This window comes from Clostridium sp. FP2 (assembly GCF_011065955.2).
GTDB lineage: Bacteria > Bacillota > Clostridia > Clostridiales > Clostridiaceae > Clostridium_AD > Clostridium_AD tagluense.
Genome location: NZ_JAAMNI020000001.1, coordinates 57,672 through 173,014 on the forward strand (window position 1 = coordinate 57,672; position 115,343 = coordinate 173,014).

The following is a 115,343-nucleotide window of genomic DNA, read 5'->3' on the forward strand; positions in this document are numbered from 1 at the left end:
CATTAGTTGCTACCATTTAGTTGAGCACTCTAGTGAGACTGCCCGGGTTAACCGGGAGGAAGGTGGGGATGACGTCAAATCATCATGCCCCTTATGTCTAGGGCTACACACGTGCTACAATGGTGAGTACAAAGAGATGCAAGACCGCAAGGTGGAGCCAAACTCAAAAACTCATCCCAGTTCGGATTGTAGGCTGCAACTCGCCTACATGAAGCCGGAGTTGCTAGTAATCGCGAATCAGCATGTCGCGGTGAATACGTTCCCGGGCCTTGTACACACCGCCCGTCACACCATGAGAGTTGGTAACACCCGAAGTCCGTGAGGTAACCGTAAGGAGCCAGCGGCCGAAGGTGGGATTGATGATTGGGGTGAAGTCGTAACAAGGTAGCCGTAGGAGAACCTGCGGCTGGATCACCTCCTTTCTAGGGAGTAGATGCAAAGACTTCGGTCAATGCAACAAGAAGAATTTAATTATTCTTCGAAATGTCTACTGTAATTACTCGTAATCTATTCTCTGTTTAATTTTGAGAGACTAATTTTAGTTAACTCTTTGGAGTTAACTAAAAATTTAATCTTTCTAAAAATGTTCTTTGAAAATTGCACAGTGAAATTAAAGTTGTTTTAATAAGTTAAAGCCACGTAAGTGGTGTATAGATGAATTTAATACAATTTCGCAAAATGAATTAAAACGTTTATGTAAATAAACGAAATTATCTACGTAAGTAGATAAAGATAAAGGTTAAGCTACAAAGGGCGCATGGCGAATGCCTTGGCACTAGGAGCCGAAGAAGGACGCGTTAAGCTGCGATAAGCTTTGGGTAGGCGCAAATAGCCAGTGATCCAAAGATTTCCGAATGGGGGAACCCACATAGTAACAACTATGTACTGCATACTGAATAAATAGGTATGCAGAGGTAGACCCGGGGAACTGAAACATCTAAGTACCCGGAGGAAGAGAAAGAAACATCGATTTCCTAAGTAGCGGCGAGCGAAAGGGAAAGAGCCCAAACCTAGGTCTTTGACCTAGGGGTTGAGGATAGATCATAAATACTGCAATTCCTTAATTGAAGATAGCTGGAAAGCTGCTCCGCAGAAGGTAATAGGCCTGTAAATGAAAAGGAAAAACAGTCAGATCTAATCCAGAGTACCACGAGACACGTGAAACCTTGTGGGAAGCAGGGAGGACCACCTCCCAAGGCTAAATACTACCTAGTGACCGATAGTGAAGAAGTACCGTGAGGGAAAGGTGAAAAGAACCCCGGAAGGGGAGTGAAATAGAACCTGAAACCGTGTGCCTACAACCGGTCGGAGCACTTTTTATGTGTGACGGCGTGCTTTTTGTAGAACGAGCCAACGAGTTACGATATGTAGCAAGGTTAAGTACTTAAGGTACGGAGCCGAAGGGAAACCAAGTCTGAATAGGGCGCTATAGTTGCATGTCGTAGACCCGAAACCGGGTGACCTATCCATGGCCAGGATGAAGCGGAAGTAAAATTCCGTGGAGGTCCGAACCACGTTGGTGTTGAAAAACCATGGGATGAGCTGTGGATAGCGGAGAAATTCCAATCGAACTCGGAGATAGCTGGTTCTCCTCGAAATAGCTTTAGGGCTAGCGTCGATTAATTGAGTAATGGAGGTAGAGCACTGAATGGGCTAGGGGCTGACAACAGTTACTGAACCCTATCAAACTCCGAATGCCATATACTTTTATTTCGGCAGTCAGACTGCGAATGATAAGATCCGTAGTCAAAAGGGAAACAGCCCAGACCATCAGCTAAGGTCCCAAAGTGTAAGTTAAGTGGAAAAGGATGTGGGATTTCTAAGACAACTAGGATGTTGGCTCAGAAGCAGCCACTCATTCAAAGAGTGCGTAATAGCTCACTAGTCAAGAGATCCTGCGCCGAAGATGTCCGGGGCTAAAACTTACCACCGAAGCTATGGGTGTACACTATGTGTACGCGGTAGAGGAGCTTTCTGTACTGGCTGAAGTCATACCGTAAGGAGTGGTGGACGGTACAGAAGTGAGAATGTTGGCATAAGTAGCGAGAGTTAAGTGAGAATCTTAACGGTCGAAAACCTAAGGTTTCCTGAGGAAGGCTCGTCCTCTCAGGGTTAGTCGGGACCTAAGCCGAGGCCGAAAGGCGTAGGTGATGGACAATCGGTTGATATTCCGATACCACCAATGGACGTTATTAGAAATGGGATGACGCAGGAGGATAAGATGTGCACACTATTGGATGTGTGTCTAAGCATTTAGGCGGAGCAAGCAGGCAAATCCGTTTGCTCTTAACGCTGAGATGTTATGGGGAAGGGAATTTATTCCTGAAGTATCTGATTCCACGCTGCCAAGAAAAGTCTCTATCGAGGATATTGGTGCCCGTACCGCAAACCGACACAGGTAGGTGAGGAGAGAATCCTAAGACCATCGGAAGAATTGCTGTTAAGGAACTCGGCAAATTGACCCCGTAACTTCGGGAGAAGGGGTGCCTACGAAAGTAGGTCGCAGAGAATAGGCCCAAGCAACTGTTTAGCAAAAACACAGGTCTCTGCTAAAGCGAAAGCTGATGTATAGGGGCTGACGCCTGCCCGGTGCTGGAAGGTTAAGGGGATTACTTAGCGCAAGCGAAGGTATGAACTTAAGCCCCAGTAAACGGCGGCCGTAACTATAACGGTCCTAAGGTAGCGAAATTCCTTGTCGGGTAAGTTCCGACCCGCACGAATGGCGTAATGATTTGGGCACTGTCTCAACAGCACATCCGGCGAAATTGTAGTGCCAGTGAAGATGCTGGCTACCCGCGATTGGACGGAAAGACCCCGTAGAGCTTTACTGTAGCTTAGCATTGAATTTCGGTATTGTCTGTACAGGATAGGTGGGAGACTGAGAAACATGGGCGTCAGCCTGTGTGGAGTCATCCTTGGGATACCACCCTGACAGTACTGAGGTTCTAACTGGAGGCCATGAATCTGGTCACAGGACATTGTTAGGTGGGCAGTTTGACTGGGGCGGTCGCCTCCAAAAAAGTAACGGAGGCGCTCAAAGGTTCCCTCAGCGCGGTTGGAAATCGCGCGAAGAGTGCAAAGGCAGAAGGGAGCCTGACTGCGACACCTACAAGTGGAGCAGGGACGAAAGTCGGACTTAGTGATCCGGTGGTACCTCGTGGGAGGGCCATCGCTCAACGGATAAAAGCTACCTCGGGGATAACAGGCTGATCTCCCCCAAGAGTCCACATCGACGGGGAGGTTTGGCACCTCGATGTCGGCTCGTCGCATCCTGGGGCTGAAGTAGGTCCCAAGGGTTGGGCTGTTCGCCCATTAAAGCGGCACGCGAGCTGGGTTCAGAACGTCGTGAGACAGTTCGGTCCCTATCCGTCGCGGGCGTAGGAAATTTGAAGGGAGCTGTCCTTAGTACGAGAGGACCGGGATGGACAAACCTCTGGTGCACCAGTTGTCACGCCAGTGGCATCGCTGGGTAGCTATGTTTGGAAGGGATAAACGCTGAAAGCATCTAAGCGTGAAGCCCACCCTGAGATGAGATTTCCCATAACTCGTGCGTAAGCACGGTGTTAGTAAGACTCCTGGAAGAACACCAGGTTGATAGGTTAGAGGTGTAAGCATGGTAACATGTTCAGCTGACTAATACTAATAAGTCGAGGGCTTGACCTTAATATATATAAAGCGTAAGCTTCAAGCGAAAGCGAGAAGATAATTTCACTGTGCAATTTTGAGAGAATATTTTTCTGTAAAGAAAAAGATTATCTCTATATAGGGATAATAATGAGAAGATATTTTATATCTAGTATCCGTAGTCAACGACGGTAGATTCTCAATTATTGTTTCTAAAAAACAAATCTGGTGATTATGGCATGAATGTAACACCCCTTCCCATACCGAACAGGTAGGTTAAGCTTCAATGCGCCAATGGTACTGCAGGGGTAACTTTGTGGGAGAGTAGGTTGTCGCCAGGTCATAAGGCTCCTTGGTCAAGCGGTTAAGACACCACCCTTTCACGGTGGTAACAGGGGTTCAATTCCCCTAGGAGTCACCATATATATATTGCAGGTGTGGCGGAATGGCAGACGCACTAGACTTAGGATCTAGCGCTTTACGGTGTAAGGGTTCAAGTCCCTTCACCTGCACCATATTTATTAGGCGGGTATAACTCAATGGTAGAGTGTTAGCCTTCCAAGCTAATTACGAGGGTTCGATTCCCTCTACCCGCTCCATTTTATTTTTTAATATGTGTCTTTAGCTCAGTTGGATAGAGCAACGCCCTTCTAAGGCGTGGGCCGGGGGTTCAAATCCCTTAAGACACACCATTATATTGTTGGGATGTCGCCAAGCGGTAAGGCACCACACTTTGACTGTGGCATTCGTAGGTTCAAATCCTGCCCTCCCAGCCAATATGGTTTACTAGCTCAGTTGGTAGAGCACATGACTTTTAATCATGGTGTCCGGGGTTCGATTCCCCGGTAAGCCACCAAAATTTATAAGGCTCCTTGGTCAAGAGGTTAAGACACCACCCTTTCACGGTAGTAACAGGGGTTCAATTCCCCTAGGAGTCACCATAAAAAAAGTCCTTGCAAATGCAAGGGCTTTTTTGATTGCATTTTTTTTGTTTTATAAGATAATGACCAATGTATCCACATAAAATACTATTATAACTGTGGATAATGTTGATAACTTTTATAAATTAGTGTATATTTATAAAAATGGAGATGAAATTATGTTTATAAATAAAAGAGTTTTTGTTGCAGAATTTATAATAAGACCAAATAGATTTGAGGCTTACGTAAATTTAAATGGCGAAGAATTAATAGTTCATGTTCCTAATACAGGAAGATGCAAGGAGATATTAATTCCTGGATCCAAGGTTTTATTAAGAGAAGAGCTTAATCCTACTAGAAAAACACTATATGATCTAATTGCAGGATATAAAAATGATAAAATCATTAATATAGATTCACAAATTCCTAATAAAGTTGTTGATGAAGCCTTAAAAAATAATAAAATAGAAAATCTTATTAAATACAATATAATACAAAAGGAAAAAACTTTTGGAAATAGTAGATTTGATTTTAAGCTATCTAATGATATGGGGGAAGATTATTATCTTGAAGTAAAGGGAGTTACATATGAGGTAGATGGTAAAAGTATGTTTCCGGATGCACCTACAGAAAGAGGAAGAAAACATTTATTAGAGCTTATAGAGGCTAAAAAAATGGGTTTTGGAGCTGGAGTACTTTTTCTTATTCAAATGAATAATATAGATGATTTTTCTCCCTATGATGATATGGATGGAGCTTTTGGACAGGCATTAAGGCTAGCGTACAATGAGGGTGTTGACATTTATGCTTATGAATGTGAAGTTGGTGAAAAATTTATAACTTTAAGTAAGTCAGTTAAGGTTGTTTTATAATTATTTTTATACATCTTATTGATAATTGTTTTAAAATAAGCAATAATTGAACTAGATTTAAAATAAGTGGTTGAAGAATAAAATAGAGGTTAGGGAGGGAAAATTTTGAAATTTATATATTGCCCAATTTGTGGAAAACAATTAATTGAAAAATACAGCTGGGATGAAGGTGGAGTTCCATATTGCCCTGTGGATGACATTATGTATTTTGACACACCAAAACCATGTGTAGTAGTTGCAGTTACGAAGGGTAAAGAAATTTTACTTCTTAAACAAAGTTATACTTTCAAGAACTCCAAGGTATTGGTATCAGGATATGTAACCAACGGAGAATCTGTTGAAGATACTGTATACAGGGAAGTTAAAGAGGAAACCGGAATAACTGTTGGCGATATAAAATATTTAGGAAGTGAATATTTAGCTTCTAAAGAAATTATAATGCTAACTTTTAGGGCTGTGTATATTGAGGGGGAAATAAATAAGTCCTCTGAAGTTGATTGGGTTGATTGGGCAAATATAGATGATGCTCTCTGCGAAATGAGTGAAGACGAAATAGGAAAAAGGGTTGTTAGAAAATTGCTAAAGGAAATTAAATATAAGGGAAAAAAAGCTTATAGATGTGATATAGAAACTGATTGTTCAGATATTATAGAAGAAGAGTAAATTCTTATAAAATAATAATACGTGGAGTTAGGTTAATTAATTATTTCAGAAGGAGGACCAAGCAACAATTACTGATTATTGCTTGATCCTTTTTCCTAAATTGTAAAACAATAAAAAATAGCTAATTAGAGTTTTTTATGGAATTCTAGTTAAGAGTATTTCAAGATACTCACCATCAACATAAGTTATGTGAGCTTCATCAATCATCATACCTACAAGAGTGAGCTCTGAATAAGAATCATTATCACCTGTAAGGTTCCAATAGTACTCTTCCATTTCATGACACCTTTGCGCATTTAGGGATATTTCTAAAAGTTCAAGGTCTTCCTTGGATATAGTTAGGGTTTGTGCTTTTATAAATATGATTACTTTTTCATTTTCTTTATTTATATCAATATGAATGTTTTCTGAACCATGGTTATAACAATAGCCCATTAATTCATTTACTATTTTTATATTTCTTTGATGTGTATGCTTCAATATTATTTAAGCTCCTTTCTAAATGCAGTAATAATTGGTATAAGGATTATACATACCATTCCTCCTGCAAAACCGTTGTTATATAAATTTAAACCCCCATGAAGATAGGCAAGATTCATCATTAAGCATATGTGCAAAAAACCTGCAAGGCAGCCATAAGCCAATCCAAATTGACCTGAAATAGGAGCAAGTGTTGAACTAAATAAAATACCTAATACCATGCTAGGTGAATTGATTGGCCAAATATTCAATAGAGATGAAAGTGTGGCACCTATCATAACAGGAAATACATTTTTCAGGTGTTTTCCGAATGCACCAAAACCAACAATGGTTAGTATTCCACCTATAGTAGGTCCATTTAAATCACCACCAATTACAAGTAGAAAAGAAGTGGAATATATACCTAAAATACCCATATTTATCATGGTGATGCCTCTTCCAAATAACAGGTAATAATCACTTACGAGTCTGCCTGGTTGTTTATAAAGTTTGAATAAGGTTTTAAAATTTTTACCATTATCTATATATCCAACTATGATCATTACTATAAATAAACAAATTAGTATTATAGAAAAAAAAAGATTATTTCCTGTAGACCAAAGTAATCGGCTTTCAAAATTTATGCCAAAAGCTCTTAATAAGGACATGAGTAGGGTTGCAAGAAGTCCGGCTGCGAATCCGATATTATAAAGATTATAGCCTTGATGAAGTTTTAGACAATAAGCTGCCATTGGAGGGAAAATAAAGCCAATAAAAGTGCTTAATAATATTCCTATAATAATATCTCCCTCAAAAGGCAAATGACCTGAAAATGATAATTCATTAACAGTAGGAGATAGGGTTGTGGCAAATAGTGCTATTAGAACATAATTTATAAACTTTTCCTTTTGATATTTAGAGTATAACCAAATTCCCAAGATAATTGGCCAGATATTCACAATGTTTTTTCCAAAAAGAGAGAAACCAGCCATTGTAAATAGTGCAGCTATAGTAGAACCATTTGGTTTTATTCCGACATATATAAGAAGTGATATGGAGGCTAAAACTACTAGTGACATATTAATAAAAGTAGCACCAATACCTGCAAGTTCTATGTAATCTGTTATTAGTATATTAGATTCAAAAAGTATTTTTTTAAAGCCTAGGAGAATTTCCGTTGGTGTGTCCATAACAAATGCCAAAATTATAAAAAATAAACATAAGCAAATAAACATATAATAGGTTGAATGGATTTTTCTGTGCATTAAAGACCTCCTTAATATGTAAACTTAAACTCTATGTAATTATTTTATAGTAATTATAAAATAATTGCTAGTATAAATAAAATAATATAAGTATTATGGGTAGAATTAATTATCCAATGTAAGTATAATTATATTTAAGATATTGATAAAAAATTTAGTCTAATAAAAATGAGAATGAATATTTTATAAATAAAAAAAGGAAGAAGGACAAAAATGGAAAAAAATATTGAAAATAAAAATTCAAATAAAAAAGTACCTCAAATAAAGGGAAGTTTGAGAAGTCATATGATAGAGCTACCAAGTGCAATAAGAGATGCCAGTGGTATTGTAATATTTGGGAAAAGATTAAAGTCTTTTGTTTTTACGACAGACGTAGCAGTTATAAGAAATACAAACGCTGATGCAGTTATTGCAGTATATCCATTTACACCTCAGCCCATAATAACAGAGGCCTTATTACTGGCAGCAGATGTACCAGTATTTTGTGGTGTTGGAGGAGGAATTACTACAGGGAAAAGGGTAACGAATTTAGCATTGGATGCTGAATTTAAAGGGGCTATGGGAATAGTAGTTAATAGTCCAATATCTAATGAAGTTGTAACACAAATAAGGGAGACTATAGATATACCAATAATAGTTACCATTGTATCAGAATTTGAAGATATAGAAGCGAGAATAGATGCGGGAGCAACTATACTTAATGTCTCAGGGGCGAAAAGAACAGCTTATATAATTAGAAAAATAAGGGAAAAACATCCTGACTTCCCAATAATCGCAACAGGTGGCCCGAATAATGCAAGTATAATAGAAACAATACAAGCAGGAGCTAACGCGATTACTTATACACCGCCAATAGTAGCAGATATATTAAATGAAATAATGATTAAGTACAGAACAAAGTATGAGACAGAGAATAAAGAAGAATAGTATATTATAAATTAAACTGGTAGGTGATAAAATGGCTGTAGGTGGAGATAATTGTGATAAATGTCCTGAAGCAGAAACAAAAGAATGTGATGGAAAAGCTTCTGACTGCATTTGTAAAAGATGTCCAAGAAATTTAGGACAGTGCTTAACTACAAAATACTGTAGAGAAACGGAATCTATAATTAATATATAATTTTAAATAACATGTAGAAGCTACTAAAACATTTTGTGTTTAGTAGCTTCTTTATATTTTAAATAGTGAGAATTAAAAATCTAAATAAAAGGAAGACTAATATTAATACATAAAACTATAAATGTTGGAGGATATTATGGTTTCAAGTGAAATAAAAATGAGAGTAGCTCAAAATTGTAATGGATATAGACCGGTATATTACATGAGACTCATGAATAGCATCACTTATGGGTCTGAAAGTTGTAGTAGTTGTGTTAATTATGTAAGAGAAAAGTGCACAGAGGGATTATTTGATGAAATTAGGGAAATAATAAGTATAAATTGACTATTTTTAAATTATAAGGAGGAGTAGTATTATGCCAAATATAGAACAGATGTCCCATATAGCAAATAGTTGTGATGGTTATGACTCAGTAGGTACAGGATTTCAATCTTCAATAGGTACACCATTTAGTAAAAGTTGTGAAAATTGCAATCATTTAAAGAACGATAAGTGTGAAGTTAATTTATACGATAAAGTTTTAGCAGGACTCGATCAAGGTTAATGCAGGTAAGAAATCACGAGTATTCTAATTGTAATTTTTAAAAGGCAGTTTTTACCACTTAATATAACAAATATGTTTCCTTATATTAAGTGGTATATATTACATTTTAAAATGCTATTATAGCAGTGAATTGAATTAATATTTTATTCTATATATACTATATATAGAATATTGCTAAAATTATCATAATATTTATTTCTATTATATTGAGAAAATTATGTTTAAGTGTTAAAATGAAAGTGGTTATTAGACTTCAAGACAAATTACAAAGTGAATAAAAAATAGCAAAATATAAAATTTGGAGGGTAAATTATGCATAAAAGATTATTTATACCAGGACCAGTAGAGGTAGCAGACGATGTACTTCAAAAAATGGCTACTCCTCAAATATCACACAGAGGTAAGGAAGCATCTGCATTACAAAGAAACATAAGTGATAAAATGAGAAAAGTATTTAACACTAAAGAAGAAATACTACTTTCAACTAGTTCAGGAAGTGGACTAATGGAAGGTGCTGTTCGTTCATGTACAGCAAAAAGAGCAGCAGTATTTTCAGTAGGAGCATTTGGAAACAGATGGTTTGAAATGTGTACATCTAATGGAGTACCAGCAGATAAAATTGAATCTGAATGGGGACAACCAACAACTCCAGAAATGCTTGAAGCAGCATTATCAACTGGAAAATATGATTTAATAACTATTACTATGAATGAAACTTCAACAGGACTTATGAATGACATGAAAGCTCTTTCAGATGTATACAAAAAATACCCTGAAGTTGTAGTATGTGTTGATACAGTAAGTAACGCTGCTGGAACAGAAGTAAAAGTAGACGAATGGGCTATAGATATTTGTATTACTTCAACTCAAAAATGTTTAGGATTACCTGCAGGAATGGCTATTTGTTCATTCTCAAAAAAAGCAGTAGAAAGAGCTAAACAAGTTACAAACAGAGGAATATATTTCGATTTATTAGGAATGTATGATTACATACAAAAGAAAGATTATCAATATCCATCTACACCATCACTTGCGCATATGTTTGCACTAGATTATCAACTAGATAAGATACTTGCAGAAGGTTTAGAGAATAGATTCGCTAGACATATTGCTGGTGCAGAGCTTGTTCGTGCATGGGCTAGAAAATACTTTGAAGTATTCCCAGATGAAAACTTTTTGTCAAATACATTAACTAACATCAAAAACACAAGAGAAATTAATGTATCTGACTTAAATAAGAAATTAGGAGAAAAAGGCTTTATGATTTCTAATGGTTATGGAAAATTGAAAGATAAGACTTTTAGAATAGCTCATATGGCTGAAACTACTCCAAAAGAAATAGAAGAGTTATTAGTACTAATTAGCGATATTTTAGGACTTAAATAATGAAAAATTAAGGATGAAAAATTATAATGTGATTTTTCATTCTTAATTTAACTTTAAGTAATCATTGGAAATAGTATACTTTAGCGAAGTGAACCATTAAAGTATAACGTTTTCTTTATATAAAAGAGGAGGATTATCATGATTAGAGTATTAGTTACTGATGGTATGGAGAAAAGTGCTATTGAAGAGTTAAGAGCTAAAGGATTCGAAGTTGTTGAACATTTTTATGAACCTGAAGCTTTAGGTGAAGCGTTAAAAGATTTTGACGTAATTGTGGTTAGATCTGCAACAAAGGTTAGACAACCAATAATAGATATTGCTGCAAAAGCAGGAAGATTAAAGCTTGTAATTCGTGGCGGAGTTGGCGTTGATAATATAGATGTAGCATATGCCATAGAAAAAGGTATAAAAGTTTCTAACACTCCAAATGCAAGTAGTGCATCTGTAGCTGAACTTGCCCTTGCTCATATGTTTGCTATATCAAGATTTATTAATATTTCTAATGTATCTATGAGACAAGGTAAATGGGATAAGAAAAAATATGAAGGTGTAGAAATTAGCGGAAAAACTTTAGGTCTTGTTGGATTCGGAAGAATATCAAGAGAACTTGCTAAAAAAGCATCTGCACTTGGTATGACAGTTATATATACAGATATAATAGGGAAAGCTAAAGATTGTGATGAATATGAATTCTGTGAATTAAATGATGTTTTAAAAAGAGCAGATTATCTATCATTACATATACCATTCTTTAAAGAGCAAGGAGCTCTTATAGGAAAGGATCAATTAGCTATGATGAAGGATGGTTCATTCTTAATCAACTGTGCTAGAGGTGGAGTAGTTGACGAAGCTGCATTAGTAGAAGCATTAGATAATGGTAAACTAGCAGGAGTTGGAATAGATGTTTTTGTTGAAGAACCAACTAAAAATGAAGCACTAGTTAACCATCCTAAGGTTTCTGTAACACCACATATTGGTGCTGCGACTAAAGAAGCTCAAACAAGAATAGGTAGTGAAATAAACAGCATTATTTGCGATCTTTTCAAATAAATTAATTAATCACAGGAGGAATAATCATGGCAGTAGTAAGACCTTTTAAAGCGTACAGACCACAATTAGATTTAGTAGAGAAAGTAGCAGCTCTTCCTTATGATGTTATGAACAGTGAAGAAGCTAGAGAAATGGTAATAGGAAAACCTTATTCATTTCTACATGTTGATAAACCAGAGGTAGATTTGGAACCAGGCATAGACGTTCACAGTGAGCAAGTTTATCTTAAAGCTAGTGAAAATCTTAAAAAAATGATTAATTATAAAGTATATATGCAAGAAGAAAAACCTTGTTTGTATATTTATAGACAAATAATGAATGGAAGACCTCAAACTGGTATAGTTGCGTGTGCTTCAATTGATGATTATATAAATGATATAATTAAAAAACATGAGTTAACAAGAGCAGATAAAGAGCTTGATAGATTTAATCATGTAGATTATACAAATGCTAATACTGGACCAATATTCTTAACATATAGACATAAAGATGAAATAGATGCTTTAGTGAAAAACTGGACAGAAACAAAAACACCAGTATATGATTTTAAATCTGAAGATGGTGTATCTCAAATTATTTGGGTTATAGATGAGGAAGAGGTTATTAATAAACTATCAGCTCTATTTGCTGGAACAGATTATTTATATATAGCTGATGGTCATCATAGATCAGCTTCAGCTGTTAAAGTTGGACTAAAGAGAAGACAGGAGAACCCATCATACACAGGTGATGAGGAATTCAATTTCTTCTTATCAGTTATATTCCCAGACAATGATTTATATGTAATGGATTATAATAGAGTTGTAGCAGATTTAAACGGAAACTCATCAGAAGAATTTATGAATAAGGCTTCTGAAAAATTTGATATTACTCTATATGAAGGTGAAGGTCAATTTAAGCCAGAGGTTCAAAGAACATACGGAATGTTCTTAGAGGGGAAATGGTATAAACTAGCTGCTAAAGAAGGAACCTTTAATATGAAGGATCCAGTAGATAGATTAGACGTATCAATACTTCAAAATAATTTACTAGAACCAATTCTAGGAATTGATGATCCAAGAACAAACTCAAGAATTGATTTCGTAGGTGGAATAAGAGGACTTTCTGAACTTGAAAGAAGAGTTAATGAAGGAATGAAAGTTGCATTCTCTATGTGTGCTACAACTATGGATGATTTAATGGATATAGCAAATGCAGGAAAGACAATGCCTCCTAAATCAACTTGGTTCGAACCAAAATTACAAAGTGGAATATTTGTCCACGAATTATAATTTAACGAAAGACCACGCATATGCGTGGTCTTTTTGTGTATTTAGGGTATAATACAATTATGAAATTGATTTTTTTATAACTATATTATATATTACAAAGGAGAGAAACATATGCCACAGCATTCATTGTCAAGAACAGAGTTATTAATAGGTATGGATAGTTTAAACAAATTACAAGAGAGTAAGGTAGTGGTGTTTGGAATAGGTGGAGTTGGTAGTTATACAGTTGAGGCACTAGTAAGAGCTGGTGTTGGAAAATTGGTATTAATAGATGACGATACAATATGTTTAACAAATTTAAATAGGCAAATACATGCTAATTTTAAAACTATAGGTAAAAGTAAGGTTTTAGTAATGAAGGATAGAATTCTCGAAATAAATCCTAAATGCGAAGTTATCACTCATGAAACTTTTGTAACAGCGGACAATATAGGGGATATTATTACGCCCGATACAGATTATGTTGTAGATGCTATTGATACAGTAACTTCAAAAATAGCTTTAGTGGAATATTGCAAAGAGCAGAGTATCGATATTATATGCTGTTTGGGTACAGGGAATAAATTAGATCCAACTTTATTTAAGGTTGCAGATATTTATGATACGAAAGTATGTCCACTTGCAAAGGTTATGAGACACGAACTTAGAAAGAGAAATGTTGACACTCTTAAGGTGGTTTATTCTGAGGAAACTCCTATAAAGCCAAAGTTGGACGAGGTTATAACATGTAAAGAAGGATGCGTATGCACCGGAGGATCAAAAAAATGTGCTATAAAAAGACAGATTCCCGGTAGTATATCCTTTGTTCCTCCAGTAGCAGGCATGATAATTGGTGGAGAAGTTATTAAGGATTTAATTAAAGTGAAAGATAATATTTAAAACTATGGATAAGGATATTAAAATAAAGATAAGAGTGGAAATTAATGCACTCTTATCTTTATTTTATTTGAAATTAACTTTATGGTTATACTTCCCAGTCGTTTAAAAATGAGTATAATGAAGGATAAACATTTAAACTACTCATTAAAGATATATATTCATCCATAGCCTTATCATTTTCAGTGGAAGTTCTTATAGCTCTTATCATTGTGTTTTTAGGTGTTTCCAGTGGAGATATATATTCCACTACAGAAACCTCGTATCCTTTAGCTTCTAACATTAAGCAGCGCATTCCATCTGTTAAAATATCTGCCATTCTTGTTTTAAATACACCCTGCTTTAGTATATTTTTAAATGGTTCATAAGAATATTGACTTAAAAATTCTTTATGGCAACAGGGAACAGCAACTATTACATCGGAGTTTACTCTTATTCCTAGGGCTAATGCCATATCTGTAGCAGTATCACAAGCATGCAAGGACAATACTACATGTATATTTTTAGAAGGTTCATAATCTTTAATATCTATAGCCTGGAATTCCATATTTCTATAATTTAAATTTTTGGCCATAATCCTGCAGGATTCTATTACAGATTCAGAGTAATCTAACCCAATGAAATGGCATTTTTTTCTTTTAACTTCTGTTAAATAATAGTTAAGTACAAAGGATAAATAAGATTTTCCACAACCACAATCTAAGATATTTACTATTTCATTTTTAGGAAGTTTATCTAAAATTCCTTCTAATAGTTCTACATAGCGATCAATTTGATTATATTTTCTTATTTTATCATTTTTAACTTTACCATCTTTACTCATTATTCCTATTTCTTTTAGTAAATTATCTGCGCTGCCAATCTTTATATAGTAATCTCTATTTAAAAGGGTGGAAGTAGTTCCACGAGTACTGGCAGACGCTGATTTAGAAGAAACATTATTTGAGTCCTCCGCATTTATAGGATCCACATCTAAGTTCTTCATAGTTACATTTTTATTATCAGCAGATATTAGAATCACAGAGCCCCTTTCACTATAAATTAGAGATAAACTATCATAGCTTTCAGCTTCTTTAATTATGTTAGAAAATAACTGAGATATATTTAAAGTTTCTGTTTTGCCATTAAAATTATACTTAATATCTCCATTGTTATAGAGTCCTGTTCCTTTAAATTCCTTTAGTCCAGATATGTAGGTGGTATTAACTTGCTTGAATATTGAGGAGTTTTCAGAGAATCTATTTTCAAGACCCATTAAAAAAAGTTTTAATTTATTAATATTTTGCTTATTTATTGTGCTCAACCCTTTCGTTTATAATTATGTGAAGTCTATATTACAAGTATAGCAAAAATTTAAAGGCTATTAAATAAAAATATGATATTATAGTTTTAACCATAAAATAGAGTTGAAAACACAAAATTAACAAAATGGGATATTGATTGTTTACTATATTTAACCATAATAATTTATGCTATAATAAATTTGATTAATGAAAATAAAAATGAAGTTGCAATAGAGAATTAAGAGAGATGATTCCTCAGACTACTAAAACTAGGAGGACACCCTAGAGGACTATAAGGAGGAAATTAATTGAAAAACAAAAATAATGCTATAGTTATAATTTTTCTATTTATCGCCATGGCGCTAAATGCAATGGCTGAAAATACTAAAGGAATATTTATACCATCTTTTAAATTGGACTTTAATATAGATAATACTGGTATAGGAATAATGATTTTTATTGGTTCCTTAGCATACATATCGTTTTCTTATATTGGCGGTATACTTTGTGAAAAGATAGGACAAAAGAGGGTTATTATATTAGGGCTCAGCTGTATGGTCTTATCACTGGCATTAATGTCGGTAGTCGACAGTTATACATTTTTTTTAATAAATATGTTCATTATGAATATAGGACTTGCACTTACAAGTATATCTATAAATACATTAGTGCCAGTATTACTTCTAAGTTATCAAGCAATTCTTATGAATATAATTCATTTTTGTTATGGCGTAGGTGGAGCTACAGGGCAAGCTCTAGGTGGAATATTAATGACCAAGGGATTTACTTGGAGGAATATATATCTAGGAATATCATTGCTATTTGTAATACTACTCATAGCATTCACTTTTATAAAAATGCCTCATACTCATAAATATAGTGAAAGCAATAAAATAAACAAATTAGATCTGTTAAAAAATAAAATAATTTATTTCTACGTATTTGCATTAGGATTTTATGTATTTTCGGAGGTAGCTACAGTAAGCTGGCTTGTGAATTACATAAAAGATAATTATAAATATAATAGCAGTAAGAGTGCTTTTTATAGTGTTATGTTTTTAGTTATATTTAGTATAGGGCGATTAGTTGGGGGATTTGTAGTTGAAAAGCTAGGATATTTAAAAACAACAATGGGTTCTCTAATAATTGCAGTATGCTTATTCACCTTAGGACTAGTTGTTGGAGAAAAAGGGCTTATAATAATATCTGTTTCAGGTTTGTTTTTTGCAATAACCTTTCCAACACTTGTGCTTACCATAAGCAAGGTATTTAAACAAAACACTGCTTATATAACAGGAGTGATAGTTACATTAACTTCTTCAATTAATATGTTGCTTAACTTAGTAATAGGTAAACTAAATGATAGGGTTGGTACTTATTTTGCCTTTTATATGATACCGATAAGTTTAATAATATCAATTATTTTTATATACCTTATTTATATAAATACAAAAAGTAAATTTACTCTAGATAGTGGGGTTAAAAATGAACAAGGGTAAGTATGTAAGTTTAGAAGCTCTAAAGGGAAATGGGAGAGAGTACGTAATAAAAGACAATGCTTATATTATATTAGGAAGAATATTTATAATAGAATTAGATAAACAAAACAAATTTTGTCAATTTAGATTGAAGTTTCATAGAAACAATAATGAAAGTTATGAGTATTTAAAAGATACATTAAATCTTATGTTGAAGATCTTGTTCAAAAACATGGGAATAAACAAAGTAAATGTCATAGCTCATGAAACCATAAATATAAGTGCTTTTACTGATTTAGGCTTTGAGCTAGAGGGTATTATTACAGACAGTGTAGTAAATAAATCTGAATACCAATCAGAGCTTATGTTTGGTATAAGTAGTTTTGCTTTTAATAGAAGTTTAATAGAAAAAGGTTTAGAGATTAAACGTATAAATATTAAAATCCGGGCATTAACTCCTGGAGATGCGGAAGATGTGTTAGATTATTACTTAAGAAACAGAGAATTTCTAAGGCGATTTGAACCTTCTAGGGATGAGGGTTTTTATACAATAGATAGTCAGAAGCGTACTTTAACAGAGAGTTACAAACAATTTTTAAGAGGTACTGGTGTTAATTTAGGTATATATAGTAGTAATAAACTTATTGGAAAAATAAGAATATCTAATATAGTTATGGGTGTTTTTAAAAATGCTTTTATAGGTTATTCTTTGGATGAAAACGAGCAAGGCAAAGGATATATGAAGGAGGCAGTTAAACTTGTAGTAGAATATGCTTTTGAGGAATTAGAGCTACATAGAATAGAAGCAACTACTTTAATAGATAATGAAAAATCACAAAGAGTTTTAATAAACTCTGGTTTTAAAGAACTTGGTATAAGTGAGAAGTACTTATACATAAATGGTGAATGGAGAGATCACATGGTTTTTTATAAGGTTAAAGATAGTTAATTAGTTTATAAAATAGAAATTTTATTTAGGATTAAAACAGATGCAATAGTAGGTATTTTTATAAATTCAGGTGTTTGGGATGAGTTTATAAGAATATCTGTGTATACTAGTCCTAGTGTATCTATATAAGAAAAACGTCGAATAAGTAAGTACGTAAGATTATTGTGGACTTATATTGAGATAAAAACTACATAACTTAAAATAGATATAATTAATTATGATAGAATAATAAATGTTGTTGCAGTTTAGCAGTGACAAAGCAATCATTATAGCGTAACAGAAAATTTAATTTAAATATTAAAAAACTGTTGACAGATGATTAAACAACTGATAGAATAGTAGAAGTCGTCACATGATGACGAAGCAAGTTGGTCTTTGAAAATTAAACAGAGAAATAGGTAAAATAGCGAAATAATATTTCGTTAGACCAGTTAATTACTTTAGATAAAAAAGTAATTTTAGTCGTAAGACTAAAAAGTATGTAATGAGCTTGCTAACCAGCTTAACAGTTGGCGCAGATTATTCATTTCAAATAAAAAGTGTAAACTTTTAAATTGAGAGTTTGATCCTGGCTCAGGACGAACGCTGGCGGCGTGCCTAACACATGCAAGTCGAGCGATGAAACCCTTCGGGGTGGATTAGCGGCGGACGGGTGAGTAACACGTGGGTAACCTGCCTCAAAGAGGGGAATAGCCTCCCGAAAGGGAGATTAATACCGCATAATATGTTTTGGTCGCATGACCTTTACATCAAAGGATTTTTCTTTTAGAGAATTCCACTTTGAGATGGACCCGCGGCGCATTAGCTAGTTGGTGAGGTAACGGCCCACCAAGGCAACGATGCGTAGCCGACCTGAGAGGGTGATCGGCCACATTGGAACTGAGACACGGTCCAGACTCCTACGGGAGGCAGCAGTGGGGAATATTGCGCAATGGGGGAAACCCTGACGCAGCAACGCCGCGTGAATGATGAAGGCCTTCGGGTTGTAAAGTTCTGTCTTCTGGGACGATAATGACGGTACCAGAGGAGGAAGCCACGGCTAACTACGTGCCAGCAGCCGCGGTAATACGTAGGTGGCAAGCGTTGTCCGGATTTACTGGGCGTAAAGGATGCGTAGGCGGACATTTAAGTCAGATGTGAAATACCCGAGCTTAACTTGGGTGCTGCATTTGAAACTGGGTGTCTAGAGTGCAGGAGAGGTAAGTGGAATTCCTAGTGTAGCGGTGAAATGCGTAGAGATTAGGAAGAACACCAGTGGCGAAGGCGACTTACTGGACTGTAACTGACGCTGAGGCATGAAAGCGTGGGGAGCAAACAGGATTAGATACCCTGGTAGTCCACGCCGTAAACGATGAATACTAGGTGTCGGGGGTCGAACCTCGGTGCCGCAGTTAACACAATAAGTATTCCGCCTGGGGAGTACGATCGCAAGATTAAAACTCAAAGGAATTGACGGGGGCCCGCACAAGCAGCGGAGCATGTGGTTTAATTCGAAGCAACGCGAAGAACCTTACCTAGACTTGACATCCCCTGCATAACCCAGAGATGGGCGAAGTCCTTCGGGACAGGGTGACAGGTGGTGCATGGTTGTCGTCAGCTCGTGTCGTGAGATGTTGGGTTAAGTCCCGCAACGAGCGCAACCCTTATCATTAGTTGCTACCATTTAGTTGAGCACTCTAGTGAGACTGCCCGGGTTAACCGGGAGGAAGGTGGGGATGACGTCAAATCATCATGCCCCTTATGTCTAGGGCTACACACGTGCTACAATGGTGAGTACAAAGAGATGCAAGACCGCAAGGTGGAGCCAAACTCAAAAACTCATCCCAGTTCGGATTGTAGGCTGCAACTCGCCTACATGAAGCCGGAGTTGCTAGTAATCGCGAATCAGCATGTCGCGGTGAATACGTTCCCGGGCCTTGTACACACCGCCCGTCACACCATGAGAGTTGGTAACACCCGAAGTCCGTGAGGTAACCGTAAGGAGCCAGCGGCCGAAGGTGGGATTGATGATTGGGGTGAAGTCGTAACAAGGTAGCCGTAGGAGAACCTGCGGCTGGATCACCTCCTTTCTAGGGAGTAGATGCAAAGACTTCGGTCAATGCAACAAGAAGAATTTAATTATTCTTCAAAATGTCTACTGTAATTACTCGTAACCTATTCTCTGTTTAATTTTGAGAGACTAATTTTAGTTAACTCTTTGGAGTTGACTAATAGATAGTTTTTCTAAAAATGTTCTTTGAAAATTGCACAGTGAAATTAAAGTTGTTTTAATAAGTTAAACCCATGTAAATGGTGTATAGATGAATTTAATACAATTTCGCAAAATGAATTAAAACGTTTATGTAAATAGACGAAATTATCTACGTAAGTAGATAAAGATAAAGGTTAAGCTACAAAGGGCGCATGGCGAATGCCTTGGCACTAGGAGCCGAAGAAGGACGCGTTAAGCTGCGATAAGCTTTGGGTAGGCGCAAATAGCCAGTGATCCAAAGATTTCCGAATGGGGGAACCCACATAGTAACAACTATGTACTGCATACTGAATAAATAGGTATGCAGAGGTAGACCCGGGGAACTGAAACATCTAAGTACCCGGAGGAAGAGAAAGAAACATCGATTTCCTAAGTAGCGGCGAGCGAAAGGGAAAGAGCCCAAACCTAGGTCTTTGACCTAGGGGTTGAGGATAGATCATAAATACTGCAATTCCTTAATTGAAGATAGCTGGAAAGCTGCTCCGCAGAAGGTAATAGGCCTGTAAATGAAAAGGAAAAACAGTCAGATCTAATCCAGAGTACCACGAGACACGTGAAACCTTGTGGGAAGCAGGGAGGACCACCTCCCAAGGCTAAATACTACCTAGTGACCGATAGTGAAGAAGTACCGTGAGGGAAAGGTGAAAAGAACCCCGGAAGGGGAGTGAAATAGAACCTGAAACCGTGTGCCTACAACCGGTCGGAGCACTTTTTATGTGTGACGGCGTGCTTTTTGTAGAACGAGCCAACGAGTTACGATATGTAGCAAGGTTAAGTACTTAAGGTACGGAGCCGAAGGGAAACCAAGTCTGAATAGGGCGCTATAGTTGCATGTCGTAGACCCGAAACCGGGTGACCTATCCATGGCCAGGATGAAGCGGAAGTAAAATTCCGTGGAGGTCCGAACCACGTTGGTGTTGAAAAACCATGGGATGAGCTGTGGATAGCGGAGAAATTCCAATCGAACTCGGAGATAGCTGGTTCTCCTCGAAATAGCTTTAGGGCTAGCGTCGATTAATTGAGTAATGGAGGTAGAGCACTGAATGGGCTAGGGGCTGACAACAGTTACTGAACCCTATCAAACTCCGAATGCCATATACTTTTATTTCGGCAGTCAGACTGCGAATGATAAGATCCGTAGTCAAAAGGGAAACAGCCCAGACCATCAGCTAAGGTCCCAAAGTGTAAGTTAAGTGGAAAAGGATGTGGGATTTCTAAGACAACTAGGATGTTGGCTCAGAAGCAGCCACTCATTCAAAGAGTGCGTAATAGCTCACTAGTCAAGAGATCCTGCGCCGAAGATGTCCGGGGCTAAAACTTACCACCGAAGCTATGGGTGTACACTATGTGTACGCGGTAGAGGAGCTTTCTGTACTGGCTGAAGTCATACCGTAAGGAGTGGTGGACGGTACAGAAGTGAGAATGTTGGCATAAGTAGCGAGAGTTAAGTGAGAATCTTAACGGTCGAAAACCTAAGGTTTCCTGAGGAAGGCTCGTCCTCTCAGGGTTAGTCGGGACCTAAGCCGAGGCCGAAAGGCGTAGGTGATGGACAATCGGTTGATATTCCGATACCACCAATGGACGTTATTAGAAATGGGATGACGCAGGAGGATAAGATGTGCACACTATTGGATGTGTGTCTAAGCATTTAGGCGGAGCAAGCAGGCAAATCCGTTTGCTCTTAACGCTGAGATGTTATGGGGAAGGGAATTTATTCCTGAAGTATCTGATTCCACGCTGCCAAGAAAAGTCTCTATCGAGGATATTGGTGCCCGTACCGCAAACCGACACAGGTAGGTGAGGAGAGAATCCTAAGACCATCGGAAGAATTGCTGTTAAGGAACTCGGCAAATTGACCCCGTAACTTCGGGAGAAGGGGTGCCTACGAAAGTAGGTCGCAGAGAATAGGCCCAAGCAACTGTTTAGCAAAAACACAGGTCTCTGCTAAAGCGAAAGCTGATGTATAGGGGCTGACGCCTGCCCGGTGCTGGAAGGTTAAGGGGATTACTTAGCGCAAGCGAAGGTATGAACTTAAGCCCCAGTAAACGGCGGCCGTAACTATAACGGTCCTAAGGTAGCGAAATTCCTTGTCGGGTAAGTTCCGACCCGCACGAATGGCGTAATGATTTGGGCACTGTCTCAACAGCACATCCGGCGAAATTGTAGTGCCAGTGAAGATGCTGGCTACCCGCGATTGGACGGAAAGACCCCGTAGAGCTTTACTGTAGCTTAGCATTGAATTTCGGTATTGTCTGTACAGGATAGGTGGGAGACTGAGAAACATGGGCGTCAGCCTGTGTGGAGTCATCCTTGGGATACCACCCTGACAGTACTGAGGTTCTAACTGGAGGCCATGAATCTGGTCACAGGACATTGTTAGGTGGGCAGTTTGACTGGGGCGGTCGCCTCCAAAAAAGTAACGGAGGCGCTCAAAGGTTCCCTCAGCGCGGTTGGAAATCGCGCGAAGAGTGCAAAGGCAGAAGGGAGCCTGACTGCGACACCTACAAGTGGAGCAGGGACGAAAGTCGGACTTAGTGATCCGGTGGTACCTCGTGGGAGGGCCATCGCTCAACGGATAAAAGCTACCTCGGGGATAACAGGCTGATCTCCCCCAAGAGTCCACATCGACGGGGAGGTTTGGCACCTCGATGTCGGCTCGTCGCATCCTGGGGCTGAAGTAGGTCCCAAGGGTTGGGCTGTTCGCCCATTAAAGCGGCACGCGAGCTGGGTTCAGAACGTCGTGAGACAGTTCGGTCCCTATCCGTCGCGGGCGTAGGAAATTTGAAGGGAGCTGTCCTTAGTACGAGAGGACCGGGATGGACAAACCTCTGGTGCACCAGTTGTCACGCCAGTGGCATCGCTGGGTAGCTATGTTTGGAAGGGATAAACGCTGAAAGCATCTAAGCGTGAAGCCCACCCTGAGATGAGATTTCCCATAACTCGCACGTAAGTGCGGTGTTAGTAAGACTCCTGGAAGAACACCAGGTTGATAGGTTAGAGGTGTAAGCATGGTAACATGTTCAGCTGACTAATACTAATAAGTCGAGGGCTTGACCTTAATATATATAAAGCGAGAATTTCACTGTGCAATTTTGAGAGAATATAATTTTCTCAATCTGGTGATTATGGCATGAAGGTAACACCCCTTCCCATACCGAACAGGTCGGTTAAGCTTCAATGCGCCAATGGTACTGCAGGGGTAACTTTGTGGGAGAGTAGGTCGTCGCCAGGTAATGTGGCTGGATAGCTCAGTCGGTAGAGCAGAGGACTGAAAATCCTCGTGTCCCTGGTTCGATTCCTGGTCTAGCCACCAAAAAACGTCTTAGATAATTCTAAGACGTTTTTTTATGTTCAAAATAATATATTATAAATTTTTAATTTGCCAATCAATGGGGGATATGCCTTTTGAAATTAAAAAATTATTAGTAATAGAAAATGGTTTACTATTGAAAAAACCTCTATAAGCTGATAATGGGCTTGGATGAACAGATTTTATTATGTAGTGTATTGGATTTGTTATTAGAGATTGTTTAGCCTGGGCATTATTTCCCCATAAAATAAAAACTATAGGATCCGTTTTATCATTTAATAGTGCAATAATCTTATTAGTAAAATGTTCCCATCCTTTATTTTTATGAGAATTAGCCTGGTCAGCTCTAACGGTAAGAACAGTATTTAAAAGTAAAACCCCTTCATCGCACCATTTTTTTAAATACCCATTATTAGGTATGTAACAGCCTATATCACTATACAATTCCTTGTATATATTCAATAAAGATGGGGGTGTTGATACACCTGCGTTTACAGAAAAACTTAAACCATGAGCTTGACTAGCACCATGATAAGGATCTTGACCAAGTATGATAACTTTTACATCCTTATATGCGGTATAGTTAAGAGCATTAAAGATATTTTGTACTTCAGGATATATTAACTTAGTTTCATATTCTTGCTTTAAAAAGTTTCTTAATTTTAAAAAATAATCCTTATTAAATTCTTCCAATAAGAGTTCATTCCAATCATTTGTTAAGTTATTCATAAAATCACCTCACTTAATTATACCATAAATGCTTTTGCTCTCATAAAACAAGTATTTACTTTTATAATATAAAGTATTAAAATACATGATGTTTTAAGTGTTAAATGGTATATAATCATAATATACACAAAAACAAATATAGGATATAAAATAATCAATAATTATTTTGTAATATAAAAAAAATGGAGGCAGTTCATGAAAAAGGTATTCACCACTGATTTTAAAGATTTATTTCAGAAAATAGTTCTTATTATGTTAGGTAGTTTTATTTTAGCTTTTTCAATCAATTTATTTATAGTTCCAAATAAGCTTCTTAGTGGAGGTCTTTCAGGAATAGGATTAATGTTACAGTATATTTTTAATATGCCAATGGGCGTTACAATATTAGTACTTAATATTCCACTTCTTATATTAAGTATATTAAAAATAAACAAAAGATTCACTGCATTTACCATAATAGGAACCATTTCCTTATCGTTTTTTTTAATTATTACCTCACCTTTAAAAAATATTCTTGCTCCTGTGGAAGAATCCTATAGACTTCTTTATTGTATATATGGAGGAGTACTTTCAGGTATAGGTAGTGGAATTGTTTTTTCTAATGAAGGATCTACTGGCGGTATGGATATTATAGCTATATATGTTAAAAAAAAATATGGTATAGAAGTAGGTATAGTAAGCTTTATAATAAATTTCTTAATTGTAGCTGTTGGATCTGTATTATTTGATTTTAAAGTAGGATTATATACGCTGATTGCGATGTATATTACTTCTGCCGTTATGGAAAAAGTAATTAATGGATTGAATAGACGTAAAATGCTTTTAATTGTATCTGAAAAAGAAAAAGAAGTAAGTGATGCAATATTAAATAACTTTAATAGAGGAGTAACTATTTTATATGGAGAAGGGGCTTATACTAACCATAGAAAAAATGTAATGTACTGCGTTGTTTCGTTAGGACAACTACCACAAATTAAGAGAGTAATAAAAGCTATAGATAAAGAAGTTTTTATCTCTATAATTGATATAGCGGAGGTTCAAGGTAACGGATTTAAAAGTCCTTTAGGTTAAGGGTAATGGTAACAAAACTAGAAAGAAACACTAATGACTTCATGTTTTAAGTCATTAGTGTTTTTTTATTGAATTTATATGACAGGCAATAGTTGCATCCTTTAAGTGATTATTTAATCATTCTTATATATTTATATAATTTGTAGCAACTTAGTAATAAAATAATGATAAAAAGGGAAATACTAAATATAGAGTGGGAAGATTAATGTAGGGAGTGTTACTATTAAAGAAATTTGAGTTATATTAATTAACGAGGAGCGATAATTATATGAAGATAGTTAAGGTAAGAAAAAATGCAGAGGGAGATATTACAAATGTATTAACTAATACAGGGGAGGAATTAGATGTTAGTAAGGCTGTAGCTTTGGCAAAAAGAGGAACTGTCGAATCAGTGGTTGTTGGTAAAAATAGAAATGGAAATGATATTATAAAGTCTTCACCTAATAGTACCGCAGAAGATAATTTAGATAATCTTCCTATTTTTTAACGACATTCCATAAGGAAGGCCAACACCTCTACAAGTGGAAGGCATATATTATAACAAAGAGAAAACTTCAGTGGGGGGATAACATTGAGAATTGTTATCTGATCTGGAGGTCTACAAGGGGGAAATCTCCTTGTGAAGTCGTTAATATATTGTAGCTTCTAAGAAGATGATTTAACATAAAAGCCTTAAGTCTTTTTCATTGAGTGCTTTATAAATGTAGATGACTTAAGGCTTATGTATAAATAATTACATATATTATCAGAAGATAGGTATATTATTGATTTTAATGAGGTATACTATTCCTAGTGTGTCAACATAAAGAATACTCACTATATAGTAGTATTATAGAGAATATTGTATATAATTGTAGTATATAAGAAAAGGAATAAAAATGGTGATAGGCAAAGATGATAATATATTACTTGTCGCTGCTAATGAGTAACGGCAAAGGTAAAGATTGATAAGTTAATAATTAATATTTTCAAATAAATTTAAAAAATATTAATAAAAAATGTTGACAAAACAAGAAATACCTAGTATAATAGTAGAAGTCGTCACATGATGACAAAACAAGTTGGTCTTTGAAAATTAAACAGAGAAATAGGTAAAATAGCGAAATAATATTTCGTTAGACCAGTTAATTACTTTAGATAAAAAAGTAATTTTAGTCGTAAGACTAAAAAGTATGTAATGAGCTTGCTAACCAGCTTAACAGTTGGCGCAGATTATTCATTTCAAATAAAAAGTGTAAACTTTTAAATTGAGAGTTTGATCCTGGCTCAGGACGAACGCTGGCGGCGTGCCTAACACATGCAAGTCGAGCGATGAAACCCTTCGGGGTGGATTAGCGGCGGACGGGTGAGTAACACGTGGGTAACCTGCCTCAAAGAGGGGAATAGCCTCCCGAAAGGGAGATTAATACCGCATAATATGTTTTGATCGCATGATTGAGACATCAAAGGATTTTTCTTCGGAAAATTCCACTTTGAGATGGACCCGCGGCGCATTAGCTAGTTGGTGAGGTAACGGCCCACCAAGGCAACGATGCGTAGCCGACCTGAGAGGGTGATCGGCCACATTGGAACTGAGACACGGTCCAGACTCCTACGGGAGGCAGCAGTGGGGAATATTGCGCAATGGGGGAAACCCTGACGCAGCAACGCCGCGTGAATGATGAAGGCCTTCGGGTTGTAAAGTTCTGTCTTCTGGGACGATAATGACGGTACCAGAGGAGGAAGCCACGGCTAACTACGTGCCAGCAGCCGCGGTAATACGTAGGTGGCAAGCGTTGTCCGGATTTACTGGGCGTAAAGGATGCGTAGGCGGACATTTAAGTCAGATGTGAAATACCCGAGCTTAACTTGGGTGCTGCATTTGAAACTGGGTGTCTAGAGTGCAGGAGAGGTAAGTGGAATTCCTAGTGTAGCGGTGAAATGCGTAGAGATTAGGAAGAACACCAGTGGCGAAGGCGACTTACTGGACTGTAACTGACGCTGAGGCATGAAAGCGTGGGGAGCAAACAGGATTAGATACCCTGGTAGTCCACGCCGTAAACGATGAATACTAGGTGTCGGGGGTCGAACCTCGGTGCCGCAGTTAACACAATAAGTATTCCGCCTGGGGAGTACGATCGCAAGATTAAAACTCAAAGGAATTGACGGGGGCCCGCACAAGCAGCGGAGCATGTGGTTTAATTCGAAGCAACGCGAAGAACCTTACCTAGACTTGACATCCCCTGCATAACCCAGAGATGGGCGAAGTCCTTCGGGACAGGGTGACAGGTGGTGCATGGTTGTCGTCAGCTCGTGTCGTGAGATGTTGGGTTAAGTCCCGCAACGAGCGCAACCCTTATCATTAGTTGCTACCATTTAGTTGAGCACTCTAGTGAGACTGCCCGGGTTAACCGGGAGGAAGGTGGGGATGACGTCAAATCATCATGCCCCTTATGTCTAGGGCTACACACGTGCTACAATGGTGAGTACAAAGAGATGCAAGACCGCAAGGTGGAGCCAAACTCAAAAACTCATCCCAGTTCGGATTGTAGGCTGCAACTCGCCTACATGAAGCCGGAGTTGCTAGTAATCGCGAATCAGCATGTCGCGGTGAATACGTTCCCGGGCCTTGTACACACCGCCCGTCACACCATGAGAGTTGGTAACACCCGAAGTCCGTGAGGTAACCGTAAGGAGCCAGCGGCCGAAGGTGGGATTGATGATTGGGGTGAAGTCGTAACAAGGTAGCCGTAGGAGAACCTGCGGCTGGATCACCTCCTTTCTAGGGAGTAGATGCAAAGACTTCGGTCAATGCAACAAGAAGAATTTAATTATTCTTCGAAATGTCTACTGTAATTACTCGTAATCTATTCTCTGTTTAATTTTGAGAGACTAATTTTAGTTGACTCTTTGGAGTTAACTAAAAATTTGATCTTTCTAAAAATGTTCTTTGAAAATTGCACAGTGAAATTAAAGTTGTTTTAATAAGTTAAAGCCATGTAAGTGGTGTATAGATGAATTTAATACGATTTCGCAAAATGAATTAAAACGTTTATGTAAATAGACGAAATTATCTACGTAAGTAGATAAAGATAAAGGTTAAGCTACAAAGGGCGCATGGCGAATGCCTTGGCACTAGGAGCCGAAGAAGGACGCGTTAAGCTGCGATAAGCTTTGGGTAGGCGCAAATAGCCAGTGATCCAAAGATTTCCGAATGGGGGAACCCACATAGTAACAACTATGTACTGCATACTGAATAAATAGGTATGCAGAGGTAGACCCGGGGAACTGAAACATCTAAGTACCCGGAGGAAGAGAAAGAAACATCGATTTCCTAAGTAGCGGCGAGCGAAAGGGAAAGAGCCCAAACCTAGGTCTTTGACCTAGGGGTTGAGGATAGATCATAAATACTGCAATTCCTTAATTGAAGATAGCTGGAAAGCTGCTCCGCAGAAGGTAATAGGCCTGTAAATGAAAAGGAAAAACAGTCAGATCTAATCCAGAGTACCACGAGACACGTGAAACCTTGTGGGAAGCAGGGAGGACCACCTCCCAAGGCTAAATACTACCTAGTGACCGATAGTGAAGAAGTACCGTGAGGGAAAGGTGAAAAGAACCCCGGAAGGGGAGTGAAATAGAACCTGAAACCGTGTGCCTACAACCGGTCGGAGCACTTTTTATGTGTGACGGCGTGCTTTTTGTAGAACGAGCCAACGAGTTACGATATGTAGCAAGGTTAAGTACTTAAGGTACGGAGCCGAAGGGAAACCAAGTCTGAATAGGGCGCTATAGTTGCATGTCGTAGACCCGAAACCGGGTGACCTATCCATGGCCAGGATGAAGCGGAAGTAAAATTCCGTGGAGGTCCGAACCACGTTGGTGTTGAAAAACCATGGGATGAGCTGTGGATAGCGGAGAAATTCCAATCGAACTCGGAGATAGCTGGTTCTCCTCGAAATAGCTTTAGGGCTAGCGTCGATTAATTGAGTAATGGAGGTAGAGCACTGAATGGGCTAGGGGCTGACAACAGTTACTGAACCCTATCAAACTCCGAATGCCATATACTTTTATTTCGGCAGTCAGACTGCGAATGATAAGATCCGTAGTCAAAAGGGAAACAGCCCAGACCATCAGCTAAGGTCCCAAAGTGTAAGTTAAGTGGAAAAGGATGTGGGATTTCTAAGACAACTAGGATGTTGGCTCAGAAGCAGCCACTCATTCAAAGAGTGCGTAATAGCTCACTAGTCAAGAGATCCTGCGCCGAAGATGTCCGGGGCTAAAACTTACCACCGAAGCTATGGGTGTACACTATGTGTACGCGGTAGAGGAGCTTTCTGTACTGGCTGAAGTCATACCGTAAGGAGTGGTGGACGGTACAGAAGTGAGAATGTTGGCATAAGTAGCGAGAGTTAAGTGAGAATCTTAACGGTCGAAAACCTAAGGTTTCCTGAGGAAGGCTCGTCCTCTCAGGGTTAGTCGGGACCTAAGCCGAGGCCGAAAGGCGTAGGTGATGGACAATCGGTTGATATTCCGATACCACCAATGGACGTTATTAGAAATGGGATGACGCAGGAGGATAAGATGTGCACACTATTGGATGTGTGTCTAAGCATTTAGGCGGAGCAAGCAGGCAAATCCGTTTGCTCTTAACGCTGAGATGTTATGGGGAAGGGAATTTATTCCTGAAGTATCTGATTCCACGCTGCCAAGAAAAGTCTCTATCGAGGATATTGGTGCCCGTACCGCAAACCGACACAGGTAGGTGAGGAGAGAATCCTAAGACCATCGGAAGAATTGCTGTTAAGGAACTCGGCAAATTGACCCCGTAACTTCGGGAGAAGGGGTGCCTACGAAAGTAGGTCGCAGAGAATAGGCCCAAGCAACTGTTTAGCAAAAACACAGGTCTCTGCTAAAGCGAAAGCTGATGTATAGGGGCTGACGCCTGCCCGGTGCTGGAAGGTTAAGGGGATTACTTAGCGCAAGCGAAGGTATGAACTTAAGCCCCAGTAAACGGCGGCCGTAACTATAACGGTCCTAAGGTAGCGAAATTCCTTGTCGGGTAAGTTCCGACCCGCACGAATGGCGTAATGATTTGGGCACTGTCTCAACAGCACATCCGGCGAAATTGTAGTGCCAGTGAAGATGCTGGCTACCCGCGATTGGACGGAAAGACCCCGTAGAGCTTTACTGTAGCTTAGCATTGAATTTCGGTATTGTCTGTACAGGATAGGTGGGAGACTGAGAAACATGGGCGTCAGCCTGTGTGGAGTCATCCTTGGGATACCACCCTGACAGTACTGAGGTTCTAACTGGAGGCCATGAATCTGGTCACAGGACATTGTTAGGTGGGCAGTTTGACTGGGGCGGTCGCCTCCAAAAAAGTAACGGAGGCGCTCAAAGGTTCCCTCAGCGCGGTTGGAAATCGCGCGAAGAGTGCAAAGGCAGAAGGGAGCCTGACTGCGACACCTACAAGTGGAGCAGGGACGAAAGTCGGACTTAGTGATCCGGTGGTACCTCGTGGGAGGGCCATCGCTCAACGGATAAAAGCTACCTCGGGGATAACAGGCTGATCTCCCCCAAGAGTCCACATCGACGGGGAGGTTTGGCACCTCGATGTCGGCTCGTCGCATCCTGGGGCTGAAGTAGGTCCCAAGGGTTGGGCTGTTCGCCCATTAAAGCGGCACGCGAGCTGGGTTCAGAACGTCGTGAGACAGTTCGGTCCCTATCCGTCGCGGGCGTAGGAAATTTGAAGGGAGCTGTCCTTAGTACGAGAGGACCGGGATGGACAAACCTCTGGTGCACCAGTTGTCACGCCAGTGGCATCGCTGGGTAGCTATGTTTGGAAGGGATAAACGCTGAAAGCATCTAAGCGTGAAGCCCACCCTGAGATGAGATTTCCCATAACTCGCACGTAAGTGCGGTGTTAGTAAGACTCCTGGAAGAACACCAGGTTGATAGGTTAGAGGTGTAAGCATGGTAACATGTTCAGCTGACTAATACTAATAAGTCGAGGGCTTGACCTTAATATATATAAAGCGAAAATTTCACTGTGCAATTTTGAGAGAATATATATTTTCTCAATCTGGTGATTATGGCATGAAGGTAACACCCCTTCCCATACCGAACAGGTCGGTTAAGCTTCAATGCGCCAATGGTACTGCAGGGGTAACTTTGTGGGAGAGTAGGTCGTCGCCAGGTAACATGGTTTACTAGCTCAGTTGGTAGAGCACATGACTTTTAATCATGGTGTCCGGGGTTCGATTCCCCGGTAAGCCACCAAAAAAAGCACTTCTTTATGAAGTGCTTTTTTTTATTCCCATTGGGCAGCCATATTATGAAATATTTCAGCCTTTCTTAAGTCACCTTGTTTTCTGTATACCATAGATATTAATTCATAAACTTCAGGAGTATTTGGATCAGTAGATAAAACTACTTTTAGTGCATCCAATGCTTTTTTTAGGTTGTTTTCAGATATTAATTGTTTTATAATCATTATTTGATATTCAATATTTTTTGCATTTGGAGCCTCTTCATTTGTTATCATTTCATCAATAATAGTCTTAATCTTATCTGTAGTAAAAGGTTTCTGTAAATAAGTAATGGCGCCAAGTTTTGTACAATCCACCGCATTTTTAACCGTAGCAAAAGCTGTCATAATTACTACAGGGGCAGTTAGTCCTTTAGCTCTAATTCTTTTTAGGACCTCTGTGCCACTTATTTCAGGCATTTTAATATCTAAAAATATTAGATCTACAGGTTCTGTATCAATTAAGGATAACGCTTCATGACCGTTAGTAGCCATCAAAACTTCAAATCCCTTTAGCTTAAGATAAATTCCGAGCAGTGTACGAATATTTTTTGTATCATCTACAACTAAAACTTTCTTCATAATTGCCCTTCTTTCCCCAATAATTATATAGAACTATATTTTCAGAATAAATATCACTTGTATTTTCAAGTTTACATATAAGTATAAGACTTTTATTGATTATATGCAACTAGAAATTAACAGCTAAAGTACATGGTAGATGTAAGTTATAGGTGTATAAGGAGTATAAATACAATATATTTCTTTAATAAAACTCATATATTTAATTATTGATTTAATACTATGAGAAAAATGGAGAATAACGAATATAAACAAAGGAAAGCAATGCTAAATCTCTTAAACCACATACAACAATTAGGATAATGATTTTAAAATGAGTTAAGCAAAGTTGCGATATGCCCTAAAATCACTTAAAATATGCATATAGTACTTAAATTTAGTATTACGTTATTTTTTAATAAAGAAATTCAAGTAAGGAGAACAAACTATGTATATTATAATAATAGGTTGTGGTAGATTAGGCAGTGGACTTGCCATGGAACTTTCTAATGATGGTCATGATGTGGTAATAGTGGACAAATATGCAGCCAATTTGCAACGCCTTAGAAGTGGTTTTAATGGAATTAAAATTAAAGGTGTGGAGATAGATAATGATACATTGATGGAAGCTGGAATAGATAAAGCAGATATATTTTTGGCCATGACTCCTGCAGATAATATAAATATTATGGCTAGTCAAATTGCAAAAAATATATTTAAGGTACCTAAAGTAATAGCTAGAATCTTTGACCCATCCAGAGAATTTATTTATAGAAAACTAGGATTACAAACTATAAGTCCAACTGAATTAGGTATAAATATAATTAAAAATAAAATAATAGATAAAAAATCAGATACACTAATTACGTTAAACAATGATATATCTATAGAAGAAATTACAATAAACAAACTTAAGTTTAAAAATGTTTTAGAAATAGAAGATAAGTTTAATTGTAGCATATGTGCTGTTTGGAAAAATGGTGAATTTATGCTACCAAATAAAAATGAACTATTTGAAAAGGGTAATAAAATAGTTTGTAGCATAAATAAGGATAATAAAGAAAAGTTAGTAAAGGCAATAATGAGGGAGAAACTTATATGAGAGCAGTAATAGTTGGTGGTGGAAAGGTAGGGTACTATCTTGTTAAAGCATTAAAAGAAAAAAAACATCAAGTAGTATTAATAGAAAAAGACATAGATATTTGCCAAAAGATTGCTGAAGAAATTCAAGTAGACGTAATATGTGGGGATGGATCGGATGTTGAAGTACTAAAAGATGCGGGTATTGAAGAAGCGGAGGTAGTAGCTGCAGTAACGGGTAAAGATGAGGAAAACTTGGTAATATGTCAGATGGCTAAAGTGAACTTTAATATTAATGAGACAATAGCCAGAATCAATAATCCTAAAAATACAGCAATATTCAAGGCGCTAGGAGTAGACAAGACTGTATGTAGCACACAAGTAATTTGTAATTTAATAGAAGGAGAATTTAATAGCGAACCTCTAAAGGTAATAGAAAGCATAAATAGAGGAGAAATGATATTAGTAGAAGCGAAAATAGATAAAGACAGTGCATGGAAAGATAAACCTATAGAAAAGTTAAGGTTACCTAAGGAGTGTCTAATAATATCAATAATAAGAAGTGAGAAAGTAATTTTTCCAAGAGGTGGCGAAGACATAAAAGAAGGCGATAAAGTACTTATCATAACAAATACAGATAGAAAGAAAGATGTAGAGAAATCTATAATTGGAGGGTAAATATTATGACAAACAAAAAGATTATAGGTGGAGTAATTACAGAGATAGGATATACACTAATGTTTTTATTTGTGTTATATGGAATTAATATGATTTTGGCAAGGTGATTATATGAAAAAAATAATAAAAAACTTTGATGATTTTAAAATAATAAATTTTTATGTAGGATATGTAATCATAGGAACCGCAAGTTTAATGTTGATACCAATGCTTACTTCATTAATATTTAAGGAATGGAGTGCACTTTTAGATTTTACTATTAGTATAAGTATAGCTATTAGTTTAGGTATATTGCTTATGGCTACAGGTAAAAGTAAGATTGATAAAGTAAAGGTGCAATGGAAACATGGATTAATTATTGCATCTAGCTCCTGGCTTATACTAACTTTGTTATGTGCGGTGCCATATCAGCTTAGTGGAAATACTGAGTCTTTCTTAGATGCATGTTTTGATGTTATGAGTGGGTTTACAACCACAGGAGTTCTGCTTACTCAAAATCTTGATCATCTTTCACTGGGACTCAATATGTGGAGACACCTTATTACTTTTGTTGGTGGACAAGGTATGGTAGTGTTAGCTTTAAGTTTTATGGTAGACCATACATTAGGTGCTTACAAAATGTATGTTGGGGAAGGTAAGGATGCAGAACTCGTACCTAATGTAAAAAATACAGCAAGAATAATATGGACAATAAGCATCATATATTTAGTAGTAGGTACTATTATGCTTTGGATAAATGGAATGCTTATAGGATTACAGCCTGTAAGTGCTTTTTTTCATGGATTATTTATTTTTATGTCTGCATGGAGCACGGGTGGATTTGCACCTATGTCTCAAAATATATTATACTATCATAGTCTTTCTTATGAGCTATTAACAATGATTTTCTTTGTCATTGGTTCTTTAAATTTTGCATTACATTATGCAGTATGGCAAGGTAAGAAAAAAGAAATATTGAAGAATATTGAAACGCAGAGTTTTTTCATAACAGCCCTGGTTATTTCGTTTTTTGTAGCGTTAAAACTAACAAATTCAGGAGTATATAGCAATGGTATATCAGTTTTTAGAAAAGGTGTATACAATGTATTATCAGCACATACTACTACAGGATTTGGTAATCTTTATGCAAGGCAGTTTGCAACTGAGTGGGGAGATTTTCCTGTGGTTATGATGATAATAGCCATGCTTATAGGCGGGTCAGCTTGTTCTACGGCGGGTGGGTTTAAGGGTCTCAGGGTAGGGTTGGTGTTTAAAAGTATAGGTGCAGAAGTAAAAAAGTTGATAAATTCTGATAGGAAGGTAAGGATATATAAGTTTCATCATATAAAAGAAATTGTTTTAGAGGATGCGATGGTGAAATCTGCTTATCTTATAATTATATGTTATATAATATTATTTTTTGTAGGGACAGCACTCGGAACCTATTATGGATACCCAGTGATTAGTTCAGCTTTTGAAGCTGCATCAATTACAGGAAATGTAGGATTATCTATTGGAATTACGGCTCCATCAATGCCAACTTTACTTAAGGTATATTATATAATTGCAATGTATTTAGGAAGACTAGAATTTATATCTGTGTTTGCTCTAATAGGAGTTACATTTGGAGGCATTAAGAAATTATGGTTAAGACTTTTAAAACAATAATATTAATATGTATTTTAGTTTTTTCTTTTCCCATAGCATGCATGGCAAAGGAATATAGTAACTTTACTGAATTAATCGAAAATGGAAAAAAGATTGATAATTCTAAAATTACACTAAAAGGTGAAGCTATTGGGGAAAGTATGAATAGAGGTAAATATTCATGGGTAAATATAAGTGATGGAAGCAATGCTATGGGGATATGGATTAAGAATGAACAAGTTCAAAGTATAAAAAACTTTGGTAAGTATGGCTATAAGGGAGATTTATTGAAAATAAATGGTACTTTTAATAGAGCCTGCATGGAACATGGTGGTGATATGGATATCCATGCAAGCTCGGTTGAAATTATAGAGGTTGGGGGAAAAGTGATAATCCCTATAAGTAACAATAAAAAAATTATAGCAATAATACTAACACTTATTACACTTACTTTAATTTTTTCATATAAAAAATTTACTAAAAGCATTTCAAAATGAAATGCTTTTTTAGAAATTAAGTGACATTTAGATATATTAGGAGGTGGTGGCGAGTTTGAAAAAAAGCAAATTAAATGAGTGGTTTCTAAAAATTTTTAATGAGTATGAATATAATGACTATAGCGAAATAAAACCTAAACAAATGATAATTGCCAATGTGTTTAAAACTATAGTAATCATGAGCTTATCAACTATATTATCTCTAATATTTAGAAAAATTGGGTTTCATGAGTCAAATGAAATAATAGTATATATTTTGGGAGTGTTATTTGTATCCACAAGCACTGATGGATATATTTATGGTACAATGGCTGCGATAATTGGAGTACTATCATTTAATTTTTTCTTTACGGTACCATATTATAGCTTTTTAGCTTATAGAGCCGATTATCCAGTAACTTTTATTATAATGCTTATAGCCGCAATTATTACAAGTACTTTAACTTCAAGAGTTAAAACGCAAGTTAAGATATCTTTTATACGTGAAAATAGAATGAAAATTTTATATAAAATTAACAAATCATTGCTTACAGCAAGAAATAAAAAACAAGTAGTTGAGTTTTGTGGTGACAATTTAGTTGATATGTTTAGCAGAGCTATTATGATAGCTATACTAGATGATAAAAATAATTTGCAAAACCCAAGTGATTATATGGTTAATGGAGAATCTGGTAGGAATATTTTCAAGTCAGATGTAGAGGTGTTGGCAATTCAGAAATGCTTTAAAACAGGCCAATCAGTAGGTGTTGAAGCTGATATCTCCATAAATAGTGTTGGATATTATCATCCTATTAAAGGACAAAATAAAATTCTTGGAATTATTGGCATAGCATGTTTAGAAGAAGATACTTTATCAAAAAATGAAAAAATTCTTTTGGAGTCCGTTTCTACACAAATTGCTTTAGCTATTGAAAGGGAAGACTTATATCAAAAGAAAAAAAATATAAATTTAGAGGCCGAAAGAGAGAGAGTTAGGGGTAATCTTTTAAGATCAATTTCACATGATTTAAGAACTCCGCTAACAGGAATATTAGGATCTGTTTCTACAATTACTGATAATTATGATATACTTGATAATGATACAAAAAAAGAGCTTCTTGATATAATTTATGAAGATACAAGTTGGCTTATACATTCAGTTGAAAATATATTGAGTATGACAAGAATAGATGAGGGGAAGCTTGAAATTAAGAAGGATACAGAGGTCGTTGAAGAAATTGTTGCTGAATCCATAGCGAGAGTTAAAAGGTTTTCTGGAAGTCATAATATTGTGACTGATTTACCCGAAAATATGGTTATATTATTTGTAGATGGGTTATTAATAGAACAAGTGCTTATTAATTTGATTGATAATGCTATAAAGTATACGCAGGATGATTCCATCATAGCGGTTAAAGTTACAGTAAAGGAAGATAATGTGGTTTTTGATATATCAGACAATGGAAAAGGGATACCAGAAGAAGATATAACGTCTATATTTGATAGATTCTATACGAAGACTAAGGGCGATTGCTTAGAAAAACGAGGCATAGGACTAGGACTTGCTATTTGCAAGTCTATTATAGAAGCACATGGTGGATGTATGGAAGCTTTAAATAACTCTTCTGGTGGGGCTACATTTAGATTTAGTTTGCCTGGAATAAGGAGCGATGAAAATGGATATAAAGCCTTTGATTTTAATAGTTGAAGATGATAAACCTATTAAAAAATTTATGAAAGTTTCGCTTGAGGCGCAGGGGTATAAGTGTATTGAAACTGAATTTGGGAATACAGCTATAGCACTTATTTTTTCTAATAATCCGGATATAATAATTTTAGACTTAGGCCTTCCAGATATTGATGGTCTTAATGTTATTGAAAAAGTAAGAGAGTCCACAAAAGCTAGGATTATAGTTGTTTCAGCTCGTGGACATGAAAGTGAAAAGGTTGAAGCCTTAGATAGCGGTGCGGATGATTATTTGACTAAGCCTTTTAGCGTAGCTGAGCTTTTAGCAAGAATTAGGGTGGCACTCAGACATTTTAATGGGGATGGAGATTCACAGAATAGTGTGAAATCAGTATTCCAGGTTAAGGATTTAAAAATAGATTTTGAAAAACGCAGAGTTACTATTTTACATGAAGAAATACATTTAACACCAATGGAGTACAAATTAATTGAGTTAATGTCAAGATATGCAGGACGTGTGTTAACTCATAAGTATATAATTGATGAGATTTGGGGAAGTTATTTTGAAAATGAGACGCAATCTCTTAGGGTATTTATGGCTAATATAAGAAGGAAAATAGAAAAAGATCCTGCGCAGCCACAGTATATCATAACGGAAGTTGGAGTAGGATATCGTTTAGTAGATGAATAATTTTTAAAAGATGGAGCTTTTGGCTTCATCTTTTTTTGTGTAAAAAGATCATAGTATATTTTTTTCTTAACATAAGATTTATACACAAGATAGTATCTTTACACTATCTTTATTTTGCATTTGTTAGAATGAATACATAAGGTGATCAGAAGGAGGCGACGTAAATTCATGATGGATGTAATATTCATAATAGGCACAGCATTTTGTTTTTTGCTAGTATTGCCGTTTATTAATTGGTGTGAAGCACAAATTAATAAATAAAAATCAATATATCACTTAAAGTGATAATTAAATGGAGGATTTTATGAAAGGTTTAATTGTAATTGCAATTTTATTGTTTTTGTATTTAGGGTATGCGTTGTTTAATCCCGAAAAATTTTAAAAGAAATAGATGGAGGGTAGTTATTTATGGACATTTTTCAAATTGTATTAACACTTATAATTTTTGTATTGCTTATAATTCCAACTGGAAAATATATATATAAAGTTATAAACAATAAGACATCTTTTGTAGATCCAGTTATGGACAAGGTAGATAACTTAATATATAAAATTACAGGGATAACAAAAGAAGAGATGACTTGGAAGCAATATGCCGTTGCTTTTATAGTATCGAATATGGTTATGACTTTAATGGCTTACCTAGTGCTTAGGATTCAAGGCGTTCATTTCTTAAACCCTAATGGTAACAAAGCTATGGATGCTTCACTTATTTTTAACACTATTTTTAGTTTTATGACTAATACAAACCTTCAACACTATGGTGGAGAATGGGGATTATCGTATTTAAGTCAAATGATAGTTATAACTTTCTTTATGTTTACGTCTGGAGCATCAGGAGTTGCTGTTGCAGCTGCTTTTATAAGAGGTATTACTGGAAAGACTAAAATGATAGGCAATTTCTTTGTTGATTTAGTAAGAGTTACTACAAGGGTGCTAATTCCTTTTTCAATAATAGTAACAATCCTTTTAATGGGACAAGGAGTTCCACAAACTTTCGCGCCAAATAAAGTTATTACGACGTTAGAAGGAACAAAACAGGTTATTGGCCTTGGACCTGTAGCTTCCTTTGAAGCAATTAAACATATAGGTACTAATGGTGGTGGTTTCTTTGGTTCAAACTCATCACACCCATTTGAAAATCCTACTCCGTTTTCAAATTTAATAGAAATGTTATCTATGATGTTAATACCCGGAGCTATAGTTTATTGTTTTGGCCTAATGGTAAAAAAGAAAAAGCAAGGATGGGCTATATTTGCGGCAATGTCTATATTGTTTGTATTGTCTTTAGTAATTTGCTTACATTCTGAAAAAGCTGGGAATCCTGCAATTGCTAATCTTAATTTAAGCCAAGCTATGGGTAATATGGAAGGGAAAGAAATAAGGTTTGGACTTTCAGGTTCAGCGCTATTTACAACAGTTACAACAGCATTTACTACAGGTTCTGTTAATAATATGCATGATTCATTAACACCTCTTGGTGGAATGGTCCCACTATGGCAGATGATGCTTAACGTAGTATTTGGTGGTGAAGGCGTAGGTTTTATGAATATGATAATGTACGCAATACTAACAGTATTCCTATGTGGACTAATGGTGGGGAGGACACCGGAATTTTTGGGTAAAAAAATTGAGGCAAAGGAAATTAAGTTAATATCTTTAGCTATATTAATACACCCTTTTATAATTCTTGTACCTTCAAGTATAGCTGTACTTACGAAGCAGGGGCTCGCGGGTATAACTAATTCAGGGTTCCATGGGTTAACCCAAGTACTTTATGAATTTACTTCCTCTGCTGCTAATAATGGTTCAGGTTTTGAGGGATTGGCAGATAATACTATGTTTTGGAATGTAAGTACAGGGCTTGTTATGTATGCAGGAAGATTTTTCGCCATGATTATTCTTTTAGCTGTAGCTGGTTCGCTAGCAGCTAAGAAGTCTGTAGCAGAATCAAATTCTACATTTAGGACAGACAACACTACATTTACTATAATATTAGTATTTATAGTTTTAATAATAGGAGCGTTAACATTTATGCCAGCTATAGTATTAGGACCGATAGCTGAACACCTAATGCAATAAAATATTTAATAATGTAAGGAGTAATATATATGAGTAATAAAGATAGTAAAAAGAAGTTTATAAGTAAAAAGATTTTTAATGATGCACTTAAAGATTCTTTTAAAAAGTTAAACCCTAAATTAATGATAAAAAACCCTGTTATGTTCATTGTTGAAGTTGGATTTTTTATAACTTTATTTCTTACTTTTGTTCCTACGGCCTTTGGTGATACAGGTACGAATTTAAGAGTATATAATGGATTAGTTGCTTTGATTCTTTTCATTACAGTTCTATTTGCTAACTTTGCAGAAGCAGTGGCGGAGGGACGCGGTAAAGCTCAAGCTGAAAGTTTGAAGAAAACAAAAAAAGATACAATGGCTAAATTTTTAGACAAAAATGGTAAAATAACAGTTACCAATGCGTCACAGATTAAAAAGGGAGATATTGTTCTTGTTGAAAATGGGGATATAATACCAAATGATGGTGAAATTGTTTCGGGCCTTGCAGCTGTAGATGAATCCGCTATAACAGGAGAATCAGCGCCTGTTATGAAAGAGTCTGGTGGAGATTTTAGCTCAGTTACTGGGGGAACTAAAGTCGTGAGTGATTGGCTTAAAATCAAAATTACAGCTAGTCCAGGAGAGTCTTTCCTTGATAAAATGATAAGTTTAGTTGAAGGAGCTTCAAGACAAAAAACTCCTAATGAGATGGCATTAAATATTTTATTAACAGTTTTAACAATGATTTTCTTAATGGTTGTTGTTACGCTGCATCCATTAGGTGCTTATTCGGGTGTTAAGATTCCTGCATCTACACTTATAGCATTGCTTGTATGCTTAATACCAACTACAATAGGTGGTTTATTATCAGCTATAGGAATCGCAGGTATGGATAGAGTTACAAGATTTAATGTAATTGCTATGTCAGGTAAAGCAGTTGAAGCTTGCGGAGACGTAGATGTTATGATTTTGGATAAGACTGGTACAATAACTTACGGTAATAGACTTGCAGCAGAATTTACGGCTGTATCTGGATGTGATCAAAATAAATTAATAAAATATGCATTAATATCTTCCCTAAAGGATGAAACTCCTGAAGGCAGGTCTGTAGTTGAACTTGCGAGTAAACTTGGAGTATCTTTAGATGTAGAGGATTATAAAGAAGCAGAATTTATAGAGTTTACTGCTCAAACTAAAATGAGTGGATTAAATTTAGAGGATGGAACTATTATAAGAAAAGGTGCTATTAGTAGTATTATAAAAATGGTGCAGGGACTTGGTGGTAAGGTTTCAAAAGATTTAGAAGTAGTTACAACAAAAATCTCAATGCTTGGAGGAACACCCTTAGTAGTTTGTTTAAATAGTGAAATACTTGGAGTTATTTATTTAAAGGATACTGTGAAACCAGGACTTACGCAAAGATTTGAAAGACTAAGACAGATGGGTATAAAAACCATTATGTGTACAGGAGATAATCCACTTACAGCGGCTACAATAGCAAAAGAAGCAGGGGTGGATGAATTTATTGCAGAGTGTACCCCAGAGGGTAAAATTGATATTATAAAAAGAGAACAAGCAGAAGGAAAACTTGTTGCTATGACGGGTGATGGTACTAATGATGCTCCGGCACTTGCACAAGCGGATGTTGGGCTTGCAATGAACAGTGGTACAGTTGCTGCAAAAGAAGCTGCTAATATGGTGGATTTAGATTCTGACCCTACTAAGATAATTGAAGTAGTAGAAATAGGTAAGCAGTTACTTATAACAAGGGGAGCACTAACTACATTTAGTATAGCGAATGATGTTGCGAAATACTTTGCTATAATACCAGCAATATTTACTGTAGCTATTCCCACAATGAATGTATTAAATGTAATGAAGCTTGCTACGCCTTCAAGTGCGATATTATCAGCATTAGTGTTTAATGCAATAATAATACCTTTATTAATTCCAATAGCTATGAGAGGGGTAAAATATAAACCATCAAAGGCTGAAACCCTTCTTTTGAGAAATATATTAATTTATGGTTTAGGTGGAATTCTGGTTCCGTTCGGTGGAATTAAAATAATAGATATGATAATATTTCCGCTACTCAAAGTACTTAACGTGGCATAAGTACTTAAGTAATAATTGAGGAGGATAACAATGAAAGTATTAAAAAAATCAATATTAGTTAGTGTGACGTTGATGTTTATATGTGGGTTTGTATTTCCTACTGTAATGACTGGGGTAGGTAAGTTATTTTTCAATAATAAGGCTAATGGAAGTATGATAACTGTGAATGGACGTGAAGTAGGTTCAGAGCTCATAGGTCAAAACTTTACGGATGCTCGTTACTTTCATGGAAGAATTTCAGCTGTAAATTATAATACTTACAAGGAGGGAGATAAGATTTCATTATCTTCTGGGTCTGCAAATCTTGCGCCTTCTAATAAGGCGTTAACAGAGAGAATACAAAAGGATATGAATGAATTTTTAAAGGCCAATCCTGAAGTGAAAAAAGAAGCTATCCCAGCAGATTTTTTAACAAGTTCAGGCTCAGGTCTTGATCCTCATATAAGTCCAGAAGCAGCAAAGATACAAATACCAGCTATTTCAAAAGCTACAGGTATTGCTAAAAGTGATTTAGAACAAATGGTTAAGAATAATACAGAGGAAAGGCAACTTGGTGTGTTTGGGAATAAAAGAGTTAATGTATTGAAACTTAATATTGAAGTTGGAAGTAAGCTTCATTAGTTGAGAGTTAAAAAAATGGGAATGTAGCTAGAGTTGTGTAAACAAATCTAGCTACATTCCTTTTTTGTATAATTAAATAGTAGTTGTGGTAATAGCATCTAACTCTCAACTTAATTAAAAACTGCGATTATCAGGAATTACATGTATTTCTATATCTTTAGCATGTCGTAAAACTTTTGTGACTGGGGAACCTCTAAATACCATTTGCCAAAAGGAACGGTTAGCGTGGCCAATTATAATTTGTGTAATATGCTTTTGTGAAGCAAATCTTACCAGTTCTCTAGAAACACTTTTGCCAGTTAAGGTTATAGTCTCAGCACCAAGCTGCTCAGCTAATTTAAAATGGCTTGCTAACATATCTAAACTTTTTTTAGAAGGAGTAGTAGCTAAAGCATGAGTACAATTCACTGTAGCTACAATCCATTCGCATTTATAACGTTTTGCTATGCGGGCGCCTCTCCTTATTAATTTTTTTCCAAAAGGATTAGCACTTACACAAACCATAACTCGTTCAGCAGTATGCCAGTTTTCTCTAATATTGTGTTTTTTCATATACTGTTCTAAATCGTCATCAACTTCTTCAGCAGTTTGTCTTAAAGTTATTTCTCTTAAGGCATTTAAATTTCCACCTCTAAAAAAGTTTTTTAATGCTCTTGCAATATTTTCGTTTTTATAGATATCACCTCTTTTTAATCTGGACTGAAGTGCTGAAGGAGTAATATCGATAACAACCACCTCTTCAGCATTTTCAACTATAATATCAGGAATTGTTTCTCTTACTGTTATACCTGTTATTTGTTTTATAACGTCATTAAGACTTTCTAAATGTTGAATGTTTAAAGTAGTAACTACATCTATTCCATGTTCTAGTATTTCTAAAACATCTTCATATCTCTTCTTATTTTTAGAACCTGGTGCATTAGTATGGGCGAGTTCGTCTATAAGTACTATTTTAGGGTTACGTTTTAATACCTCACCTAAATGGATTTCTTCTAAAATCATGTTATTGTAGTTTATTTTTTTCCTTGGTAATACCTCAAGAGAATCTACTTGAGAATTAGTTTCGTGTCTCCCATGGCTTTCAAGATAACCTATAACAATATCTTGTCCTCTTTTTAACATTCTATTAGCTTCATTAAGCATGGAGTATGTCTTTCCAACACCAGGGGCGTAGCCTAAAAATATTTTAAGATGTCCTTTCGAAATTTCTTTTTCTACTACTTTTAATGCTTCTTCAGGTGTAGTTCGGTAAAAAGAATTATTACTCATTTTAAATCAATCCTTTATTTATAAAATTTTGGTTGTTTGAGTGAAAAGTTATGAATTAAAACATATATTCATTATACAATTAATTTATATTTTTTTAAAACTACACAATAAAACTATGGAGGGCATGAAAAGCGTTGATATAGAACAGTTAATGAAAAAAAACAACGTTAAATTATAAAATCTTAACACAATCTTTATACGCTAGGGTTTATATTTATACCTTCTTAATAGTGAATTTGATAAAATATAATTATAAAATAAAGAGTGAAAGGATAACTTGAGGTGATGGTATGTTAAGAAGTATAAATGAAGAAAGTTCTTTTGAAAATAATATAAAAGAAGCTATTAATGCAATAAAGTCAAATGAATATGATCTAGCACGTAAGTACTTGTATGCAGGGATGATTGAAAATGATCATTCGGCAGAAGTATACAACTTACTAGGGATTATTTCAGAATATAAAATGGATGAGTCTATGGCGTGCACATATTATAGAGCGGCATATGTATTTGATCCAACTTATAAACCAGCAGATAAAAATTTAGAAAGAGTAACTTCATTTTTTTATATATTTAATAAAACAAGCATAGACTACGGCGATACTATAGAGAAAGAATGTGAGAAATCATGTTTTGCTGAGTATAGTGGAATGCAGATTCAAAATTTAAAAAATATTCAGGTAGATAGAAAGTCAGCCTGTTAATTTATTTTTTATAATTAAAATGATATTCAAAGTTAGGCAGCAAGGACTTCAGAAGGATATTTTAACTCCTACTGAAGTTTTTTTATTTTCCTTATAAAATTATAAAAAAGTTTTATGGAATAAATTGTATTAGAACATAGGTCGTTCATAGTTTATGAATATATTAATAAGAATCCGTTGTTTCTTGCATAATCCATTGAGAAAATAACATTATTAGCTTAAAATGATTATATATATAAACATAAGATAAAAGGAGAGTGATTTTTTGTTCCAGTCTATAGTTGATTTTTTTGTAGAAAACAGAATACAATATGTTTTTACTGATATGCAATCCTACAAATTCGAATATGTAGGTATAGCTATTGTAGTGTTTGCATTATTTGTATTATTAAAAAAAGTGTTTGCAAAATATGTATTTAAAATAATATTGAGACTTGTTAATAAAACAAAGTTTAATACAGATACAAAAATAGTAGCTGCCTTTCAAAAACCTGTAACTAATTTTTTTGAGGTATTAGGATTTTATTTTGCTTTTAAAATTCTAACTTTGGCGGGAATTTCAATTAGCTTAATAACTATAGATAAGTTTTTTAGTTCTGCTGTAATTATCCTAATTACTTGGGGAATATATAATTTCACTGGCGAATCTTCTGTGCTATTTGAGAGAATGCATAGAGCTTATGATATAAAGGTGGATAAAATATTATTTCCGTTTATGTCAAAGGCATTAAGATTAATATGGGTAGCTTTAGCTATTACTATAATTGCTGAAAAATGGGGATATAATATTCAAGGTTTTGTTGCAGGGCTAGGATTAGGAGGACTTGCTTTTGCACTAGCAGCTAAAGATGCAGCAGCTAATATTATTGCAGGTATTTTTATAATATTAGACAAACCATTTACTATTGGAGACTGGATTAGTAGTGACTCATTAGAAGGTAGTATAGAGGATATTTCTTTTAGAACTACTAAAATAAGGGCTGTTGATCAATCATTAATAATAGTGCCCAATTCAAAATTAACTAATGATGCTGTAATCAATTTTAGTAGAAGAGGAAAACGAAGAGTTAGTTTTAATTTAGGACTAAATTATAGAACCTCTAGGGACAAATTAGAAACTTGTGTTGAAAGCATAAGGCATATGTTAGAGAATCATTCACAGATTAATAAGGAGGACATCCTTGTTAGATTCGATAAATTTAATTCAAGTAGTATAGACGTTTTAATATGTTTCTTTACTGATACAGCAGATTTTAATGAATACTTTAAAATAAAAGAGGATGTTAATTTTGAAATAATGGATATTCTGAAAAAGCAAGGAGTTTCAATGGCATTTCCAAGCACAAGCTTATATGTGGAAAGTCTACCTAATACAATAGAAGAGAATTTTAAATTAGTGGATAAAGCCCAGAAAAAGGAAACATCAGAATAAAATTTTTCAAGAAGCAATGGAAAAACTGAAAACAATAAAAGCTTTAGGGTGTGCCCTAGAGCTTTTTATAGTTACATAGAATGACAAGTGTTTCAAAAATTACAATGGCATATTGGAGGAAAAAACCATTATATATAGAATACAAGTAAGTATGAGTTTGTTCTAAAGTAAATTAAAGAAATACGGTAAATATTAATTAGACTAGAATCTCAAGTAGGGGGAAATTATGGACGAGAAGCAACTGTTAAAAAACTTATGTACGTCGCATGCTCCAAGTGGACGCGAACATTGGATACATCCACAGATTAAAGAGGCTTTTGAGCCATTTTGCGAAGTTACAGAAGGGAAATTAAATAATCTGTATGCTATAAAAAAAGGCAATAAAAATGGAGAAAGAAAAAGTATAATGCTTATGGCACATGCTGATGAGGTCTTCCTTATGATAACGGAGATAATGCCAAAGGGATTTTTAAAGTTTATTGGTAGTGGTATTGATCCTAAGACCTTGGTTTCACAGGAAGTTCTTATTCATGGCAAAAAACAGATAGATGGCATTATAGGAATTAAACCACCGCATCTTATGACTGAGGGAGAAAGTGAAAAATCAGTTACCATATCAGGGTTAACAATTGATACAGGGTATAGCACAGAGAAATTACAAGAGATTGTGAGTATTGGTGATTTTGTAACCTTAAAAAGAGATTTCTATGAGCTTTTAAATAATAATGTAACATGTAAAGCTACAGATGATAGAGCAGGTATAGTGGCTATGTATACTTGTTGCAAAGAACTAGAAAAAATAAACCATGATTTAGATGTTTATTTTGTAGCTTCTTGCCAAGAGGAAGTAGGGCATAGAGGCGCTAAAATGGCAAGTTATGATTTACTTCCAACTCTAGCTATTGCTATAGATGTAACTTTTGATAATGGTCCTATGGGTGATATGGATCGCGAAAACAAACTAGGTGGAGGTCCTGTTATATGTTTTGGGCCTAATATTCATAGTAAGTTTAGAGAAAGACTTATGGAAATAGCTGATGAGTACGCCATTCCTTATAACGTAGAAGTGGAATCTGGCAATACTGGAACAGATGCTTGGGATATACAAGTAACTAGGGGCGGTATTCCTACACTATTAATATCTATACCAATCAAGTATATGCATACATCAGTTGAGATTGTTAATATGGATGATATTATAAATACAGGAAGATTAATTGCTAAGTTTATTGAAAAGGTAAGTAGGAAGGACGTGGGGGAATTACTATGCTTTTAGAAAAATTATCTAATGCCGCAGGTCCTTCAGGGTTTGAAGGAGAAGTAAGAGAAATTATAAAAGAAGAAATTGTGAATTATGTAGATGATATGAAAGTAGATGTTATGGGCAATATTATTGTCCATAAGAAAGGTAATGGCGCCAAAATACTTATAGATGCCCATATGGATGAAGTAGGTTTTATTATTACTGGATATAATCAAGATGGTACTTTAAGGTTTGAATCCTTAGGGGGGATTAACGGCAAGGTGCTCCTATCTAAAGTTGTATTAATAGGTAAAAATAAGATAACAGGAGTAATAGGATTTAAACCAATTCATCTGCAAAATGGAGATGAAAGGAAAAAGAATGTAAAGGCTAGTATGTGTTGCATTGATATAGGTTCAAGTTCTAAGGAAGAAACTAAAAAAAATATAAAAATTGGAGAATTTGTGGTGTTCCAAATGAAGTATGGTAAGTTTGGAGATGGACTAGTTAAAGGAAAAGCCTTTGATGATAGAATGGGCTGCGCTGTTGCTATAGAAATATTAAAGGGAAGTTATAATTGTGATCTTTATGTTAGCTTTAATGTTCAAGAGGAGGTAGGAGAAAGAGGAGCCTATGTTTCTGCTTTTAATATACAACCAGATATAGGAGTTGCGCTAGAGGGAACTATATGTGCAGATATGCCTGGTATTCCTAAACATTTGAATGCCACAGAAATAGGTAAGGGTCCTGCACTATCTATTATGGATAAGACTAGTATTTTTGATGATGAGATTTTAAAGACATTAATAAAGGTAGCAGAAGATAAGGATATACCTTATCAGCTAAGGAGAGCAACGGCAGGTGGAAATGATGCAGGAGCTATACTTATGTCAGGAGATGGAGCAAAGGTAGCTACAGTGTCAGTGCCTTGTAGATATATACATTCCTCTGTTTCAGTAGCAAGTATACAGGATTATAAGGATACTGTGACACTTATGGTGGAGTGGCTAAAAACATTTTAAAAATAAGCGGTTTATGAAAGTGAGGATTAATCATGGATATAATGTTACAAAAACTAGTTAAAGCCTTTGGTGTTAGTGGCCATGAAGATGAGGTTAGAGCAGTTATAAGGGAAGAATTAAAGGATATTAATTGTGATATAAAAGAAGATAAGATGGGGAATTTAATAGTTAAATTAGGTAGTGGCGCACAAAAAATAATGTTCTGTGCTCATATGGATGAAATAGGGCTTATAGCTACATATATAGAGGACAAGGGGTTTGTACGAGTAAGCAATATAGGGGGGATTCGTGCCTCTGAAATAGTACATAATCTTGTTGTGTTTCAAAATGGTATTATGGGCAAAGTTAGTGCTACAAAATCAGAGCCTAAAATAGAAGATTTATTTATAGACCTTGGTGTGTCTTCAAGAGAAGAAGCATTAAAGAAGATTAAAGAAGGCGATACAGCATGTCTTTTATCAGATTTCATGGAAGTAGAAGATAAAATAATAAGTCCATGTTTAGATGACAGGATAGGATGTTATATTCTTCTTAGGATGATAAAAGAAATTAAACAAACAAAAAATGAGCTATATTTTGTATTTTCTACCCAAGAGGAACTAGGGGGAAGGGGAGCAAGAGCAGCAGCTTACACTGTAAATCCAGATTACTGCATAGTATTAGATACACAGGAGGCAGGAGATTATATTGGTGCAGAGAGAAAATTAGAACTTGGAAAAGGTCCCATAATTAAGATAAAAGATAGAACTTTAATTATGCATCATGAAATCAAAGAAATGCTTGAAAATGCAGCGCAAAGATCGGTGGTAAAAGTTCAATATGGAGTTTCCAATGGAAGTACAGATGGTGGAAATATTCATAAAGAAAATGGTGGAATAAGAACAGGGGTAATTTCAATTCCTTGTAGATATACTCACTCTATATCGGAAATGATTTCTATGGAGGATGTAGAGGATACAATAAAGTTACTTAAAGGGTTTTCTATTTAAACCTTTCTTATATTATTAAAGTTTAGGAGATTTGTGTTTTACGATGCAAGTATTATATTTACATATATCATAAATGATGGTAATATAATAAGTGAGTAGTTTAAAAAAAATAGAAGAGTATGGGGGGATTTATATGAAGAATTTATTAAAAAAATTAATAAGCATTCTAATGTGCTTCATAATGGTTTTATCAATAGCAAGTTTGAAGACAGATGTTGTACAAGCTAAAGAGAAAGATGTTATTCCTAAGATGGATATTGTATCACTTGAACATTTCCCATTCATTGAAGGACAAGAAAATTCTATATATGCGTCTTGTAATAATTATACAGGTAAAGTTCAGTATCAGGCATTTTATATAGGAGAAAACACCATGAATTCATGGGAATTAGTTAATAATAAAGATATGGTAGATGGATGGACAAAATCTATAGAGGCTAATAAGTTTGCAGTACTTAATATATCTAATTTAAACTTAAAACCAGACTATTATAAATTCGCAATTAGAGTAAAAAGAGATGGAGTGCAGGGGAAATATAAAAATAAGTATGGTAGCTATGATGATGTATATGCTTTTTCCACAGTAGTAAAAAAAATTGAAAAAGAAATAAAAAATGAAGTGATTGAAGTTAGTAACGCAAAAGAATTATTAGAAAATATAGGATCCAACAAGACTATAAAATTAAAAGCGGGTGAATATGACTTATTAGCTGTAAAAGATTTAAATAATAAGCATATAAAATTTGAAAAAGTGTTTGATGGACAACAGCTAGTAGTATCAGATATAAGCAATTTAACTATTGAAGGATTAAAAGATGCGCAGGTAAAATTATTAGTTAATCCAAGATATGCGAATGTACTTACTTTCAAAAATTCAAACAACATAAATATTTCAAATATAATTGCAGGGCATTATCCAGACAAGGGATCTTGTACCGGTGGAGTATTCTTTTTTGATAATTGTAAAAATGTTGATATAAAAAATTCAGTTTTATTTGGATGCGGAACAGAAGGTATAAATCTTAATAAGGTTGAAAATTTTAATTTTGAAAATTCTACAATTAAGGAGTGTTCTTATGATTTAATGACTTTACTTGATTCAAAGAACATTGTATTTAAAGACTCGAATTTTTATGATACGGTGGAATTTAATCTTATAAATGTAAGTAATACTAAGGGTGTTATTTTTGATAAATGTAACATTTACAATAACAAGGCAACAGGTGAATTTTTCCCATATTTATTTAATGTAGATGAAAATTCAAATGTTCTTGTTAAAAATTGCATAATAAAAGATAATAAAGTTAAGAGTTTAGTCAGTAATAAGGAAGCTGTTATTTTTGAAAATGTAGAATTTCATAATAATACTTTTGACAAAAAATAAAATAAATACTAAAGGATAAGGATACTGTTTGGGATAAAACAGTATCCTTTCTAAAATATCCTTAAAATAATGCCTTTTTTTCAATTACAAGTGGAAATTCTTCATCACCATTAAGTTGCTTATTTTTATCTATAATTACATTTTTGTCCATTATAACATTGAAGAGTTTAGAATTTTCTCCAATTTCGCAATTTTGAAGAATAATACTATTTTTAATTTCAGCACCTTTATGAACTACAACTGCCCTTGATATAACACTATTTTCAATAAGCCCCTCTATAATACAGCCGTCAGCAATTATGGAATTTTTTACGTTGCTTTCATCGTAATATTTAGTAGGTGGTTCATCTTTAATTTTTGTATAGATGGGTCCATTACTAAAAAATAATTCCTTAGTTGTTTTTAAGTTTAACAGGTCCATATTAGCTTTGTAGTAGGTACTTATTGAATTAATACATTGAAGGTAGCCTTTAAATTCATAAGCCGTAACTTTTAAATCTTTAATGCTTTTATATATAAGATCCTTAATAGTAAAGTAAGAACCAGTTTGTATACACTTATCAATGAGTGATATTAAAAGGTCCTTTTTCATAATGAACATTTCCATGGAAATATTTAAACTGTCATAAGTGCCCATATTCTTACCTACACTTAGTACATTATTTTTTTCATCTATATTTAATACGTCGCAATTTAAGAAATTTTTAGTCCCAGTTTTAATATTTTTATATATGACGGTTATATCTTGCTGTCTCTCTTCATGATATTTCACGGCATCTATATAATCTACATTCCCTATCATATAAGAGGGAGAAATAATAACATTTTTTTCTTTACTTCTATATATATATTCCATGTTATTCCACAACATTTCTGCATCATTTATAGACATGTTACCAATGCCAAAATTAAAAACAAATAGCCCATTGAGCCTTCTATCTAAATCCCATGGTTTTCCAGAACCTAAGTGATCTACTAAGGAACGAGATTTACTTTGAGTGAAAATTCCAATGTTTTTAAGACCTGAATTAACCATGTTAGATAACGCGAAATCTATAATTCTATACCTAGCAGCTATAGGAATAGAAGCTAGTGGTCTGTTTTTAGTAAGACTTATTATATTTGTTTCATTTTCGTTTAGATTTAATATACCCATATAATTAGTAAGCATTTAACCACCTCATCTTATAACTGAATTAGATTTAATTTCAGTGCCTTCTGCAACTAGAGTTATGTCATCTGCAATTCCTATAAGGGAATGACCTCTTATGATAACATTATTACCAATTATAGCTTTATCGATAACAACATTGTCCCCTATTTTGGTGTTAGGCATAATAACAGAATTTGATATTTTAGAGTTTTTTCCAACTGTAACTCCTTGAAATAGTACTGAATTATAAACTTCCCCAAGAACAATGCATCCTTCCACTACCAGTGAGCTTGTAACTTTTGCATTAGGGCCTATATATTGAGCTGGGTTGGTAGGATTTATGGAATATATCTTCCAAGATTCATCATGAATATTTAATTCATTATTATCATCTATTAAATCCATATTTGCTTCCCAAAGACTTTTAATAGTACCTACATCTTTCCAATAGCCGTTAAAGGGATAGGCATAAAGTTTCTTTTGGTTTTTAAGCATAGAAGGTATTATATTTTTCCCAAAATCGTTGTTGGAGTGTTTATTGTTTTCATCATCCTTTAAAAAGCTTTTAAGAAACTTCCAATTGAAAATATATACACCCATAGAAGCCATATTGTTTTTGGGGTTTTGAGGCTTTTCTTCAAATTCATATATTTTGTTATCTGAAGTAGTATTCATTATTCCAAATCTAGAGGCTTCATCTATTGGAACTTCAATAACGGCTATAGTAGCATCGGCGGATTTTTCTTTGTGAAAATTGAGCATTTTTGAATAATCCATTTTGTAAACGTGGTCTCCAGAGAGAATAAGTACATACTCTGGGTCATAAGAGTCTATAAAATTAGTATTTTGATGGATTGCATTAGCGGTACCTTTATACCAATCTCCTCCAGATTCATCCATATAAGGAGGGAGAAGTGTAACTCCACCGTTATTTCTATCTAAATCCCAAGGGACGCCTATACCTATATGAGAATTTAGTGCAAGGGGTTGGTATTGTGTTAGGACCCCAACCGTATCTATTCCTGAATTTGAACAATTACTTAGAGTAAAATCAATAATCCTATACTTACCCCCAAAAGGTATTGCAGGTTTTGCTGTGTTTTTAGTAAGCATCTTAAGCCTACTACCTTGTCCACCTGCTAGAATCATAGCTATCATCTCTTTTTTTGGCATTTTAAATACCCCCATTATCTAAGGCTTCTTCAATAAAAAACTAACTAATAAGCTTGTCTATTTTTGAAGATGCTTAAAGCTTCATTATATTACTTTACCTATGTATATTATGATGAAGGTGATTTAATGCCTTTTAAAGAAAATATATTTATAATTGTGGCAAATAGTAAAAAAGGAATTGGGCACATATTGCACCCAATTCCTTTTTTTGTATTATATGAATTTATAATATATAGCTTAATAATAGCATTATGTTAAGTGCAGTTACTATAAGTCCAATAATCCAAAGAGTTACTTTATCGAATCTAGTGTTTGCATACTTGCCCATAACTTTTTTAGATGAAGTTAAATATATCTGGAGGAATATAGTTATAGGAAGTTGGATACTTAAGAGCATTTGAGAATAGATGAGTCCCTTAAATGGTTCCGATATAAAAAATATAACTACTGCAGCACCAACTAAAGTAATTGCTACACCTATTTTAGTATGAATATCATGAATATCATAAGGTTCTCCAAATATTCCTGCAAAAATACTACCACCAGCCATGCCAGCGGTAACTGACGAGGCGATTCCTGCAAACAGTAGGGCTAGTGCAAATACTACGGATGCTATACTTCCAAGCATGGGTGTAAGCATTTGTTGAGCTTGACTAAGCTCCGTAACATGAATATTTTGTGTAAAGAAAGTAGCAGCTGCAATAAGTATCATAGCACTATTTATAGCCCAACCTATTATCATTGAGAAAAATGTGTCCATAAATTCATACTTCAATTGTTTTTTTATTACAGTTTCATCTTTTAGATTCCATTGACGACTTTGAATTATTTCCGAATGGAGAAATAAATTATGAGGCATTACAACGGCACCCAGAACGCTCATTATTATTGGAATAGATCCCTTAGGGAAAGAGGGTTTAACCCAACTTATCATTGCTTTTCCCCATTCGATATGAACAAGGCTAAGTTCAAATATAAAAGATATTCCTATTATAGAAACAAAGCCGATAATCCATTTTTCTAGCTTTTTATAAGAATTTGTGAATAGCATCCATAAAATCAATGCTAAAACTAATACCGTACCTAGTTTTATAGGTATACCAAATAACATATTTAAAGCAATAGCGCCACCAAGAAGTTCTGCAAGAGCAGTAGATACTGCAGCCACGACTGCAGAGCCAAGCACTACTTTGTTCAATTTTGGTTTTAAGGTGGCAGTAGATGCTTCTGCTATACAATTACCTGTAACAATTCCAAGATGGGCCGCATTATGTTGAAGAACAATTAACATAATAGTTGAAAGGGTTACCATCCAAAGTAGAGTATATCCATAACTGGCACCAGCGGCAACATTTGCTGCCCAGTTACCAGGATCTATAAATCCAACAGTTACTAGCAGTCCAGGTCCAATATATTTTATAAAATCTAATGCCATAAGTTTTGGTTTATGGTCATCTTTTAAAAGGTTTTTAATAGTTGAAAATTTCACTTTAACACTTCCGTCCTATATTTTATTGTTGTACTATATAATATATATTATATAGTAATTATTATTTAAAGCAACATTAAAAATAGAATAAATGAAAATATACTATAATAAGGATATTTTTTTATTATATAGGAAACAGCTTGTGCAAATGATTGTGGATAACACTTACACTTGATCATAGAGATATTTTGTTCTCATACAGAGTGCATATTTACGGTTTATTATTATTATTTTGTAGAATTAATAAATAAAATGTTAAATTGTTCACTAAAAATATACAAAAAAGTAAAGTACATTTATCTATATAATCTACTGTTTAGTATGGAATGGTGCTATAATAGTAATAGTGAGTGTTGCTTTATTGGGTTTAAATTATATTTTGTAATTTAAACTAAAATAAGGCTTTTTTAATAAATACTCAGAAAAAATGATTATTGTCTGAATTTTTGGAAATAATTTAGAAAAAGTACTTTATTTTCATGAATTAAAACCGATTATTTAACTACTATATAATATATTATAAAAGTCTTTATAGTCACTTTAGTGGCATTCGAGGAGGAATTTATTATGGCAATTAGTTTGAAAAAAGGTCAAAAGGTAGATTTAACTAAAACCAACCCGGGTCTTGTTAATGTTATTGTTGGACTTGGTTGGGATACTAATAAATATGATGGGGGATCGGCTTTCGACCTAGATGCAGCGGCTTTCTTGGTTGGGTCAAATGGAAAAGTAACATCTGACAATGATTTTATTTTTTATAATAACCCAAAGGACTCAGCGGAGTCTGTAACCCATTTGGGAGACAACAAGACTGGTGAGGGTGAGGGCGATGATGAACAAATTAGAATAGAACTAAGTAAAGTTCCAGCTTCTGTTGAAAAAATCAACTTTACAGTAACTATTCATGAGGCTGCGGAGAGATCTCAAAATTTTGGACAAGTTTCTAATGCATTTATAAGAATTTGTGATGAGACTAGCAATGAAGAATTAATAAGATATGATTTGAGCGAAGATTATAGCGTTGAAACTGCAGTAGTTGTAGCTGAACTATACCGTAATAATGGAGAATGGAAGTTTAGTGCAGTTGGAAGTGGATTCGAAGGTGGATTATCTGCGCTTTGTGCTAACTTTGGAATTAGTGTAAACTAACATAGCCGAAGGTGATGACTAATAATTAAGGGGGAATAATCATGACTATTAACTTAAATAAAGGTCAAAAAATTGATTTAACCAAAACCAATCCAAGTTTAAAGAAAGCAATCATAGGACTAGGCTGGGATACAAACAAATATTCAGGTGGAGGCGATTTTGATTTAGATGCCTCAGCTTTTTTAGTAGGTGCCAATGGAAAAACTAATAATGACCTAGATTTTATATTTTATAACAATTTAGAGCATTCATCAGGAGCTGTTATACATACAGGTGATAATAGAACTGGAGAAGGAGAAGGAGACGATGAACAATTAATCGTTGAATTTTCTAAAATACCTAAAGATATTGAAAAAATTGCAATTACAGTTACTATACATGATGCAATAGCTCGTGCTCAAAATTTTGGTCAGATATCTAATGCCTTTGTTAGAGTAGTAAATGAAGAAACTAATGAAGAAATATTAAGGTATGACCTATCAGAGGATTTTTCAGTAGAAACTGCATTGGTATTTTGTGAAATATATCGTAATAATGGAGAATGGAAGTTTAGTGCAACAGGAAGTGGTTTTCAAGGCGGACTTTCAGCCCTTTGTAAGAATTATGGTCTTGATGCTTAGAGGGATACAAATATAAATTAATAAGTGTAAGCAAGTACAATAGATATTAGGGGAGTTGGGAAACATGAGTATAAATTTACAAAAGGGTCAAAGAATAAGCCTAACAAAAGATAATCCTGGTTTAAAAAAGACAATGGTCGGACTTGGATGGGATCCAGTAAAACAAAAATCTAAGGGATTACTTGGAGGATTATTTGGTGGCAGTCAAGCACAAGTAGATTGTGATGCTTCTGTATTTATGTTAGATGAAAATGATAAGATAAAATCCAAAGAAAATATAATTTATTTTGGAAATTTAAAAAGCAAATGTGGTAGTGTTCAGCATATGGGAGACAATCTTACTGGAAGTGGCGATGGGGACGATGAGCAAATCATGGTTGACCTATCAGGTATACCTCAAAATATAGCCAAGCTAGTGTTTGTTGTTAATATATATGCTGCAGCGGAGCGTAAACAACATTTTGGCATGATAGAAAATGCTTTTATACGCTTAGTAAATGTAACAGACAACAAAGAAATGCTTCGTTTTAACTTGACAGAAGAATATTCTGGTAAAACTGGTTTATACGTTGCGGAAATTTATCGCAATAACGGAGAATGGAAATTCATAGCTGTAGGTGAAGGCGATGCCTCTGCTGGATTAAATGAAATGTCAAAAAAATACCAATAAATATAGAGTATAGATTGATATAAATATATATTTATAGAAAAGCACTTGTGTAGAAAATGACATGTCCATCATTTTCTACATTTTAATGTAAAGGAAATATATAAATTACTGAAAGGTGGATAATATGAAATATTTTAATAAGCAGAGCTCAGAAGTTTTAGATGAGCTTAAGGTTGATAGCAGCGTTGGATTATCGAGTTCCGAGGTTAAAGAAAGACTGGAGAAATACGGTGCTAACGAATTTACTAAACAAGAAAAAGGATCTATATGGGATAGTGTGAAGGAAGCAATAACTGAGCCTATGATGATAATACTTTTAGTTGCAGCCGTAATTAGTGCATTAGTAGGAGAGGTTGAAGATGCTATTGGTATAGTATGTGCCGTAGCAGTAGGAATTGGTATAGGTATTTTTACAGAAGGAAAATCACAAAAAGCCGCAGATGCACTTTCAAAAATGACAGAAAACATAGAGGTAAAAGTAACACGTAATGGGAAAATTATTCAAGTAAATAAAAACGATTTGGTACCAGGAGATATGGTTTTAATTGAAACTGGAGATATGGTGCCAGCAGATGGAAGACTTATAAGTAGTATTGATTTAATGGTTAGAGAGGATATGCTTACAGGAGAATCGGAGGACGTAAGCAAAGATTCTGAAGTTGTAATAGAGATGGAAAATATAAAATCTAAAGATAAAAACATTGTACAAGACCCTATTCCAGCAAAACAACTGAATATGGTTTTTGGTGGAACGCTGGTAGCTTACGGTAGAGCTAGCTTTGTAGTTACTTCTACTGGTGATAGCTCTCAAATGGGTGAAATAGCTAAAAATCTTGAGGATAGTGATCTGCAAACACCACTTCAAGCAAAGCTTGGAGATTTAGGTGGTAAGATTTCAAAAGTATCAAGTGCTATAGCTGCTGTATTATTTATAGTTATGATTGTAAAAATGGTAATGGCCAAGACTATATCACCAGACACTTCAGGAATATTTGCATTTTTACAGTCGGTTGAACCTATAAAAACTGCTTTTGTTGTATGTGTTGCATTAATTGTTGCCGCTGTTCCAGAAGGACTCCCAACAATGATAAATATGACACTCGCAATCACTATGCAGAAAATGGCTAAAATAAATGCCCTTGTTACTAAAAAAGAAGCCTGTGAAACAATAGGTTCTGTAAGTGTAATATGCTCAGATAAAACAGGTACACTTACTCAAAATAGAATGACTGTAGAAAAAGTTTATTTAAATGGTAAGTTCAAAGAAAGAAATGAATTAAGTGATGGAAATAACTACTTTATAGATAACTGTCTTGTAAATTCAACGGCAGATATTCAAAAGGAAGGTAAAGAAGTTAAATATTTAGGTAGTGCAACAGAATGTGCTTTACTTTTATATAATGATGCTTGTGATTATGTACAAGAAAGACAAAGTGCAAAAATAGCTCATCAAATTCCATTTAGTTCAAAACGTAAGAGAATGAGCACAGTTATAGAAGGTGAGGGCGGCTCTACATTATTAACAAAGGGAGCACCAGAAATCGTTCTAGAGCTATGCAAATATGAGCATGTTAATTGTATGGAAGTAGAGTTAGATGAAGCTAGAAGGAAGGAAATATCCAACGAAATTGAAAAACTTCAAAAAAAATCTATGAGAGTACTTGGCTTTGCATATAGAAATATTGATGAAGAGGTAGCCATGGCATCCGAGCAAGGTACCTTAGAAAATGATTTAGTGTTTACAGGCTTTGTAGGAATAAAAGATCCCCTAAGACTTGATGTTAAAGAAGCTGTAGAAACTGCTAGAAATGCAGGAGTTGCTACAAAAATGCTTACAGGGGACAATATTAATACAGCTATTGCTATAGGGGAAGAATTAGGTTTACTTAGTGGTAAAAATAGAGCAGTAGAGGCCAGTTATATAGATACATTAACTGACGAAGAACTTAGACAAGAGATAACAACTATTTCAATAGTAGCACGTTCAAAACCTGATACAAAAATGAGAATAGTTATAGCTCTTCAAAATAATGGAGAAGTAGTTGCTGTAACGGGAGATGGAATAAACGATGCTCCAGCACTTACAAAAGCAGATGTAGGTATAGCTATGGGAATAGCTGGAACTGAAGTTAGTAAAAATGCTGCAGATATAATTTTAACAGATGATAGTTTTGGAACTATTGTAAAAGGAATTAAATGGGGAAGAGGTATTTACGAAAACTTCCAAAGATTTATTCAATTCCAGATAACAGTAAATATAATTGCATTCTTAACAGCAATTTTATCTGTAGTATTTGATTTTCAAATGCCATTTACTACAATACAACTCTTATGGGTAAACATTATAATGGATGGTCCACCAGCACTGTCACTAGGACTAGAACCAGTAAGAGATGCTGTTTTAAACAGAAAACCTACAAATAGAAATGCCAGTATTATAACTAAACAAATGATGAAGAGCATGCTTTTAAATGCTATATATATAACTGGTATTATTATGGTTCAGATGAAATTCGACATATTAGGCGCTGGATTCCCGAAAGAAGGGGTTACAGGACCAAATGAAATGCAGACAGTATTATTCGCATTATTTGCTTTTAGTGCATTATTTAATGCTTTTAACTGTAGAGAATTTGGAGCAAACAGCATATTGCCTAGTCTTACAAAAAACACTATATTCTTAAAGATAATTTCGATTACAGCAGTAGCACAGATATTTGTAACTGAAGTGTTTTCAGGATTCTTTAATGCAGTTCCTTTAAGTGTTACTATGTGGCTTAAGATAATCCTATTATCTTCACTTGTAATAGTTGTAAATGAAATTGCAAAATTAGTTATGAAGCCTTTTGTAAAAAAAGAGCAACAAGTAAAACCAGAATCAGAGGAAAAGATAGCAGCCTAGGAACAACAAAATCCACATTATTGAGTAAAATCAATAATGTGGATTTTTTATATTAGTGAATATATGATAATTCTAAACAATATAGGAATGTAATTTATCTTGTGAAACATCGTGAACTTCATGGAGTTTTCCATGTACTATATCTAAAATTTCTTCACCTGCAAATATACCAGATGTCTTTGTAATAAATACAGTATCTTCAAGTTTTTTCACAGGAACAGCCTTTAGTAATTCTCCATGTGAAGGAATTATCCCATAATTTGAATGTTCAATCATAGGGTAGTCTAGTAGAGAATCACCAGCAGCTATAAATGTATTTATATTTTCTAGTTCCATTATATATTCTATAGGATCATATTTATTTATACAATTAGGTACTATATAAACCTTTTTTCCTTGTTTTGATAGGCTATAATTATGCTTTGAGCAAAAGAGCCTTAATACTTCGAAATAATCTATTGCTATTTCTCCCTTTAAAAAGGTATTAGCTAACTTTTCTTCATCCATAATGGAGTATATAAAAAGATCTTCACAAGTTTTATATGATTTTACAAAGTCACTTTCTAAAAAGAAACTACATAATTTTATCATAGTCGCAATAGATGTAGCGGCCTTAATTTTAGAACAACTTATATCTGACCAAGTTTTAAGTTCCTTGCCATCTTTAAGTATTATGCCTCCGTTAGCTACTACTGCGTATTTAGGTCTTATTACATCATAGAAGTAATTCATTCTCATATATTGCGCTGTAGAGCGGGTGGTGACAGGTATAAAAAGCATACTTTCATTTATATGCTCTAGTTTATTTTGAATGGACTTAGTAATGAAACTACTGTTACAATTATTATAAAAATCCACAGGAACAAGTTTTTCTTCATTAATTAGGGTGCAGTGCCTTGAAGAATATATAAGCGTGCTATCAAGGTCCGAGGCAAATATCATATAGTCACATCCTTTGGTTACTTTATATATATCTTCTTCGAAGCTATTACAGCTCCGCAGGAGATGATTTAATAATACCACAAGAGGAATAGCACATATCACTATATATTTCTACAGGAATATGCTTTTCCTCAGCTAACTTAAATATATGTAATAAATTAGGGTTATCAAAGGAATCAACTAGTATTTTCCAAGGAATTCTCCTTAAAAGTACTCTTGTGGTTTCTCCAATTCCTGGTTTTATAAGATTAATATTATCAATATTAAACTTATTTCTAATACTTTCAATATCGCGAAGTCCTTTGCAGTTTAAATGTTCACCATTGAACTCAATATCTGCAGCAATTTCAGAAGTATTTTGCGACGTTAAAAGCTCAGATAGATAATTTTCATCTATTTTATTAAAACAGTTACATATTTCGTCAATATAAAAATTGGAAACATCTGAGGACTTTAATTCACTATAAAACTTGGTACCGTGGAAATCATCACTGGAAATATAATTATCATTAAGTACAGTCCTGCTTACAAGCCCTGAGACTGTAGAATTAAGGCAAGCACTTGGGATTAAAAAATCCTCCCGTGTACCGTAAATAAGGGTGCAGTGAGCGGGATCAGATAATACTGCTAGGTTTGGATTAAGGTTTATATTAAACTCTTTATAAATTTCCTTGCAAGCTTTTGTTAAGGTATGTTGAATAACACCTTTGCCTGTCCACCCATCAATGAATTGTATTTCTGCACAGGGGTGATTTTGTAATATATGGGCAAGTGCATTTTTATCTATGCCTTTATCCCGTATTATGGAAATACTATAATGAGGGATGGTTATATCATATTTAAACTGAATATACCTTTTAATTAATATGCCAATAGGAGTGCCAGCTCTAGCAAGGGAAACTAAAACAATATTTTTACCACGTGCTTCTATAATTTTATGGCTTAATACAGAAACTAGAGAAGCCAATTTGATTTTTGATCCTTCTAGTGTGTTATAGAAAATATCCATGTATTCTTTTGAGGGAGTATATTCTATTGGTAACATCTCGGAATAATGAATTCCACTTTGTATAGCATTTTCTCTAAATTCAGTATCTTGTTCTACTATAAGATTTGATATGTCTTTAAGAAGAAATACAACATCTTCCGCGGGGTAGCTTCCTGAAAAAATACATTGATTCATTTAAATACACCTCTTTTATATATTATTTAGAAAAATAAAAGCTATTAGCCTTTCCAACATGCAAATATAATAGACTTCACATGAAAATAGGAAAAGATTTTATTTAATTCTTCTTTTTTTTCTTTGGTTAAAGGCTTTTCAGAAAAGAAGAATACCTGGTTATAAAAATTATCGGTAATATTATAAAGGTAGTTAGTTATAGTTTCATCTTCCGGACTTTGAAAAGCAACCTTATTTTTATTCCCATAACAATGGATGTTTCTAGCATGAACGGGACTTCTTGTAGTGGACTGAAAATATACATTATCTCCAAGCTTTGCGCTTATACTACAAGGTAAATATATAAATTCTCCAGTTCCTATGCAAAGACAGTTGCCAGGAGTTCTTTCTTTTTTTAAAACTTCTGATATCGATTGGATTTCTTCGAAAACTTTAGCATTATTTTCTGAACTAAGTCCAAATCTACCAGTAGATTTATTGTAACCTTCTATGCTTTCGCCTATTTCAAAAATATAATCTTTATCTGGAATTAGTTTAGTAGAGCTTGGAACCATGGTTATTGCATCGCTAATAATATCTTTTGTTTTACTACACTTAATATCCCCTTTTAATAAAGAACAGACTCTAACATCTATATTTTTTTCATCCTCAAACATTTTATAGCTATTAGTATCTCGCCAGTCTAGAATGGATAATATCCCAAAAGATTTTCCAGGAAGACATTTTATTAAATTTAATGCAGATTTACCGGTAGTAAGTTCATCATCTATTAGAACTATATCGCAAAAATCATTAAAAAAGTCTTTTTCATAAGGAAAAAGTGAATGTTCTACTGCATGAGAGTGTTCTTCATTAAAAAATAGTGCAGGGTCTATAGAATTTATTTTTTCACGTGTGGTATGGATATAAGCAGCATTTGAAAAATTTTGGAATACTGCTTGAGCGAGACCTGTAGCAGTCTCTGCAAAACCTATAAAAAGAGTTTTATTTGCAAGTTTTATAGGTGTGTTTAAAATATCATGTGTGTTTTCTATATTAAATGGAAAACTATTAATCTTAACTATTTCTTGCCCGTTTTCTAAATCTAAATCAGGTATATTAAGAGATACATCTAAAGATATAAGGGCATTAACTAATTCGGTAGTAGGGTAATCATAGGAGCCCTCTCTTTCATTAACCCAAAGACGGGCCAAAATCCCTCCAATGATTTTTAGAGTATCTGGAATCATCGGCATATGTTTTCCTATAACCTTACTTACAAACAAGAAATCTCTCTTTTTATTTTCACGAGCGGACATAGTAAAAAGATTGGATACCGGAATATTACATAGGTTTTCCTTTATATTAAGTGATATGTCTAGTCTATTATCTATGTTGTAATGAATTGATCCGTTGCAACAATTCTCTGTGCGATTTTCCATCTTCAAATACCCCCATTATTTTAGCTTTTAGTAATATTTCTTTAGCCCATTTTTCATGGGGTTTTATTTCATTCATTTTATTTGAGTAATTGCTTTTTATTACACCATCAAGGGAGGAACTAAGAATATTGCTCGCATCTATATAATCTTCTTTAGAAACCACCATAAGAGAATTAACAATATTTACTTGGGTTGGGTGTATAACGGTTTTACCAATTAATCCATTAGTTCTATCTAAAAGAGTTTCTTTAATAAGAACATTATTATTTAAATCTAAAACTTTGCTATAATATTCATAAACTACTCCAGATATAACATAATTATCTCTTTTAAAGACATTTATTATATCGCTTATACAGCCCTGTACTACGGTTAAGTCGTACACGGTAAAATCCTTACTCCGACGAAGACTATATAATCCAGAAAAATCTGTTCCACCAATTCGAATGTTTAAAACATAGTCTTTATAATAATCTACAATATGTTTTATTTTAATAAGTTCTTCCACCCGAGTTTCTTTATGAATTATGTTTGGTGTTTCAAGGATTGGCATTCCGTACAAAGTCCTTTTATTAGACTCATTATATTCTTTTAGCAAGGAAAAATATTCCTCACCAAGTGGAGCATTAAATTTAGGGAAAATAAAGCCACAAAGCCCAGTTAAGGAGGATTCATTGAGTAATCTTTGAAGTTGGTAAATATTACGAACTCTAATAAAAATAAGGGGAAGACGGTCCAAAAAAGAAGAATCTTCTTTTAAAGCAAGTGCTATCTTCATAAATAGGTCAATAATATTATTTTCAGCTTGCACAACTTCATTTGTTGATACAGAATCTTCAATACAAAGAGTAATAGTGTGAGCACCCATACTTTTATTAAAAAGTATGTCCACTAGCAGATTTTCCCGAGTTCCTGGCATATATAAGCATGCTCCTAGTGCATAGGATAAATCTTCTTTTGAGGAAAATAGATTGTAAGATGAAGGGATTTTAAAAAAAATATCTTGTGAATTGTTAATATTATTAAAATAGCGCATAATTTTTCTCCATTTAACATAATAAATTAATCAGCAATTCCAAAGGACACATAGTACTGATTGTAATATATAATTATAACATAGTTATATAAACAATTACATATTACACATAGGAATTACTGTGTGTTAAGGAGTTTTAACAATTATGAATGAGATTTGAGTTATACTTCTTCAAAATCAAGGGCTTTATTTTGTAAATGATTTTTTTCAATATTATCTTTAGGCCAGTTTTCATTTAAATAAAGGCTAATAGTATACAATATGATATAATGTATACACACAATTCAAAAATTAAAATTTACACAAAAATACAAATTTTATAATAAAAGATTCGCTTATATTGCAATAAAGAAAGGAGTTAATACGCATGTTTAGTTTTAAAAATCATCAAGAGCTTACTTGTATCGCAGAGGGCGATGGTCATTTCTTCGCAAAATTAGGTGCAATGGTAGCTTACAAGGGTAACTTTACTTCTGAAAAGGTATTATTAGATACAAATAGTAATCAAAGCATATTCAAATCCGTTATGAATCTAGCAGCAAGAAAGCTTTCGGGAGAAAACATTCCGATTATGAAAGTAAATGGTAGTGGTAGTTATTATATGGCAAATAGAGCGCAACATATTACTATAATTACACTACAGCCAGGTCAGAGTATAGGAGTTGAAGGAGAAAATTTACTTGCTTTTACTGAAGGCTGTAAATATGGAGTTAGATTTATGGGATCCGGGGTAATATCTCAAAAGGGGATGTTCACATCAAATCTAACAGCAACTGGCAATAATCCTCAGGTAGTTATAACTACCAATGGAAATCCTATTATTTTAGAAACACCTTGCGTAGTGGATCCTGATGCAGTGGTATGTTGGACAGGTCCTGATCCTAATTTTAAGACTGATGTAAATTGGAAAACTTTCCTTGGACAAACCTCCGGAGAATCCTATATGTTAGAATTTAATTCTCAGGGGGAAACTGTAATTATTCAGCCTTATGAAAGAGTTTCAGGATTAAATGTTGCAATAGATTAAGGGGGGGATGTGTTTGTGGCTATAATTATTGATAATACTAATAAAAAAATAATAACATCCCAAAAGAAACAATATGGGAAATTAATTATTGAAACCAGCATAAGACCAGAAAATAATTCTACTATAGCAATGGGTGTAAAGCAGCGCACAGAGGAAAATAATTCTCAAAATACAAATAGTTTATTTTCTAATGTCACTGCAGGACCTAAAGAGAGTGCTATCGTAAAGCCAAATAATAATATGGAAAAAAGAAAACTTGTAGATGTTACAAAAAGCATTAAGCTAGGAAAAGGGCAAAAGTTAAGTCTAAATCAGAATGCTAAGAATCTTTCAAAATTGATAGTAACACTAGATTATAATGCAATCTCAAAGGGACCTAATGAGTTTGATTTAGATGTATCGGTGTTTATGGTGGATATAAATGATAAAACAATAGAAAAAGATTTTATATTTTATGAAAACACCAAGAGTACGTGTGGAGGAATAGTTATTAAGGCAGATCATAATACTTCTCTTAAAGATGCTTATAATGAGTGCATTCAATTAGATTTAAATCTAATACCATCCAACATTGAAAAGTTAGCATTTACTGTAACTATTTATGAAGCAGATGAAAGGCTTCAAAACTTTGGACAGTTAACAGATGGATATTTTAGAATTATAGCCGGCGATAGTAAACAAGAAATTTTAAACTATAAATTCAATGAAAATTTATCCGTACAAACAGCAATGGTAGTAGCGGAGATATACAGATATAAAAGTGAGTGGAAGATTAATTGTATAGGCAGTGGATTTAGAGGAGGTCTTCAAGCACTGTGTGATAATTATGGAATAGCTACGGTATAGCTACAGGGAAAGGAAGTATACAATGGGGGAAAATATAAAAAAAAGATATCCCAGATATCTTAAAGAATTTAAGTGCGTAGGTGGAAAGTGCAAAGACAGTTGTTGTGTTGGATGGGATATAGATATAGATAAGATTACCTTTAGACAGTATTATAAAGTTCAAGATAAAGAAATGAAGAGAATGTTTCAAAAAAATGTTCACAATAATGATGATTATCTAGATAGTAATGTAGATTACGGAAAGGTAAAATTGGCAAGTGGAAAAAGATGTCCTTTTTTAGATGAAGAAAATTATTGTATGATTTATTCTAAGCTTGGAGAAGAATATCTTTCAAATGTTTGCACATCTTTTCCCAGAATAATCAATAAAGTAGATGGATGTTATGAAATGTCTCTTGATGTAGCTTGCCTTGAAGCTGCAAGAATTATTTTACTAAAAGAAGAAGGAATTCAATTTGAAGAGAGCAAGGAAACTTTAGAAAAACATATAATATCAAGTGATATTGATACTAAATCTAAAAAATTCAACAATTCACCTATAAAATATTTTAAAGAAATTAGAGATTTGAGTATTAAAATAATAAAAAATAGAAAAATCGATTTAACTCAAAGGCTTTATATATTAGGTCAGTTTATAAACACATTAGAAAAAGAATCTAAACATAATTATAATAATGTACCTAAGTTTATTAAAGAATATGATATAAATTCAATTAGTGATTCGCAAGAAAAAAATCAATTAAGTTATATTGCTGGGATGGATTTTTTCAAAAAGATGGTGGGTTTTTTAAATGTATTTAAAGAAGTGGACAGTCCTTCTTTTAAGGAATATACTAAGCAAATTATAGTTGAATTTAAATTTGAGGAAGAAGGGGGCATAAGTAAACACTCAGAGTTGTACATAAAAGCATTTGAAGATTATACTGAAAAATTTATAAATAATGATAGCTATATTTTTGAAAATTATTTGGTGAATTTTATATATAACAACATGTTTCCGTTCTCTGTAACAGATTTAATGTTTGATGGGTATATTATGCTTTTAATAAGATATTCATTTATTAGATTTTATTTGGTTGGGAAATATCTATATAATAAACAGGAGTCTAAAGAAGCTATAGTTGAGTTTATTCAAGTTTTCTCAAAAACCATAGGGCATCACAAAACTTATACAGCTGATGTAGTAAATTATATAAAAGAAAATAAATTTGATAATATAGAATTTGCTAAAGTACTTTTAAATATTTATTAGAAGTATAGAATAACACTAATAACTTACTATAGATGAAGTTATTAGTGTTATTCTATATTGATATTTATTTGGAGATTAACATATACCGTTGTACGGATAATATATAATTATTTAAAGTTAAAAATATTAGAGAAGAAGCTTTTAGCTTTTTCTTTGGTATATTTTTTTTCATCATTAAAATCAGGTAAGGGTAAATTAAAATTCACTTCTTCTAATCTATGAGTATCATAGAATTTCTCCTGAATTTTTCCTTCTATATTATTATAGCCAGTAGGCGTTAATATACTAATGTCAAATCCAAATAGGTTTAAGAAACACAACATAATGCAATCCTCATCACTAAAAATACTTTCATTATTATCATAAATAAGAAGTTTAGGTATCTTTGAAGGATAATCGTACTGCTGAATTAGTTGTAATATGTTTTTATCAGCATTCAAAATAGTCATTAAAATCTTTAATTTAAATTCCTTATCTATAGCTTTTTTTAACATATCTGTTTTCAAAAAATAGTTTATTTTTTCTGAAATAATATGTTGCAGAGAAGTTTTTAAATAAGAAAATTTATAACAACTGTGGGTTAGTAGTTTTTTTTCATCAACAAATCCATTATTATCAAATACAAAGGCTAAGGAGTATAAATCCGTTTTAGAGTAAGTTATATTAGTAAAAGGAATTCCTGGTATAAATAATGTATTATCTGCGGATTTTAAATGGAAAAAATCCTTCCAATATAAAGTTAAATCATTGGGAACGCCACTTATTTTTGCGAATAAGTTTGGCATGTATACGGTGTTATTTTCTACTCTAAATCCTGTGCGAAGACTAGATGGTTCATTCCATAAAAGTTTAAATTCATGAAAGGTAGTATTAAGTGTCACAGGCTGAGTTTTATACTCCTCAAATTGCCAAGGTCTATAAAAACCATCTCCATCAGTGTACAATGAGTTTGATAATTCTCTAGAGGCAGATGCAGCAATAGTTTCCTTGCGTATAAGCTTCTCTTCTTTTGGAAATTCTTTTAAATCAGCATTATACGGTAGTTCAAAGCACTTTGAAAATGTATCGCTATATTCTGTAAGGTCTAAAAAACTATCACTTAAAGAATTTATATATAACACATCACAGCCTAATTTAGATAAAAAAATTAAGAATAAAAGCTCATGCTTTTTAATTTCACCATAGTATATAATTTTAGGATTTATAATTTCATCTGTGGAAGTGTCTTGAAAGTGAAAATTCTTCACAAGGGTAGGAACAAAATCATGAACCCAAGAAAGTAATTTAAGTGAAAAATTCTTAACCTTAGATAAGTTTAAATTCTTCTCTTCTTTGCAGTATAAATCTAATATATAGCTAAAACTATTTGCCATAGAACAATTTAAAGTATTATTATTAGTTGGAAAAACTTTATGTTCCATAAGCAATGCAGCAATCTTAGTAGTCAGTGAAGCATCAAAAGGATCCACATGCTGCCATATATTTAGAGTGCTATTGATTAATTTAGCAGCAGTGCGTATAGGTATAGAGTCTGTAAATTTTAAATATAACCCAGTGAACATACTTAAACTTTTATCTAATCTAAATAAGTCATTATAATAATCATCTTCATTTTCTTTTATTCCTATATATCTATAGAAATACACTGGGATAAAAGGTACGCTGCCTCCTATAAATCCAATCCTTTTATTAACGGGTAGGATTAAATCATTAAATATATTCATACTGCTTTTAAGTAAAGTGTTAATAGAACCTTTAAAGATTATATCTGAAGGTAGATTTCTATTTTCTACAACAGGTTGCTCAATTTTAATAACAGTTTCTTTTAAATTATTAGTATCATCCACAATAGTTTCCTTAAAGTTGTGAGTTGTTTTTAGGTTAAGATCTATTAAGGGCTGAGTTTTAGGTAACTTTATGAGTTTTGAATGAATATTTAGTTTATCGATTTTTGCAAACTCTATATCTGACATGGAATTAATATATATAACATCACAACTTAGTTTAGACAAAAGTATCAAAAAATAAACTTCATGTTTTTTTATGTCACCATAAAAAAGCACCTTGGGATTTATAATATCGGTCTCTAGTCTAGAATTATAATTAGAACTATGAAATAACTTTGGAGCAAAGTCCAAAGTCCATCCAAGCAATTTAACAGCAAAATTTTTCATTACAGTTTCTGTAGTATTAGGTTCATTTGCTAAATATAGAGCTAGGGTTTCATCGAAGCTATTTTGGATGTAATCATTGAAAAAATTGTTATTAAACTCTGGGAATAGACCTTTAGTTTTAAGAATATTGATTAGTGTATTTCTTTCAGTTGAATTAGAACCTAGAAGTCCAGTCCAAGGTATTTCTGTTATGGATGTAGATAAAATTTTCACTGGTATTCCAGAGGTAAAGTTTATATACAAGTCTCCAAGTGAAGTAAGTGTATTGTTTAGTTTATGTAAATTCTCATAATAGAGTTCACTATTTTCAATAATACCAATATATCTATAAAAATAAATAGGTATATTAGGGGATTTTGATTTAATAAACCCCTGCCTCTTATTTACAGGAACAAATATATCTTGAAATAAATCTTGTGCTTCTAAGATAGATGTACTTATTTGTTTTCTAGTATTAATCAAAGTGTAAACCTCCAAGCTTATTCTTACATCTATGATACACAATGAAAATAGATGTAAAAAGTTAATAATAAAAACAATTTTATTTACTACTAGTTTACCATTAATATTACTATTAGGTAATAGAAGAATTGAGGACTACTCTCCATTTTTCTTCCTGAGACTTAAATAAAGATCAGCAAATCCACTAATAGCTATATAGAATCAAAAATCATACTACCAGGCGGAGTTTACAATTTCATAAACACCATGACTCATATTAAATATAGCTAAAATTAATTTACTTATAATACATATTTTATCATTTAGTATATAAAAATACTATAAATCTCTAATTATAATAAGAAGAATAGGAAAGGAAAATAAACAAAGACTATAAATATAATAAGTTAGAAAGGAAGTAATAAGTTGAAAATAAATGAATCACTTAAATGTCCAAAATGTAATAGCAAAAACTTCGAAATAAAGCATGAAGCCACTTTCCTCTATACATACAAAATAGATACAGTTAATGAGACTATATCTGAGGAGGGATCTGAAAATCTGCCGTTTTTATTTGATAATAGAGAACAAACTTGCTTCAAGGAATATATAGAATGTAGCACCTGTGGCAGCAAATATCCTTGCTCTTTTGATAAAGATAACCAAACTATTGATCTTACCATAATGAAAAAGGCAATAAGAGCAGATAATGTTAAAAACCCAGAATTTTTCGGGTAAAAATTTACTATTAAGTTTTATAATTTATATAGTTAAGATATCTTATGTAAAGATGAAGTAATAATATATGACTTTGTTTTGCGTTAGTATTAACATAAGTGTTGAAATATACATATAATAATGGGAAACTTAAATTATGTAGGGATGTGATGGTTATGGTGTATTTTAAAAATATTCCAATATATTCTTACGATATTATAAATACTTATCCACATGATGTTAGTTCTTTTACTGAAGGGTTGGTGTATGAATGTGGATATTTTTATGAAAGTACCGGAAAATATAATGAGTCTACGCTTCGTAAAGTAGAATTACAAACAGGTGAGATTTTAAAATTACACAAATTACATGAAAATTACTTTGGTGAGGGCATTACACTTTACCATGATAAAATTTTTCAGTTAACATGGAAATCTAAAGTGGGTTTTATTTATGATAAAGATAATTTTAACCTAATCAATAAGTTTTATTATAATACAGAAGGTTGGGGAATTACTCATAATGATGAGCATTTAATTATGAGTGATGGTACGGATGAAATATCTTTTTTGAATCCTAAAAACTTTAAAAAGGTATATAGTATTAAAGTTCATGATGAATTTAAGCCTATTACGAGACTAAATGAACTGGAGTTTATTAAAGGGGAAATTTATGCTAATGTATGGAAAAGCGATAAAATTGCTAGAATTTGTCCTTATAGCGGCAAAATAACTGGGTGGATAGACCTTAAGGGGTTGTTAAGTCCTAAGGAATATAAAAATGCAGGTACACTGAATGGAATAACCTATGATAGTGAAAATAATCGATTTTTTGTAACTGGAAAGAGGTGGCCTAAAGTATTTGAAATAAAGATAATTTAGATATACTTTATAGAACTTAATTAGGTAATAATTAATAAAATAAGATGAAGCAATTTTAAAAAACACTGAAAATAATTAATTATTTTCAGTGTTTTTTAAAATGTCATTAAAGTAAAACTATATTTGCTTCCATACAATCATTTATCATTTCATCTGTCCATATTGAAGATTGAACTTCGCCAATATGAGCTTTATTTAGAAAGTACATACATATTCTAGATTGACCTATACCGCCACCTATAGTATATGGAAGTTTACCTTCTAAAAGTAGCTTATGGAATTCAAAGGAACTTCGCTCCTGGCAACCGGCTACTTTAAGTTGCTCTCTTAGTGCTAATTCATCAACTCTTATTCCCATAGAAGAAAGTTCAAAGGCTTTTTCAAGTATTGGATTCCAGAATACTATATCGCCATTAAGTGACCAATCATCATAGTCAGGAGCTCTACCGTCGTGCCTTTCACCAGATTTTAGTGTACCGCCAATTTGCATTATAAATACTGCAATATTTTCTTTACATATAGCATCTTCTCTTTCCTTTGGTGTAAAAGAAGGGTACAAATCTTCGAGTTCTTGTGTAGTTACGAAGAAAATTTCTTCAGGTAAGAATTTTTCTATTTTAGGATATAATTTGTGAACATGATCTTCGGTATCTTTAAAAACTTTATAAAGACTAGTTACAATTTCTTTTAATTTATCTAAAGTTCTTTCTTTTTTTAGAATAACCTTTTCCCAATCCCATTGGTCTACATATATAGAGTGAAGGTTATCTAAATCTTCATCACGTCTTATGGCATTCATATCAGTGTATAGACCTTCGCCTACTTCAAAGCCATATCTATATAAAGCCATACGCTTCCACTTAGCTAGTGAATTAACAATTTCGATATTTGTATCAGCTAAAGCTTTCATATCAAAGGAAACTACTCGTTCAATACCGTTTAGGTTATCATTTATTCCAGTATCAGATTTTACGAAAAGAGGAGCTGAAACTCTGGTAAGAGTTAATTCTTTCGCTATTCTATTTTCAAAATAATCCTTTACTTGTTTAATAGCAATTTCTGTATCTTTTAATCCGAGAAGTGGTTTGTAGCCAGCTGGAATTGCAAGTCCTTTTTTGTAAGTTATCATAAATAAAACCTCCTAGTAGTTTTGTAATTTTTTCGAATGATTAGCATGGCCATGCTATATGTTTTAAAATTGAAACAAAAAACAAAAAACCTTTCATCCTTGTTTCTAGGACGAAAGGTTAAACTTCCGTGGTACCACCTAAATTAGCTTTAAAAAAGCTCACTCATAATCAGTACAGAAAAATGTTTCGATACTGCCCTATATATAACGGTTAGGCTCCGTCCACACCTAATTTCACAAGGATTTCAGCTGGAAACTCAGAGATGTTCTTCGACATAGGCGTCATATGGAACTTTCACTATAATCCACTCGCTTTAACTACTTCCTATATGTACTCTTCTCGTCACAGTTTTTAGAAAAATAACTTATATTTATTCTAACTTGCAAGTTGCAATTTGTCAACCTGCAAAATAAATATTTTTATGAAAATTTATAAAATTGTAAAACCTAAGTTCATTGGCTTATTATATATATCTATTATAATCCAATTTTTAAAGGGCATTTTACACAGAGCTGAAGCATGAAATTTGAAACCTAGTAATTTCAACGATTGTAATGAGTTATTAAAAAAACTTTTTCGTGAAGACTTTAATATATAAAAAATTTACACCTTAATACAATGGTTTAAAATTACAAATTCGGTCTTTAAGTGCAGTGTTTTCTCGCAAAACAAGAGAATTATTTACATGTATTTACTTAAATGATATATGTATGTATTCATAATTAATACATAACTTTTAATTATATCATAAAAAACTCTATTTGTGTTGATGAATGACGTTTTCACGAAAAAAAACATTAAATTAAATTAGTTTTTTCATGCTTCAGCTCTGCATTTTACAAAGGAATATTGACAAGTATATTTTCATAAATCATAATAAAAGCAGTAATAGAGAAATTTTGAAATACTTGAGGGGTGTATATATGAAGAAAAAACATATAAAGTGGATTTTAGTTATAGGATGGATGATATTAATATTTCTATTTTCTAGTCAACCTGGTGAGGTATCAAGTGAAAATAATAAATTTGTTATATATATATTCAAATTTATTGGTCTAGACTTAAATAGTATACTTGGGACTCTTAGTGATTTTATAGTTAGAAAAGCGGCACATTTTACAGAATATTTTATTTTGTATATCCTGCTATACAGGGCTATAAATACAAAGAAAAATTGGGATATTAAAGCGTTTATGCTCAGTATATTAATAGTGTTTTTATATGCATGCTCCGATGAGTTCCATCAGGCTTTTGTTCCAGGAAGAGGACCGGCTTTTAGAGATGTAATGGTAGATACATGCGGAGGACTTACAGCATTTCTGACTATGTATATTGTTGTCACATTAAAAAAAAGACCTGCTCCACCAAATAAAGTCCTGACAAAATTAAAATAAAGTTTTGCTAAAAAGCTAATCGGCCACACTCGATTAGTTTTTTCCGCTTTTACCCCTACCTTTCCCTTGAAAAAATCCTCGATAAAAACCCCAACTAAAGTTCCCTTGAAACCATCCCGAAAGGGATAATGATAGGTTCGATAGCATGACATAAACCCACACAAGCAGAGGCTTACATAGCATTTAGGAACAGAGTCGTGAACCTATAATAAGAAAGAGAATGAGATATAAAGATGGAAGTAAAGATGGACTCCTACGGAGAGTTTTGGGTGAAATAATGGTGGAAAAAAGAGAGAAAAAAGAGCGTGAAAAGGAATTAGAGTGAAAGATGAAGATGAATTGAGTGGTTTCAAGGGTTAAGGGTGATTTGGTGGACGAAAAAAGCAAGACTTTATTAGAATTTTAATATAGATTTGCTTCGTGAATTATTTTTGAGAGAGAAAAAAGTGGTCTGAGAAGCAGAACTTTATTAAATTGGGTGACGATGGAATGCGGGATTGAGGGGGGTGCGGAGGCAGGACTCTATTCAAATCTAACATAGTAGGAAGTTAAAACTCTAATGAGTTTTAACTAAAGGTTTAAGTTAGTGGAAATATAAGGGAATTAGTGTAATGTAATTTAAGCTATGAAGCTGAATCATATAAGATAAAGGTAATATACATGACAAGGTAATATCAGTAAAACATGTTATAATATATTGATAATATTTTTAGTGAATTATATGATTTTATAGTAATGTTAATATGAATACTAACATTGGGGTGATTTAAATGGAAAATAAGAAATATCAAATTTTTATTAGTTCCACATATACAGATTTAATTGAAGCAAGACAAAAGGTTAGAGATACTATTTTATCTTTATATCACTTTCCATTAGGTATGGAAATGTTTAGTGCTGATGATGATGAACAATTGGAGGTAATAAGAGATACTATTGATTGCTCTGATTATTATGTGTTAATTATTGGTGGAAGGTATGGCAGTGAAACATCTGATGGGGTAAGTTACACAGAGAATGAATATGATTATGCTAAATCAAAGGGGATTCCTGTATTGGCTTTTATTAGGGATAGGGGGATTGCACTTAGACCAGAAGAAAGAGAAAGTGATTCTAATAAAATAGAAAAGTTAGAGAAATTTATCAATAAGGCTAAAGCAAGTAAAATGGTTACTCCTTGGACAACATATGATGACTTAACTACTCAAGTTTCGATTGCCTTACATAAGATATTTCATAAGAAACCAAGACCAGGTTGGGTAAGAGCTGATAATATAGATTTTGCACAAATAACCCAAGAGATTACAAAACTAAATCAAGAAAATAGAAATCTTCGGGAAGAAAACGATAGGCTACTAAGTCAGATTGTTAAAAGAAAGCCACAAATCAAGCTTAATATACATGATAATAATGAATTAGTGTTTAATTATTCGACCAAATATAATTCATATTTAGAGGATGTAAGAACTTTATCATATGATGAAGTGCCAGAACATCTTCTAAAATATATTACCGAAGAAGATATACAGAATTATAACAACCTATTACCCAATGAAGAAGAACTAAATAAATATAAGGACGACTATAAAAAATATTTGAGGATTAAAAATACTGGACAAGTTTTTAATATTAAAGTTCTAAATGATGGGAATGCAAAGGCTAATAATATTTACATGGATATACATTTTCCAAAGGAATTATTAATAATGAGTGATAGTGACATAAAAAAGTATGAAGAACCCTTAAAAATAGAGTTACCAGAAAATATAATAAAAAAAGCTAATAGGGAGAATTTTAATAAACACAATACATCAATGTTAGCAGTTACAAAACTTTTGAATAATTCAATATATAGATTTAATAATAATGGTGGGGATTTGCAATCATCATTTTTAAACACTAAATTTTTAATCCCAAATCAAAATAAATCATCATGGGTAGAAAATAATATTTTAACTATAAAAATAAAAACATTACTACACACACGTGAAATTGAATTAGATGATGACTATAGGATAATTCCGCTCGAAACTGGGATTTTTAATATCACTGTTAGCATTATTTGTGAAGAGTATGAAGAGAAAAGTAGATTTACAATACCTGTTGTTATAAATAAGGAATAATATTACTTGCTCTACTTTGGAGGTTTTCGACATTTAAAAGAAAGGTATAGTTAGTGTATTGCAAAATTAGTTTTAGTGTGGATAATTTTTTTCGCAAAATCAACATCAATTGTATCTAATATGTTTGATATGCCATCCATTTGAGAAGCACTGTTATGAGTATTTTAAACCTTCTTAGTTGCTCAAACCAATACTTCTCTATTCTGCTTGGTAATTAGCTTGTAGAAGCTGTTATGTACTCTGACATACACACAAGAATTGTTGATGGATATAAGTCTCAGATATATTTTTTATTATTGGTAGTCAAAACTAATGAAGGAAATCAGGAACACCTGCTTTCCTTCATTTTTTTTCCATACCCGCCCACCAATCGCAGATTCCTGCCCAAACCAAACTCCCAAACATCAGAAATAAAGCTTGATAATTTTTCAGAATAAAAGATAGAAAAAAACGTGATAGAAAATGAGGCGAAGGCTTGGAATGATTAGCTTTAAGGCGTGATAGGAGGGTGGAATTAACGAGGGAATAAAACATTATGGAAGAGAGAGAAGAGCGTGACTGAGGGATAGATTTTAGTGTGGAATAAGCTCTTTGAACTTAAACAGAGAGATAGAAAATATGATGGAAAGCTTGATAAAATGCAAGTAGAAGGACAGACTTTAATATTCGTGTTTCATGTGAATTAGGAATATTTTGGGAGGAGAAAAGGGGTGGATGGAAGATGAACTCTAATATGCGTGAGGGAAATGGTGGAAGGGGTGTGGGGTTGAGGGTAGATGGGTTAGGTGGTGAGAGGGTGTCGGTATGGTGGGGGAGTTGGGACAGACCTTAATGTTTGTCTACAAAGCCTTAATTATAAATCTTACGATTTATAAATTAAGGCTAAAGAAACAGAGCATTGGTGAGTACGTAAATATAATTAAATAAGGTGTATTGAGACACAGATAAAACGTTAGAAGTAGCTCCTTCATTTGTTCCATAATTTGATTAAGCAAGGGAGAAAAAGCAAGATAAAATAAATGAGATATATAAAATATATAATATTATTAAATTGTATTTTATCAGTAATTGTTAGATAGGGAGATTAGAAAATGTTATATAAGGAATGTATAAAAATATGGATGGAAGGACAAATTGACAAGTTATTAAATAAATTGCTCGTAAAAAGCACCTATTGTTCTAATAAAATAGAAAATAATCAAACAAGACTGAGAAATGTATAAGTTGGCAGTTCCAACTTTAGCTCCTTTAATAGAAGGTGTAATAAGAAAATTTATGTCAGAGAAGTATAAAACATTTAATGAAAGCTTTAGTCCAATATATAAAATATTTAAAGGTAAGGTGGAGGAATTAAACAATTTTATTTCAAGTTATGTTATTGTTAGTATAGATAAAATATATTGCAGATTTAGGGCTACTAAGCCCAGTGAAGTTAGTGATTTTAGTAGACATAAGATTTCACATGGTTTAGCAATTGAATATGGCTCAGAAGCAAACTCTCTAAAAGTAATATTGTTTCTGGATGAAATATTTGAAATAATATCGTCTATTCAAGAAATGAAATTAATTGAAGTAAGTTAAATGAATATGGATATTAATTTGACTAAGAAAATATATAATTCATAGAAAAATAGAAGCTGAAAAATTGGTTGAATATTATTTCCCAATACAACTAAACTACTGCATACTGTAGTGTAGGAAAAATTAGAGATATATTGCAACATACATGGTATAGGATTATTAAATTATAAATTAATAGGAGGACGTGTTATGAAGGTTAATTTACAAAAGGGTACAGTAGCAATGGAAACGATTTTTTCAGAGTGTGGGGAACATAGATATATATTAAAAAAAAGCTTTACTTCCGATAAAAAGGAACTCAACAAAGGAAAATTAATATTTTTTCTTCTTAATCCTTCATTTGCTGATGAACTTTTGATGGATAAAGCAAATAGGATAGCGTCTAACATTGCAATAAAAAGAAACTTTAAAGAATTAGTTATTTTGAATTTGTTTTCTGTAATAACTGAAAACAGTAAGTATCCATTAGAAAGACAAAGTAAAAGTAAGTATGAAGAAAATGACTATTACATAAAAAAAGAGTTGAAGAGTGGAGATGAAATTATAATTGGTTGGGGAACAGATAAAAAATATATACGAAGGAAAGAACAAGTCAGAAAAATTATTAAGAATAATTTTAAGGATTTAAATAATGTATTAAGTATAAAATACGAAGAAAATAATCCAGCTCATATTAGCTATTATATAAGTGATAATACCGAAAATTATGAGATAGTACCATATCAAATTAAATAATTAGAGAGCAATTGATGGTGTATTAAGTTTATCGAATCATGGAAAATAAAGTATTTTAATTATATAATAATAGTTGCTAATGTTATACTTTAGAGTGAATTAAAGGATAGACAATTATGTCTATATTTAATAAATACAAAATAAAGTAGAAGAAAGTATAACAGATTTGGTTTTAAAATTAGATGGTTCTATAGATTTAATGTGTAGACGAATGAAAACAAAATTTAAAAAATTAGAAGAAAAAGGGGACAAGTTTAATTCATTATTTGGTTTTGAAGATTTTAAAAAATCGTCTCCTAAAGAAAGGTTCAGTAAGGTTTTTAAAGGTAAAGAAAACTATTAAGATGAACTATGTAAAATCTGGTGAGATTATTGGTGTAGATAGAAAAATTTATCGGCATTATGATATATATAGGAAATAATAGAGTTATTCATTATGCTTGAACCATAAAAAGGTTTTGATTTTAATGACCTTAAAAACATAACAATCTTTAGAAATATTAAAAATAATACATATAATTATTTAATGTTATGGAGGTAAAGAATTATGCCATTAAATTATTTTCAATTAGATAAAAGTGAAATTAAAGATATAATCATAAGTGAAGATTTTCGTATATTTAAAAATGAAATAGAAGAAAGATTTAATATACAGCGGATAGAATATGATATTGAAACACAAGACATTGCTTATGGCGAAGGGGGTTATGCAGAACCATTTACTAATGCGAGAACAATATTTAATAATGGTTATGAAAAAGTAGATAGAATAGTTTTTTATAGTGAAGATATAAAAGAAGCAATTAATCGAAAGTTTTCAAGGCTATCTTCAAATATGTTGGTATTCAATAGGGTTATAGAAATATATGTTAAAGCTACCCTTATACATGAGTTAGTTCATATTCAACAATTCCAAAATGGTAGACTAACAGAAGAAGTAATGAATGAAGAGAAGCAACTACCTTATGAACGTAGACATCTTGAAATGGAAGCTAACTCTATGGCGAATGAAGTTATTAGCAATTGGGGAGAATTTGAATCAAATATTGCAGAATATATATATTCTAATATATCCGTTAATAATGATTCTGCCTCTATATTATTTGAATTGTTTTCTAACGAATATGTGTTCAGATAATTTAAAGTATTTAATCAATAAGTATTTCAGTGATTAATGAAGTTTTAATTTGAAATTCATGTTATAGGCTATAAACATTAACTTCTATAATAAAAAATGATGTATCCAACTTATGAGAATACCATCCAAACCTAACCTAACTATGTAGACAAAAATTAATCATTTGAAATATTAATAAACTCTTCAAAATACAAATAAAGTTATGAACAAAACTGTCCACATTATAGCCATAAATTGGTTGTTAATGCGGACAACTTTTCTTTCATCCTATCCATCCACGAACACCACTTCACTCGCACAACATCAGAGATTGGAACAGGTTACCGTTCCTTTTCTTTTTTTCTTCCCCCACCTGCCCCACGCCCCAAATCCAGATAAAAGATTACCCAAAGCATTGAAGGAGTGATTGAAAAGATTGAATAGATGATAGATTAAATCATAGATTAAGAACAGCAATATAACCAATGTAAGACTTGATATGAGAGGTTTTTATGGAATAGGATAAAGAAATTAGGGAGAAGGATTGAGGGTAGATAGGAGAACACATGCGAGAAAATACTTAATGTAAATGAGGATAAGATTGATTTTTAGATTTATGGAATGGTCGGTAGACCTTTTGGGAATAAAGGAGGCAGATAGGAGGGGTTTCTCAAGACTTTATTAGTATTAATTGGGGTTGAAAGATAGGGTTAGGAGTTGGTGTTGGGAGGGTGAGCCTTTCAAAACTCTATTAATAATCTACATAGTTAGAACGAAATTCTAATGAATTGCTTAAAGGGAAAAAGAAGTAATACCTTCATTTATTCTCTCATTCAATCAAACGTGAGAAAAAAAGCAAGTGAGAGTAAATGAGATATGTAAAATATATGATATTATTAAATTATATTTTATCAAATACTTTTCAGATAAGGAGATTAAAAAATATTGTATAAGGAATGTATAAAATTATGGCGAGAAGGATTAAGTCAAGAATTAATAAATAGGTTCTTTATTAAGTGTACATATTCATCCAGTAAAATAGAGAATAACGAAATAATATTAAGAGATGTAGAGGCTGTTTTTAAAGGAGAAAAGGTTATAAATTTCAAAGGGAGTGAAAAAACAATTACGGAAATAGAAAACCATAAAAGTCTTTGTGAAAATATTTTTAAAATAAGCAAAGAAAATAATTCAAAATTATTAATTGATTTAATCAAGCAGTTTCATTATGTTTTAATGAAAGATTGCTTTAAAGAAGAGTTGATAATTAAAGGTGAAAAACCAGGAGAATTTAGGAGGGGTATAGTAGGATTATATGATGTAGGAGTAGACCCAATAGAGATAGAAAAAAACTTAAATTCATTAATTGAGGAAATGAATAATGTACAAGTAAAGGGCGATAATGCTCTAAAAGTTATGAGTTACTTTCTTTGCTATTTTGAAAGCATACATCCTTTCACTGATAACGGGAAAGTGGGGAGAATGTTACTCAACTATCTACTCATAGCGAATAATCTTCCGCCAATTGTCATATTTTATAACGATAAAAAGGAATACTATTTAGCTTTGGAACAATTTAATGAAACTCAACAAATAGATAAGATGATTAGGTTTTTAGAAGACCAAGCCTACAAAACATGGATTAAGGATTATAATTTTAAATTAAAGGGATTAAAATATTTTTTAGATTAACTATAATGAATGAATGGTTAGATAAGTTAATAATAGAGAAGTATGAAAATTGATTAATTGAAAATATTAGTTATAAGATTTGTTGATATAACAAAACAGTAGAGTTTGTCCAAAAATATGAAGGAAATGCAGGGATAATCACCCGCATACCTTCATTTTTTATTATATATACCTTCAATTACCAATTATTAAGGGGATTGAAAGCAAAAGAATATTTATTTAGGGTGTTCTGACTAATAGTAAATATAGTTAATGTTAAAGACAATTATGTTATGATATTGAATATAAAGTAATGTTATGTAATTTTAAAATGAATATTATGTTTCAATTACAAGGACAAAAGCTTTCGATTTTTCATTTTAAAGAGTAGCAGATAATAAGTCTAAAGGGAGCTGTAGATTGTGATTAAAGCTGACATAGAGATTTCAGAAAATATACTGTATAAGGTAAACCAAAATATATACTATTTACTCGAATTTTTTATTGACTTAGGCAAAGATGTAGATTATGAAGATATTTTAGAAATGATATTTCCAGTTCATTATGTAAGAAAGAATAAGGAGAGATGTATAGAAATTTTAGATGAGCTTAAAGAGTATACAACAGATACATATTTACATAGTCTAAATCCTATTCAAGAGTATGCTTTATTTTACTTAATAGAATGGTGGTTAGATGTTACAGAAGTTGAGTTAGAACAAATAGTAGATGAAAAAGAAATTCATAATGAAGATGAAGAATATATAGCACGAAACATAAATAATATTGAATACTATAAGTCATTACTATTTTTAGATTGGGACTTCTTGGAGGAAGGTTTATCAACAAACTTACAATATTATAAGATTTATGGACCTGCATATGAAGATTTTAGAGGTGTTATTTTAGAAGATTATATAGAACTTATGCCTAATGATAAAAAAGAAGAATACTATAAGATTAAGACTAAATTCAAAACTAACAATCAAATTGATAATAAAAGGGTGAGTTCCCAGTAGTTAATAGTGAAGCAAATATATAATGCTATAAAACTTAGAGAAAATGACCCTCGAAGGTTGTACTCAACAAGTGAAACTGAATTGAGCAATGATATAAGAGATATAGTAAGAGAGAAGCTACAAGATAGTAATATAATCTTTGAAAGAGAAATGCCAACTGGGTATGCTAAAGTTGGTATAGGAGAAAGTGATTTTTATATTTACACATATGAGCAGGGGATATATAAGACTTTAGCGATAGGAGAAAATAAAGAGTGGGGAAAATTTGAAAGCCAATTAAAACAGTTAGTTGGATATATGACAAAAGATGTTCAGTTTGGATTTACAATAGTATTCAATAAAAGTGTACAAGCTAATACTGTTTTAAGTAAGAGGATAGAAATATTAAAGAATTTTTATGTAGAAAAAGGTAGGACAAAGTATTTTCAATTAGTAGATGGTATATTAGAACACAAAGATATGAATGATGTTTTATTGACGAGACACGAGAACCCAGAGAAGAAAGGTACTTACTTTAACATTTATCATTTTATTATAAATGCGAACTCAATTGAACGTGAGGCGAGTGCTTTACAAGCAAGAAAATAGGAGAACTGTTTGTAATGACTATAATTGCATTTTTATATTGTTATAAGACTGCATATGAATACACTAAAGTATAAAATATTATAGCTTTAAAAAAGAAATAGCAGATGGAGTAACTCAATATATGTTTATAAATTATATTTAATATAAAATTGAAGGGAGATAAGTAATGCCAACTGTTAGTGAGGTCTACGGTAAACTAATTGAAAAAGGTTCAGGGAGAGCTATATCAAGTAGACTAACGATTCACGAGGATTGTTAGGGTAAGGTAATAACTTGTCAGGGGACAAGAACTGGTGGAATATATAACGGTTCTTACCCAATCTATGAAGTATAAAGATAATGTTTAGATTATTTGAAGGGGAGGATATAATATGTTTAACATTGAAGACTTGAATGACTTTATTTTGGACAAAGAGGTCTATAAAAATGTAATAGAAAAAAGTGAAAATGAATTAGGCGTGTCACTTTCACTACAGACATTTGTTGAACTGGAGCTACTCATAAAAATGAATGAAATAAGCAATGCTGAAACAGATGAACATAGAGTTAACCAAGCTATAAATATTTTATTCGCTCAAGCAATTAAATCCTTTAAATCGTGTATTATATTGGCAACTAATGGGTATTTTCCAAATGCTCTAATTAATTTAAGAAATATAGTAGAAATTATTTTTAATGTAAAATATATTGTTGAAGAATCAAATAAAAAGTTAAAGAGAGCAAACGATTATCTATCAGTAGAAGGATACTGGACAGTTGATAGTATAAAGGCAAGGTCATGTTTAACGTTGGATAAACCTCTTTATAAGGTATATACAATTTTATGCGGCTATTCCCATAGCAATTATATGGGAACTGGTCAAAATTTTGATGGAAAGAATATTTCCATTAATCCATCCGAGAAAAAAGCAAAACCAACGATTGAATTTATTAATTCAATTTACTATTATTTGATAAAATTCATATGCGGGTATTTTAATATAAAATCAGAATACTTTGACAATATCCAATTTCAAGATAATTTTGATAAAATTATTGAAATGTATGACACTGAAAAAAGTGTTATTGATTTTGTTTTAGATATTGTTGAAGACGCAGGATGGTCACAACAGGATAAAGCTGACTTGATTCGAGAATACAAAGAAATTATGATTGGTGGTAAGAAGAAGAAAAAAATGTAATTGATGTAATCAGTAGTTAATAAAATAAATAAAAACAATCTAAGTCTATTTAAGTTACCGTCTACAAGCTCCGCTAATGCTGTGAAATTTGAGGAAAAGGCAAATGAATGGAGACAAATACTATTACCACTTAGAGGCGTGACTAAGAATAATATTTTAAGCGTTAACGCTTGTGTAGGAGGATATTCTGGTTCTTCATATGCGGTAGATATAGATATAATAAAACGAGTAGTTAACTATAGATATATGGAGTGTGTCTATAATTACAACCGAAAAGAACTATTTCTTTGAAGGAAATAATAAATATCCCAAGGAGTGGAGAAAATTTTGTAAGGATGTTAGGTTACTGATTAATGAGGAGTTTTGTTAAATTTACTGTTTGTATTAAACCAGTGAGATAAAAAAATCTTACTGGTTTTTGTTATGTTAAAGACTTTATTTAAGGCTGAAAATAATAAATTATGATAATAATAAACTAAAAGGATGTGTTGTAGTAATATCTCAGAAAAAAGTTTTAGAGGAAACGCTATAAAGAAAATATAATTAAGTAATTCCAGAAAAATGATATTTAATAATAACTTTATGAATTTTGAAAAGGATTATGTAGTGAAGCTGTTATAAACTATTTTACCAGTATAAAAGGTAGCGTAACAAAGTAAGAGAATAAGATTGGAGGGTGAAATCGCAATGTACAAAGAAATAAAGTTCCTAATATTATTGTTGATTTTTATAATTATAGCCAGTAATCCAAAACAAGCTTATGCGACATCACTTCCTGATAGTTACAAACTTATAGAAGTAATTGAAAAGGATACTACAGGAGATAAGATTAATGACAAAATTAAAATTCTTGCAGATGAAAAAAATCAAGGGTATGTGGTTGAAATAGTACAACATAATGGAAAAGTATATAGGCTCAAACCCAATATAAAGAATTATGGGTTTATAGCTCCGTATACTCCATTTTGGAAGTTAAATATGTTAGTTGCAGATGTAAATAATGATAATATACCAGAGATAATAACTTGGGGAAGCATGACACATGAAAATGATATATATTTTTATCAATGGAATGGTTCAGAATACAAAATAATATTTAGTGGATTTTATTCAGGATTTACGTTCAAGGATATAACAGGAGATAAGATACCAGAAATAGTAATTGATAATAGACTATATGGGTTGGGGGATGAACAGATATACTATCAATGGCAGACAAATCATTACAAAAGGATTTACTATGATTTAGACGCAGGTATGGGGTTTAATATTATAAAAACCTTGTTGAGTATGCTAAATAGTGTACCTCCAGAGGAACTTAGTCTAACTGAAATAAAAGATTTAGACATTTTCACAAAAGAATGGATTGCTGATAAACGTAATATTGAGTTCTTGACCCAGTTAAAATCTCATATATTATCAACTCAGATTTTAGAATATATTGATGATAGCTTAAAATACGATACAAAAATAACTGATAGCCCTATTGAGATTAATTGGAGAATTAAGGTGCTGATTTTTAAAATTGATGGTACAAAAATAATTCCACAAGAAAAAATTATCGAAGTAAAAACAAAGCTTGTAGATGTTAAAAGTAAGAATTATAAAATTAATGATGTTAAAATTCAATAGGCTTTAATTATAAGGTTAAAGAATGATATGAACCATGGAGAACAAATATAATTTATTTGGTTTTTTTGTTAAATTTATAAGGTAAGGTAGCAAGTAGAAGGTTTTAACAAATATATACCAAGGCTCGAGAGATGTAGTAGTGTAAGCAAATATCAGTGATTATCTCCGAAAATTAAAGTTTGTCCATGCCTTTATTTATGGGCGTTCCCATCATCAACAGTTATATACATTATATAAGGGTATGGATATGGTTAAAAAATTTGGTTAGAGCTTTAAAAAATATGGGGGCAACTGAGTATCATTTAATCGAGAACTTATTTGAAGAACAAATAAGTAGTGGCAATAATAGAGTAAAAAGAATGTATGATGAAATTATAAGATTATTAGGTTTTAATTAAGAAATTAATATTAAATAAGTTACAGTTTTTGTTATTATTTGCGTTGAAGTAAAATTGTATTTAGGGATTAAAGCTAAGGCTTTAGTCCTATTTTATTTTTTCATCATTTATACTTAATTACCATAATTGAAAATTATAAATTTGAGGACAAGTGTATATGATATATAAACAACATAAACAAAAGGAGTTATTTGGAAAATAACTAATCTAAAATGGAAAGGATGATTAAGAATGGAAAATGCAGAAGAAACTTTTGGTAAGCTAATAAAAAAACTAAGAAATGAAAGTGATATGAGTATACATGAATTATCAATAATTACAGACCTAAGTTGTGCATATATTAGTCGTATAGAGACGGAGGAAAGAAAGAATCCAACGATTTATACGCTGAACAGGTTGAAAAATGCGTTTGGCATTGACATGAGTGTTATAGAAAAACTTTTTCCTTATCCAGAAGGACAGATTAAAAAAAATGAAAAGGAAATTGATAGTATTGAAAATTTATTGCTTAATAATACATACTTATTTGCAGGTAAAGTGGCAAGTATAGATGTACAATTTTGTTTAAGGCAAATAATAAAAGCATTTGAGCAGTATGCAATGAAAGCGAATTGTGATAGAGAATATGAATCCAATATTCTACAATTAGCAGATAATCTTAGAAAAGAGGTTGCAACGGGTATATAAATTAAAAAGGAAGAATAATTTTTACTCCCATATGTTTCATGTGGGAGTTATTTTAATATGGAGGCGATTTAAGTGAGCTTTGATGGAAGTAGGAAGGAATATTTGTATTCAATTTTTTTGAAAAAGAATTGGGGAAAATTATCGAACAAAATTGGGATTAAATTAAAAGAGGATGATATTATGTTGGAGAGAGAATACAGAAATGAAAGATACAAAAGGTATGTAGATATAAGTGGAATTGATGAAAAAGGTAGAAGATTATTTTGTGAGATACAGTTATCAAAATCTGATGAAATACACTATAATCAAATCGTGCAATTGATAGATTTGGGAAGAAATGAGGAAAGTACAGTAATAATTTGGATAGCAATAGGATTTAACAGCGTGTATATGACAAAACTAAAGAAATTAATTATTTCCAATTTAGAAAAAAACATTGAAATAGTATTTTTAACTCTTAATTATGAAGTAATTGAGCTACTTACAGAAATAAACCAATATAAGCAAATTAACCAAATAAAAATGCTAAACAATTTAAACGATATTGAAGAGCATTTTATATTAATCAATGGTATGAAGAATTATAATGGAAATAAAGTGTATAATGCAAAAGATGTTACCATACAGGAGACTTACTCATATAAACAAAAAATTCTAATAAGAATTGTGAAAATATTAAGGCAAGATTGTGCAGACTATGGAAATACATACAAATACAAAAACGTTTCTGGAAATTGCTTTATAATCGGAGCAGGATATGGAGGGGTAGATTTTAAAATTATAGCAGACAGAAAAAATCGTATCGGAATTGTTTTAGCGTTCAGCAATGTTAAAAGTAAAAGAATCTATTTTCAACTAAAAAATGAGTGTAAAAAATTGAATGACGAATTTAATTTTATGCTTACTTGGAATGATGAATATGAGCAAATTTGCACATTTTTATCATTTGGGTGGTTTAGTGACAAAGAAAAAATGATTTTGATATTTGGGCGAATCGTTAAGCAGTATCTATATGGATTTGATAAATATTTAGAGGAAGCCATAGAGAAAGTAAAAGACGGTAAAATAGAAACCAGTTAATCACTGGTTTCTATTTTTTTATACGAAGTAATACTAAATTTAGCACACTTGTAGAATTTTCAATTATATTTTGTAACTATTGTTTATTAGATAACTAAATCTTCTTCTTTATTTACATCCAGTGATTCATCGCCATCATGTTAATCACAGTACCACATTATTTAGTGGTACTGTGATTAACATAATAATAAAACTAAGCTAAAATTGTAAAAAAAGTTTTTAAATAGCACAAATATATTGTAAGTTAAAAAATTATTCTCTAATAAGTACGACAAGGTTCTACAAAATATTTTAAAAAATAGTGGTATAATTCAGAAGAATAACAAAAATTATAAATTATACTAATCTTTAGTACATGGGGGAGAAAGGCATGAAAAAATGTAGGACGAAACATATGAATAAGAGTTTTATAGCCTTGGCAATTGGAACACTATTATGTTTAACACTTATTGTTACTACTGCTAATGCAGTCACAGTGGCTAAATCAATAGTTAAAGTTACATCAGTAAGATTAAGTAAAACTAAAAATGTTTTAGTAGTAAACAAAACAGATATTTTGAAAGCAACCATATCACCATCAAATGCAACAAACAAAGCGGTGGTATGGAATTCTTCAAATGTTAAGGTAGCAAAAGTAGATAAGTTAGGAAAAGTTACTGCGGTAGGTGCGGGAACAGCAACAATAACAGTTACAACAGTAGATGGAAGTAAAAGAGTTACTTGCGTAGTTACTGTTACTAAACCATCAACAAAAGCGGTTTATAATGGTAGTGCAATAAAAGAAAAAGTACGGACTATTGAAGGAGTTTTTGACTTTAACGGTCAATTAGCTTTAAATCGGTATGGTAAACAAGGAGCAAGTCAATATACGTATTTTTGCTACAATGTACTATCTGGAAGTAAAGATATCAACTTTACAATAATGGGAAGCAATGCAGATGTAGACAAGAAAATAAATACTATTTTAAGGTGGATACTACCAACTAAGGGAAACACTTTAATTTCTATATTAGATAATCCGAAAGTAAAATCTCAAACACTTAATTTAGATGGACGAAAAATAACAATACAAGTTGAAAATGCTTTTATTAGTATTAATTTTGGTCCAACTATAAAATAAATAAGGGTTCAAGTCGAAAGACTTGGGCTTTTTTTATTTCACACTTAAATAAATTTAATCTAACTCTATCTCAAACCATATAGAACCGTAAAACCCTATTATTGCACCTAAAAACATTGTAAACTAACAGTAAGCAATAATTAATATAGTTTTAGTTATATTCGTGTGATTAAAACTTGTTCTTAGACAATATAATAGATTAATAGAAAGGTTATTAGGAATAGCTTTCTTAATGAAGCAATATCCAGATATACCTTAACAGTCGTTCTGAATAAGGAGGGAGAGTAGTTAGAAAATGATAAAAATAAAAACTAAAAAAATAATACCAGTAAAAATTTTGACATTTGCTTCATTGCTGTCATTATCTCTGATGTTATCAATGGTAAAAGTTAATGCTCTTGGTACTGTTGGAAGTCCAGAACGTAGTAGATTATCGCCAGTATCAGGAATACACTTAGCTAACGGTACTACTACAACTATGGCATTTAATTCCAGAGAAGGAGCTTCTCTAAAAGGTTATTATGAGGGGATAGGTACAGGGAGAAATAGTAATAAAGTATTCCTCTCAGGATATAAGGGAATTACTTGGTATTCACCAGTTCCTATTCTTGGCAAGGCCCAAGATTCCCAAATAAAAAGTTATGGTCAGGTGCGTGAGAACACTAATAGTAGTGGAGTATGTTTAAGGCAAAATTAAAAATTAATGACATTAGTGCGGGGAATGTTGTCTATGGACGAGGTATACATAATAATTTCATGTATTATGTTGGTCAAAACGGAGAATGGAGATATATGGCTTATTCAAGTGGTGGCGATTCAATAAGTAATCCATACTTTCCACCAGATTTTACGAGTGGTAAAACTGTAGGTAACTATGGCTATGATGATTACCCTTGGGACTATACTCTTGGATGTCAAAAACAAGCGAGTATGTGGGATAATACAAAAAATATAGTAAACCACCAGTATTAAAAATGGTTAATTTGACTATTGTATACGTGTCTAACGGTAAAGAGTATGGTAAAATAAATTATATTTTAAAAGATGTTTTCAATCGGGAATATAAGGTTAAAGGTAATTATATGAAAAATATTTTATAGTCGATTTTGACGAGAATAGGATATTAGAAAAGTATAATATTAGGTTGCTTCGCAAAAGGAGATTAAAAAAAGGTTTAAGCTGAGAAGTTTAAGTCCTTTTATCTTTTGTTTTAAAAATTTTAAAAAAGGGAGATAACTATGGAAAATACAATGGTAAGACCATGTACTCCTGCGGAACCTTTAGAACAATCATTAATTGATATGAAACTTATGAGAGAAGAAAAAATCAAGAAACTTTCATATTGGACCGCAATGAAAGATTTTGACAACGAAGATGATAATGAATAGGCGATAAGAATTTTAGAAATGATTTTCAATTACTGTGAAAGTAAATTACTATATACAAAGTATAAATATGAAAGGGAATATAATATTATGGAGTCGATTACTAAGAAAAATCAAGTAGAAAAAAAGAAGAAAACAACTGTAAATATTAAATATAAACAAGAGAAAGAATGTGAGGAATTACTGAATTATTTGAGGGCAATGATGGGTGAGTAGGTGGATAGATGAATTGAAAAATGATAAAAAGGAAGCTTTTAAAATGGAGATTACTCCACAATAGAAGCTTCTATTTTAATTATAATATTATTTTTAATCTCTAAGTAAACGTGGAGATTCCCAGGAACAATATGCAGATTTAAGGTAGTATAAATATTTACGGACTTTTCATCAAATTCTAAAAATAAAGGTTCTTTAGAAAGTTTGGTGTTGGATAGGTAGGTGGTAATTAAACCACCAACATATCGTGATAGCAAATCATATTTATATTCATCCATGCCTAAACTCTTATTTAAGTATTTTGTATATAGTCTATTTTGTATTAAAAATAGTGCTTCTTCCATAATTAAATTTACTCCCTTTTAATTGTTATTTATACATTAATTATATCTTCTGTCAGAGCATATAAAAATAGAGAAATGGTCGTATATGGTCGGATACATACATTTGCCTAAATGAAATTTACAAGATATGCAAATACCATTGGCAATAGCATGGAAATATGCTTTTGTTTTCTGTAAAATAAAGATAAATGGATAGAAGGGGGCGATATTATAATAGCTATAAATAACAATATTAGAAGCTATTTAGAAATAGATGGATTAACCATAACGCAGGTTTTTAATGAAAGAACACAGAAAAACTGCGAGGTGAAGATTCAGTTCAAAGAAGGATTTTTGAAAGGAAAGAGTTTAGGTAATTCAAGGCTTGGATTAGAAATTGCACACAAAATATTGGCGATGTTAGAGGTAATTGAATTGGAGACAGGATTAAATATAGAAGAAGTGAAGTATATGAAAAATAGAGAAGATATGGATTGAAAAGATGGAATTAGGGAGGGAAAGACGATGAAAGAATTTGAAGAAGAGATTTTTGAGGTTTTGGAGGAAGAGTATAATAAGAAGAACAGCGATAATGTAGTTTGGGAAATCATTAGGGAAAGGGTTAGGATAGCAACAAAATTAATTATGGTATCAGGGCTAAATGATGAAAATATAAGTAATATTTCAGGACTGAGCCTAAATGATATTAAGTCGATTAGAGGATAGAAATAGAGACGATTTAAAATAAAAACTAAATAATAGTTAAAGAGTTATGTATTTTCAAATTGGTTCATTAATTTGAAAAAAATCTATAGATACATAGTTCTTTTTTTTATTATCAATATATGAATAGTTTATGGATACATATGGTTAAGAACACCCCATAGAATGTCTTATTCACCATATATATGATTTTGGAACATAAGTTGGTGTTATTATGTACTAAAAGATTTATATGCGTGTAGAGAGGGGCTTTAAATTGATATTGAGTAATTATAATGTTTAACATGCTGTAGTATTTTTAATTAAAGATGATAGGTAGTGTAAGTGGTATTAAGAATCTATATTGATTATATACTAAAGCAGTTATTTACAATATGAATAAAGGGCATAAAGATAAAATTGTAAGGAATTATATAATTATATATTTTTTCGTATAAGTAAAATGAAAAAGTATATAAAGGTTACATTTAAATACGAATTATTATAATGTATGTAATTGCCTCTATAACAAATGACATACATTGCTATAGAAGTTCAAGAACAGTATGACCAATTTAAAGCCAAATTTACTCAGGGATTTTAATTATTGAGGTACTTAGTAAGGGAATAAACCAATGGTAACAATTATATTTAAAAAATCATTATTTTAAATTGATTTTTTATGTAAACCATGTGATACCAGTGTGTATGGCGTTTTTAATCTACAAAATAATCTGCAACAATAATTAACTATACATTAAAACTTATTGGAAGCTTAAAATTAGCCACTTATGATTAAGAACATGTACATTTATTCCATACCCTCTTATTGAGGGTATTGTTCCATTACAAATAGGCCCTGCGGGAACGATATATTTATAATTATCATTTTATAATATTTAACTTGTACTTATTGTTTAAAATCATATTAAATGCTCCTTTTCCATACCCTTGTAAGGGTATTTTTTTGTTTACAACCTTCGGAGATTCATGTATTCTAAAAATCCATATAAGTAATAAAAACATATATTTATTTATATAAAAATTACCAATAGTATTACAGCATTATATAAACTCTTTAATAGCTATTAATGTAAACATTTTCAATAGCTGAGCTAATATAGAGCAGTTGGTAGGTATAATCTAAACATTATAAATTAAATAAATTATTTATAATAATATATGGGATAAACTACTTAGTTAAACATGCTCAAAGAAGTAATCTATTGCTGAATAAAAGTTAATAATGTATTATTGAATTGATGGTAAACAAAGGGATAAAGAGGAGAATAAATGATTGATATAAATAAATTTTTAGAACAAATGAATAAAAAGAGTAACATAGAAATAAATGAAACCTATCTAATGAGAGAGATAGAAGAGGCAGAGGTATATATAAAGAAGTTAAAAAATAAGATATTAAAAGAAATTAGTTCCAAGTCTAAGGAATATAAAGAAGCAGAAGTAAAGGAGGCACTTAGTTTAGAAAAAGTAAACAATGAATCACTTAAAGAGAGGTTAAAGCAAACGGGAGAGAATGTATACGAGTTGCTTATAACACTTAAAATGATAGATGGAAGAAGAAAGTCTTTACAAAATGTTAAGGATAATATTAAAGATGGATATATTAAGCCTAAATATACATTAAATTCTGCAAATATGGTCACAATGGCTCAACCTGCTTTAAATTTTCTATCAGAGGGATGTATTAAGAAGATAGCTGGATTTGAATATTCTATTATATTCGGTAAATTAGAAGAAATTTATGAGTTTTTAAAAAAGTATAATAAAATTATTACGAAAGTTGCACATCAAAGTTCATTTATTATAAAAGGTCTTACGTTATATACAACATTTAATTTATTTATGCCAGATTCTGTATTAGGAGCATATGAAGATTTGTATAAAGTTAAATATAGTGATGAATTTAGAGAAATGAAGAGTCCTACCGAAAGGGCAATCTATTACAATTCGACAATAAGACATATAGTAAACAATAAAAATCATGGGTGCTTTAAAGAAGTATGGGAAGAATATAAATATAGATTATCACAGTCGGCAGAACTTATAAAATCAGGATATATGGAGTTTCCAATCTCATATAATGGAATAATTACCCCAGACGATTGTCCTTATGAGGGTCAACCCTACGAAAATACAAGGTATAAAATGATTAAGGAAAATATAGATACGAGGCGATATTACGAAAACGAATTATATGTTGCTATGTTTGAGTTTGAAGAATATAAAACATATAAAGATAAAGTGGATTTAAATAAAAAGGATACAATTGAATTAAATGAAATCATTAAAAAATTTAGGGAATTAGAACCAACCTTAGAATCAGAAATAAATAGATATAATGAAATTGCTAAAGAAGATACAAGACGATGTAATGATATGGATAAGAAAATAGAAGGGATAAAAGATTGATGTATTATAAAAAATATAATATGTTGTCAATTTAAACAGACAAAGAGTCGAGATAGTGTTTATTTATGTAACAATATTAAACTATACTTTTGAAATCGTACAACCAAGAGACCTTATGGGTCTCTTTTGTATTATTTTAGTATATGTTTTTAAAATAATGAATTTTACTTGTCTGTAAAGAATACTATAGTCACAGATTTATTTTATGTATTTGATAATTATTATACATAACATTGATTTGATTAGGTTTTAGTTGGAAATAAGATACACAAACCTTCGCAAAAAAGGAGCTTATTATGTGGATTCTATAGTATAAATTATGGTTGTTAACCCATTTATATCTCGGGAAATTATTTTGATAAAAAATATACCTATTCAATGTATTCTTATTGAAATCACTTACAATGATATGTGTAAAATAATTCCAAACGACAGTCCTTATAAGAGCATGTATATGTTTTATAACTAAGATAAACATTTTATGATATATGAATCCCCAAAGGTTGTAAATAGCATAATAGCCTTTACAAAGGGTATGGAAGTAGGACATTGTAGTACCAAATATAAAAATAGGTACAAGTGTATATGTAAATTATAATCATATAATTCCATGTTGTTAATAAGACTATGACCTCAAAAAGAGGGTATGGTATAAAGGGACATGTTCACAAATATACAGGTTAGGTTGTTTATAATCGTCCAATAAGTTTTAATTTATAATTAATTATTGTTGCGGGTTAATAGCTGTAAAAGTATTGGTATAAATCGGTTTATAAGAGAATACTTAAAAAATATGATTTATTGTATAGAGACATTAAAGTAAAGTGTAAGACTGTATAGACACCCCAAACTATTGCTGTTTTTATACTTATGGAAGTATAATATTTGTATCAGTTCATTAACTATTGTCAAATGTTTTTTAATTCATTAACTTTAGGTTACAATACAAATTAATTGCTAATACAAAAGATATTATATAACATACGAAAGATTAAGTATGAGAACGGAGAGATAACAAAGGTGAAAAAAGCTAATGGGAAATTAGTGCGAGATATAGATTATGTAAATAATCTTATAGGTCAATCTATATATGCAGAAGATATAAATAATAAAGAACTTAAAAAACAAAGTAAATCAGCATTAGTATCTAATAAAATAAATATTTACAAATTAGGATTGTTGTCTTTAAACAGTGATGGAGATACTTATAATTATATATTACACAATATTAAAAAAATTGCTGAAAAAAATACATTAAAAGTGGTAGGAGTATGTGATGATTGGAAAAGTGCCGAACTAATTCTCCAAAGTATTGATTTAAGGCTAATCTTAAATGTAAAAATTTTATTGAAACAAACATTCAAAAGTGATTTATTCCCAAATGAAAAACTATATATTAACCAAATTAAGGATGCTGAATTTAATTGCACAAAATATAGATTATTCTTTAAGAAAGAGAAAGTCAGGAGTTCTAATGAAGATGGAGAGCCAGATAAATTTGAAAATTCCTACTCAATATTGGATTTGTACATGATGATATTTCAAAAAAAATATTATGAAGCAATGGAAGACCTAACGAAAATGTTTGAAATAAAAATGAGAATACTAAAAATAGAAAATAAATTTAGGGATAATCAGAAAAAGAAAATAGAACGAAATTTGATAGCACTAAATGACTTAAAGGATTATCCAAATTTATATGGATACATAAGTAAATATATAATGGTGTTAAGGGAACTAAATTTTAAATCAAACAAGCATGTTATGAGTATTTCTAAGAGTTATGAACAACAATGTGTATTCTACACTACAGTAAGAACATTTGAGGTGGAGTTAGCCGAAATAGTTAAAGAACTAATGCAACGGGGAGAAAACCTTAATGTAATATCTTATAGCACTATATCCAGACTATTTCAGTTGTATAGGGTGTTTGGATTGTTAATAGTAGTTCCTGATGACAAAGTGCCGAAAGAGTACAAAGATAATGCCCCCCAAAAGATAAACAGTATGTACAATGATTTTATCTACTTTACAATACCTTCATATAACAAAACAACACTTGCAAATGCGGAGAGAATAGCAAAAAAATTAGCTAAGGCAGGGTTTGTAATATCTAAAATGAGGAGAGAAACAATACAGGGAATAATGGGAAAAGTATTCTCCGATAATATCTATTGTGCCTCTGTTGCAAGATATGAAAGGTCAGTAATAAACGCAAAAAAAGAAGGAGTTGACGCACCACAAGAATTTGGAAGGAAACGCCATAGAAGTGGAGATGATAAAATGCCATTCTAAGAGAGAGCTGAGGCTCTGTAATATATAAATATATTACAGGGTTTTTCCATTTGTATTGATTTTACTAAAAAGTAAGAATAAAATAGTATCAAGGATGAAATATAATTATTGTTAAGAGGTGGGTCGCTTAAATCGTTACAGGGAAAATTTAAGTAAGAGAATATTGTAAGGAGGCATAGAAATGGCTATTCCAACATATGAGGAAGTTATGCTTCCTCTTTTAAAACTCATATCTGATGGGAATTTATACAACAATAAACAATGTGTAGAGGATTTAGCAAGAGAATTTAACTTATCTGATGAAGAAATAAATCAAAAGCTTCAAAGTGGTAAGAAGATATTTTATGATAGATTAAATTGGGCTAAGACATACCTTAAAAATGCAGGTCTGATTGAAGTTCCCAAAAGAGGTTTGTTTAGAATCAGTGTGAGCGGACAAGGTCTTCTTAAAGAGAATATCAGTAGTTTAAATTCAAAGTATTTGTTAAGGTATGAAGATTTTAAAGAATATTTAAATAGAAGTAAGAAAGTAAATGCAATTGGTGAAAAGGTAGAGATTATTGGTGACGAAAGCAAAGATAATACCCCTTTTGAAAATATAGATGAATCATATAAAAAGATTAAGATTTTGTTAGCTGATGAATTATTAGAAAAACTAAAAGAAGTAGATTTTTTTAAGTTTGAGGAAATTGTATTAGATTTACTTGTTAAGATGGGCTATGGTGGGTCAAGAATAGAAGCTAAAATGGCAACTAAAAAGACAGGAGATGAAGGTATAGACGGAATAATTAATGAAGATAGACTTGGACTTGATAGAATTTACATTCAAGCGAAGAGATGGAAGGATACAGTAGTAGGAAGGCCAGAAATACAAAAGTTTTCAGGGGCGTTAGATACGCCAGGAGCGAACAAGGGAATTTTTATAACTACATCTACATTTTCAAATGAGGCTATTGAGTATGTGAACAGAATAGCTACTAAGAAGATAGTATTAATTGCTGGACATCAGTTAGCTGAATATATGGTAGATTTTAATGTAGGTGTATCGGTTGAAACTGTGTATGAGATAAAAAGAATAGATAGTGATTACTTTACAGAGGAATAGTCATAAGATGAAAGGTTTATTTAATAATATATATACTGTTCATTATTATCAAAGGGAATATAGTTGGCAAGAAAAACAGAATATGCAAAATGATATGGAATACAGGTTTATTCCAAAAAAATGCCCAATAATAAAACAATAGCGGGGAGTGAGATTATGAATGATTTAGAAAGAAAATTTTATACTGCTATGACTGATGTTTATAGGAAAGCAGATAAAGAGTGTGGGTATAGAGCTACAAGATTTCTACAAATGCTTAGTGAAAAAGGTGGAGTTAAAACTGCTAAAGAATTAGTATCAAAGGAAGGAGGAACAGATGGGTTCTCAAAGCTCTGGCAACTTGGAAGACTCGATTTATCAGTTGAAGCTTTGGTTCTAAAAGATGAATTTAAGGAACTTTTTACCGAGGAGCAACTCAGTTTATGTAAAGCAAGATTAGAAAAGTATAAATATGAAGCTAAATAAAAGAAAATTGAAAATTACTAAAAAATTTAAAAAAATAATGAAGGATTTTAAGAGGTATATAATATGAAAGTCTTTATAAGCCATTCTAATTCAGATAGTCCACAAATTAATGAATTTATAAAAGCTTTGGAAAGATTAGGTTGTGAAATATTTTATTCATCTAAAGCACATATGAATTCAATCGGATTTGGTGAAAATTTTTACAAGATAATAAAAAAAGAAATAGAAAATAGTGATTATATATTAGCTATGTTATCAGATAATTTTTATAATAGTATTCCATGCCAAATTGAGATTGGTATTGCATATGCCTTTGATAAAAAAATAAAACCAATAGGGATAGAAAATAAGAGTTACAGGGATTTGCTTAAAGGTGTATTTACTACAAATGATAGATTGGCAATTATTTCAAATGAAGAAGATGTTATAGGGATTTTGAGTTTGTTTTCAAGTGAAACTTTAAAAGTTGTTAGTTACGCAAAAGATATAGTATTAAAAGTTAATAGTTATAAGGAAATCGGTTGCAAAGAAATAGGTCAAGATACATTGGCAATAACCAGCAGTATAAATAAAGATTATATAGAAGAATTAATAATTACAGGGCAAATTAATATAAATGAATGTATATTTTTAATGTATATGGTGGCTAAAAGAAGATATAAATTTGAATGGGCGTGGCAAAAGGAAAAAGGAATTAATAAATTTAAAGAATGGATAGATTTAGGTATTTATTGCATTGAGGGAGATTCTTCAGAAGTTTATGAAGATATTATTAATCATTTTTGTGATTTGGCGTTATTAGATAAAACAGAGATGACGAGTGAGGGAAATGTTAGACTATATGGATTAAAACCAGAGTATGCCAAACAACTTAATTTAGTTTACAATGAAAACTATTATATGATACATAATGAATGCAGTAAACAGAATTCAATACCATTTTAACAAGATATGGGGATATAAAGGTTAGAAATTTACGGGAATAAGAGTAATATATCGCTAAGTTATGATTAACTAATAATAAGATATGTATTTAAGTAAGGAGTTGGTTATGTAAAATGAGATTTATATATTTATCAACCAAAATTGAAGGAAATGAGACAAAAGAAAATGCAATTAACTCATTTAAAAACTATTTAAGAGAGCCAGATGATAAATTTCATATTAGCGAAGGTAAGATTGATATAAGTAAGTTTGATGAAGGTGAAGATATTTTCTTCCTACATCCCGAAAAAGTATTTGGATATTATACCTACAAAATAGTAGCATACTGTAGAGCGGGTTCTGGTATCAAAAAAACCGTAGATAATAGTGGTAGTCTATTTCCTTATTATTTTGAGATTAATTCAGATAGTCTAAAGATTTTTGTGGATGGAATAGATGTAAAGTATATACAGAATTTTGTTAATGATTCTAATAATGATATTAGTAAAAATGTAAACATTGTTGGAGCTGTAAAAAATAATGGTAATGGATTTAATGGCTCTTCATCATGGGTTTACTTTGATAAACAAGATTCAATTAAAATAATGAAGTGGTTTAGAGCTGTTATCCTTGAAGAAAATATTCAAGTGCTATGCAATTTATAGAGAGTAGGGAAGTAAGAAATGGATGATTTGATAATATGGTGTGCGGATATTGGTTCGATAAAAAAGAATAATTTTGGATGGTGCAGAGCTGAATTAGGTGAAAGGGATAGTTTTAGTATTGGAATAAGTATTGAAGATTTCGCTATTGGTATCGCAAAGGACTTATCCAGTGGCTATAAAGTTGCATTAGGATTTGAGTGTCCGTTATTTGTACCCATAACATGTAACCCTCTATTCCTAACCAGTGCAAGAAATGGTGAAGGCAGTAGACCTTGGAGTGCGGGTGCTGGATGTGGAGCATTGGCAACTGGTTTAACGGAAACTGTATGGATTCTAAGTAGAATTAAGGAATTGACGGAAATAGAAATAAACGTGACCTTTTCATGGGATGAATTTATAGGTAAAAACGTTAACCTATTCATTTGGGAAGCTTTTGTATCCCAAGGTTCTAAGGCTACATCACACACTGGTGACGCAGAAGTAGCGGTTAAAACATTTATCAATGAAGGCCTTAATATTGTACAAGCTAATGCTGTAACAGCAGAAAATCCATATAATTTGGTTGCGGCCGCACTATTAAGGGCAGGAATAAGTAATGATATAGGGATGTTGTCACAGGCATGTATTGTTATAAAGGCATAAATGTTAGAATCAAGAGATATTTAGGATAAGGTTAATTTTCCGTTATTTAATTCTTAAAGCAGTAAGCTTTAAGCCTATTTTGAGAGGGGTATCAAGATGAATATAGATGAATTTTTTCAAAGTGCAATTTATAAAAACGCAGATTTTAAAGTGCAAGAATTACTACAAGATTTAATTGAAAAATTAGGGAATATGAATTATGTGATAATAGAAAGAAATGAACCTGTTTTAGTGTTAAAGGTTAGGGGAATGTATGAAAATAATCCGAGGTCTCAGTCTAATATTGCAACAATAAGATTGAAGAAAGGATATATTACAATAGGACCATATAAAAGCAAAGATGAAAATATTGTAAGGTGTATATATAAAGCAGATATAAGCGATAAGCTTATAGAAGATATAAGAAGTATTTATGTAGAAAAGTTATAGTGAATTTATCCAAATGGTATACATAAAAATAAGCTAATTACAATTATAATATGCAATTATTACATAGTCCAATAATAGACTGGTTTTATAAAACTCTTTAGTTTCAATACTTTAAAGTAATAAATAACGTTAATTTTATATTCTCTTGTTGTGAAAGTTTTTGTATAAGATATAAAAAAAACCGTGTAAAAATATATAGAATATACAAAATATGCTATAATTTATATAAATTTAAGTTGAGATTGTAGAAGATTGTGTAACTAATGAATAACTACAAAATATATTTTGTAGTATCAAAGGGAGGTATCAATAATGAAAATAGTTTTTATGGGAACTCCTGATTTTGCAGTTCCCTCATTGAAGAAAATGATAGAGAAATATAATGTAAGTGCGATTGTAACACAACCTGATAAACCAAGTGGAAGAGGGAAAAAGGTAGCAATTTCACCAATCAAAGAGGTCGGACTATCGAATCAAATTCCAATTTTTCAGCCCGAAAAAATAAAAACAGACTCTGTAATTATTGATAAATTAAAAGAAATAAAACCTGATTTTATTATTGTTGTAGCATATGGTCAAATCATAACTAAGCATATACTTGACATACCAAGACTCGGATGTATTAATCTACATGCGTCTCTCCTCCCAATGTATAGGGGGTCATCACCAATAAATTGGAGTTTAATAAATGGGGAAATAACAACTGGAAATACAACTATACTAATGGATACTGGTATAGATACGGGTGATATGCTTATGAGAAGTGAGTTTGACATATCTGAATCTATGACAGCAGGAGAATTGTACAAATTATTAAAAATAAACGGTGCTGAACTGTTAGAGGAAACAATAAATGGAATTATCACAGGTAAAATTTGTGGGGTAAAACAACAGAGTGATGGAATTTCTTATGTACAGATGTTAAACAAGCAAATGGCAAAGATTAATTGGAATGACAGTAGTATTAACATACATAATTTAATAAGAGGATTGAGTTCTTGGCCATATAAAAATATAAACTCATGGCCAACTGCTCATACTTATTATAAAGATATTCCAATTAAAATATTCAAATCCAAGTCATTAGAGGCAAATATTATTAAACCACCTGGTTATATCATAGATGCAAATAATGAAGGAATCACAGTCGCCACCAATAACGGTATTCTGATTATAGAAATACTACAGTTTCCAGGGGGGAAACCTCTTGAGGTAAAAGAATTTTTAAAAGGAAATAAAATAGAAAAAGGCATTATATTATCATAATCATAATTGATTAATAGTCTATATAGGACTACAATATTATGATTATTGGTTCGTAATATTTATTTAAAGCGTCACAACTACTAAAACCGAACAATCCATAAAACACCGTAATATTCATAACTGAATTTACGGTGTTTTTATGTAGTATCAAATAAATTATGAAATTATTTAAAATAGCATTGATTTTTAAATCAATATTATTTTCTTATATTTGAATTTATTATTTTTCGTAACCAGACAAAGTCCATATTTAGATATATTTAGTCTTTAAATAATCACTATACCTTATTATATAAGGAGATTCCAATACCAGTCCTTAAATGGACTATATAATGCAATTAACTTATTCAAATTTAAATTTAGAAAATATTTAGTATTAAAGCTACATCTTCATCGGTAGCTTCGTTGCCTGTATTTTCAAAAGGTCTATCTGAGTTGGTATAAATCAACTGCTTGTCCTTTAATATTTTATTAAGTGTTTGTTCTATTTTAGATTCAAAATCAATATCATTACAATATTTCTCCATATCTCTTCTTATCAAATTGCATATATAACTACTACCATTATCTTTATTTTTAAGAAGTATGTATAAATCCGAATTCCTCTTAGAAAAACTAACAGATATTTTATTTTTTGCCATTATATTTTATCTCCAATACACTAAAATAGCTAAGGACGTTAGCATATTGAGGGTCTTCCTCAAAGATAGCATTTGGATAAATTTCGAGTATGTATTTCTTCAAGAGAATAGTACCACCGCCAGTAAAAATTACAGTGGTATTATTGAAACTTATACCTCTACTCTTAGCGTAATTAAATATTTCAAGTACGTGTTCTCTAATCAAACCCTCAACTATTGCCTTACTTTCTTCCATTTTAGCTCCGCCAACATACAAATAACCATTTTTAAGAGTTTCTTCTGTATCATCGTTAGATACCAATGTACCGCAAAATGTAGTTAATCTTTCAGCAATTGTTGACCTTAGAACATTAATACCAGAGTTAGCTATAACCATTGTTTCAAGTAATGGAACTAAGCTATTAAATGTGCAATAACTTGTATTTAATGAGCCACAATCTATAATTGTAGCTTTTTTATCTCTAAAGTTAGATATATTTGAATATATTGAAGCTGTTGCTTCTGGGAGAGGTAATACTAAGTTTATTTTAAATACGTATGACCTACCATTTACTTTCATTGGAATTACCTGACCTGCTCGTTGGATTAGTTCAGTGTATTCCTGTTTAAGTGTTTTATTTTTATAGATATTGATAGGTACATTTAATGCTAAATAAACATTAGGAACACCAAAAGACATGGCCCCAGTCTTATCAATCATCTTACATATAGCTAAGTATATACATAACTGATGATTTATTGAACTTTTGCTTATATTGTAGTCACATTTATCTTCACTAAGCATGTCTCCAACTAAATATGATTTACCATTAAACTCTATATTGTAAGAGTTATTAGTAAGTTCCACACCGAGATTGCTAATTACCTGCACTTTTGTTCTGAATATATCCTTTTCTTTAACATCATTAATTTTAGCTATAAACTTCGTGCTATTCTTTCCAGTATCTACTGAAATAAGTAAGTTATTCATTGTACTCCTCCATTAGTTTATTTTATTTATAATATACAGTTAGGTGCTATAATATAGCCCTTTATAGCACTAACCCTGTTGAAGAAAGTGCTATAAAGGGCTAATAAGGGAGACCGAGGTGGAAATACATTATATTGATTAAATCTAATTCTTTTAGATGATTGATGTGATATAATAAATGGTGAAAAGATATATAAATACCATTAACAATCTTTTAGGAGGCAATAATGGTTAAGATGATTAAAACTCTGAGTATTCATTTAGGAATGCAAAAGAAATATTTAAATGAAAAACTAAATATGTATAAATATAAAAAATGCACAGATAGCAATTAAGAGCTATCTGTGCATTTTTCTTATTGTTACTAAGGCAACATTATAAATAAACATCGTGTTGAGGTTAAATAAGGTCTAAGTAGGAAGGTAGGCATGAGCGATTATTAATAGGTTGAACGAATTGAATAAAAAATTATAAAAAGAAGGGGATACGTAAAATGGCAATTTTAATAGAAAAGAATAGTAATTGTGAAACCGTACTACCTGTAAGAAAAAAAACTACAATGCCACCAGAAATGTTTGAAAGCGAAATAATAAGGAATAAGGAACTACTTAAATTGCTTGGGCTTAATAATAACGAACCCTTAATCTTAACAATTACCTCTATCTATAAAAATAAAGAAAGTTGCTCGAGGGGTGATTATAAAGGACGGGAATTTTATAATCAGAAGGGAAAGTTGATTGCAAAATATAAAGAAAATAAAGACCTTTTTAATGCTTTTGTTGAAGGGTATTTAAATGCCCTGTCAGATAATAAAATTAAATATGAAATAAATGAAGAGGTATTTGTAGATTAAATAGGAGGGCTATAACTGTGACTTGATTAATGATGAAGATGCGGAAATATACAATACATAGAGTTCTAAGTTTAACGGAAGGGGGATAATAATTATGGTAGACATAAGGGATAAGGATAAGATAAAATTTGCAGAAAAAAGAAAGAAAACTACATGCCCAAATGGACTTCTAAAATCACAGGAAGAGAAGGATACTGAGTTAGTCCTAAGACTTCTTCGGGGATACTATCAAATCTATAATAGCTAAGGTGTAAATAAGGTTATGCTACATAATAGAGGGCTATAAGAAGATTATATTTAATTAAAGAAAAAATTAGGATGGGAGAAAATTTATGGGAGAACTATTCGCAATTGATTATACAGTTATTTATATGAAACATTTTGATACAGATAGGCATATGGACCCGCATTTTCATGTCAAAATTTTAAACACAGACCAAAAGGCATCAATTTCTATTTTAAGCAAAACAATTATAGCAGGGAATATTGACAAATATACTCTAAAACTAATACAAACATGGATTATGATTCATCAGGAAGAGCTAATTGCAAACTGGAACAGGGCTGTAATTGGAAAAGAAATATATAGTATAAATCCAAAATTCAGATTGTAAAGCGAGGAATAAAAATGAGAAAATTAAAAATTGTTAGTGTTGAATCTGCTGTAGCAGAAGAAAATTATATGTTATTGATTTATTTTACAGATGGAGAGGTCAAAAGATTTGACATGAAACCTTATTTAAAATATGGATTATTTAAAGAATTGAAAAGTAAAGAGAAATTTGACAAGGTATTCGTGGATGCAATGGATGAAATTGTATGGCAAAATGGGTCAGGAATTGGTGCAGATACCCTTTATATTAAAGGAGAAAAGGACGATACTATCAAATCCATTATTAGGACTAATGGGTAGCAAAGTTGAAAGGAGAAAATAAGAATATGGACGAAAACAGCATTTATGATGTTTGGAACTATAACAAAGAGAACAGCGATAACTTACAAAAGCAGATTTCAAAAGTTATGGAAATTGTTAACGATAATTTTACGGATATAATCACAAGTTCTTTCAAAAAAGGGTTTGATGAAGGTGAAAAGTATGGGAGAGGTGATGAAAACCTTACATTGAAGGCGAAAATATGTAGCAAATTTTTCTCCAATACTAATCTTACAAATGAAGAAATATATAGCGTATTAGGATTTGGAGAAGAAAAGTGGAAAGGCTATATTTCAGAATTCAGGAGTAATTTTGAGGAAGGTAAAAGAGAGGGCCTAAAAGGACAAGATAAGGAATGGTAACAATGTAGAAAAGATTAAAATATTTTGTGTGAGTATTATAGGAGGTTGTATACGTAATAAAGTAAATAGGAGATTTGTATGGATAAAAAACAATTAAAAGTATTGGTTAAAAATTTGTGTAATATAGGATTAATTATGAGTAATATTGGATTGTTTGTGTGTTGCATATTAGTTTTTATAGGTATTTTAAATAAAGATGTATATATGGTAATATTCATATTGCAAATGTTTGTTTTCTTCATGTTTGGAGTGCATTTTAGTAGTTATTTTAAAGATTATTTAGATTAATATTGATTTAAGGGGTGAAGATATAATGGATAAATTTACCAAGCAGATTGAAGATTTAATTAGTGAAGAAGTAGGGAGGAGAGCGGAAAAAATAGTTATGGAAAGGCTTAATTGTGTAGCCAAGAGTTTGGCCACTTGCCTAAGCATTAATGATATAGCATGGGCTATCGACTTATCTGTTGTGGAAGTGAGAGGTTTTTTGCAAGAAACTGTAGATATAAAAAATAATATATTAAAACTTTGTGGCGAAGCTGATAATATGGAGACAATAGAGAGCTTTTTCAATTTAGATAAATTAAAAATAAAAATGGAAACTACAAAGAATATAGAATAACGTAAAAACTCTGGATTTCCAGAGTTTTTTTATACCAATAAACTTTTAAATTAAGAAATAAGGTTTATATGCAGTTAAAGATAAGATTATTTGTAAAATTGAGCTTATTTGGAATAAATGGTATAATAATTAGAAGATTTGGAATTGATGTTATAAATTGAATAAAACAATTTGTCTTTTTAATGGGAGGGATAAACATGCCAGATAATGTTGATGAAAAAGTATTCGGTGAAAAACTTAATGGTGTAAATTACATTGATAGAACTGGTGTATATGGCATAGTGATTAATTATGACGGTAAAATTGCTACGATAAAAACACTATCAGGGTACTTTTTACCTGGCGGTGGAATTGAGAGTGGAGAAACTAATGAGGAATGTCTTGAAAGAGAATTTATCGAAGAGACAGGATATAGAATTAAAATAGGTAGATATATTGGGAAGGCCTCCTTGTACCATACATCAAAAACGAATAAATACTTACATGGTATAGGATATTTTTATTTTGTGAATTTGGAAAGTAAGACAAGCAATAAGATTGAAGAAGACCATCAGCTACTATGGATAGAACCAGAAGAGTGTATTAAGGGCTTATTTTTAGAACATCAAGCTTGGTCGGTTTCAGAGGCTTTAAAGTTTAAAGGTTAGTTCAACTTAGTATAATTAGACAAATAAAGATTATTTCTATTTTATTTGGGAGGTATGGTATGGACAAGCGTTTTACATTTAATGATGATGTTAAGAATTATGATGAATGGAGACCAACATATTGTAAAGAATTATTCAATGATATTATTAAATATTCCGAACTTAATCAAAATAAAAAAGCAGTAGAAGTTGGAATCGGTACTGGTCAAGCAACTATGCCCTTTCTGATGACAGGATGTGATGTAACAGCAATTGAACTTGGAAAAGACCTTGCAGAATACTCGAAAGAAAAATTTAAAGGATATAAAAATTTTAATGTATATAATACGTCATTTGAGGATTTTGAGTGTACTAATAATAGTATTGATATTCTTTACTCTGCAACAGCATTTCATTGGATTCCAGAAGATATAGGTTATCCAAAGGCATTAGAGGTATTAAAGGATGATGGAACATTAGCATTATTTTGGAATAAACCATTTGTAAAACGAGAGGATGATTTATTGCACCAAAAAATTCAAAGTATATACCAAAAATATAGACCTTCAAATACTAAATTCATAGAAAAGGATACAGCAAGATATAATAAAACATCAAAAACTATTCAATCATATGGTTATAGAGACTTAGAAGTAAAGTTATATCACCAAACACGTGTGTTTAACTCTTCAGGTTATATTTCTCTATTAAATACATATTCAGACCATAGAAGTATGGTAGCGTCTACAAAGCAATTATTATATAGTGAAATTGAAAATGCTATTCTTGAAAATGCTAATGTTTTAACTGTATATGACACGATAGAATTATATTTGGCAAGAAAATAATTTTTTTTATATGACCATTATTTACAATCTATTAATTCGCAATCTTCGTAAACTATTCATCAATCGTAGAACAACTATTGATGGATAGTTGTAATTGCAATAGAGTTTTTATAGACTGGGGGGAAGAAATATACTATGAAATTTATTTATTGTCCTATATGTGGCGAAAAACTTACTGAAAAAATCGTTGGTGATGAAGGGTTAGTAAAATATTGTGTCACCTGCAAGTTGTGTTGAAGTATTGGTTATAAATGAACATAATCAGATATTATTACTGAAACAAAATTATATATCTAAAACACATTGGGGAGTAGTTTCTGGATATGTTAAAAATGGGGATACGTTAGAAGAAACAGTAATAATAGAGGTAATGGAAGAAACAGGCCAACATGTTGAAAAAATGCAATATGTAGAAAGCTATTATTTTAAACCGAATCAATTAATCATGGCGGGGTTTATTGCTTTCGTTAAGACCAAGCCTTTCACTGATTCTAATGAAGTCGATGACATTATGTGGTGCGAGATTGAGGACGTTAATCAATATATTGCAAGAGTAGATAATATGTCTGGTATTCACTTTGATAATTCAATGAGATTGCTAAATCTATAAAATTTATCTAAATGAGTATTCATTCAATTAAAGTTAGTTTGAAATATTCATATTAGTTAAAAATTATGCAGTAGTAGGGGGAATATTTTATGAATTTATTAAATGGGTATAATTTGAATTTAAGTACACAATTAAAAGTATTAGAAGATATTATCCAATCAAACAAAACTTTAAACGAAGTGATAGAGAGAGCAAACTCATTGGGCATTGAAAACTATTACATAGGTGCTGGGTGTATTGCACAAACGGTTTGGAATTACCTATCTAACAATCCTTTAAACTATGGTATTAGCGATATTGACTTTGTTTATTTTGATGATAGTAACTTAGAAGTTGCAGAAGAAGAGAAAGTTATTAGAGCAGTAAATGCACTTTATTCCGACCAAAAGATTAAAATTGATGTCAAAAATCAAGCAAGAGTACATTTATGGTATGAGGAACGTTTTGGTAATCCCATGGAACCGTATGTATCTCTTGAATATGCTATTAACACATGGCCAACAACAGCCACAGCAGTGGGTGTTAGGAGAGAGGAGAATGGTGATTTTAAGGTTTATGCACCATTTGGTTTGAATGACCTATTTGGGAAAATAGTACGAGCAAATAAAACGAAAATAACTGAGGATATATATAATATAAAAGTGGTAAAGTGGCTTTCCAAATGGTCAGATTTAAAAATAATTTCATGGAGTGAGTAACATTTGTAGTAGTTCATATCTTTCTTTTATAGCGTCCTTTTATTTTAGAATTATTAGTTATTCATAATTGTAGTTATTCAAGAGAAAGCAAACACAACTTTGAGTTAGAGGACAATTTTAATTAGGTACGAGCTTATTCTAATATTAGTAAACTGTTGGAGGCAATTTATGATTATTGAAAACAAGAGAATAGAAAGTAAAAATCTAACATGGATACTTCGTTGTCCTATAAAATTTGACGCAATTGAATTATCTAAATTACGAATTAAAATTGATGGAGAAACAGAAAATCTTGATAGGGAATCTGGTGAAGGTTTACTAACACCAGAAGATTTTGAGAAACTTATTTATGAAGATTCAATAGCAAATAAAAATATATTTTTAGTTGCAGAAGTAGAAGGTAAGATTGTTGGATTTACTCGTTGTGAAGGAAGTAAACTCAGTAGATTTATACATAAAGCTGAGTTTGGAATATGTATATTAAAGGAATACTGGGGGTATGGAATAGGTAAAGTATTGATAGAAAATACCTTGATATGGGCAGATAATGTGGGAATTGAAAAAATTTCATTAACTGTAGTAGAAATAAATACAAAAGCAATTCAATTATATAAAAGATATGGATTTGTACAAGAAGGATTATTAATAAAGGACCGTATTCATAAAGATGGAAAGTATTATAATTCAGTTATAATGGGAAGATTATTAGATAATTAGATATTAAAATGTTTAAGATGTAGGGAGGTATGGTATGGCTGAAAAATGGATTGCAGTGATTGGTAGTCCTCGAAGGGGAAAGAATACAGATTTGATGGTAGACTATGTAATAGAAGGATTAAATGAAAAAAACATAAGTGTGGATAAATTTTTTCTGAGCTGTAGTAATATCTCAACTTGTACAGGCTGTGAGCAGTGTATAAATACAGGAATTTGCAGTATTCAAGATGATGTAACTGAAATTATAGAGAATATGAAAAAGGCAGACGGATACGTTTTTGCTTCTCCAGCATACAATTACAATATTACTGCACAGATGAAATCCTTATTAGATAGGACATTCTGTTTAAATGATTATAGAGATGGATGGAAAAGTCGTCTTTCACCAGGGAAAAAAGCAATTACTGTAGGTATTTGTTCAGGTAAAACTAAAGAAGCTATAGGATATACAGTAGAAGGTATAAGTAAGCCTCTTTTGGAATTAGGCGTGAAAATCGTTGATGTAATTGAGTATTATGATACAAAGCATATACCTGTTAGTAATAATGATGATATAAGAGAAAAGACAATTCAAAGAATAATAAATCATGTAGAATTTCAGGGGGATTTATAGAGAGAATATATATAAGAAAAGTATGAAATGTGTACTTACGTTTAGATTAAGGGAGGGAAAAGATATGGAAATATTAATAACAAATAGATTGATATTAAGAGAATGGGAAGAAAATGATAGCACAGATTTATATGAGTATGCTAAAAGTGATTTAGTAGGCCCAAATGCTGGTTGGCCACCACATAAGAGTGAGGAAGAAAGCAAAGAAATAATAAGAATGTTCATTGAAAATAATGAAACATATGCTATAGTTTTAAAATCAGAAAACAAAGTTATTGGTGGTATAGGACTTCATAATAGAAAACCTGATGACAGCCTTTCTCATTTAAAACAAAAGGAAGTAGGATATGTTCTTAACCCTAAATATTGGGGAAATGAATTTGTTCCCGAGGCTGTAAATCGTTTGATTGAGTATGGATTTAATGAATTAAATTTGGACTTAATTTGGTGTGGACATTTTGATTTTAATTCTAATTCTAAAAGAGTGATTGAAAAATGTGGATTTAAATATAGGTTTCAAAAAACTGAGAGATTAAAACTTTTAGATAACAAAGAAGTTATCACCTTATTTTATAATATGTTCAAATCCGAAAATATAAATTATCTAACATAATGAATAATTTTCATATAAATTCCACTAAGTCAATTGTATTTTAAGTCGAAGTAAAGGTTATTTATATTTGGTGAGGTGAGGAAGCGTAAAGTGTATGGTTAAGAATTGTGTTGGTATCTAAATTTACATAAGAATATTATAACATTTATTAGAAATTAATATTACAATTTTTGTATAATGCAATTATAGGGGGTGTTTCTTTGAAAAAAAGTATTTTAATTTTAATTCTATTATTTGTTATTGTTTTGAATGGGTGTTCTTCTAAAGTTGATACTACTCTTGACTTGACACAAAAGAACAAGGTTTTACAAGAACAACTTAAAGTAGTGAATGACAAAATTGCTAAAGATGAATTAGCCTATGATGTTAGAAATAAAACTGATTTAGTATTTCACCAGTTTGGGGCTTTAATGGTAAAAGGAGATTTAGAGAGCGTAAAACCATTAGTTACCTCAAGTATGATTAAAAAAGGCACATTAACAATGCTCAAAGAAGAACTTACATTTGAAGGAGCATACAAGAATAATGGATTTAGACAAAGATGGTATGAATTAGTTGATGGATATTCAATGCGTACTGGCTATGAATATTTAAATGTTAAGTATGGCGATTCAATGAAGGTGCTTACAATAAACTTTAAATTAGAGAATGGCACTTGGAAAATAGATAGCATAGCATTTGACGCATGATGTCTGATTTAGATAAAGATTTTATAATTTGGTTAATGAAAACTCAATAGGTTCTTACTAAATATAAATTAAGGGAAGTTAAAAATAATTTACCTTAAAAGTTATCATATTATCAACTATTGATGAAAATGAAGATTAAATTATAGAAATTGAAGTAAATTTAAGCAAATAGTTATAAACAATCTCCTTAGATTGTGTCATAAGGGTAGCTAATGGAGAAATAATAACGTATGAAATAAAGGGGGATATTTGTGGGTACAGAGTTATTAAATTATATTTTAAAAGAAATAGAATTAAAAAATGGTCAGAAATTAATATTAAGAAAACCAATAATAGAAGACGCTAAAAGGATGATTGAATATCTTAATATTGTTGGTGGAGAAAGTGAAAATTTATTATTTAGTAAAGATGAATTCCGTCTTACTGTTGAGCAGGAAATAGAACATATTAAAAGCATAAGCACTGGTGCTAATACACTTATGGTTTTAGGAATTATAAATAATAAAATTGTTAGTATTGCTCAGATTAGCAGTCCTAATAGGAAAAGAATAGCACATAATAGCGATGTTTCTATTTCGGTTAAAAAAGAGTATTGGAAAAATGGCATTGGTAGTGCTGTAATGGAAGAATTAATAAGATTTGCAAAGGAGAATGATACAATAAGGAATATAAGTCTTGGGGTTAAGGCAAGTAACAAAAATGCAATTATGATGTATCAGAAATGTGGATTTGAAAAAATCGGGGTACATAAGAATTATTTCAATATAAATGGCAATTTTGATGACGAAATACTAATGGATTTACTAATTTAATATGGGTAATGATACACAATGCTTTTAAAAGTTTGTTAATCATAAATCTATGCTATGTGAGCATTAGTATTTAATTGTAACGATGTGGAGAAGTAAAATGGAACCAGATGGAAAAATACATATTATAGAAGATAAGGTATGAATAATATAGCTACCCCACTCACACTTGTAGATTTATATGTCTTAGTAGAAATGAATAACTATTATATATTGACGGGAGACCGTAGTTAATGGATATAAATATTATAAAAGCAGAAAACAAGCACTTGATTGACTGCGAAGTAGCTTTACTGAAATCTGAATTAGGAAGAGTATATTTTGCAGAAGAAGATAAAGCAATTAAATCTTTATGTGAAGGGATTTCTAAAGGAGAAATTTTTATTGCTATAAATAAAGAAGGTATATGTTTAGGGTTTATTTGGTTTATTCTTAATGGTGCTTTCCACAGCTTTCCGTATTTACATATTATAGCTGTAAAAGAGGAGTTTCGTAATCTTGGAATAGGGAAGAAGCTATTAAAATACTTTGAAGAAATAACTTCTAAAACCTATTCAAAGCTATTTTTTGTTGTTGCAGAATTTAATCCCGAAGCTAAGCAATTGTATCAAAATATTGGTTATATAGAAGTTGCAATTATTCCCAATTTGTATAAAAGTGGAGTAAATAAGTGCTTAATGATGAAAGAGATGTAATTATTTTTTGGAAAAGACATTTATGTGCTGTTAGGGGGTTATGTTAATGGAAGATTATAATGTTGTAAAAACTGATTTTAATGAAATTGCTGAACTTGGAGAATTAAAATGGAATCATAACAACTGCTATTTTAAATACCTCTTGAAATTTGTGCCAAATAATGTTGGGACATGCCTTGATATTGGTTGTGGTAAGGGTGAACTTTCAAATATGCTATTACAAAAATCAAATAATGTTATTGCAGTTGACCTTTCAGATAAGATGATTGAAAGGGCAAAAATTTTACATGCAAATAAAAATATCAAATATATTTGTGGAAACATTCTAAATATGAAATTTGAAAATAACAGTATTGATGTAATTATCACAACAGCGACAGCACATCATTTACCTTATGAATGGCTATTGTGTTTTGCAAAAGATAAACTTAAAAAGGGTGGTAAACTTATTATATTAGACCTTGTACGAGCGGAGTCATTTAGTGATTATATTATATGGGGTAGTGCTTTTTTCCCTAATATTGTAATGAATTTAGTAAAGAACCATAGGATACAAAAAGATGATTCTCATTCAAGAGAAGTTTGGGAAAGACATGGTAAACATGATACCTATATGACAATGAGGGAGATAAGGTCTTTAGTTAAAAAACATATACCAACAGCAAAAATTAAACGCAAACTCTTTTGGAGATACTCATTGATATGGCAAAGATAACTTATTAAGATTAACTAAAACGAAATATTATGATATTCGTAGATTATATTTAACTTTATGATAAATATGTATTACATAGAAATAAAATACTTTTTTAGTTATGGAGGAGAAACATGAGTAAATCAATAAATATAGTGTTAAGGGAATTAGAGATTAAAGACTTAGAGGATTATTTGATTTTGAATCATCCTTCACGTGAATTCCATAAGTTTAATGGTCCCTATTATGGTAAAGATAGTGAAGAGGAATTAAAAAAATATGTGGAAGACTTAAAATTACTATTACTAAAAGGGGAAAGAAATGTACTCAAAAATAAGAAGATAATAGCAAACAAGGATACTGACGAGATAATTGGTTCAGTGAATTGGTATTGGAAATCGCAAGAAACTCTTTGGATGGAAATTGGAATTGTTATTTTTAATGAGGATTATTGGGGACAGGGAATAGGTTATAAAGCTTTAAGAATGTGGATTGATAAAATTTTTGTACAGAACCCAAAACTTATAAGGATTGGATTAACAACTTGGTCTGGAAATGAAAGAATGATGAAACTGGCTGAAAGAATAGGGTTAAAAAAAGAAGCTGTCTATAGAAAAGCAAGAATTGTTGATAATGAATATTACGATTCTGTGAGTTATGGAATATTGAAAGAAGAATGGGAAGTGCTATCAAATACAAAATGATAATTTTGCTTACGGAATTTATTCGTTCTGATTTAATATTCTTAGAGCAATTACAAAATAATTTGAAGCAATGAACAGTTGTAGATTAATGTACATCAGTAAAATATTGAAAATTAGTATGAATACAGTCTAATTATTATTTCGGAATTTTATTAAATTGAATCGTAACAAAATATGGAGTAAGGGTTATATATAGTATGATAATAAGAGGTGTTAG

The 115,343-nt window shown here is 32.1% G+C and carries 108 protein-coding genes, 9 tRNA genes, 9 rRNA genes and 1 other annotated feature (1 of these 127 only partly in view); of the genes, 108 read left to right on the forward strand and 18 right to left on the reverse strand.

The features are described from left to right. From G9F71_RS00280 to G9F71_RS00335, 12 genes are all read left to right on the forward strand, one after another. A 16S ribosomal RNA gene (locus G9F71_RS00280) occupies positions 1 to 422 on the forward strand; it begins 1,096 nt to the left of the window's first position. Positions 423 to 737: 315 nt separating this feature from the next. Then, positions 738 to 3,663: ribosomal RNA gene (locus G9F71_RS00285) — 23S ribosomal RNA — on the forward strand. Positions 3,664 to 3,848: 185 nt separating this feature from the next. Then, positions 3,849 to 3,965 (forward strand): 5S ribosomal RNA (rrf, locus tag G9F71_RS00290). Together the 16S, 23S and 5S rRNA genes with 7 tRNA genes alongside form the textbook arrangement of a ribosomal RNA operon. A 5-nt stretch (positions 3,966 to 3,970) precedes the next feature. Beyond that, positions 3,971 to 4,045: transfer RNA gene (locus G9F71_RS00295), tRNA-Glu, on the forward strand. A gap of 10 nt (positions 4,046 to 4,055) precedes the next feature. Beyond that, positions 4,056 to 4,139: transfer RNA gene (locus tag G9F71_RS00300), tRNA-Leu, on the forward strand. A gap of 10 nt (positions 4,140 to 4,149) precedes the next feature. After that, positions 4,150 to 4,223: transfer RNA gene (locus G9F71_RS00305), tRNA-Gly, on the forward strand. A gap of 16 nt (positions 4,224 to 4,239) precedes the next feature. Continuing rightward, positions 4,240 to 4,316 (forward strand) — tRNA-Arg (locus tag G9F71_RS00310). Positions 4,317 to 4,325: 9 nt separating this feature from the next. Continuing rightward, positions 4,326 to 4,400: transfer RNA gene (locus G9F71_RS00315), tRNA-Gln, on the forward strand. Positions 4,401 to 4,404: 4 nt separating this feature from the next. Beyond that, a tRNA-Lys gene (locus tag G9F71_RS00320) sits at positions 4,405 to 4,480 on the forward strand. A 10-nt stretch (positions 4,481 to 4,490) separates the two neighbouring features. Then, a tRNA-Glu gene (locus G9F71_RS00325) sits at positions 4,491 to 4,565 on the forward strand. Between the two features lie 158 nt (positions 4,566 to 4,723). After that, on the forward strand, positions 4,724 to 5,416 hold the full coding sequence (sfsA, locus tag G9F71_RS00330) for a DNA/RNA nuclease SfsA (protein ID WP_125006263.1): 693 nt from the start codon (positions 4,724 to 4,726) through the stop codon (positions 5,414 to 5,416). A gap of 105 nt (positions 5,417 to 5,521) precedes the next feature. Next, complete coding sequence (locus G9F71_RS00335) at positions 5,522 to 6,079, forward strand: NAD(+) diphosphatase (protein WP_164952448.1); 558 nt, start codon at positions 5,522 to 5,524, stop codon at positions 6,077 to 6,079. A 135-nt stretch (positions 6,080 to 6,214) separates the two neighbouring features. Here the strand turns inward: G9F71_RS00335 and G9F71_RS00340 are convergent, their stop codons facing one another. Both G9F71_RS00340 and G9F71_RS00345 read right to left on the reverse strand, forming a co-directional pair. Continuing rightward, entirely contained in the window at positions 6,215 to 6,559 is a 345-nt protein-coding gene (locus tag G9F71_RS00340; RefSeq protein ID WP_125006267.1) for a hypothetical protein, read from the reverse strand. A 2-nt stretch (positions 6,560 to 6,561) separates the two neighbouring features. Next, positions 6,562 to 7,803, reverse strand: coding sequence for a DUF1576 domain-containing protein (locus tag G9F71_RS00345; RefSeq protein ID WP_164952449.1), 1,242 nt, complete (start codon positions 7,801 to 7,803; stop codon positions 6,562 to 6,564). 213 nt (positions 7,804 to 8,016) lie between these two features. On the opposite strand from G9F71_RS00345, the gene G9F71_RS00350 reads away from it, so the two are divergent. The 8 genes from G9F71_RS00350 to G9F71_RS00385 all read left to right on the forward strand — a co-directional run bounded on the left by G9F71_RS00350 (position 8,017) and on the right by G9F71_RS00385 (position 14,054). Continuing rightward, positions 8,017 to 8,730 carry a hydrolase gene (locus tag G9F71_RS00350; RefSeq protein WP_164952450.1) on the forward strand — a complete coding sequence of 238 codons (714 nt, stop codon included), beginning with the start codon at positions 8,017 to 8,019 and terminating at the stop codon, positions 8,728 to 8,730. A gap of 31 nt (positions 8,731 to 8,761) precedes the next feature. Further along, positions 8,762 to 8,923 carry a hypothetical protein gene (locus G9F71_RS00355; RefSeq protein WP_164952451.1) on the forward strand — a complete coding sequence of 54 codons (162 nt, stop codon included), beginning with the start codon at positions 8,762 to 8,764 and terminating at the stop codon, positions 8,921 to 8,923. Between the two features lie 136 nt (positions 8,924 to 9,059). Then, complete coding sequence (locus tag G9F71_RS00360; RefSeq protein ID WP_164952452.1) at positions 9,060 to 9,248, forward strand: hypothetical protein; 189 nt, start codon at positions 9,060 to 9,062, stop codon at positions 9,246 to 9,248. Between the two features lie 31 nt (positions 9,249 to 9,279). Beyond that, positions 9,280 to 9,468 (forward strand): hypothetical protein, encoded by a 189-nt coding sequence (locus tag G9F71_RS00365; RefSeq protein ID WP_164952453.1) that lies wholly within the window; start codon positions 9,280 to 9,282, stop codon positions 9,466 to 9,468. Between the two features lie 312 nt (positions 9,469 to 9,780). Beyond that, complete coding sequence (locus tag G9F71_RS00370; protein ID WP_125006279.1) at positions 9,781 to 10,854, forward strand: pyridoxal-phosphate-dependent aminotransferase family protein; 1,074 nt, start codon at positions 9,781 to 9,783, stop codon at positions 10,852 to 10,854. Positions 10,855 to 10,992: 138 nt separating this feature from the next. Next, positions 10,993 to 11,904 (forward strand): D-2-hydroxyacid dehydrogenase, encoded by a 912-nt coding sequence (locus tag G9F71_RS00375; RefSeq protein WP_164952454.1) that lies wholly within the window; start codon positions 10,993 to 10,995, stop codon positions 11,902 to 11,904. Between the two features lie 26 nt (positions 11,905 to 11,930). Continuing rightward, entirely contained in the window at positions 11,931 to 13,175 is a 1,245-nt protein-coding gene (locus G9F71_RS00380) for a DUF1015 domain-containing protein (RefSeq protein WP_164952455.1), read from the forward strand. Between the two features lie 111 nt (positions 13,176 to 13,286). Continuing rightward, the gene (locus G9F71_RS00385) at positions 13,287 to 14,054 is read left to right on the forward strand and encodes a ThiF family adenylyltransferase (RefSeq protein ID WP_164952456.1); all 768 of its coding nucleotides are present in this window, start codon (positions 13,287 to 13,289) and stop codon (positions 14,052 to 14,054) included. A gap of 85 nt (positions 14,055 to 14,139) precedes the next feature. Here the strand turns inward: G9F71_RS00385 and G9F71_RS00390 are convergent, their stop codons facing one another. After that, complete coding sequence (locus G9F71_RS00390; protein ID WP_164952458.1) at positions 14,140 to 15,345, reverse strand: class I SAM-dependent methyltransferase; 1,206 nt, start codon at positions 15,343 to 15,345, stop codon at positions 14,140 to 14,142. Between the two features lie 297 nt (positions 15,346 to 15,642). On the opposite strand from G9F71_RS00390, the gene G9F71_RS00395 reads away from it, so the two are divergent. From G9F71_RS00395 to G9F71_RS00420, 6 genes are all read left to right on the forward strand, one after another. Beyond that, on the forward strand, positions 15,643 to 16,833 hold the full coding sequence (locus G9F71_RS00395) for an MFS transporter (protein ID WP_164952457.1): 1,191 nt from the start codon (positions 15,643 to 15,645) through the stop codon (positions 16,831 to 16,833). Continuing rightward, positions 16,820 to 17,761 (forward strand): GNAT family N-acetyltransferase, encoded by a 942-nt coding sequence (locus tag G9F71_RS00400; RefSeq protein ID WP_125006289.1) that lies wholly within the window; start codon positions 16,820 to 16,822, stop codon positions 17,759 to 17,761. Before G9F71_RS00395 ends, G9F71_RS00400 begins: the two co-directional genes overlap by 14 nt. Positions 17,762 to 18,311: 550 nt before the next feature. Continuing rightward, a 16S ribosomal RNA gene (locus G9F71_RS00405) occupies positions 18,312 to 19,830 on the forward strand. A 314-nt stretch (positions 19,831 to 20,144) separates the two neighbouring features. Continuing rightward, positions 20,145 to 23,070 (forward strand): 23S ribosomal RNA (locus tag G9F71_RS00410). 57 nt (positions 23,071 to 23,127) lie between these two features. Continuing rightward, positions 23,128 to 23,244 (forward strand): 5S ribosomal RNA (rrf, locus tag G9F71_RS00415). Positions 23,245 to 23,249: 5 nt separating this feature from the next. Further along, positions 23,250 to 23,325, forward strand: a tRNA-Phe gene (locus tag G9F71_RS00420). Between the two features lie 51 nt (positions 23,326 to 23,376). Here G9F71_RS00420 and G9F71_RS00425 read toward each other — a convergent pair. Then, positions 23,377 to 24,051 carry a uracil-DNA glycosylase gene (locus G9F71_RS00425; RefSeq protein WP_164952545.1) on the reverse strand — a complete coding sequence of 225 codons (675 nt, stop codon included), beginning with the start codon at positions 24,049 to 24,051 and terminating at the stop codon, positions 23,377 to 23,379. Between the two features lie 195 nt (positions 24,052 to 24,246). Here G9F71_RS00425 and G9F71_RS00430 point away from each other — a divergent pair, with 195 nt between their 5' ends. From G9F71_RS00430 to G9F71_RS00455, 6 genes are all read left to right on the forward strand, one after another. Then, positions 24,247 to 25,122 carry a YitT family protein gene (locus G9F71_RS00430; RefSeq protein ID WP_164952544.1) on the forward strand — a complete coding sequence of 292 codons (876 nt, stop codon included), beginning with the start codon at positions 24,247 to 24,249 and terminating at the stop codon, positions 25,120 to 25,122. A gap of 268 nt (positions 25,123 to 25,390) precedes the next feature. Next, positions 25,391 to 25,609, forward strand: coding sequence for a DUF3892 domain-containing protein (locus tag G9F71_RS00435; RefSeq protein WP_164952543.1), 219 nt, complete (start codon positions 25,391 to 25,393; stop codon positions 25,607 to 25,609). Between the two features lie 756 nt (positions 25,610 to 26,365). Beyond that, positions 26,366 to 27,883: ribosomal RNA gene (locus G9F71_RS00440) — 16S ribosomal RNA — on the forward strand. Between the two features lie 315 nt (positions 27,884 to 28,198). Next, positions 28,199 to 31,124, forward strand: a 23S ribosomal RNA gene (locus G9F71_RS00445). A gap of 58 nt (positions 31,125 to 31,182) precedes the next feature. Beyond that, positions 31,183 to 31,299: ribosomal RNA gene (gene rrf, locus G9F71_RS00450) — 5S ribosomal RNA — on the forward strand. Positions 31,300 to 31,304: 5 nt separating this feature from the next. Next, a tRNA-Lys gene (locus G9F71_RS00455) sits at positions 31,305 to 31,380 on the forward strand. 31 nt (positions 31,381 to 31,411) lie between these two features. On the opposite strand, the gene G9F71_RS00460 is transcribed toward G9F71_RS00455, so the two are convergent. Beyond that, positions 31,412 to 31,990, reverse strand: coding sequence for a response regulator (locus tag G9F71_RS00460; protein ID WP_164951939.1), 579 nt, complete (start codon positions 31,988 to 31,990; stop codon positions 31,412 to 31,414). 427 nt (positions 31,991 to 32,417) lie between these two features. On the opposite strand from G9F71_RS00460, the gene G9F71_RS00465 reads away from it, so the two are divergent. The 10 genes from G9F71_RS00465 (at position 32,418) to kdpC (ending at position 43,003) form a co-directional block, all read left to right on the forward strand. Continuing rightward, on the forward strand, positions 32,418 to 33,071 hold the full coding sequence (locus G9F71_RS00465) for a potassium channel family protein (protein ID WP_164951938.1): 654 nt from the start codon (positions 32,418 to 32,420) through the stop codon (positions 33,069 to 33,071). Beyond that, complete coding sequence (locus G9F71_RS00470) at positions 33,068 to 33,727, forward strand: potassium channel family protein (protein WP_164951937.1); 660 nt, start codon at positions 33,068 to 33,070, stop codon at positions 33,725 to 33,727. The genes G9F71_RS00465 and G9F71_RS00470 overlap by 4 nt, the downstream gene beginning before the upstream one ends. Positions 33,728 to 33,838: 111 nt before the next feature. Further along, positions 33,839 to 35,374 (forward strand): TrkH family potassium uptake protein, encoded by a 1,536-nt coding sequence (locus tag G9F71_RS00475; protein ID WP_164951936.1) that lies wholly within the window; start codon positions 33,839 to 33,841, stop codon positions 35,372 to 35,374. Continuing rightward, positions 35,350 to 35,850: a DNA-binding protein gene (locus G9F71_RS00480; RefSeq protein ID WP_164951935.1), complete on the forward strand. Its 501-nt coding sequence runs from the start codon at positions 35,350 to 35,352 to the stop codon at positions 35,848 to 35,850. Before G9F71_RS00475 ends, G9F71_RS00480 begins: the two co-directional genes overlap by 25 nt. A gap of 55 nt (positions 35,851 to 35,905) precedes the next feature. Beyond that, positions 35,906 to 37,537: a DUF4118 domain-containing protein gene (locus G9F71_RS00485; protein WP_224626118.1), complete on the forward strand. Its 1,632-nt coding sequence runs from the start codon at positions 35,906 to 35,908 to the stop codon at positions 37,535 to 37,537. Next, a complete protein-coding gene (locus tag G9F71_RS00490; RefSeq protein ID WP_164951934.1) occupies positions 37,506 to 38,207 on the forward strand; it encodes a response regulator in 702 nt (233 codons plus the stop codon). The genes G9F71_RS00485 and G9F71_RS00490 overlap by 32 nt, the downstream gene beginning before the upstream one ends. A gap of 304 nt (positions 38,208 to 38,511) precedes the next feature. After that, entirely contained in the window at positions 38,512 to 38,589 is a 78-nt protein-coding gene (kdpF, locus tag G9F71_RS27695; protein WP_224617774.1) for a K(+)-transporting ATPase subunit F, read from the forward strand. Between the two features lie 26 nt (positions 38,590 to 38,615). Next, positions 38,616 to 40,289, forward strand: coding sequence for a potassium-transporting ATPase subunit KdpA (gene kdpA, locus G9F71_RS00500; protein ID WP_164951933.1), 1,674 nt, complete (start codon positions 38,616 to 38,618; stop codon positions 40,287 to 40,289). 29 nt (positions 40,290 to 40,318) lie between these two features. Further along, positions 40,319 to 42,382, forward strand: a complete 2,064-nt coding sequence (gene kdpB / locus G9F71_RS00505; protein WP_164951932.1) for a potassium-transporting ATPase subunit KdpB — start codon at positions 40,319 to 40,321, stop codon at positions 42,380 to 42,382. A 30-nt stretch (positions 42,383 to 42,412) separates the two neighbouring features. Next, positions 42,413 to 43,003, forward strand: a complete 591-nt coding sequence (kdpC, locus tag G9F71_RS00510) for a potassium-transporting ATPase subunit KdpC (protein ID WP_164951931.1) — start codon at positions 42,413 to 42,415, stop codon at positions 43,001 to 43,003. Positions 43,004 to 43,117: 114 nt separating this feature from the next. Here the strand turns inward: kdpC and G9F71_RS00515 are convergent, their stop codons facing one another. Further along, positions 43,118 to 44,272 carry a universal stress protein gene (locus G9F71_RS00515; protein WP_164951930.1) on the reverse strand — a complete coding sequence of 385 codons (1,155 nt, stop codon included), beginning with the start codon at positions 44,270 to 44,272 and terminating at the stop codon, positions 43,118 to 43,120. A 290-nt stretch (positions 44,273 to 44,562) separates the two neighbouring features. Here G9F71_RS00515 and G9F71_RS00520 point away from each other — a divergent pair, with 290 nt between their 5' ends. The 6 genes from G9F71_RS00520 to G9F71_RS00545 all read left to right on the forward strand — a co-directional run bounded on the left by G9F71_RS00520 (position 44,563) and on the right by G9F71_RS00545 (position 51,046). Beyond that, positions 44,563 to 44,976, forward strand: coding sequence for a hypothetical protein (locus G9F71_RS00520; protein WP_164951929.1), 414 nt, complete (start codon positions 44,563 to 44,565; stop codon positions 44,974 to 44,976). A 265-nt stretch (positions 44,977 to 45,241) separates the two neighbouring features. Beyond that, complete coding sequence (locus tag G9F71_RS00525; protein WP_224617363.1) at positions 45,242 to 46,408, forward strand: mechanosensitive ion channel family protein; 1,167 nt, start codon at positions 45,242 to 45,244, stop codon at positions 46,406 to 46,408. A gap of 226 nt (positions 46,409 to 46,634) precedes the next feature. Continuing rightward, positions 46,635 to 47,684 carry a M42 family metallopeptidase gene (locus G9F71_RS00530; protein ID WP_164951928.1) on the forward strand — a complete coding sequence of 350 codons (1,050 nt, stop codon included), beginning with the start codon at positions 46,635 to 46,637 and terminating at the stop codon, positions 47,682 to 47,684. Then, a complete protein-coding gene (locus tag G9F71_RS00535; protein WP_164951927.1) occupies positions 47,675 to 48,673 on the forward strand; it encodes a M42 family metallopeptidase in 999 nt (332 codons plus the stop codon). The genes G9F71_RS00530 and G9F71_RS00535 overlap by 10 nt, the downstream gene beginning before the upstream one ends. A 32-nt stretch (positions 48,674 to 48,705) precedes the next feature. Continuing rightward, a complete protein-coding gene (locus G9F71_RS00540; RefSeq protein WP_164951926.1) occupies positions 48,706 to 49,662 on the forward strand; it encodes a M42 family metallopeptidase in 957 nt (318 codons plus the stop codon). Positions 49,663 to 49,795: 133 nt separating this feature from the next. Next, entirely contained in the window at positions 49,796 to 51,046 is a 1,251-nt protein-coding gene (locus tag G9F71_RS00545; protein ID WP_164951925.1) for a right-handed parallel beta-helix repeat-containing protein, read from the forward strand. A 61-nt stretch (positions 51,047 to 51,107) separates the two neighbouring features. Here G9F71_RS00545 and glgD read toward each other — a convergent pair whose 3' ends face one another. The 3 genes from glgD to G9F71_RS00560 all read right to left on the reverse strand — a co-directional run bounded on the left by glgD (position 51,108) and on the right by G9F71_RS00560 (position 54,807). After that, positions 51,108 to 52,217 carry a glucose-1-phosphate adenylyltransferase subunit GlgD gene (gene glgD / locus G9F71_RS00550; protein WP_164951924.1) on the reverse strand — a complete coding sequence of 370 codons (1,110 nt, stop codon included), beginning with the start codon at positions 52,215 to 52,217 and terminating at the stop codon, positions 51,108 to 51,110. 9 nt (positions 52,218 to 52,226) lie between these two features. After that, entirely contained in the window at positions 52,227 to 53,372 is a 1,146-nt protein-coding gene (locus G9F71_RS00555; protein WP_164951923.1) for a glucose-1-phosphate adenylyltransferase, read from the reverse strand. A 223-nt stretch (positions 53,373 to 53,595) separates the two neighbouring features. Beyond that, a complete protein-coding gene (locus tag G9F71_RS00560; RefSeq protein WP_164951940.1) occupies positions 53,596 to 54,807 on the reverse strand; it encodes an Nramp family divalent metal transporter in 1,212 nt (403 codons plus the stop codon). A 618-nt stretch (positions 54,808 to 55,425) separates the two neighbouring features. Here G9F71_RS00560 and G9F71_RS00565 point away from each other — a divergent pair. The 4 genes from G9F71_RS00565 (at position 55,426) to G9F71_RS00580 (ending at position 60,202) form a co-directional block, all read left to right on the forward strand. Further along, positions 55,426 to 56,010, forward strand: coding sequence for a TerD family protein (locus G9F71_RS00565; RefSeq protein ID WP_369430066.1), 585 nt, complete (start codon positions 55,426 to 55,428; stop codon positions 56,008 to 56,010). A 41-nt stretch (positions 56,011 to 56,051) separates the two neighbouring features. Beyond that, positions 56,052 to 56,630, forward strand: a complete 579-nt coding sequence (locus tag G9F71_RS00570) for a TerD family protein (RefSeq protein ID WP_125004956.1) — start codon at positions 56,052 to 56,054, stop codon at positions 56,628 to 56,630. Positions 56,631 to 56,694: 64 nt separating this feature from the next. After that, entirely contained in the window at positions 56,695 to 57,300 is a 606-nt protein-coding gene (locus tag G9F71_RS00575; RefSeq protein ID WP_125004958.1) for a TerD family protein, read from the forward strand. A gap of 124 nt (positions 57,301 to 57,424) precedes the next feature. Next, positions 57,425 to 60,202, forward strand: coding sequence for a calcium-translocating P-type ATPase, PMCA-type (locus G9F71_RS00580; protein ID WP_164951921.1), 2,778 nt, complete (start codon positions 57,425 to 57,427; stop codon positions 60,200 to 60,202). A gap of 72 nt (positions 60,203 to 60,274) precedes the next feature. Here G9F71_RS00580 and G9F71_RS00585 read toward each other — a convergent pair whose 3' ends face one another. The 4 genes from G9F71_RS00585 to G9F71_RS00600 are packed head-to-tail and all read right to left on the reverse strand — an operon-like array spanning position 60,275 to position 64,784. Next, entirely contained in the window at positions 60,275 to 61,144 is an 870-nt protein-coding gene (locus G9F71_RS00585) for an HAD hydrolase family protein (RefSeq protein ID WP_164951920.1), read from the reverse strand. A gap of 46 nt (positions 61,145 to 61,190) precedes the next feature. After that, positions 61,191 to 62,327 (reverse strand): cysteine protease StiP family protein, encoded by a 1,137-nt coding sequence (locus G9F71_RS00590; protein ID WP_164951919.1) that lies wholly within the window; start codon positions 62,325 to 62,327, stop codon positions 61,191 to 61,193. A gap of 44 nt (positions 62,328 to 62,371) precedes the next feature. Further along, positions 62,372 to 63,748, reverse strand: coding sequence for a phosphoribosyltransferase family protein (locus G9F71_RS00595; protein ID WP_164951918.1), 1,377 nt, complete (start codon positions 63,746 to 63,748; stop codon positions 62,372 to 62,374). Further along, entirely contained in the window at positions 63,693 to 64,784 is a 1,092-nt protein-coding gene (locus G9F71_RS00600; RefSeq protein WP_164951917.1) for an HpcH/HpaI aldolase/citrate lyase family protein, read from the reverse strand. Before G9F71_RS00600 ends, G9F71_RS00595 begins: the two co-directional genes overlap by 56 nt. 367 nt (positions 64,785 to 65,151) lie before the next feature. Between G9F71_RS00600 and G9F71_RS00605 the strand changes: the two genes are divergently transcribed. From G9F71_RS00605 to fliB, 3 genes are read left to right on the forward strand one after another with little or no spacing between them, the layout of a single operon-like run. Continuing rightward, positions 65,152 to 65,811 (forward strand): AIM24 family protein, encoded by a 660-nt coding sequence (locus G9F71_RS00605; protein WP_164951916.1) that lies wholly within the window; start codon positions 65,152 to 65,154, stop codon positions 65,809 to 65,811. Positions 65,812 to 65,826: 15 nt separating this feature from the next. Beyond that, a complete protein-coding gene (locus tag G9F71_RS00610; protein ID WP_164951915.1) occupies positions 65,827 to 66,657 on the forward strand; it encodes a TerD family protein in 831 nt (276 codons plus the stop codon). A gap of 22 nt (positions 66,658 to 66,679) precedes the next feature. Then, the gene (gene fliB / locus G9F71_RS00615) at positions 66,680 to 67,909 is read left to right on the forward strand and encodes a flagellin lysine-N-methylase (protein ID WP_164951914.1); all 1,230 of its coding nucleotides are present in this window, start codon (positions 66,680 to 66,682) and stop codon (positions 67,907 to 67,909) included. Positions 67,910 to 68,016: 107 nt separating this feature from the next. Here fliB and G9F71_RS00620 read toward each other — a convergent pair whose 3' ends face one another. After that, on the reverse strand, positions 68,017 to 70,545 hold the full coding sequence (locus tag G9F71_RS00620; RefSeq protein WP_164951913.1) for a YceG family protein: 2,529 nt from the start codon (positions 70,543 to 70,545) through the stop codon (positions 68,017 to 68,019). 405 nt (positions 70,546 to 70,950) lie between these two features. Here G9F71_RS00620 and G9F71_RS00625 point away from each other — a divergent pair, with 405 nt between their 5' ends. Together G9F71_RS00625 and G9F71_RS00630 are read left to right on the forward strand one after the other, a co-directional pair. Next, the gene (locus tag G9F71_RS00625) at positions 70,951 to 71,262 is read left to right on the forward strand and encodes a hypothetical protein (protein WP_164947030.1); all 312 of its coding nucleotides are present in this window, start codon (positions 70,951 to 70,953) and stop codon (positions 71,260 to 71,262) included. A 155-nt stretch (positions 71,263 to 71,417) separates the two neighbouring features. Beyond that, entirely contained in the window at positions 71,418 to 72,122 is a 705-nt protein-coding gene (locus tag G9F71_RS00630) for a glutaminyl-peptide cyclotransferase (protein WP_164947029.1), read from the forward strand. Between the two features lie 106 nt (positions 72,123 to 72,228). On the opposite strand, the gene asnA is transcribed toward G9F71_RS00630, so the two are convergent. Next, a complete protein-coding gene (gene asnA, locus G9F71_RS00635) occupies positions 72,229 to 73,251 on the reverse strand; it encodes an aspartate--ammonia ligase (protein WP_164947028.1) in 1,023 nt (340 codons plus the stop codon). Between the two features lie 103 nt (positions 73,252 to 73,354). Then, positions 73,355 to 73,607 (reverse strand) — a binding site (T-box leader). A 568-nt stretch (positions 73,608 to 74,175) separates the two neighbouring features. On the opposite strand from asnA, the gene G9F71_RS00640 reads away from it, so the two are divergent. The 21 genes from G9F71_RS00640 (at position 74,176) to G9F71_RS00735 (ending at position 91,179) form a co-directional block, all read left to right on the forward strand. Then, positions 74,176 to 74,646, forward strand: a complete 471-nt coding sequence (locus G9F71_RS00640) for a VanZ family protein (protein ID WP_164951911.1) — start codon at positions 74,176 to 74,178, stop codon at positions 74,644 to 74,646. 770 nt (positions 74,647 to 75,416) lie between these two features. Further along, positions 75,417 to 76,769, forward strand: coding sequence for a DUF4062 domain-containing protein (locus G9F71_RS00645; protein ID WP_164951633.1), 1,353 nt, complete (start codon positions 75,417 to 75,419; stop codon positions 76,767 to 76,769). 1,091 nt (positions 76,770 to 77,860) lie between these two features. Beyond that, on the forward strand, positions 77,861 to 77,992 hold the full coding sequence (locus tag G9F71_RS27105) for a hypothetical protein (protein WP_263488068.1): 132 nt from the start codon (positions 77,861 to 77,863) through the stop codon (positions 77,990 to 77,992). Beyond that, positions 77,985 to 78,350, forward strand: coding sequence for a hypothetical protein (locus G9F71_RS00650; RefSeq protein WP_224626121.1), 366 nt, complete (start codon positions 77,985 to 77,987; stop codon positions 78,348 to 78,350). The genes G9F71_RS27105 and G9F71_RS00650 overlap by 8 nt, the downstream gene beginning before the upstream one ends. Before the next feature lie 189 nt (positions 78,351 to 78,539). Continuing rightward, entirely contained in the window at positions 78,540 to 79,085 is a 546-nt protein-coding gene (locus G9F71_RS00655; protein WP_164951635.1) for a DUF1643 domain-containing protein, read from the forward strand. Positions 79,086 to 79,251: 166 nt separating this feature from the next. After that, a complete protein-coding gene (locus G9F71_RS00660) occupies positions 79,252 to 79,428 on the forward strand; it encodes a hypothetical protein (protein ID WP_224626124.1) in 177 nt (58 codons plus the stop codon). 204 nt (positions 79,429 to 79,632) lie between these two features. Beyond that, complete coding sequence (locus G9F71_RS00665) at positions 79,633 to 80,223, forward strand: hypothetical protein (protein WP_164951636.1); 591 nt, start codon at positions 79,633 to 79,635, stop codon at positions 80,221 to 80,223. A 924-nt stretch (positions 80,224 to 81,147) separates the two neighbouring features. Then, positions 81,148 to 81,894, forward strand: a complete 747-nt coding sequence (locus G9F71_RS00670; RefSeq protein ID WP_224626127.1) for a Fic family protein — start codon at positions 81,148 to 81,150, stop codon at positions 81,892 to 81,894. Between the two features lie 401 nt (positions 81,895 to 82,295). Beyond that, positions 82,296 to 82,892 carry a hypothetical protein gene (locus G9F71_RS00675; RefSeq protein WP_164951637.1) on the forward strand — a complete coding sequence of 199 codons (597 nt, stop codon included), beginning with the start codon at positions 82,296 to 82,298 and terminating at the stop codon, positions 82,890 to 82,892. A gap of 6 nt (positions 82,893 to 82,898) precedes the next feature. Continuing rightward, positions 82,899 to 83,480: a hypothetical protein gene (locus G9F71_RS00680; protein ID WP_164951638.1), complete on the forward strand. Its 582-nt coding sequence runs from the start codon at positions 82,899 to 82,901 to the stop codon at positions 83,478 to 83,480. A 371-nt stretch (positions 83,481 to 83,851) separates the two neighbouring features. Then, positions 83,852 to 84,661 carry a DUF5677 domain-containing protein gene (locus G9F71_RS00685; RefSeq protein ID WP_164951639.1) on the forward strand — a complete coding sequence of 270 codons (810 nt, stop codon included), beginning with the start codon at positions 83,852 to 83,854 and terminating at the stop codon, positions 84,659 to 84,661. Between the two features lie 81 nt (positions 84,662 to 84,742). After that, positions 84,743 to 84,952 (forward strand): hypothetical protein, encoded by a 210-nt coding sequence (locus tag G9F71_RS00690; RefSeq protein ID WP_164951640.1) that lies wholly within the window; start codon positions 84,743 to 84,745, stop codon positions 84,950 to 84,952. A gap of 396 nt (positions 84,953 to 85,348) precedes the next feature. Continuing rightward, positions 85,349 to 86,293 (forward strand): VCBS repeat-containing protein, encoded by a 945-nt coding sequence (locus G9F71_RS00695; protein WP_164951641.1) that lies wholly within the window; start codon positions 85,349 to 85,351, stop codon positions 86,291 to 86,293. Positions 86,294 to 86,553: 260 nt separating this feature from the next. Continuing rightward, the gene (locus tag G9F71_RS00700) at positions 86,554 to 86,691 is read left to right on the forward strand and encodes a hypothetical protein (protein WP_224626130.1); all 138 of its coding nucleotides are present in this window, start codon (positions 86,554 to 86,556) and stop codon (positions 86,689 to 86,691) included. 231 nt (positions 86,692 to 86,922) lie between these two features. Then, positions 86,923 to 87,378 (forward strand): helix-turn-helix domain-containing protein, encoded by a 456-nt coding sequence (locus tag G9F71_RS00705; protein ID WP_164951642.1) that lies wholly within the window; start codon positions 86,923 to 86,925, stop codon positions 87,376 to 87,378. A gap of 72 nt (positions 87,379 to 87,450) precedes the next feature. After that, the gene (locus G9F71_RS00710; protein ID WP_164951643.1) at positions 87,451 to 88,458 is read left to right on the forward strand and encodes a hypothetical protein; all 1,008 of its coding nucleotides are present in this window, start codon (positions 87,451 to 87,453) and stop codon (positions 88,456 to 88,458) included. A gap of 370 nt (positions 88,459 to 88,828) precedes the next feature. After that, positions 88,829 to 89,578 (forward strand): Ig domain-containing protein, encoded by a 750-nt coding sequence (locus tag G9F71_RS00715; protein ID WP_224626132.1) that lies wholly within the window; start codon positions 88,829 to 88,831, stop codon positions 89,576 to 89,578. 295 nt (positions 89,579 to 89,873) lie between these two features. Continuing rightward, positions 89,874 to 90,275 carry a hypothetical protein gene (locus G9F71_RS00720; protein ID WP_164951645.1) on the forward strand — a complete coding sequence of 134 codons (402 nt, stop codon included), beginning with the start codon at positions 89,874 to 89,876 and terminating at the stop codon, positions 90,273 to 90,275. Beyond that, positions 90,257 to 90,550, forward strand: coding sequence for a hypothetical protein (locus G9F71_RS00725; protein WP_164951646.1), 294 nt, complete (start codon positions 90,257 to 90,259; stop codon positions 90,548 to 90,550). The genes G9F71_RS00720 and G9F71_RS00725 overlap by 19 nt, the downstream gene beginning before the upstream one ends. Before the next feature lie 266 nt (positions 90,551 to 90,816). Then, complete coding sequence (locus G9F71_RS00730; protein ID WP_164951647.1) at positions 90,817 to 90,966, forward strand: hypothetical protein; 150 nt, start codon at positions 90,817 to 90,819, stop codon at positions 90,964 to 90,966. 18 nt (positions 90,967 to 90,984) lie between these two features. Further along, positions 90,985 to 91,179: a hypothetical protein gene (locus tag G9F71_RS00735; RefSeq protein ID WP_164951648.1), complete on the forward strand. Its 195-nt coding sequence runs from the start codon at positions 90,985 to 90,987 to the stop codon at positions 91,177 to 91,179. Between the two features lie 50 nt (positions 91,180 to 91,229). Here the strand turns inward: G9F71_RS00735 and G9F71_RS00740 are convergent, their stop codons facing one another. Then, a complete protein-coding gene (locus G9F71_RS00740; RefSeq protein ID WP_164951649.1) occupies positions 91,230 to 91,523 on the reverse strand; it encodes a hypothetical protein in 294 nt (97 codons plus the stop codon). Positions 91,524 to 91,829: 306 nt separating this feature from the next. On the opposite strand from G9F71_RS00740, the gene G9F71_RS00745 reads away from it, so the two are divergent. The 11 genes from G9F71_RS00745 (at position 91,830) to fmt (ending at position 102,428) form a co-directional block, all read left to right on the forward strand. Then, on the forward strand, positions 91,830 to 92,000 hold the full coding sequence (locus tag G9F71_RS00745; RefSeq protein ID WP_224626135.1) for a hypothetical protein: 171 nt from the start codon (positions 91,830 to 91,832) through the stop codon (positions 91,998 to 92,000). Positions 92,001 to 92,027: 27 nt separating this feature from the next. Further along, a complete protein-coding gene (locus tag G9F71_RS00750) occupies positions 92,028 to 92,228 on the forward strand; it encodes a hypothetical protein (protein WP_164951651.1) in 201 nt (66 codons plus the stop codon). 1,269 nt (positions 92,229 to 93,497) lie between these two features. Further along, entirely contained in the window at positions 93,498 to 94,637 is a 1,140-nt protein-coding gene (locus G9F71_RS00755) for a hypothetical protein (RefSeq protein WP_164951652.1), read from the forward strand. Positions 94,638 to 95,657: 1,020 nt separating this feature from the next. After that, on the forward strand, positions 95,658 to 96,932 hold the full coding sequence (locus G9F71_RS00760) for a hypothetical protein (protein ID WP_164951653.1): 1,275 nt from the start codon (positions 95,658 to 95,660) through the stop codon (positions 96,930 to 96,932). Positions 96,933 to 97,113: 181 nt separating this feature from the next. Next, positions 97,114 to 98,037: a restriction endonuclease gene (locus G9F71_RS00765; RefSeq protein ID WP_164951654.1), complete on the forward strand. Its 924-nt coding sequence runs from the start codon at positions 97,114 to 97,116 to the stop codon at positions 98,035 to 98,037. 156 nt (positions 98,038 to 98,193) lie between these two features. Beyond that, positions 98,194 to 98,502 (forward strand): hypothetical protein, encoded by a 309-nt coding sequence (locus G9F71_RS00770; RefSeq protein WP_164951655.1) that lies wholly within the window; start codon positions 98,194 to 98,196, stop codon positions 98,500 to 98,502. A gap of 63 nt (positions 98,503 to 98,565) precedes the next feature. Beyond that, complete coding sequence (locus G9F71_RS00775; protein ID WP_164951656.1) at positions 98,566 to 99,447, forward strand: toll/interleukin-1 receptor domain-containing protein; 882 nt, start codon at positions 98,566 to 98,568, stop codon at positions 99,445 to 99,447. 113 nt (positions 99,448 to 99,560) lie between these two features. Beyond that, positions 99,561 to 100,091: a hypothetical protein gene (locus G9F71_RS00780; protein ID WP_164951657.1), complete on the forward strand. Its 531-nt coding sequence runs from the start codon at positions 99,561 to 99,563 to the stop codon at positions 100,089 to 100,091. An 18-nt stretch (positions 100,092 to 100,109) separates the two neighbouring features. Beyond that, on the forward strand, positions 100,110 to 100,733 hold the full coding sequence (locus tag G9F71_RS00785; RefSeq protein ID WP_164951658.1) for a hypothetical protein: 624 nt from the start codon (positions 100,110 to 100,112) through the stop codon (positions 100,731 to 100,733). 96 nt (positions 100,734 to 100,829) lie between these two features. Further along, positions 100,830 to 101,162, forward strand: a complete 333-nt coding sequence (locus G9F71_RS00790; protein WP_164951659.1) for a hypothetical protein — start codon at positions 100,830 to 100,832, stop codon at positions 101,160 to 101,162. A gap of 312 nt (positions 101,163 to 101,474) precedes the next feature. Next, entirely contained in the window at positions 101,475 to 102,428 is a 954-nt protein-coding gene (gene fmt, locus G9F71_RS00795) for a methionyl-tRNA formyltransferase (protein ID WP_164951660.1), read from the forward strand. Positions 102,429 to 102,787: 359 nt separating this feature from the next. Here the strand turns inward: fmt and G9F71_RS00800 are convergent, their stop codons facing one another. Together G9F71_RS00800 and G9F71_RS00805 are read right to left on the reverse strand one after the other, a co-directional pair. Further along, the gene (locus tag G9F71_RS00800) at positions 102,788 to 103,069 is read right to left on the reverse strand and encodes a hypothetical protein (RefSeq protein WP_164951661.1); all 282 of its coding nucleotides are present in this window, start codon (positions 103,067 to 103,069) and stop codon (positions 102,788 to 102,790) included. After that, entirely contained in the window at positions 103,056 to 104,039 is a 984-nt protein-coding gene (locus tag G9F71_RS00805) for a ParM/StbA family protein (RefSeq protein ID WP_164951662.1), read from the reverse strand. Before G9F71_RS00805 ends, G9F71_RS00800 begins: the two co-directional genes overlap by 14 nt. Before the next feature lie 493 nt (positions 104,040 to 104,532). Between G9F71_RS00805 and G9F71_RS00810 the strand changes: the two genes are divergently transcribed. The 19 genes from G9F71_RS00810 (at position 104,533) to G9F71_RS00900 (ending at position 115,126) form a co-directional block, all read left to right on the forward strand. Further along, on the forward strand, positions 104,533 to 104,892 hold the full coding sequence (locus G9F71_RS00810) for a hypothetical protein (RefSeq protein ID WP_164951663.1): 360 nt from the start codon (positions 104,533 to 104,535) through the stop codon (positions 104,890 to 104,892). A gap of 94 nt (positions 104,893 to 104,986) precedes the next feature. Then, positions 104,987 to 105,139: a hypothetical protein gene (locus G9F71_RS00815; RefSeq protein ID WP_164951664.1), complete on the forward strand. Its 153-nt coding sequence runs from the start codon at positions 104,987 to 104,989 to the stop codon at positions 105,137 to 105,139. 85 nt (positions 105,140 to 105,224) lie between these two features. Then, the gene (locus G9F71_RS00820) at positions 105,225 to 105,506 is read left to right on the forward strand and encodes a DUF4160 domain-containing protein (protein WP_164951665.1); all 282 of its coding nucleotides are present in this window, start codon (positions 105,225 to 105,227) and stop codon (positions 105,504 to 105,506) included. 14 nt (positions 105,507 to 105,520) lie between these two features. Further along, positions 105,521 to 105,805 carry a DUF2442 domain-containing protein gene (locus G9F71_RS00825; protein WP_164951666.1) on the forward strand — a complete coding sequence of 95 codons (285 nt, stop codon included), beginning with the start codon at positions 105,521 to 105,523 and terminating at the stop codon, positions 105,803 to 105,805. Between the two features lie 26 nt (positions 105,806 to 105,831). Next, positions 105,832 to 106,188, forward strand: coding sequence for a hypothetical protein (locus G9F71_RS00830; protein ID WP_164951667.1), 357 nt, complete (start codon positions 105,832 to 105,834; stop codon positions 106,186 to 106,188). A gap of 78 nt (positions 106,189 to 106,266) precedes the next feature. Continuing rightward, positions 106,267 to 106,476, forward strand: a complete 210-nt coding sequence (locus G9F71_RS00835; protein WP_164951668.1) for a hypothetical protein — start codon at positions 106,267 to 106,269, stop codon at positions 106,474 to 106,476. 25 nt (positions 106,477 to 106,501) lie between these two features. Then, entirely contained in the window at positions 106,502 to 106,810 is a 309-nt protein-coding gene (locus tag G9F71_RS00840) for a hypothetical protein (RefSeq protein ID WP_164951669.1), read from the forward strand. 197 nt (positions 106,811 to 107,007) lie between these two features. Next, positions 107,008 to 107,457 carry an NUDIX hydrolase gene (locus G9F71_RS00845; protein WP_164951670.1) on the forward strand — a complete coding sequence of 150 codons (450 nt, stop codon included), beginning with the start codon at positions 107,008 to 107,010 and terminating at the stop codon, positions 107,455 to 107,457. Between the two features lie 59 nt (positions 107,458 to 107,516). After that, positions 107,517 to 108,284, forward strand: coding sequence for a class I SAM-dependent methyltransferase (locus tag G9F71_RS00850; RefSeq protein WP_164951671.1), 768 nt, complete (start codon positions 107,517 to 107,519; stop codon positions 108,282 to 108,284). A gap of 214 nt (positions 108,285 to 108,498) precedes the next feature. Then, positions 108,499 to 108,894: an NUDIX domain-containing protein gene (locus G9F71_RS00855; protein WP_224626138.1), complete on the forward strand. Its 396-nt coding sequence runs from the start codon at positions 108,499 to 108,501 to the stop codon at positions 108,892 to 108,894. 89 nt (positions 108,895 to 108,983) lie between these two features. Then, positions 108,984 to 109,592, forward strand: coding sequence for a nucleotidyltransferase family protein (locus G9F71_RS00860; protein WP_164951672.1), 609 nt, complete (start codon positions 108,984 to 108,986; stop codon positions 109,590 to 109,592). Positions 109,593 to 109,760: 168 nt separating this feature from the next. Next, entirely contained in the window at positions 109,761 to 110,309 is a 549-nt protein-coding gene (locus G9F71_RS00865) for a GNAT family N-acetyltransferase (RefSeq protein ID WP_164951673.1), read from the forward strand. Between the two features lie 34 nt (positions 110,310 to 110,343). Then, positions 110,344 to 110,922, forward strand: a complete 579-nt coding sequence (locus G9F71_RS00870) for a flavodoxin family protein (RefSeq protein WP_164951674.1) — start codon at positions 110,344 to 110,346, stop codon at positions 110,920 to 110,922. A gap of 64 nt (positions 110,923 to 110,986) precedes the next feature. Then, positions 110,987 to 111,535 (forward strand): GNAT family N-acetyltransferase, encoded by a 549-nt coding sequence (locus G9F71_RS00875; RefSeq protein ID WP_164951675.1) that lies wholly within the window; start codon positions 110,987 to 110,989, stop codon positions 111,533 to 111,535. Positions 111,536 to 111,735: 200 nt separating this feature from the next. After that, the gene (locus tag G9F71_RS00880) at positions 111,736 to 112,224 is read left to right on the forward strand and encodes a hypothetical protein (protein ID WP_164951676.1); all 489 of its coding nucleotides are present in this window, start codon (positions 111,736 to 111,738) and stop codon (positions 112,222 to 112,224) included. 251 nt (positions 112,225 to 112,475) lie between these two features. Next, positions 112,476 to 113,036, forward strand: a complete 561-nt coding sequence (locus tag G9F71_RS00885) for a GNAT family N-acetyltransferase (RefSeq protein WP_164951677.1) — start codon at positions 112,476 to 112,478, stop codon at positions 113,034 to 113,036. 230 nt (positions 113,037 to 113,266) lie between these two features. Then, the gene (locus G9F71_RS00890) at positions 113,267 to 113,728 is read left to right on the forward strand and encodes a GNAT family N-acetyltransferase (protein ID WP_164951678.1); all 462 of its coding nucleotides are present in this window, start codon (positions 113,267 to 113,269) and stop codon (positions 113,726 to 113,728) included. A gap of 46 nt (positions 113,729 to 113,774) precedes the next feature. Further along, positions 113,775 to 114,443: a class I SAM-dependent methyltransferase gene (locus G9F71_RS00895; protein ID WP_164951679.1), complete on the forward strand. Its 669-nt coding sequence runs from the start codon at positions 113,775 to 113,777 to the stop codon at positions 114,441 to 114,443. A 113-nt stretch (positions 114,444 to 114,556) separates the two neighbouring features. Then, positions 114,557 to 115,126 (forward strand): GNAT family N-acetyltransferase, encoded by a 570-nt coding sequence (locus tag G9F71_RS00900; RefSeq protein ID WP_164951680.1) that lies wholly within the window; start codon positions 114,557 to 114,559, stop codon positions 115,124 to 115,126. Positions 115,127 to 115,343: the final 217 nt, after the last annotated feature.

Excerpts from the sequence above, each read along its gene's own strand:
- sfsA (WP_125006263.1), top strand. The coding sequence starts at position 4,724 with ATGTTTATAAATAAAAGAGTTTTTGTTGCAGAATTTATAATAAGACCA.
- G9F71_RS00345 (WP_164952449.1), bottom strand. The coding sequence starts at position 7,803 with ATGCACAGAAAAATCCATTCAACCTATTATATGTTTATTTGCTTATGT.
- G9F71_RS00350 (WP_164952450.1), top strand. The coding sequence starts at position 8,017 with ATGGAAAAAAATATTGAAAATAAAAATTCAAATAAAAAAGTACCTCAA.
- G9F71_RS00355 (WP_164952451.1), top strand. The coding sequence starts at position 8,762 with ATGGCTGTAGGTGGAGATAATTGTGATAAATGTCCTGAAGCAGAAACA.
- G9F71_RS00360 (WP_164952452.1), top strand. The coding sequence starts at position 9,060 with ATGGTTTCAAGTGAAATAAAAATGAGAGTAGCTCAAAATTGTAATGGA.
- G9F71_RS00365 (WP_164952453.1), top strand. The coding sequence starts at position 9,280 with ATGCCAAATATAGAACAGATGTCCCATATAGCAAATAGTTGTGATGGT.
- G9F71_RS00370 (WP_125006279.1), top strand. The coding sequence starts at position 9,781 with ATGCATAAAAGATTATTTATACCAGGACCAGTAGAGGTAGCAGACGAT.
- G9F71_RS00375 (WP_164952454.1), top strand. The coding sequence starts at position 10,993 with ATGATTAGAGTATTAGTTACTGATGGTATGGAGAAAAGTGCTATTGAA.
- G9F71_RS00380 (WP_164952455.1), top strand. The coding sequence starts at position 11,931 with ATGGCAGTAGTAAGACCTTTTAAAGCGTACAGACCACAATTAGATTTA.
- G9F71_RS00385 (WP_164952456.1), top strand. The coding sequence starts at position 13,287 with ATGCCACAGCATTCATTGTCAAGAACAGAGTTATTAATAGGTATGGAT.
- G9F71_RS00400 (WP_125006289.1), top strand. The coding sequence starts at position 16,820 with ATGAACAAGGGTAAGTATGTAAGTTTAGAAGCTCTAAAGGGAAATGGG.
- G9F71_RS00425 (WP_164952545.1), bottom strand. The coding sequence starts at position 24,051 with ATGAATAACTTAACAAATGATTGGAATGAACTCTTATTGGAAGAATTT.
- G9F71_RS00430 (WP_164952544.1), top strand. The coding sequence starts at position 24,247 with ATGAAAAAGGTATTCACCACTGATTTTAAAGATTTATTTCAGAAAATA.
- G9F71_RS00435 (WP_164952543.1), top strand. The coding sequence starts at position 25,391 with ATGAAGATAGTTAAGGTAAGAAAAAATGCAGAGGGAGATATTACAAAT.
- G9F71_RS00460 (WP_164951939.1), bottom strand. The coding sequence starts at position 31,990 with ATGAAGAAAGTTTTAGTTGTAGATGATACAAAAAATATTCGTACACTG.
- G9F71_RS00465 (WP_164951938.1), top strand. The coding sequence starts at position 32,418 with ATGTATATTATAATAATAGGTTGTGGTAGATTAGGCAGTGGACTTGCC.
- G9F71_RS00470 (WP_164951937.1), top strand. The coding sequence starts at position 33,068 with ATGAGAGCAGTAATAGTTGGTGGTGGAAAGGTAGGGTACTATCTTGTT.
- G9F71_RS00475 (WP_164951936.1), top strand. The coding sequence starts at position 33,839 with ATGAAAAAAATAATAAAAAACTTTGATGATTTTAAAATAATAAATTTT.
- G9F71_RS00480 (WP_164951935.1), top strand. The coding sequence starts at position 35,350 with ATGGTTAAGACTTTTAAAACAATAATATTAATATGTATTTTAGTTTTT.
- G9F71_RS00490 (WP_164951934.1), top strand. The coding sequence starts at position 37,506 with ATGGATATAAAGCCTTTGATTTTAATAGTTGAAGATGATAAACCTATT.
- kdpF (WP_224617774.1), top strand. The coding sequence starts at position 38,512 with ATGAAAGGTTTAATTGTAATTGCAATTTTATTGTTTTTGTATTTAGGG.
- kdpA (WP_164951933.1), top strand. The coding sequence starts at position 38,616 with ATGGACATTTTTCAAATTGTATTAACACTTATAATTTTTGTATTGCTT.
- kdpB (WP_164951932.1), top strand. The coding sequence starts at position 40,319 with ATGAGTAATAAAGATAGTAAAAAGAAGTTTATAAGTAAAAAGATTTTT.
- kdpC (WP_164951931.1), top strand. The coding sequence starts at position 42,413 with ATGAAAGTATTAAAAAAATCAATATTAGTTAGTGTGACGTTGATGTTT.
- G9F71_RS00515 (WP_164951930.1), bottom strand. The coding sequence starts at position 44,272 with ATGAGTAATAATTCTTTTTACCGAACTACACCTGAAGAAGCATTAAAA.
- G9F71_RS00520 (WP_164951929.1), top strand. The coding sequence starts at position 44,563 with ATGTTAAGAAGTATAAATGAAGAAAGTTCTTTTGAAAATAATATAAAA.
- G9F71_RS00530 (WP_164951928.1), top strand. The coding sequence starts at position 46,635 with ATGGACGAGAAGCAACTGTTAAAAAACTTATGTACGTCGCATGCTCCA.
- G9F71_RS00535 (WP_164951927.1), top strand. The coding sequence starts at position 47,675 with ATGCTTTTAGAAAAATTATCTAATGCCGCAGGTCCTTCAGGGTTTGAA.
- G9F71_RS00540 (WP_164951926.1), top strand. The coding sequence starts at position 48,706 with ATGGATATAATGTTACAAAAACTAGTTAAAGCCTTTGGTGTTAGTGGC.
- G9F71_RS00545 (WP_164951925.1), top strand. The coding sequence starts at position 49,796 with ATGAAGAATTTATTAAAAAAATTAATAAGCATTCTAATGTGCTTCATA.
- glgD (WP_164951924.1), bottom strand. The coding sequence starts at position 52,217 with ATGCTTACTAATTATATGGGTATATTAAATCTAAACGAAAATGAAACA.
- G9F71_RS00555 (WP_164951923.1), bottom strand. The coding sequence starts at position 53,372 with ATGCCAAAAAAAGAGATGATAGCTATGATTCTAGCAGGTGGACAAGGT.
- G9F71_RS00560 (WP_164951940.1), bottom strand. The coding sequence starts at position 54,807 with ATGGCATTAGATTTTATAAAATATATTGGACCTGGACTGCTAGTAACT.
- G9F71_RS00570 (WP_125004956.1), top strand. The coding sequence starts at position 56,052 with ATGACTATTAACTTAAATAAAGGTCAAAAAATTGATTTAACCAAAACC.
- G9F71_RS00575 (WP_125004958.1), top strand. The coding sequence starts at position 56,695 with ATGAGTATAAATTTACAAAAGGGTCAAAGAATAAGCCTAACAAAAGAT.
- G9F71_RS00580 (WP_164951921.1), top strand. The coding sequence starts at position 57,425 with ATGAAATATTTTAATAAGCAGAGCTCAGAAGTTTTAGATGAGCTTAAG.
- G9F71_RS00585 (WP_164951920.1), bottom strand. The coding sequence starts at position 61,144 with ATGATATTTGCCTCGGACCTTGATAGCACGCTTATATATTCTTCAAGG.
- G9F71_RS00590 (WP_164951919.1), bottom strand. The coding sequence starts at position 62,327 with ATGAATCAATGTATTTTTTCAGGAAGCTACCCCGCGGAAGATGTTGTA.
- G9F71_RS00595 (WP_164951918.1), bottom strand. The coding sequence starts at position 63,748 with ATGGAAAATCGCACAGAGAATTGTTGCAACGGATCAATTCATTACAAC.
- G9F71_RS00600 (WP_164951917.1), bottom strand. The coding sequence starts at position 64,784 with ATGCGCTATTTTAATAATATTAACAATTCACAAGATATTTTTTTTAAA.
- G9F71_RS00605 (WP_164951916.1), top strand. The coding sequence starts at position 65,152 with ATGTTTAGTTTTAAAAATCATCAAGAGCTTACTTGTATCGCAGAGGGC.
- fliB (WP_164951914.1), top strand. The coding sequence starts at position 66,680 with ATGGGGGAAAATATAAAAAAAAGATATCCCAGATATCTTAAAGAATTT.
- G9F71_RS00630 (WP_164947029.1), top strand. The coding sequence starts at position 71,418 with ATGGTGTATTTTAAAAATATTCCAATATATTCTTACGATATTATAAAT.
- asnA (WP_164947028.1), bottom strand. The coding sequence starts at position 73,251 with ATGATAACTTACAAAAAAGGACTTGCAATTCCAGCTGGCTACAAACCA.
- G9F71_RS00640 (WP_164951911.1), top strand. The coding sequence starts at position 74,176 with ATGAAGAAAAAACATATAAAGTGGATTTTAGTTATAGGATGGATGATA.
- G9F71_RS00645 (WP_164951633.1), top strand. The coding sequence starts at position 75,417 with ATGGAAAATAAGAAATATCAAATTTTTATTAGTTCCACATATACAGAT.
- G9F71_RS27105 (WP_263488068.1), top strand. The coding sequence starts at position 77,861 with ATGTTATATAAGGAATGTATAAAAATATGGATGGAAGGACAAATTGAC.
- G9F71_RS00650 (WP_224626121.1), top strand. The coding sequence starts at position 77,985 with ATGTATAAGTTGGCAGTTCCAACTTTAGCTCCTTTAATAGAAGGTGTA.
- G9F71_RS00655 (WP_164951635.1), top strand. The coding sequence starts at position 78,540 with ATGAAGGTTAATTTACAAAAGGGTACAGTAGCAATGGAAACGATTTTT.
- G9F71_RS00665 (WP_164951636.1), top strand. The coding sequence starts at position 79,633 with ATGCCATTAAATTATTTTCAATTAGATAAAAGTGAAATTAAAGATATA.
- G9F71_RS00685 (WP_164951639.1), top strand. The coding sequence starts at position 83,852 with ATGTTTAACATTGAAGACTTGAATGACTTTATTTTGGACAAAGAGGTC.
- G9F71_RS00695 (WP_164951641.1), top strand. The coding sequence starts at position 85,349 with ATGTACAAAGAAATAAAGTTCCTAATATTATTGTTGATTTTTATAATT.
- G9F71_RS00705 (WP_164951642.1), top strand. The coding sequence starts at position 86,923 with ATGGAAAATGCAGAAGAAACTTTTGGTAAGCTAATAAAAAAACTAAGA.
- G9F71_RS00715 (WP_224626132.1), top strand. The coding sequence starts at position 88,829 with ATGAAAAAATGTAGGACGAAACATATGAATAAGAGTTTTATAGCCTTG.
- G9F71_RS00720 (WP_164951645.1), top strand. The coding sequence starts at position 89,874 with ATGATAAAAATAAAAACTAAAAAAATAATACCAGTAAAAATTTTGACA.
- G9F71_RS00725 (WP_164951646.1), top strand. The coding sequence starts at position 90,257 with ATGTTTAAGGCAAAATTAAAAATTAATGACATTAGTGCGGGGAATGTT.
- G9F71_RS00730 (WP_164951647.1), top strand. The coding sequence starts at position 90,817 with ATGGAAAATACAATGGTAAGACCATGTACTCCTGCGGAACCTTTAGAA.
- G9F71_RS00735 (WP_164951648.1), top strand. The coding sequence starts at position 90,985 with ATGATTTTCAATTACTGTGAAAGTAAATTACTATATACAAAGTATAAA.
- G9F71_RS00740 (WP_164951649.1), bottom strand. The coding sequence starts at position 91,523 with ATGGAAGAAGCACTATTTTTAATACAAAATAGACTATATACAAAATAC.
- G9F71_RS00750 (WP_164951651.1), top strand. The coding sequence starts at position 92,028 with ATGAAAGAATTTGAAGAAGAGATTTTTGAGGTTTTGGAGGAAGAGTAT.
- G9F71_RS00755 (WP_164951652.1), top strand. The coding sequence starts at position 93,498 with ATGATTGATATAAATAAATTTTTAGAACAAATGAATAAAAAGAGTAAC.
- G9F71_RS00765 (WP_164951654.1), top strand. The coding sequence starts at position 97,114 with ATGGCTATTCCAACATATGAGGAAGTTATGCTTCCTCTTTTAAAACTC.
- G9F71_RS00770 (WP_164951655.1), top strand. The coding sequence starts at position 98,194 with ATGAATGATTTAGAAAGAAAATTTTATACTGCTATGACTGATGTTTAT.
- G9F71_RS00775 (WP_164951656.1), top strand. The coding sequence starts at position 98,566 with ATGAAAGTCTTTATAAGCCATTCTAATTCAGATAGTCCACAAATTAAT.
- G9F71_RS00780 (WP_164951657.1), top strand. The coding sequence starts at position 99,561 with ATGAGATTTATATATTTATCAACCAAAATTGAAGGAAATGAGACAAAA.
- G9F71_RS00785 (WP_164951658.1), top strand. The coding sequence starts at position 100,110 with ATGGATGATTTGATAATATGGTGTGCGGATATTGGTTCGATAAAAAAG.
- G9F71_RS00790 (WP_164951659.1), top strand. The coding sequence starts at position 100,830 with ATGAATATAGATGAATTTTTTCAAAGTGCAATTTATAAAAACGCAGAT.
- fmt (WP_164951660.1), top strand. The coding sequence starts at position 101,475 with ATGAAAATAGTTTTTATGGGAACTCCTGATTTTGCAGTTCCCTCATTG.
- G9F71_RS00800 (WP_164951661.1), bottom strand. The coding sequence starts at position 103,069 with ATGGCAAAAAATAAAATATCTGTTAGTTTTTCTAAGAGGAATTCGGAT.
- G9F71_RS00805 (WP_164951662.1), bottom strand. The coding sequence starts at position 104,039 with ATGAATAACTTACTTATTTCAGTAGATACTGGAAAGAATAGCACGAAG.
- G9F71_RS00810 (WP_164951663.1), top strand. The coding sequence starts at position 104,533 with ATGGCAATTTTAATAGAAAAGAATAGTAATTGTGAAACCGTACTACCT.
- G9F71_RS00815 (WP_164951664.1), top strand. The coding sequence starts at position 104,987 with ATGGTAGACATAAGGGATAAGGATAAGATAAAATTTGCAGAAAAAAGA.
- G9F71_RS00820 (WP_164951665.1), top strand. The coding sequence starts at position 105,225 with ATGGGAGAACTATTCGCAATTGATTATACAGTTATTTATATGAAACAT.
- G9F71_RS00825 (WP_164951666.1), top strand. The coding sequence starts at position 105,521 with ATGAGAAAATTAAAAATTGTTAGTGTTGAATCTGCTGTAGCAGAAGAA.
- G9F71_RS00830 (WP_164951667.1), top strand. The coding sequence starts at position 105,832 with ATGGACGAAAACAGCATTTATGATGTTTGGAACTATAACAAAGAGAAC.
- G9F71_RS00835 (WP_164951668.1), top strand. The coding sequence starts at position 106,267 with ATGGATAAAAAACAATTAAAAGTATTGGTTAAAAATTTGTGTAATATA.
- G9F71_RS00840 (WP_164951669.1), top strand. The coding sequence starts at position 106,502 with ATGGATAAATTTACCAAGCAGATTGAAGATTTAATTAGTGAAGAAGTA.
- G9F71_RS00845 (WP_164951670.1), top strand. The coding sequence starts at position 107,008 with ATGCCAGATAATGTTGATGAAAAAGTATTCGGTGAAAAACTTAATGGT.
- G9F71_RS00850 (WP_164951671.1), top strand. The coding sequence starts at position 107,517 with ATGGACAAGCGTTTTACATTTAATGATGATGTTAAGAATTATGATGAA.
- G9F71_RS00860 (WP_164951672.1), top strand. The coding sequence starts at position 108,984 with ATGAATTTATTAAATGGGTATAATTTGAATTTAAGTACACAATTAAAA.
- G9F71_RS00865 (WP_164951673.1), top strand. The coding sequence starts at position 109,761 with ATGATTATTGAAAACAAGAGAATAGAAAGTAAAAATCTAACATGGATA.
- G9F71_RS00870 (WP_164951674.1), top strand. The coding sequence starts at position 110,344 with ATGGCTGAAAAATGGATTGCAGTGATTGGTAGTCCTCGAAGGGGAAAG.
- G9F71_RS00875 (WP_164951675.1), top strand. The coding sequence starts at position 110,987 with ATGGAAATATTAATAACAAATAGATTGATATTAAGAGAATGGGAAGAA.
- G9F71_RS00890 (WP_164951678.1), top strand. The coding sequence starts at position 113,267 with ATGGATATAAATATTATAAAAGCAGAAAACAAGCACTTGATTGACTGC.
- G9F71_RS00895 (WP_164951679.1), top strand. The coding sequence starts at position 113,775 with ATGGAAGATTATAATGTTGTAAAAACTGATTTTAATGAAATTGCTGAA.
- G9F71_RS00900 (WP_164951680.1), top strand. The coding sequence starts at position 114,557 with ATGAGTAAATCAATAAATATAGTGTTAAGGGAATTAGAGATTAAAGAC.